Origin of the sequence: Streptomyces canus, assembly GCF_030816965.1 — a bacterium.
Classification (GTDB): Bacteria; Actinomycetota; Actinomycetes; order Streptomycetales; family Streptomycetaceae; genus Streptomyces; species Streptomyces canus_E.
The window spans coordinates 965,692-1,080,337 of sequence record NZ_JAUSYQ010000002.1 but is presented as its reverse complement, the minus strand read 5'-3'; the positions used below and the strand labels follow the sequence as shown (position 1 = coordinate 1,080,337).

The 114,646-nt window shown below is 70.9% G+C and carries 103 protein-coding genes (2 of these 103 running past the window's edge); 58 read left to right on the top strand and 45 right to left on the bottom strand.

The features are described 5' to 3' along the window. Positions 1-482, top strand: the 3' portion of a protein-coding gene (locus QF027_RS05950) for an Rv1733c family protein (RefSeq protein ID WP_307073119.1). It extends 106 nt beyond the left edge of the window; only the last 482 of its 588 coding nucleotides appear in the window; the start codon falls outside the window, past its left edge; the stop codon is at positions 480-482. Positions 483-624: 142 nt separating this feature from the next. Here the strand turns inward: QF027_RS05950 and QF027_RS05945 are convergent, their stop codons facing one another. Together QF027_RS05945 and QF027_RS05940 are read right to left on the bottom strand one after the other, a co-directional pair. Then, positions 625-2,646 carry a HEAT repeat domain-containing protein gene (locus QF027_RS05945; RefSeq protein ID WP_307082296.1) on the bottom strand — a complete coding sequence of 674 codons (2,022 nt, stop codon included), beginning with the start codon at positions 2,644-2,646 and terminating at the stop codon, positions 625-627. A 107-nt stretch (positions 2,647-2,753) separates the two neighbouring features. Continuing rightward, positions 2,754-4,409, bottom strand: coding sequence for a DNA alkylation response protein (locus tag QF027_RS05940; protein WP_307082294.1), 1,656 nt, complete (start codon positions 4,407-4,409; stop codon positions 2,754-2,756). Between the two features lie 72 nt (positions 4,410-4,481). Here QF027_RS05940 and QF027_RS05935 point away from each other — a divergent pair, with 72 nt between their 5' ends. Next, positions 4,482-5,240: a PaaX family transcriptional regulator C-terminal domain-containing protein gene (locus tag QF027_RS05935; RefSeq protein WP_307073118.1), complete on the top strand. Its 759-nt coding sequence runs from the start codon at positions 4,482-4,484 to the stop codon at positions 5,238-5,240. Between the two features lie 64 nt (positions 5,241-5,304). Here the strand turns inward: QF027_RS05935 and QF027_RS05930 are convergent, their stop codons facing one another. Together QF027_RS05930 and QF027_RS05925 are read right to left on the bottom strand one after the other, a co-directional pair. Beyond that, positions 5,305-6,108 carry a pectate lyase gene (locus tag QF027_RS05930; protein ID WP_306985303.1) on the bottom strand — a complete coding sequence of 268 codons (804 nt, stop codon included), beginning with the start codon at positions 6,106-6,108 and terminating at the stop codon, positions 5,305-5,307. Between the two features lie 49 nt (positions 6,109-6,157). Beyond that, positions 6,158-7,135, bottom strand: coding sequence for a pectate lyase family protein (locus QF027_RS05925; protein ID WP_307073116.1), 978 nt, complete (start codon positions 7,133-7,135; stop codon positions 6,158-6,160). A gap of 355 nt (positions 7,136-7,490) precedes the next feature. Between QF027_RS05925 and QF027_RS05920 the strand changes: the two genes are divergently transcribed. Further along, positions 7,491-8,492, top strand: coding sequence for a non-reducing end alpha-L-arabinofuranosidase family hydrolase (locus QF027_RS05920; protein WP_307073114.1), 1,002 nt, complete (start codon positions 7,491-7,493; stop codon positions 8,490-8,492). 68 nt (positions 8,493-8,560) lie between these two features. Further along, positions 8,561-9,820, top strand: coding sequence for an extracellular catalytic domain type 1 short-chain-length polyhydroxyalkanoate depolymerase (locus QF027_RS05915; RefSeq protein WP_307082292.1), 1,260 nt, complete (start codon positions 8,561-8,563; stop codon positions 9,818-9,820). 100 nt (positions 9,821-9,920) lie between these two features. Here QF027_RS05915 and QF027_RS05910 read toward each other — a convergent pair whose 3' ends face one another. Further along, a complete protein-coding gene (locus QF027_RS05910; RefSeq protein WP_307073112.1) occupies positions 9,921-11,000 on the bottom strand; it encodes an NADH:flavin oxidoreductase/NADH oxidase in 1,080 nt (359 codons plus the stop codon). A 160-nt stretch (positions 11,001-11,160) separates the two neighbouring features. On the opposite strand from QF027_RS05910, the gene QF027_RS05905 reads away from it, so the two are divergent. Beyond that, positions 11,161-11,514 carry an ArsR/SmtB family transcription factor gene (locus QF027_RS05905; RefSeq protein ID WP_306985312.1) on the top strand — a complete coding sequence of 118 codons (354 nt, stop codon included), beginning with the start codon at positions 11,161-11,163 and terminating at the stop codon, positions 11,512-11,514. Here QF027_RS05905 and QF027_RS05900 read toward each other — a convergent pair. Beyond that, positions 11,434-12,822, bottom strand: a complete 1,389-nt coding sequence (locus QF027_RS05900) for a nucleobase:cation symporter-2 family protein (protein ID WP_307073110.1) — start codon at positions 12,820-12,822, stop codon at positions 11,434-11,436. The two genes, QF027_RS05905 and QF027_RS05900, sit on opposite strands and share 81 nt — an antisense overlap. Before the next feature lie 90 nt (positions 12,823-12,912). After that, entirely contained in the window at positions 12,913-14,253 is a 1,341-nt protein-coding gene (locus tag QF027_RS05895; protein ID WP_307073109.1) for an FAD-dependent oxidoreductase, read from the bottom strand. Positions 14,254-14,412: 159 nt separating this feature from the next. Here QF027_RS05895 and QF027_RS05890 point away from each other — a divergent pair, with 159 nt between their 5' ends. Further along, positions 14,413-14,868, top strand: coding sequence for a DUF6214 family protein (locus QF027_RS05890; protein ID WP_307082291.1), 456 nt, complete (start codon positions 14,413-14,415; stop codon positions 14,866-14,868). Between the two features lie 34 nt (positions 14,869-14,902). On the opposite strand, the gene QF027_RS05885 is transcribed toward QF027_RS05890, so the two are convergent. Then, positions 14,903-15,571, bottom strand: coding sequence for a DUF305 domain-containing protein (locus QF027_RS05885; protein WP_307082289.1), 669 nt, complete (start codon positions 15,569-15,571; stop codon positions 14,903-14,905). Between the two features lie 96 nt (positions 15,572-15,667). Here QF027_RS05885 and QF027_RS05880 point away from each other — a divergent pair, with 96 nt between their 5' ends. Continuing rightward, positions 15,668-17,170 carry an LVIVD repeat-containing protein gene (locus tag QF027_RS05880; RefSeq protein ID WP_306985319.1) on the top strand — a complete coding sequence of 501 codons (1,503 nt, stop codon included), beginning with the start codon at positions 15,668-15,670 and terminating at the stop codon, positions 17,168-17,170. On the opposite strand, the gene QF027_RS05875 is transcribed toward QF027_RS05880, so the two are convergent. From QF027_RS05875 to QF027_RS05855, 5 genes are all read right to left on the bottom strand, one after another. Further along, positions 17,158-17,832, bottom strand: coding sequence for a TetR/AcrR family transcriptional regulator (locus QF027_RS05875; RefSeq protein WP_307073107.1), 675 nt, complete (start codon positions 17,830-17,832; stop codon positions 17,158-17,160). The two genes, QF027_RS05880 and QF027_RS05875, sit on opposite strands and share 13 nt — an antisense overlap. A 239-nt stretch (positions 17,833-18,071) precedes the next feature. Then, a complete protein-coding gene (locus QF027_RS05870) occupies positions 18,072-18,764 on the bottom strand; it encodes an HAD family hydrolase (protein ID WP_306985323.1) in 693 nt (230 codons plus the stop codon). Positions 18,765-18,773: 9 nt separating this feature from the next. Next, on the bottom strand, positions 18,774-19,289 hold the full coding sequence (locus QF027_RS05865; protein ID WP_306985325.1) for a hypothetical protein: 516 nt from the start codon (positions 19,287-19,289) through the stop codon (positions 18,774-18,776). Next, the gene (locus QF027_RS05860) at positions 19,286-19,957 is read right to left on the bottom strand and encodes a phosphatase PAP2 family protein (RefSeq protein ID WP_307073105.1); all 672 of its coding nucleotides are present in this window, start codon (positions 19,955-19,957) and stop codon (positions 19,286-19,288) included. The genes QF027_RS05865 and QF027_RS05860 overlap by 4 nt, the downstream gene beginning before the upstream one ends. Positions 19,958-20,183: 226 nt before the next feature. Further along, positions 20,184-20,714 carry a DUF5134 domain-containing protein gene (locus tag QF027_RS05855; RefSeq protein WP_307073103.1) on the bottom strand — a complete coding sequence of 177 codons (531 nt, stop codon included), beginning with the start codon at positions 20,712-20,714 and terminating at the stop codon, positions 20,184-20,186. 158 nt (positions 20,715-20,872) lie between these two features. On the opposite strand from QF027_RS05855, the gene QF027_RS05850 reads away from it, so the two are divergent. The 3 genes from QF027_RS05850 to QF027_RS05840 all read left to right on the top strand — a co-directional run bounded on the left by QF027_RS05850 (position 20,873) and on the right by QF027_RS05840 (position 25,745). Next, the gene (locus tag QF027_RS05850) at positions 20,873-22,495 is read left to right on the top strand and encodes an FUSC family protein (RefSeq protein ID WP_307073100.1); all 1,623 of its coding nucleotides are present in this window, start codon (positions 20,873-20,875) and stop codon (positions 22,493-22,495) included. Next, on the top strand, positions 22,492-23,031 hold the full coding sequence (locus QF027_RS05845) for a MarR family winged helix-turn-helix transcriptional regulator (RefSeq protein WP_306985333.1): 540 nt from the start codon (positions 22,492-22,494) through the stop codon (positions 23,029-23,031). The genes QF027_RS05850 and QF027_RS05845 overlap by 4 nt, the downstream gene beginning before the upstream one ends. A gap of 125 nt (positions 23,032-23,156) precedes the next feature. After that, positions 23,157-25,745: a cellulosome protein gene (locus tag QF027_RS05840; RefSeq protein ID WP_307073098.1), complete on the top strand. Its 2,589-nt coding sequence runs from the start codon at positions 23,157-23,159 to the stop codon at positions 25,743-25,745. A 12-nt stretch (positions 25,746-25,757) separates the two neighbouring features. Here the strand turns inward: QF027_RS05840 and QF027_RS05835 are convergent, their stop codons facing one another. The 3 genes from QF027_RS05835 to QF027_RS05825 form a co-directional block, all read right to left on the bottom strand. Then, a complete protein-coding gene (locus QF027_RS05835) occupies positions 25,758-26,810 on the bottom strand; it encodes an aldo/keto reductase (protein WP_307073096.1) in 1,053 nt (350 codons plus the stop codon). Between the two features lie 172 nt (positions 26,811-26,982). Beyond that, positions 26,983-28,305 carry a diacylglycerol/lipid kinase family protein gene (locus QF027_RS05830; RefSeq protein ID WP_307073094.1) on the bottom strand — a complete coding sequence of 441 codons (1,323 nt, stop codon included), beginning with the start codon at positions 28,303-28,305 and terminating at the stop codon, positions 26,983-26,985. Positions 28,306-28,412: 107 nt separating this feature from the next. Beyond that, positions 28,413-28,805 carry a VOC family protein gene (locus QF027_RS05825; RefSeq protein WP_069762562.1) on the bottom strand — a complete coding sequence of 131 codons (393 nt, stop codon included), beginning with the start codon at positions 28,803-28,805 and terminating at the stop codon, positions 28,413-28,415. Between the two features lie 71 nt (positions 28,806-28,876). Between QF027_RS05825 and QF027_RS05820 the strand changes: the two genes are divergently transcribed. Continuing rightward, entirely contained in the window at positions 28,877-29,413 is a 537-nt protein-coding gene (locus QF027_RS05820) for a GNAT family N-acetyltransferase (RefSeq protein WP_307073091.1), read from the top strand. Positions 29,414-29,428: 15 nt separating this feature from the next. Here the strand turns inward: QF027_RS05820 and QF027_RS05815 are convergent, their stop codons facing one another. Beyond that, on the bottom strand, positions 29,429-30,112 hold the full coding sequence (locus tag QF027_RS05815) for a glycerophosphodiester phosphodiesterase (protein ID WP_306985345.1): 684 nt from the start codon (positions 30,110-30,112) through the stop codon (positions 29,429-29,431). 271 nt (positions 30,113-30,383) lie between these two features. On the opposite strand from QF027_RS05815, the gene QF027_RS05810 reads away from it, so the two are divergent. From QF027_RS05810 to QF027_RS05785, 6 genes are all read left to right on the top strand, one after another. Next, entirely contained in the window at positions 30,384-31,781 is a 1,398-nt protein-coding gene (locus QF027_RS05810) for a DUF6421 family protein (RefSeq protein WP_307073088.1), read from the top strand. A gap of 62 nt (positions 31,782-31,843) precedes the next feature. Continuing rightward, positions 31,844-32,593, top strand: a complete 750-nt coding sequence (locus QF027_RS05805; protein WP_306986801.1) for an SDR family oxidoreductase — start codon at positions 31,844-31,846, stop codon at positions 32,591-32,593. Then, positions 32,590-33,669 carry a threonine aldolase family protein gene (locus QF027_RS05800; RefSeq protein WP_307073086.1) on the top strand — a complete coding sequence of 360 codons (1,080 nt, stop codon included), beginning with the start codon at positions 32,590-32,592 and terminating at the stop codon, positions 33,667-33,669. The genes QF027_RS05805 and QF027_RS05800 overlap by 4 nt, the downstream gene beginning before the upstream one ends. Positions 33,670-33,706: 37 nt before the next feature. Continuing rightward, a complete protein-coding gene (locus QF027_RS05795; protein WP_306985351.1) occupies positions 33,707-34,219 on the top strand; it encodes a GNAT family N-acetyltransferase in 513 nt (170 codons plus the stop codon). 61 nt (positions 34,220-34,280) lie between these two features. Continuing rightward, positions 34,281-34,853: a transglutaminase-like domain-containing protein gene (locus QF027_RS05790; RefSeq protein WP_307073085.1), complete on the top strand. Its 573-nt coding sequence runs from the start codon at positions 34,281-34,283 to the stop codon at positions 34,851-34,853. Between the two features lie 8 nt (positions 34,854-34,861). Beyond that, entirely contained in the window at positions 34,862-35,551 is a 690-nt protein-coding gene (locus tag QF027_RS05785) for a B3/B4 domain-containing protein (RefSeq protein WP_307073083.1), read from the top strand. A 10-nt stretch (positions 35,552-35,561) separates the two neighbouring features. Here the strand turns inward: QF027_RS05785 and QF027_RS05780 are convergent, their stop codons facing one another. Beyond that, positions 35,562-36,290 (bottom strand): lysophospholipid acyltransferase family protein, encoded by a 729-nt coding sequence (locus tag QF027_RS05780; RefSeq protein WP_266552503.1) that lies wholly within the window; start codon positions 36,288-36,290, stop codon positions 35,562-35,564. A 182-nt stretch (positions 36,291-36,472) separates the two neighbouring features. Continuing rightward, positions 36,473-36,889 carry a DUF4395 domain-containing protein gene (locus QF027_RS05775; RefSeq protein WP_306985357.1) on the bottom strand — a complete coding sequence of 139 codons (417 nt, stop codon included), beginning with the start codon at positions 36,887-36,889 and terminating at the stop codon, positions 36,473-36,475. A 74-nt stretch (positions 36,890-36,963) separates the two neighbouring features. Between QF027_RS05775 and QF027_RS05770 the strand changes: the two genes are divergently transcribed. From QF027_RS05770 to QF027_RS05755, 4 genes are all read left to right on the top strand, one after another. Further along, the gene (locus QF027_RS05770) at positions 36,964-37,377 is read left to right on the top strand and encodes a TlpA family protein disulfide reductase (protein WP_062051245.1); all 414 of its coding nucleotides are present in this window, start codon (positions 36,964-36,966) and stop codon (positions 37,375-37,377) included. Between the two features lie 208 nt (positions 37,378-37,585). Beyond that, positions 37,586-38,095, top strand: coding sequence for a flavin reductase family protein (locus QF027_RS05765; RefSeq protein WP_306985359.1), 510 nt, complete (start codon positions 37,586-37,588; stop codon positions 38,093-38,095). Between the two features lie 226 nt (positions 38,096-38,321). Beyond that, positions 38,322-39,110, top strand: coding sequence for an electron transfer flavoprotein subunit beta/FixA family protein (locus tag QF027_RS05760; protein WP_306973278.1), 789 nt, complete (start codon positions 38,322-38,324; stop codon positions 39,108-39,110). A gap of 77 nt (positions 39,111-39,187) precedes the next feature. After that, positions 39,188-40,150: an electron transfer flavoprotein subunit alpha/FixB family protein gene (locus QF027_RS05755; protein WP_306985361.1), complete on the top strand. Its 963-nt coding sequence runs from the start codon at positions 39,188-39,190 to the stop codon at positions 40,148-40,150. A gap of 59 nt (positions 40,151-40,209) precedes the next feature. Here QF027_RS05755 and QF027_RS05750 read toward each other — a convergent pair whose 3' ends face one another. Further along, positions 40,210-41,103, bottom strand: coding sequence for an endonuclease/exonuclease/phosphatase family protein (locus QF027_RS05750; protein ID WP_306985363.1), 894 nt, complete (start codon positions 41,101-41,103; stop codon positions 40,210-40,212). Positions 41,104-41,293: 190 nt separating this feature from the next. Here QF027_RS05750 and QF027_RS05745 point away from each other — a divergent pair, with 190 nt between their 5' ends. Together QF027_RS05745 and QF027_RS05740 are read left to right on the top strand one after the other, a co-directional pair. Continuing rightward, positions 41,294-42,598, top strand: a complete 1,305-nt coding sequence (locus QF027_RS05745; RefSeq protein WP_306985365.1) for a DUF6986 family protein — start codon at positions 41,294-41,296, stop codon at positions 42,596-42,598. Positions 42,599-42,716: 118 nt separating this feature from the next. Next, positions 42,717-44,828 carry a serine/threonine-protein kinase gene (locus QF027_RS05740; RefSeq protein ID WP_307073081.1) on the top strand — a complete coding sequence of 704 codons (2,112 nt, stop codon included), beginning with the start codon at positions 42,717-42,719 and terminating at the stop codon, positions 44,826-44,828. Here QF027_RS05740 and QF027_RS05735 read toward each other — a convergent pair. Together QF027_RS05735 and QF027_RS05730 are read right to left on the bottom strand one after the other, a co-directional pair. Continuing rightward, positions 44,774-45,574, bottom strand: a complete 801-nt coding sequence (locus tag QF027_RS05735; RefSeq protein WP_307073079.1) for a hypothetical protein — start codon at positions 45,572-45,574, stop codon at positions 44,774-44,776. The two genes, QF027_RS05740 and QF027_RS05735, sit on opposite strands and share 55 nt — an antisense overlap. 6 nt (positions 45,575-45,580) lie before the next feature. Next, entirely contained in the window at positions 45,581-46,630 is a 1,050-nt protein-coding gene (locus QF027_RS05730; protein ID WP_306986802.1) for a LacI family DNA-binding transcriptional regulator, read from the bottom strand. 195 nt (positions 46,631-46,825) lie between these two features. On the opposite strand from QF027_RS05730, the gene QF027_RS05725 reads away from it, so the two are divergent. Beyond that, on the top strand, positions 46,826-47,776 hold the full coding sequence (locus QF027_RS05725) for an ROK family protein (protein WP_307073077.1): 951 nt from the start codon (positions 46,826-46,828) through the stop codon (positions 47,774-47,776). 84 nt (positions 47,777-47,860) lie between these two features. On the opposite strand, the gene QF027_RS05720 is transcribed toward QF027_RS05725, so the two are convergent. Next, a complete protein-coding gene (locus QF027_RS05720) occupies positions 47,861-49,873 on the bottom strand; it encodes an NPCBM/NEW2 domain-containing protein (protein ID WP_306985372.1) in 2,013 nt (670 codons plus the stop codon). 152 nt (positions 49,874-50,025) lie between these two features. On the opposite strand from QF027_RS05720, the gene QF027_RS05715 reads away from it, so the two are divergent. From QF027_RS05715 to QF027_RS05685, 7 genes are all read left to right on the top strand, one after another. Next, positions 50,026-50,220, top strand: a complete 195-nt coding sequence (locus tag QF027_RS05715; protein WP_306985374.1) for a hypothetical protein — start codon at positions 50,026-50,028, stop codon at positions 50,218-50,220. Between the two features lie 143 nt (positions 50,221-50,363). After that, positions 50,364-51,404, top strand: coding sequence for an NUDIX hydrolase (locus QF027_RS05710; RefSeq protein WP_307073075.1), 1,041 nt, complete (start codon positions 50,364-50,366; stop codon positions 51,402-51,404). 371 nt (positions 51,405-51,775) lie between these two features. After that, a complete protein-coding gene (locus tag QF027_RS05705; RefSeq protein WP_307073073.1) occupies positions 51,776-52,804 on the top strand; it encodes an ABC transporter permease in 1,029 nt (342 codons plus the stop codon). A 79-nt stretch (positions 52,805-52,883) separates the two neighbouring features. Beyond that, positions 52,884-54,551, top strand: coding sequence for an ABC transporter substrate-binding protein (locus tag QF027_RS05700; protein ID WP_307073071.1), 1,668 nt, complete (start codon positions 52,884-52,886; stop codon positions 54,549-54,551). 71 nt (positions 54,552-54,622) lie between these two features. Further along, positions 54,623-55,615 (top strand): ABC transporter permease, encoded by a 993-nt coding sequence (locus QF027_RS05695; RefSeq protein WP_306985382.1) that lies wholly within the window; start codon positions 54,623-54,625, stop codon positions 55,613-55,615. A 27-nt stretch (positions 55,616-55,642) separates the two neighbouring features. After that, positions 55,643-56,719 carry an ABC transporter ATP-binding protein gene (locus QF027_RS05690; RefSeq protein ID WP_306985384.1) on the top strand — a complete coding sequence of 359 codons (1,077 nt, stop codon included), beginning with the start codon at positions 55,643-55,645 and terminating at the stop codon, positions 56,717-56,719. Next, entirely contained in the window at positions 56,716-57,837 is a 1,122-nt protein-coding gene (locus QF027_RS05685) for an ABC transporter ATP-binding protein (RefSeq protein ID WP_307073069.1), read from the top strand. Before QF027_RS05690 ends, QF027_RS05685 begins: the two co-directional genes overlap by 4 nt. On the opposite strand, the gene QF027_RS05680 is transcribed toward QF027_RS05685, so the two are convergent. From QF027_RS05680 to QF027_RS05670, 3 genes are all read right to left on the bottom strand, one after another. After that, on the bottom strand, positions 57,738-58,844 hold the full coding sequence (locus QF027_RS05680) for a protein kinase family protein (RefSeq protein ID WP_307073067.1): 1,107 nt from the start codon (positions 58,842-58,844) through the stop codon (positions 57,738-57,740). The two genes, QF027_RS05685 and QF027_RS05680, sit on opposite strands and share 100 nt — an antisense overlap. Next, entirely contained in the window at positions 58,784-59,491 is a 708-nt protein-coding gene (locus QF027_RS05675; RefSeq protein ID WP_307073065.1) for an MBL fold metallo-hydrolase, read from the bottom strand. The genes QF027_RS05680 and QF027_RS05675 overlap by 61 nt, the downstream gene beginning before the upstream one ends. Before the next feature lie 65 nt (positions 59,492-59,556). Continuing rightward, positions 59,557-60,912 carry a dipeptidase gene (locus QF027_RS05670; RefSeq protein ID WP_307073063.1) on the bottom strand — a complete coding sequence of 452 codons (1,356 nt, stop codon included), beginning with the start codon at positions 60,910-60,912 and terminating at the stop codon, positions 59,557-59,559. Between the two features lie 133 nt (positions 60,913-61,045). Between QF027_RS05670 and QF027_RS05665 the strand changes: the two genes are divergently transcribed. Then, a complete protein-coding gene (locus QF027_RS05665) occupies positions 61,046-62,317 on the top strand; it encodes a geranylgeranyl reductase family protein (protein WP_306985394.1) in 1,272 nt (423 codons plus the stop codon). Between the two features lie 4 nt (positions 62,318-62,321). Here QF027_RS05665 and QF027_RS05660 read toward each other — a convergent pair whose 3' ends face one another. Continuing rightward, positions 62,322-62,771, bottom strand: a complete 450-nt coding sequence (locus QF027_RS05660) for a nitroreductase family deazaflavin-dependent oxidoreductase (RefSeq protein ID WP_306985396.1) — start codon at positions 62,769-62,771, stop codon at positions 62,322-62,324. A gap of 133 nt (positions 62,772-62,904) precedes the next feature. On the opposite strand from QF027_RS05660, the gene QF027_RS05655 reads away from it, so the two are divergent. The 3 genes from QF027_RS05655 (at position 62,905) to QF027_RS05645 (ending at position 65,618) form a co-directional block, all read left to right on the top strand. Beyond that, complete coding sequence (locus QF027_RS05655) at positions 62,905-63,597, top strand: TetR/AcrR family transcriptional regulator (protein WP_307073060.1); 693 nt, start codon at positions 62,905-62,907, stop codon at positions 63,595-63,597. Positions 63,598-63,720: 123 nt separating this feature from the next. Beyond that, a complete protein-coding gene (locus QF027_RS05650) occupies positions 63,721-64,956 on the top strand; it encodes a sensor histidine kinase (protein ID WP_307073058.1) in 1,236 nt (411 codons plus the stop codon). Continuing rightward, the gene (locus QF027_RS05645; RefSeq protein ID WP_306985402.1) at positions 64,953-65,618 is read left to right on the top strand and encodes a response regulator; all 666 of its coding nucleotides are present in this window, start codon (positions 64,953-64,955) and stop codon (positions 65,616-65,618) included. Before QF027_RS05650 ends, QF027_RS05645 begins: the two co-directional genes overlap by 4 nt. On the opposite strand, the gene QF027_RS05640 is transcribed toward QF027_RS05645, so the two are convergent. Together QF027_RS05640 and QF027_RS05635 are read right to left on the bottom strand one after the other, a co-directional pair. Further along, the gene (locus QF027_RS05640) at positions 65,579-65,866 is read right to left on the bottom strand and encodes a DUF6332 family protein (RefSeq protein WP_306985405.1); all 288 of its coding nucleotides are present in this window, start codon (positions 65,864-65,866) and stop codon (positions 65,579-65,581) included. The genes QF027_RS05645 and QF027_RS05640 overlap by 40 nt on opposite strands. A gap of 73 nt (positions 65,867-65,939) precedes the next feature. Then, positions 65,940-67,427 carry an MFS transporter gene (locus QF027_RS05635; RefSeq protein WP_306985407.1) on the bottom strand — a complete coding sequence of 496 codons (1,488 nt, stop codon included), beginning with the start codon at positions 67,425-67,427 and terminating at the stop codon, positions 65,940-65,942. Positions 67,428-67,513: 86 nt separating this feature from the next. Between QF027_RS05635 and QF027_RS05630 the strand changes: the two genes are divergently transcribed. Next, entirely contained in the window at positions 67,514-67,894 is a 381-nt protein-coding gene (locus QF027_RS05630) for a MarR family winged helix-turn-helix transcriptional regulator (RefSeq protein ID WP_306985409.1), read from the top strand. Positions 67,895-68,125: 231 nt separating this feature from the next. On the opposite strand, the gene QF027_RS05625 is transcribed toward QF027_RS05630, so the two are convergent. The 6 genes from QF027_RS05625 to QF027_RS05600 form a co-directional block, all read right to left on the bottom strand. Continuing rightward, positions 68,126-68,926: a class I SAM-dependent methyltransferase gene (locus QF027_RS05625; protein WP_307073056.1), complete on the bottom strand. Its 801-nt coding sequence runs from the start codon at positions 68,924-68,926 to the stop codon at positions 68,126-68,128. Further along, on the bottom strand, positions 68,923-69,531 hold the full coding sequence (locus tag QF027_RS05620; RefSeq protein ID WP_307073054.1) for a plasmid pRiA4b ORF-3 family protein: 609 nt from the start codon (positions 69,529-69,531) through the stop codon (positions 68,923-68,925). Before QF027_RS05620 ends, QF027_RS05625 begins: the two co-directional genes overlap by 4 nt. Beyond that, a complete protein-coding gene (locus tag QF027_RS05615; protein ID WP_307082287.1) occupies positions 69,521-69,844 on the bottom strand; it encodes a transposase in 324 nt (107 codons plus the stop codon). Before QF027_RS05615 ends, QF027_RS05620 begins: the two co-directional genes overlap by 11 nt. A 2-nt stretch (positions 69,845-69,846) precedes the next feature. Continuing rightward, the gene (locus tag QF027_RS05610) at positions 69,847-70,566 is read right to left on the bottom strand and encodes an IS630 family transposase (RefSeq protein WP_307073053.1); all 720 of its coding nucleotides are present in this window, start codon (positions 70,564-70,566) and stop codon (positions 69,847-69,849) included. A 75-nt stretch (positions 70,567-70,641) separates the two neighbouring features. After that, positions 70,642-71,376, bottom strand: a complete 735-nt coding sequence (locus QF027_RS05605) for a maleylpyruvate isomerase family mycothiol-dependent enzyme (protein WP_307082285.1) — start codon at positions 71,374-71,376, stop codon at positions 70,642-70,644. 77 nt (positions 71,377-71,453) lie between these two features. Beyond that, a complete protein-coding gene (locus QF027_RS05600; RefSeq protein WP_307073051.1) occupies positions 71,454-72,398 on the bottom strand; it encodes a LysR family transcriptional regulator in 945 nt (314 codons plus the stop codon). Between the two features lie 50 nt (positions 72,399-72,448). On the opposite strand from QF027_RS05600, the gene QF027_RS05595 reads away from it, so the two are divergent. Further along, a complete protein-coding gene (locus QF027_RS05595; protein WP_307073049.1) occupies positions 72,449-73,144 on the top strand; it encodes a type 1 glutamine amidotransferase domain-containing protein in 696 nt (231 codons plus the stop codon). 10 nt (positions 73,145-73,154) lie between these two features. Here the strand turns inward: QF027_RS05595 and QF027_RS05590 are convergent, their stop codons facing one another. Beyond that, positions 73,155-73,325, bottom strand: coding sequence for a hypothetical protein (locus tag QF027_RS05590; RefSeq protein ID WP_306985419.1), 171 nt, complete (start codon positions 73,323-73,325; stop codon positions 73,155-73,157). Between the two features lie 228 nt (positions 73,326-73,553). On the opposite strand from QF027_RS05590, the gene QF027_RS05585 reads away from it, so the two are divergent. Beyond that, positions 73,554-73,889: a hypothetical protein gene (locus tag QF027_RS05585; RefSeq protein WP_307073047.1), complete on the top strand. Its 336-nt coding sequence runs from the start codon at positions 73,554-73,556 to the stop codon at positions 73,887-73,889. 27 nt (positions 73,890-73,916) lie between these two features. Here the strand turns inward: QF027_RS05585 and QF027_RS05580 are convergent, their stop codons facing one another. Beyond that, entirely contained in the window at positions 73,917-75,095 is a 1,179-nt protein-coding gene (locus tag QF027_RS05580) for an MFS transporter (protein ID WP_307073045.1), read from the bottom strand. A 436-nt stretch (positions 75,096-75,531) separates the two neighbouring features. Here QF027_RS05580 and QF027_RS05575 point away from each other — a divergent pair, with 436 nt between their 5' ends. Continuing rightward, positions 75,532-76,035 (top strand): DUF6597 domain-containing transcriptional factor, encoded by a 504-nt coding sequence (locus QF027_RS05575; RefSeq protein WP_307073043.1) that lies wholly within the window; start codon positions 75,532-75,534, stop codon positions 76,033-76,035. A 939-nt stretch (positions 76,036-76,974) separates the two neighbouring features. On the opposite strand, the gene QF027_RS05570 is transcribed toward QF027_RS05575, so the two are convergent. Next, the gene (locus tag QF027_RS05570) at positions 76,975-77,745 is read right to left on the bottom strand and encodes an IclR family transcriptional regulator (RefSeq protein ID WP_307073041.1); all 771 of its coding nucleotides are present in this window, start codon (positions 77,743-77,745) and stop codon (positions 76,975-76,977) included. A gap of 178 nt (positions 77,746-77,923) precedes the next feature. Here QF027_RS05570 and QF027_RS05565 point away from each other — a divergent pair, with 178 nt between their 5' ends. From QF027_RS05565 to QF027_RS05515, 11 genes are all read left to right on the top strand, one after another. Next, complete coding sequence (locus QF027_RS05565; RefSeq protein ID WP_307073039.1) at positions 77,924-79,261, top strand: gluconate:H+ symporter; 1,338 nt, start codon at positions 77,924-77,926, stop codon at positions 79,259-79,261. A 37-nt stretch (positions 79,262-79,298) separates the two neighbouring features. Next, complete coding sequence (locus tag QF027_RS05560) at positions 79,299-80,627, top strand: enolase C-terminal domain-like protein (protein ID WP_307073037.1); 1,329 nt, start codon at positions 79,299-79,301, stop codon at positions 80,625-80,627. Positions 80,628-80,798: 171 nt separating this feature from the next. Then, the gene (locus tag QF027_RS05555; RefSeq protein WP_306985433.1) at positions 80,799-81,398 is read left to right on the top strand and encodes a hypothetical protein; all 600 of its coding nucleotides are present in this window, start codon (positions 80,799-80,801) and stop codon (positions 81,396-81,398) included. Positions 81,399-81,520: 122 nt separating this feature from the next. Continuing rightward, positions 81,521-84,715, top strand: a complete 3,195-nt coding sequence (locus QF027_RS05550; protein ID WP_307073035.1) for an amidohydrolase family protein — start codon at positions 81,521-81,523, stop codon at positions 84,713-84,715. Positions 84,716-84,839: 124 nt separating this feature from the next. Further along, positions 84,840-87,461: a SpoIIE family protein phosphatase gene (locus QF027_RS05545; protein ID WP_307073034.1), complete on the top strand. Its 2,622-nt coding sequence runs from the start codon at positions 84,840-84,842 to the stop codon at positions 87,459-87,461. A 2-nt stretch (positions 87,462-87,463) separates the two neighbouring features. Then, a complete protein-coding gene (locus tag QF027_RS05540) occupies positions 87,464-88,408 on the top strand; it encodes a LacI family DNA-binding transcriptional regulator (protein WP_306985438.1) in 945 nt (314 codons plus the stop codon). Between the two features lie 45 nt (positions 88,409-88,453). Continuing rightward, positions 88,454-89,698: a sugar ABC transporter substrate-binding protein gene (locus tag QF027_RS05535; RefSeq protein ID WP_306985440.1), complete on the top strand. Its 1,245-nt coding sequence runs from the start codon at positions 88,454-88,456 to the stop codon at positions 89,696-89,698. Further along, complete coding sequence (locus QF027_RS05530) at positions 89,695-90,606, top strand: carbohydrate ABC transporter permease (protein WP_306985442.1); 912 nt, start codon at positions 89,695-89,697, stop codon at positions 90,604-90,606. The genes QF027_RS05535 and QF027_RS05530 overlap by 4 nt, the downstream gene beginning before the upstream one ends. Beyond that, positions 90,603-91,430, top strand: a complete 828-nt coding sequence (locus QF027_RS05525) for a carbohydrate ABC transporter permease (RefSeq protein ID WP_306985444.1) — start codon at positions 90,603-90,605, stop codon at positions 91,428-91,430. Before QF027_RS05530 ends, QF027_RS05525 begins: the two co-directional genes overlap by 4 nt. Positions 91,431-91,435: 5 nt before the next feature. After that, complete coding sequence (locus tag QF027_RS05520) at positions 91,436-93,451, top strand: glycoside hydrolase family 31 protein (protein WP_306985446.1); 2,016 nt, start codon at positions 91,436-91,438, stop codon at positions 93,449-93,451. 107 nt (positions 93,452-93,558) lie between these two features. After that, complete coding sequence (locus tag QF027_RS05515; RefSeq protein WP_307073030.1) at positions 93,559-95,037, top strand: glutamate--cysteine ligase; 1,479 nt, start codon at positions 93,559-93,561, stop codon at positions 95,035-95,037. On the opposite strand, the gene QF027_RS05510 is transcribed toward QF027_RS05515, so the two are convergent. Continuing rightward, positions 95,038-96,141, bottom strand: a complete 1,104-nt coding sequence (locus QF027_RS05510) for a Gfo/Idh/MocA family protein (RefSeq protein ID WP_306985450.1) — start codon at positions 96,139-96,141, stop codon at positions 95,038-95,040. Next, on the bottom strand, positions 96,111-96,821 hold the full coding sequence (locus tag QF027_RS05505; RefSeq protein WP_307073028.1) for a ThuA domain-containing protein: 711 nt from the start codon (positions 96,819-96,821) through the stop codon (positions 96,111-96,113). The genes QF027_RS05510 and QF027_RS05505 overlap by 31 nt, the downstream gene beginning before the upstream one ends. A 139-nt stretch (positions 96,822-96,960) precedes the next feature. Here QF027_RS05505 and QF027_RS05500 point away from each other — a divergent pair, with 139 nt between their 5' ends. Together QF027_RS05500 and QF027_RS05495 are read left to right on the top strand one after the other, a co-directional pair. Further along, entirely contained in the window at positions 96,961-97,860 is a 900-nt protein-coding gene (locus tag QF027_RS05500) for an ABC transporter ATP-binding protein (RefSeq protein ID WP_306985453.1), read from the top strand. Further along, positions 97,857-98,999: a S1 family peptidase gene (locus tag QF027_RS05495; RefSeq protein ID WP_306985454.1), complete on the top strand. Its 1,143-nt coding sequence runs from the start codon at positions 97,857-97,859 to the stop codon at positions 98,997-98,999. The genes QF027_RS05500 and QF027_RS05495 overlap by 4 nt, the downstream gene beginning before the upstream one ends. Before the next feature lie 48 nt (positions 99,000-99,047). Here the strand turns inward: QF027_RS05495 and QF027_RS05490 are convergent, their stop codons facing one another. Beyond that, on the bottom strand, positions 99,048-101,210 hold the full coding sequence (locus QF027_RS05490) for a serine/threonine-protein kinase (protein ID WP_307073026.1): 2,163 nt from the start codon (positions 101,208-101,210) through the stop codon (positions 99,048-99,050). Between the two features lie 285 nt (positions 101,211-101,495). Here QF027_RS05490 and QF027_RS05485 point away from each other — a divergent pair, with 285 nt between their 5' ends. The 4 genes from QF027_RS05485 to QF027_RS05470 all read left to right on the top strand — a co-directional run bounded on the left by QF027_RS05485 (position 101,496) and on the right by QF027_RS05470 (position 107,835). Next, a complete protein-coding gene (locus QF027_RS05485; RefSeq protein ID WP_307073024.1) occupies positions 101,496-104,708 on the top strand; it encodes a tetratricopeptide repeat protein in 3,213 nt (1,070 codons plus the stop codon). Further along, entirely contained in the window at positions 104,612-105,829 is a 1,218-nt protein-coding gene (locus tag QF027_RS05480) for a hypothetical protein (protein ID WP_307073022.1), read from the top strand. Before QF027_RS05485 ends, QF027_RS05480 begins: the two co-directional genes overlap by 97 nt. After that, a complete protein-coding gene (locus QF027_RS05475) occupies positions 105,826-107,115 on the top strand; it encodes an alpha-glucoside ABC transporter substrate-binding protein (protein WP_307073020.1) in 1,290 nt (429 codons plus the stop codon). The genes QF027_RS05480 and QF027_RS05475 overlap by 4 nt, the downstream gene beginning before the upstream one ends. A gap of 72 nt (positions 107,116-107,187) precedes the next feature. Next, entirely contained in the window at positions 107,188-107,835 is a 648-nt protein-coding gene (locus tag QF027_RS05470; protein WP_307073018.1) for a DUF6629 family protein, read from the top strand. A 49-nt stretch (positions 107,836-107,884) separates the two neighbouring features. Here the strand turns inward: QF027_RS05470 and QF027_RS05465 are convergent, their stop codons facing one another. Continuing rightward, positions 107,885-108,748, bottom strand: coding sequence for a LysR family transcriptional regulator (locus QF027_RS05465; RefSeq protein WP_307073016.1), 864 nt, complete (start codon positions 108,746-108,748; stop codon positions 107,885-107,887). A gap of 83 nt (positions 108,749-108,831) precedes the next feature. Here QF027_RS05465 and QF027_RS05460 point away from each other — a divergent pair, with 83 nt between their 5' ends. Further along, positions 108,832-109,557, top strand: a complete 726-nt coding sequence (locus QF027_RS05460; RefSeq protein WP_307082283.1) for an SDR family oxidoreductase — start codon at positions 108,832-108,834, stop codon at positions 109,555-109,557. Positions 109,558-109,807: 250 nt separating this feature from the next. On the opposite strand, the gene QF027_RS05455 is transcribed toward QF027_RS05460, so the two are convergent. Both QF027_RS05455 and QF027_RS05450 read right to left on the bottom strand, forming a co-directional pair. Further along, the gene (locus QF027_RS05455; RefSeq protein ID WP_307073014.1) at positions 109,808-110,839 is read right to left on the bottom strand and encodes a LacI family DNA-binding transcriptional regulator; all 1,032 of its coding nucleotides are present in this window, start codon (positions 110,837-110,839) and stop codon (positions 109,808-109,810) included. 73 nt (positions 110,840-110,912) lie between these two features. Then, a complete protein-coding gene (locus tag QF027_RS05450) occupies positions 110,913-111,980 on the bottom strand; it encodes a glycerophosphodiester phosphodiesterase family protein (protein WP_307073011.1) in 1,068 nt (355 codons plus the stop codon). A 585-nt stretch (positions 111,981-112,565) separates the two neighbouring features. Here QF027_RS05450 and QF027_RS05445 point away from each other — a divergent pair. Beyond that, positions 112,566-113,819, top strand: a complete 1,254-nt coding sequence (locus QF027_RS05445) for an IS110 family transposase (RefSeq protein WP_307073009.1) — start codon at positions 112,566-112,568, stop codon at positions 113,817-113,819. A gap of 404 nt (positions 113,820-114,223) precedes the next feature. On the opposite strand, the gene QF027_RS05440 is transcribed toward QF027_RS05445, so the two are convergent. Next, positions 114,224-114,646, bottom strand: partial view of a YqjF family protein gene (locus QF027_RS05440; RefSeq protein WP_306986807.1) — the 3' portion only. It continues 339 nt past the right edge of the window; only the last 423 of its 762 coding nucleotides appear in the window; its start codon lies beyond the right edge, outside the window; its stop codon occupies positions 114,224-114,226.

The window sequence follows — 114,646 nt, the reverse complement described above, 5'->3', positions numbered from 1 at the left end:
TCACCGTACTGGCGGGGGTGCTCGCCGGTCTGGGGGCGAGCCGGTCCGTCGAGCACCAGCTGGCGCTGGAGCGCGTCGAGTGGCGGCCCGTCGTGGCCCGTCTCGTCGACCAGGCGCCCGGCACGGCCGACCCCGGCACGTCGAGCGGTGAACGGGTATGGGGCAAGGTGGCCTGGACCGGGACCGACGGCTCGGCCCACGAGGGCCAGGTCCGCGTCGATCCCGGCAGCACCCAGGGCACCCCGGTCACCGTCTGGACCGATGCCCGGGGCCGTCTGATGACCCAGCCCGCCACCGAGGGCCAGGCACAGATCCGCGCCGCGATGATCGGCATCCTGGTCGGCGTCAGCACCGCGGCCGTCCCCTTCGTGGGCGGTCGGGTCCTCCGCGGCCGTATGGAGCGCCGCCGCCTCGACCAGTGGGACACGGACTGGGCGCACTTCGGACCGTTGTGGGGCGGGAGACGGGCCGACGGGAGGTAGAACCGGCGGGGCGCGTGGCGAGGCAGGGCTGTCCGGGGTGCGGGCCACGCGTGACACCTCGCGGACCGCACCCTGCCCGAAGCCGAGCTTGCGGCCCTGGTCTGCGGCATCCCTCTTCGCACCCCGCCGGTGGGGCGGACGCCTACCCGCCCCTCAGAACCTCCCCGCAAGCCCGCACCAACCGCTCGTCGTCCAGCACGTCATGGCTGCCGTACCTACCGGACGCTGATGCAAGATGCCGCCGCCGGGCCGCCAGTTCCGTATGAAGGAGATCGTGGAGGGGGGCTCCGGCAGGGCCCAGGGCGGCCAGGCAGGCGGTGATGGTCCGGCGCGTGGACGGATTCTCCGTCCAGGCCGCCCGCAGGACCGGCGCGGCGATCCCCTCTTCCCCGGAGATCCTCCAGACCGCACACGCGGCGGACACCCGCTCCCACAGATCCTCCGACCGAACCAGCCCCCGCAACCCCGGCAGCGCCGGACCGGCCTCCGGCCCGAGGCGCGCCAACGTCCCCGCGGCCGCCCGTCGTCGTGGCCTCCCGTCCGTCAACTCGTCGATCAACACGGGCAGTACGGCCGACGCGTCGCCCGCGACGGACCACAGCGCCTCCGCCGCGACCGCCGCGTGTTCCGTCCCCAGCAGCTCACGCAGCACCGGTACGACCTCGGAGGCCGCCGCGTCCCCGAACGTACCGAGAGCACGAACGGCAGACTCCACCACGGCGTCCCGCGATCGCAGTCCCATGGGCAGCTCCCGCACCAGCCGCAGCACCTCCGGTACGGCCTCCGAGTCGCCCAGCGCGGTGAGCGCCGACAACAGCGGTACGGCCCGGTCGAACGTCCCGGGGGAGTCCGGCGCCACCTCGCTGAGCCGACGACGCAGTGCGGGCGCGAGCGGGGCGGCCCCCGGGCCCAGGTGTCCGATCACATGGCCCAGATCGTCCGGTACGACCGGAGCGGCCAGCACCTCCGCCAGCACCGGCGTCGCCCGGCAATCCCCGCTCCTGGCAAGGGCCTTGAGCGGACCGCCCAGTGTCGGCGCCCCGCGCTCCCGGCGCCGTACCCACAGGTCGGGCCGGGAGGCCACCAGGGCGGCCAGGTCGTCGGCGGCGGGTGCGGCCAGACCGAAGAGGTCCTCCAGGACGGACACCGCGGCATCGCGCAACCTGTCCTCCTCGGCGCCCAGTTGAGCACCGACCAGAGCGACCGGCTCGGCCCAGTCGGCACGCCACTCGCGGAACAACCCCACCGACATCCACACGGCGTTGCAGCGGTCGACGGCCTCGGGACTGCTCAACTGCCCCTTGAGGAGGGCGGTCCGCTCGTCGAGCCGGTCACCGAGTCCGCGGTGCAGGGTCCGCAGCAGCTGTGAGCCCTGCTCGTCCGAGGGCCGCAGCCGCCGCAGCCGAGTCACGAGGGTGCCGGAGTGGAGGCAGTCGACGCCGTTCCGTCTGCCGGCCCGCCGCGCGGATCGCTCCCTGAGCAGCCCGACGGCGACCGCCACCAGGTCGGGCGGGAGCCGGTCCGGAGCGCAGCCGGCGAGTTGGCCGAGGGCGGCGAGCCGCAGCCCGGGGTCGTGCGGCGCTGCGCTCTGTGCCGTCAGCAACTCCAGCGCCCCGGCAGCGTGCCCTGGGTGCCGTCGCGCGAAGAGGCCCAGGCTGCCGGTGAGGGCGTGCAGAACCCGGTCGTCCCGCTCCAGAACGCAGCGCTCGCGCAACAGGCCCAGCACGCGCGCCGGTTCGTCCAGAAACCGCACGACGGCCTCCGGGGCGGTCCGGCGGACGGAGGGGTCGGCGTCCCCCATCAGCCGGACGAACACCTCGGCTCCGGCGCGCACGCCGACCCGGGCCCGCGCGCCGAGCCCGCTCTCGACGCCGTCCTCCCGTCCCGTGTCCTCCGCCCCGATGCTGACGAGCAGTTCGACGAGGCCGGCCCGGTCCGCGATCTCCCCGCTCGCCGCGAGCGCGAGCAGAAACGGAACGCAGGCCAGTGTCGAGTCGTACACGTCTCCCTGGTGGTGCAAGGCGCCGTACATCCCGTCGAGAGCCGTCTCCCGCTCGGCCGGGTCCGCGGAGGCGAGCCCCCGCAGCAGTCCGGGCACGTCCTCCGCACTGCCGTACGCATGCCGCAGCGAGGCCCAGTCGACCTCGTCGATCCCCGTGAACACGTTGTCCTCCCAGGCGAAGTACCAACTGATCGGAGTCTGCACCACGGGACTGACAACCAAGCGGAATCGACGGGTGACTGTGAGCGATCCGGACAGCGGGGGAGGGATCAGTTCCGGCCAGGCAGTGCTCGGTCGAGGACCGCGTCCACGTCCGCCGCGTCGGGCAGGGTGCCGAAGGCGTGCCCCCAGTCGCCACCGAGTCGTGTCGCGCAGAAGGCGTCGGCGACCGCGGACGGGGCGTGCCGGACGAGGAGGGAGGCCTGGAGGGTGAGGGCCATGTGCTCCACGAGCCGGCGGGCGCCGGCCTCGGACGTCGTGGCCAACAGGTCCTTGAGCCGGGCGACGGCCGCGTCCAGGCGGGCGTCCGCCCCCTGGGCCAGGGCGAGTTCTCCGAACAGCGCCTGAGCGGTGTCCGGCGCACGGCGCAACGCCCGCAGGACGTCGAGGGCGTTGACGTTCCCGGACCCCTCCCAGATCGACAGCAGGGGTGCCTCCCGGTAGTGCCGGGGCATGCCCGAGTCCTCCACGTAGCCGTTGCCACCGAGGCATTCCAGGGCCTCCGCGGTGAAGGCCGGGCCCCGCTTGGTGACCCAGTACTTGCCGACGGCGGTGGCGACACGGCGGAACGCCTGCTCGCCGGTGTCCCCGCGCACCGCCCGGTCGGCGGCGCCCGCGAGCCGTAGCGTGAGGGCGGTGGCGGCCTCGGACTCCAGCGCCAGATCGGCCAGGACATTGCGCATCAGCGGCTGGTCCACCAGCCGGGCGCCGAACGCGCTGCGATGCCGGGCATGGTGTCCCGCCTCGACGAGCGTCCTGCGCATCAGGGTCGCCGACATCATCACGCAGTCCAGCCGCGTGCAGTTGACCATCTCGATGATCGTCTTGACGCCCTGTCCCTCGGGACCGACCAGCCAGGCGACCGTCCCGTCGAACTCCGGCTCGGAGGAGGCGTTCGACCGGTTGCCGAGCTTGTCCTTGAGGCGCTGGATGCGGAAGGTGTTGCGGCTGCCGTCCGGCAGGACGCGCGGGACGAGGAAGCACGACAGTCCGCCGGGCGCCTGCGCCAGCACCAGGAACACGTCGCACATCGGCGCCGACGTGAACCACTTGTGCCCGCGCAGCGTGTACACGCCCGACTCCGCGGTGGGCGTCGCCGTCGTGGTGTTCGTACGGACGTCGGAGCCGCCCTGCTTCTCGGTCATCCCCATGCCGGCGAGCAGACCGCGCTTCTCGGCCGGCACCCTGAGCTCCGGCTCGTACTCGCGGCCGGTCAGCAGTGGCTCGTAGACCTTCGCCAGCTCCGGCTCCTTGCGCAGCGCCGGGATCGCCGCGTACGTCATCGACGTGGGGCAGCCGTGGCCCGCGTCCGTGTGCCCCCACACCAACCCGCCCGCCGTACGCGCGACATGGGCGCCGGGCCGGTCTTCGGACCAGGGGGTTCCGGCCAGCCCCTCGGCGACCGCGGTCCTCATCAGGTGGTGCCAGCTCGGGTGGAAGTCGACCTCGTCGACGCGGTTGCCGTACCGGTCGTGCGTGCGCAGTACCGGCTCGTGCCGGTTGGCCTGATCCGCCCACTCCTGGGCCTCGGCGCTCCCGGCCCGCAGACCGAGCCGCCGGATGTCCTCCTCGGCCCAGCCGGCGCCCTCGCGGCGCAGCCCTTCCAGCAGGACGGGATCGTCGGAGGCGTCGTACGGAGTCAGCGGAGGGGGCTGGTTGGTGACGGTGTGGGTGGCGGCCTGTTCGGGCGCGGGTACGGAGACCATGGCACCCATGTTGCACTCCTGCTTCGATCGTAGCAATAGTGCAACAATGAGGGAGTCGTACAGTACGTGACCATGCGGAGGAACGTGTCGGAGCAGCCTGACGAGGTCGACCTGCGGCCGTTGTCCGCGCGGTCGGTCGTCCTGAGCCTGCTGCTGGGCGCGCATCCGCCGGAGATGCCCGTGAAGGACCTGCTCCGCGCGGTGGAGCCGTTCGAGGTCGGCGGCTCCACGCTGCGTGCCGCCCTCAGCCGGATGGTGAGCGCCGGTGACCTGCGACGCGCCGACACCGTGTACGGCCTCAGTGACCGGCTGCTCGCTCGTCAGCGCCGTCAGGACGACTCCGTGCACCCTCGCACGCGCGCGTGGAGCGGCGACTGGGAGATGGTCGTGATCACGGCGACGGGCCGTGGACCGGCCGAACGCGCCGAGCTGCGCGCGCGGCTGACCGCCCTCCGGCTCGCCGAACTCCGTGAGGGCGTCTGGCTGCGCCCCGCCAACCTGCTCCGAGTGCTTCCGGACGACCTCGACACGGTCGCCCAACGCTACACGGCCCGCCCCGGTCGCCCAGGGCCGGAGCTGGCCGCCGAGCTGTGGTCCCTCGGCGGGTGGGCGGCCCGATCCCGGGCGCTGCTCACCCATGTCGCACACGCGGACCGGCCCGCGGACCGGCTCACCGGCTTCGCGGCCGTCGTACGGCATCTGCTGACCGACCCGGTGCTGCCGCCCGAGCTCCTGCCGCCCGACTGGCCGGGCGCGGAACTGCGCTCCGCATACGCGGCCTATCAAGGAGAGCTGGCGGACACCGTGCCCCAGAACCAGCTCCGCACATGACACGGCGGCCGTGCGAAGCGCCGTGCGGGGACGCTTCGTACGGCCGCCTTCACCTACCGCGCGGCTACTTGTAGGTGATGTCGGACGTCGCGTACTTGCAGTAAGTACTGTCCGGTCCGGAGCCGTTCGTGGTCGGCTCCTTGCCCGTGTTGTTCCCGATGTACTTCTGGCACGGGACGATCTTCTTGCTGGAGTCGCCGACGATCGTGATCTTCTTCAGGGTCGCACTGTCGCCGTAGTTGGTGTTGATGCCGACGAGCTTGTTGCCCGAATAGGTCGCCTCGATGGTGTTGAGGTTGATCGTCCGCTTGTACTGCGTCGAGCAGTTGCCGCAGGACCGCACGAAAGTGCCGAAGTTCTGCACCGCGAAGTTGGAGACGTTGAGCGTCCCGGCGCCGTTGAACTGGAACACCTTGTCGCTGGCCGACCGCGCGCCACCGCCGGAGACGGTGTACACGTTCGACGACGAGGAGCCGCGGAAGGTCGCCGCGTCCTCGCCGACGTCCTCCCACCACACGTTCTGCAGCGTGCAGCTGCCCGCGCAGTGGATGCCGTCGGCGGCGGGAGCCCCGATGATGACGTTCTTCAGGACGGTGCCGGCGGCCAGGTTCAGGATCGGCCCCTGGTCCTCGTCCTGGCTGCCGCTGCCCAGGTCGCCCGTGCCGTACAGGCGCTTCATCCCGTAGTCCTTGGTGCCGGACAGCTGGATGGTCGAGGAGACCGCCTGGCTGCCGTTCGCGGTCGGCCAGGTGGCGGCGCTGGCCGTCGGCGCGTTGAGTGTCATGATCATGCCAACCGAGAGGCCAAGTGCGGCCATGGCTCCGGTCAGCGCGCGCCTACGCGCGCGTGGACGTGCCGAAGAAGTCATGTCCCGATTCCTTCTTCCATGTCGGGGGGTGGACGGGTTGGGGGGGTGGTCAGATCTTTCCGGCGCCCGCGCCGCCGGTCACCGAGGCGACGACGGAGGAGGCGGGCTCGGCGGTGTAGCTGTACGGAGCGGTGGTGAAGGTGCCGACCTGGGAGACCTCGGTGGCGGCTCCACCGAGGTCGTTGCCGCGCAGGTTGGCGTAACCGTCCACGTCACTGCTCCGGTTCGTGGTGACAGCGACTCCGGTGCTCCGGAAGACGTTGTTCTCCACGAGCATCTGGGCGCCCATGCGCGAGTGGACCGCGGTCTCGGCGCCGACGACGTAGTTGTCGTAGAAGTGCCCGGTGCCGAAGCGCAGACTGGGGATCCGCGAGTTGACGTTGTTGAACCAGTTGTGGTGGTACGTCACCTTCAGGTGGCCGGTGTCCTCGCTCGCGTTGTTGTCGCTGTGGCCGACGAGCGAGCCCTTGAAGTGGTCCTTGAAGGTGTTCCAGGACACCGTGACGCTGTCGGAGCCGTGGTTGATGTCCAGCAGGCCGTCGTAGTAGTCCTTGTCGTGGTTGCGGTCGGCCGAGAAGGAGTTGTGGTCGATCCACACCTTCGTCGAGGCCTGCACCTCGATGCCGTCGGCGGGCGCGAGGGGCTTGCTGATGTTCAGGTTGCGGACGACCACGTTCGTGACCTTCTTCAGCCGCAGCCCGCCGCCGGTGAACCCGGAGGACGAGCCGACGCCCAGCACCGTGGTGTTGGAGCCGACGTCGACCGTACCGCTCAGCGAGATCAGGCCGTTGACCTTGACGACCTTCGCCGTGCTGCCGGTGACGGCCGTCTTGAAGGCGCTCAGCGTGGAGACGGTGACCGCGGAGGCGCTGCCGCCGCCGGTCGTTCCGGCGCCGAAACCGATGGGGGAGGTCTCGGCAGCCCCGGCCGGCTGCGGGACGGCCAGCGCGGCCGCCGTCGCGAGCGCGGCCGCACCGGCGGCCAGAGCGGATCTTTGCGCGTGTGTACGTGGGGGGCGAGTACGCATGCGGGTGCGTCCCTTCCGTGGTGCCTGCATGGTGCTTGGTTGGACATGTACGTGAAAAATGTTCGCCATGCTGAACGACGTGCGCAGTGCAGAGCGGTCATGTCTGGCCTGGCGGTACGGGCCGGTCACATCGCTGAACGGAACGTAGAGGGTAAGCGCTTTCTGGTCAACGCTTTGCGCAGAAGACATTCGGCCGTCCAGGGCGGGGGAGGGTCGACGGAGACGAGCGAATTCTTTCGATGTGTGGGAGCGCTTCCATGGCGGCCATGTGCATGCCACGATGCTCGCCGGACGCTTCCCTTCCGTGAGATTTCCGAGAGCTTCCGAGAGGGGCGAGTCGGTGGCGACTCCACCTATGCGTACGTTCATCAGCGGCAGGGTGCTCACCCTGTTCGCCCTGGGACTCACAACCCTCGCCCCCGGACCGGCGGCAGCGGGCCACCGGACCGGCCCGCTGCCGGACTCCTTCGGCTGGTCCTCCACCGGCCCGCTGATCGGCCCCAAGCCGGACGCCGGCCACCCGGTCGTCTCCATGAAGGACCCGACGGTCTTCCGGTCCAAGAACCGCCGGCACCCCTACATGACGACCGCGGACGGCGCCGGTGCGTGGAGCCTCGCCCGCACGAGCTCCGCCGACTGGTCGCGGGCGGCCGACGCGCCCCTGGCCTTCCGGGACGCCGACCCGAACATCGGCAACCGGCACGCGGCCGTACCCCAGGGCTTCCACTTCGCGCCGCAGAAGCTCTCGTACACGGTCCACCAGACCGGTCCGCCGGCGTACTCCACGACCAAGGACCCGGCCGGTCCGGGCAGGTGGAGCGCGCCGCGCTCCTTCTTCGACAGCGAGACCCCGGTCCTCACGGAGAGCCAGGGCTCGGGTTGCTGGCTGGACTTCTGGACGATCTGCGACCGGAGCGACGGCTACCTCTTCTCCGACGACAACGGCCATCAGTACCGCTCCCGGACCACCCTCGCCGAGTTCCCGAACGGCTTCCGCGACACCGAGATCGTGATCGTCGAGCCCAACTGCTTCGACCTGTTCGAGGCGAGCAACGTCCACCGCCTCGGCCACAGCGGCACGTACCTGATGCTCGTGGGAGCCCTGGCCACCGGCTCCGACTGGCGCCGCTGCTTCCATGCCTGGACCGCCGACAGTCCGGGCGGCACGTGGAAGCCGCCGGCCGACACCGAGGCGAACGCGCTCATCCGCTCGAACGACGTGACCTTCCAGGACGGCCGGTCCGCCCGGACCAAGGACTTCAGCCACGGTGAGGCGATCCGTGCGGGAGTGGACCGGAGCCACTCCCAACTGCCATGGCGGCTGGCCCTGTTGACCCAGACGAACTCCTCCTGCTGATCGTTCTGATACCGCTGACCGAAAGGGGCAAGGACGTGTCCATCACCCCCAGGAGACCGCTGAGGTCGGTGCTGCCGGCCCTGCTGTCGTTACTCGCGGCGGTGCTCTTCGCCGCTCCCACCGCATCGGCCCGCACGGAGGCCGCCCCCACGGCCACCCTCGCCGAGATCACCGACTTCGGTACGAATCCCAGCAATCTCCAGATGTACCTGTACGTGCCGGACAACGTCACCGCGCACCCGGCGGTCGTCGTGGCCGTGCACTACTGCACCGGATCCGGACCGGCCATGTACAACGGCACCGAGTGGGCCCAACTGGCCAACACCTACGGCTTCGTGGTGATCTACCCCTCGGTCACCCGGTCCAGCAAGTGCTTCGACGTCTCCTCGCCGCAGGCACTGAAACGGGGCGGCGGCAGCGACCCCGTCGGGATCAAGTCGATGATCGACTGGACGGTGCGCACCTACTCCGCCGACACCAGCAGGATCTACGCCACCGGCATCTCCTCCGGCGCGATGATGACGAACGTCCTGCTCGGCGACTACCCGGACGTGTTCGCGGCGGGCGCGGCCTTCTCCGGCGTCCCCTTCGGCTGCTTCGCGACGACCGACGGCTCGGAGTGGAACAGCGCCTGCTCCGGCGGCACGATCACCCACACCCCGCAGGAGTGGGGCGACCTGGTCCGCGCCGCCTACCCCGGCTACACCGGCACCCGGCCGCGCATGCAGGTGTGGCACGGCACCGAGGACGACGTGCTGCGGTACCCCAACTTCGGGGAGGAGATCAAGCAGTGGACGAACGTCCTCGGCGTCAGCCAGACGCCTGCCGCCACCGACTCGCCGGTCTCCGGCTGGACCCGCACCCGCTACGGCGCCACCGGTGACCGGGCCCCCGTCGAGGCGATCAGCCTCCAGGGCGTCGGCCACAACCTCTACACCACCGGCATGGCCGCCCGCGCCCTCACCTTCTTCGGCCTCGACAGCTCGGGCCCGGCACCCCAACCCCAGCCGGGCGCCTGCAAGGTGACGGCCACGACGAACGCCTGGAACACGGGCCTGACGGCGTCCGTGACGATCACCAACACCGGCACCACTACGATCAACAGCTGGCAGCTGGCCTTCACCCTCCCCACCGGCCAGACCATCACCAACGGCTGGGGCGCCACGTACACCCCGTCCTCCGGCACGGTGACGGCGGCGAACGCGACGTACAACGGCACGATCGCGCCCAACGCGAGCGTCAGCATCGGGTACCAGGCGAATCACGGCGGGAACAGTGCGGCGCCGGGTGCGTTCACACTCAACGGGACGGCCTGTACGGCGGGTTGAGCTCCCTCACTCGCCAACGCGGTCCTCTGGTGGGGCGTTCCGGCACACTGTGCGGGCGTCCCGCCGGTCGGTGTGCCGGGAGCGCCGCAGACCCCGCTCGTCAGACCGACCGGTGGTACTGCTCCGGAACATGCACCTCTCCGCCCAGCTCCCGCGCGGCGTGCCGCGCCCAGGACGGGTTGCGCAGCAGTTCGCGGCCCAGCAGCACCGCGTCCGCCTCGCCGTTGGAGAGGATCTTCTCGGCCTGTCCGGTCTCCGTGATGAGGCCGACCGCGGCGACCGGGAGGGTGGTCTCCGCCTTGACGCGGGCGGCGAAGGGGACCTGGTAGCCGGGGCTGACCGGGATGCGGACGCCCGACGCGTTGCCGCCGGTGGAGACGTCCAGGAGGTCGATGCCGTGCGCCTGGAGGTCGTGGGCGAAGCGGACGGTGTCGTCCGGGGTCCAGCCACCCTCCTCCAGCCAGTCGGTCGCCGAGATGCGGAAGAAGAGGGGCTTGTCGTCGGGCCAGACCGCGCGCACCGCGTCGACGACCTCCAGCGCGAAGCGGGTGCGGTTCTCGTAGGAGCCGCCGTACTCGTCGGTGCGGTGATTGCTGTGCGGGGAGAGGAAGTTGCCGATCAGGTAGCCGTGGGCGCCGTGGATCTCGGCGACTTCGAAACCGGCGGCCAGAGCGCGACGGGCCGCGTCCGCGAACTGGCTCACCACCTCGGCGATGTGATCAGCCGTCAGCTCTGTCGGCACCGGGTGCTTCGTGTCGAACGCCAGCGCGCTGGGGCCCAGCGGCTGCCATCCCCGCGCGTCCGGGCCGAGCGGCGCGCCGCCCTTCCACGGCTGGTCGGTGGAGGCCTTGCGTCCCGCATGTGCGAGCTGGATTCCCGGGACCGTGCCCTGGGAGAGCAGGAATCGGGTGATGCGGCGGAACGCCTCGACCTGGGTGTCGTTCCAGATGCCGAGGTCGTAGGGGGAGATGCGCCCCTCGGGACTGACACCGGTGGCCTCGACGATGATCAGGCCCGTGCCGCCGGCCGCGCGCGCCGCGTAGTGAGCGAAGTGCCAGTCGTTCGGGGCGCCGGTCTCGGGACCATCAGGAGCGGCCGAGTACTGGCACATCGGCGGCATCCACACCCGGTTCGGGATCGTCACGTCGCGGAGGGTGCAGGGCTCGAAGAGTGCGCTCACGGCGGGCTCCATTCATCAAGACCGGTGGTGGTCGACTCGTACGATAGGCATCGTAGTACGTCGAATGTCAAACTACGAAAGGTCTCGTACAATGGGGATTCCCGAGGACCGGACCCCGAGTCCGCAGAGCCCCCGGGAAACCTGGAGAAGTGGAGCCGCCGTGACCTCCCCCGCCGTCAGCAGTCGTGCCCTCCCGCACCCCGAGCGCGGCGAGATCCGGCTGGAGGGCGTTCTGCACGCCCTCTCCGATCCGATGCGTCTGCAGATCGTGCGAGAGCTCGCCGCGGTCAGCGACGAGCTCTCCTGTTCGCACTTCGATCTGCCCGTCACCAAGTCGACGACCACCCACCACTTCCGGGTCCTGCGCGAGAGCGGAGTGATCCGGCAGATCTACCGTGGCACGGCCAAGATGAACGGCCTGCGCCGGGACGACCTAGACGACCTCTTCCCGGGACTTCTCGACGCCCTCCTCGGCGCCGCCGCCCGCCAGGCCGTCCGGCTCGGGAGCGGCTGAACCGGCCTTCCCGGGCAGGTGGTTGAAGAGCAGGTTCAGCACGATCGCCGTCAGACAGCCCGCGCTGATGCCGCTGTTCATCACCGTCTGGAACCAGTCGGGGAACTTCTCGTAGATCGTCGGAACGCCGACCGGCAGCACGCCCATGGCCACCGAGACGGCCACCACGGTCAGGTTGTTGTTGCCCTTGAAGTCCACCTGGGTGAGAGTTCGCAGGCCGCTCGCCGCGACCGTCCCGAACATCACCAGGCCCGCTCCGCCCAGCACCGGAGCCGGTACGGCCGCGACCACAGCGCCCAGCTTGGGCAGCAGGCCCAGCAGGACCAGGACGCCGCCGGCCGTGGCGACGACCCAGCGGCTGCGCACCCCGGTCATGCCGACGAGACCGACGTTCTGGGCGTACGCCGTGTACGGGAAGGTGTTGAAGACACCGCCGAGCACGGTCGACAGGCCGTCGGCGCGCAGGCCGTCCGACAGGGAGCGCGGCTCGATCCTGCGGTCCGTCATCTCGCCCACCGCGATCAGGTCACCGGTCGTCTCGGTCATCGTCACCAGTGCCACGACCAGCATCGACACGATCGCCGAGAACTCGAAGGTCGGCGCCCCGAAGTGGAACGGCGTGCTGATCCCGACCCAGTCCGCGTCGGCGACCCCGTCGAAGTCCGTGAACCCGAAGGGGACGGCCACTGCCAGGCCGACCCCGATGCCGATCAGCACCGCGATCCGGCTCAGGAACGCCGGCGCGAACCGCTGCACACCCAGCACCACCACCAGGACGAACCCGGCGAGCGCGATGTTCTTCGGGGCGCCGAAGTCGGCCGATCCGGCGCCACCCGCGACCCAGTTGCCGGCGACCGGCAGCAGCGAGATGCCGATGATCAGGATCACCGTGCCTGTGACCAGCGGCGGGAAGAAGCGGAGCAACGAGCCGAAGACGGGTGCGAGCAGCATGATCGCGAGGCCCGCGACGATCACCGAGCCGTAGATCGCCGGGAGCCCGCCGCCCGTCGTGCCGATCAGGACCATCGGTGACACGGCCGCGAACGTGCAGCCCTGCATGATCGGGAGCCGTACGCCGAAACGCCAGAAGCCGATGCACTGGATGAGCGTGGCGATACCGCACACCAGGAGGTCCGCGGTGATCAGATACGCCAGATCCGCGGGCGACAGCTTCATCGCGCCGCCGACGATCAGGGGGACGGCCACGGCGCCCGCGTACATCGCGAGGACGTGCTGGAGGCCGAAGGCGGCGAGCTGCCGTACCGGGGGTACTTCGTCTACGGGATGCACAGGGGTGGTTTGAGCCATGTCCGAGACCGTAAGCGTGTTGAACAGTTTGTTGATTTCGTGGGTGTTGCCGGTTCGTTGCCCGGTGCGGGCCCCGGGGTACTCGCGCCGCTAAGGGACATTGCCGTGCACCGCGTTCATCAGGGACTGCCAGTCCGGGAGCTTCACCACGCCCCGGCCCAGGGACGCACCGAGCTCCGCCTCCGCCCGCTCGATCGCGCACCAGCCCGCCCACTCCACCGGTTCGGCGCCCTCTGCCCGCAGTGCGTCAAGTGGGTCCTCGCGCAGCTCTTTGTGTACGAGCGTAGGGGCGTCCTCGAGCAGCGAGGTCACCGTCTCCTTGGCGTCCGGGCGGTTGGTGCCGATCACGCCGGTCGGGCCGCGCTTGATCCAGCCGGCCACGTACTCTCTCGGGACGGCGGAACAGCCGTGCACGACACGTCCGTCGACGTTGGGTACCGTGCCGCTCTCCGCGTCGAACGGCAGTCCCTCCACCGGAATGCCCCGGTAGCCCACCGAGCGCAGCACCAACTGGGCCTCGATCTCCTCGAATTCACCGGTGCCGCGCACGCCGCCGCGCCCGTCCGGCACCGTCCTCTCGAAGCGGACCGCGCCCACGCGGCCGCCGTCGGCGAGGACTTCGACGGGACGCAGGAAGAAGCGCAACGAGATCCTGCGGGAGGTCGGTCGTGACTCCGCGGCCGCCCAGCCTCGCAGCACCTCCACGTTCCGGCGTTGCGGCGCCGGCAGGGCAGAGGGGTCCAGGTATGCCGGATCCAGCGCCAACTCCGCGGCACTTGCCGCCACGTGGGTGTCCGGCAGTGAACCCAGCTCGCGCAGCTCCTTGGTGGTGAAGCGGGCCTGGGAGGGGCCCCGCCGACCCACCATGTGGACGTCCGTGACGCGGCTGGCGGCCAGCGCGGTGAGCGCCGGATGCGGCATGTCGGTCGGGCTGAGCTCCGTCACCCCGCGGGCCAGCATCCGCGTCACGTCGACCGCGACGTTCCCCACACCGATGACCACCGCCGACCGGGCGCCGACCACGAAACCGTCGGCCGTGGAGTCCGGATGCGCGCTGTACCAGGACACGAACTCCGTCGCCGACCAGCTGCCCGGCAGATCCTCGCCCGGGATCCCCAGATGCCGGTCGGTCGCGGCGCCCACGCAGTACACGACGGCGTGGTACAGCTCGCGCAGCCGCGCGGCCGGCACCCCGCCCGGGCCGATCTCGATGCCACCGAGAAACCGCACGCGCTCGTGCTCCAGGACCGTCCGCAGGTTGTTCTGGAGCGATTTGATCTTCTCGTGGTCCGGTGCCACGCCGTAGCGCACCAGGCCGTACGGGCACGGCAGCCGGTCCAGGACGTCGACGAGCACGTCGGGATCCTGCTGGACGAGGCTCTGGGCGGTGTAGCACCCGCTGGGCCCGGAGCCGACGACGGCGACACGCATGCTTCCAGGATCGCACCACCACCGCTCCGCTGACAGGGTGCCGCGCGTCGCACGGGTGCGCGTGTCCGTTCGTATGGAATGTGATCATGCGGTTACGTTGCGTGCGTGCTGGAAGCATCCTTTCTTCATCTTTCTGATCGTCGTCCGGCGGACGGCAGCGTGTCCGTGTGGCCCGCGTGGGAAGTGCGGGAGGACGGGGGCGTGATGGCGTGGTTCCACGTCCGGCTGGCCTTCGCCGACGGTGCCCGGGTGGACACGCTCGCGGTGGTGGCCGAAGGCGGCGTGCCCCTGGAGGACGTACGGGCGCAGCCGGCGCTGTCGCTCGAGGACCTGGGCGCCCTCGCCGACTGGATCGAGGGCCCGCTCTTCGAGGCCTGTGGAGTGACGCCTTCCGGTACCGCGGAGCAGATGGGCAGCCGTGCCCGCCCCGCCTGGCCGCGCGGCATGGAAGGGTGTTGGTTGATCGCCCAGGAGTACCGAGCCGCCCAGGAGGACGGGGTCGACCCGGTTCTCGCGGTGATGTGCGCGACCGGGCACAGCCGCCGCACGTCGCTCCGGCTCATCTCCCAGGCGCGCGACGCGGGCTTCCTGACGCCACGTCACGCAAGGCGCTGAACGCGCGATTTCGCCGAAGCGCCCCTCGCCCCGTTCAGAGCATGTCCCGCATCCGGTTGATCTCGCTCGTCTGCTGGGCGACCACGTCGTCGGCCATCTCCTCGATCCGGATGTTGTTGCCCTGCCCCTTCACGTCCGTCGCCATGGTGATCGCACCCTCGTGGTGAGTGATCATCAGCGTGAGGAAGAGCTCGTCGAACGCCTTCCCCTTCGCGGCGCGCAGCTTCTTCAGCTGGGCCTCGGTCGCCATGCCGGGCATCGTGGCGTGCGTGTGGTCGTCGCTCTTCTCGGGCTGGTCGTAGTCCTTCAGCCAGGCCCTCATCGCGGCGATCTCCGGCCCCTGGGCGGCCGAGATCCGCTCGGCGAGCGCCTTGAGTCTCGCCGACTCGGCGCGGCCGGGGGCCAGTTCGGTCAGTTCCAGCGCCTGGGTGTGATGCTCGATCATCATCCGCGCGTACGAGACGTCCGCCGAGTTGGGAGTGTCGTCGTCGGCCCGCTGCTCCTCCGCGTCCTGGGCGGACAGCGTGCGGTTCGCCTCGCCCGGCTTGCCCGGCGCGAGCACCGAAGGCCCGGTCCCCGACGCCGACTTGGGATCCGCGTCGGAGTCGCAACCCCCGAGGGCCAGAGCTGCCACGGCGGCCAAGGTCGCCGTCAGCACGGGCGCACGGCGGAAAAGCACAGCGGCCGCCCATGGTCCCTTCATTACAGGTTCGTTGCCCTCTGTTGATCTGTGCATGGTGCAGACGATACTGCGGTGACGCGTGAACCGTTCCACATGAACGGCACAGGGAGGAAAACAGTGATCCTGTTGAAAGAGTCCCGAACCCGGCGCAGACGCCTGGGAGTCGCCGCGGCCGCCGCGGGTCTCCTGGCCGCGCTGCTGACCGCAGGACCGGCCGTCGCGACCCCCGACCCCGGGGACGGTCCGGTCGCGGGCAAAGGCGTGTCCAAGAGCACCGAGGCCGAGGTGAAGGCGGCGATCGCGGACGGCGAGATACCGGGCCAGGACGAGATCGTCCACTCCGACAACATCGAACACCTCGTCAACATCCCCAAGGACGCACTGCCCGGCACCAATTCGGACCTGGCCTTCCAGGGCAGGTACGCCTTCTCCGGCAACTACGACGGCTTCCGCATCTTCGACATCAGCAACCCGAAGGCGCCCAGGACCGTCGCCCAGGTGCTGTGCCCCGGCTCGCAGAACGACATCTCCGTCTCCGGGAACCTGCTGTTCCTGTCCACGGACTCCTCGCGCAGCGACAGCAGTTGCAGCAGCACCACCCAGCCCGCGACCGAGAAGTCGTCGTGGGAGGGCATGAAGGTCTTCGACATCAGCGACAAGACGAACCCGAAGTACGTCGCCGCCGTGGAGACCGCCTGCGGCTCGCACACCCACACGCTGGTGCCCGAGCGCAGGAACGTCTACCTCTACGTCTCCTCGTACTCGCCGAGTGCGACCTACCCCGACTGCCAGCCGCCGCACGACGGCATCTCCGTCATCAAGGTGCCGCGCAACGCCCCCGAGAAGGCGGCGGTCGTGGACTTCCCGGTGCTCTTCCCCGGCGAGGGTCCCGACGGCGGCGGCAACCCGGGCGCGCCCACCAACCCGGGTGTCTCCAAGACCACCGGCTGCCACGACATCACGGTGCTCCCGGACAAGGACCTGGCGGCGGGCGCCTGCATGGGTGACGGCATCCTGTTCTCCATCAAGGACCCGGAGAACCCGAAGGTCATCGACCGGGTGCAGGACAACGTGAACTTCGCGTTCTGGCATTCGGCCACCTTCAACCAGAAGGCGAACAAGGTCGTCTTCACCGACGAGCTGGGCGGCGGCGGTGCGGCCACCTGCAACGCGGAGATCGGTCCGAACCGCGGTGCCGACGGCATCTACGACATCGTTGGCAAGGGTGACAAGCGCAAGCTCGTCTTCCGCAGCTACTTCAAGATCCCCCGCCACCAGGCGGACGTCGAGGTGTGCGTGGCCCACAACGGCTCGCTCATCCCGGTCAAGGGCAAGGACATCATGGTCCAGGCCTGGTACCAGGGCGGTGTCTCCGTCTGGGACTTCACGAACTCCTCGAACCCGAAGGAGATCGGCTACTTCGAGCGCGGCCCGGTGACCACCGAGCGGCTGACGACCGCCGGCTCCTGGTCGGCGTACTACTACAACGGCTACATCTACTCGAACGACATCGCCAAGGGCTTCGACGTCCTGAAGCTCAGCGACCGGCGTACGGATCCCGCGAAGAAGGTGCGGCTCGGCGAGCTCAACGTCCAGACGCAGCCGGACTACTTCGACTGATCCCCGGCCTCCCGGCCCGTCTCGAAGAAACGCGACAGATCCGTGTCGTACGTCCCGTCGGGCGCCTCGGTGCCCGGCGGGACGCCCTGCTCCCAGTCGAGCCGGTAGCGCGTGAACAGCTCGGCGCGCAGCGTCGCCATCGACATCGGGACGTTCGGCAGGACCATCGCGTAGACCGCGCCCATGAGTTGCGAGCGCAGCATCGGGTAGTCGGTCTCGACCGTCTGCGAACCGTGCCGTTCCATCGTGTCCCGCAGCAGTTCGGCGAGGCGCTGCTGCTCCGGGCACTGCACGAAGCCCTCGGTGTCCAGCAGGCCCGCCATGTGCTGGCGCATCAGCACGGTCCGGTCCCGGGCCAGGCCCAGGACCGCGTCGATGGCCCGGGCCATCCGCTCCCGGCCGTCCTCGGTGCGCGGCTCGCGCTCCAGCGCCTCCTCCAGCGTGCGGTGCATGAGCCGGTGCACAGCGGACTGCACGAGCTGGCGCTTGCCGGGGAAGTAGTACGACACCAGACCGCGCGCCGAGCCGGCACGGTCCGCGATGTCGCCGAGGGTCGTGGCCTCGTAACCGCGCTCGGAGACCAGTTCGAGTGCCGCCTGTAGGAGCCGCTCCCGGGAACGACGGCGCAGCTCTTCATTGACCGAGGCGCTGCGCGGGGACATGCTGTAACTCCTGCGTTGACTGGCTCTCAGCCAACTATACTCAAATGCGTCCGGACCGGCCCGCGAAAGGCCTGGTCGGGGCTGCCGCCTGCTCTGGGCGACGCGGGGGATCGTCCAGGGTGGGCGGGTATACGACCCAATGGTGTCCTCAGGCGACCACCTCGGCGGGGCGACCACCCGGTTTTCGGACACCTTTCTGGAGCCGGTTCCGGGTGTCGGCCCGCGTGCCGATCCGGGTCTCAACCCACCAGGTCGAGGACCGGCCGCAGCCCGTCGGGCCGCTGCGCCGCCGGCAGGTGATCCACGAAGTGCACCCCGCAGCCCAGGGCCGCCGCACCGCCGTCCGCCCGCCGGTCGTCGCCGACCATCAGGACGTCCCGGGGCTCGACACCGAGCGCCGTGCAGGCGGTCTCGAACAGCCGGGGGTCCGGCTTCTGGACGCCGTGTTCGTACGACAGGACATACACGTCGACGTACGGGTCGAGCCCGTGCGCGCGGAAGACGGGGCGCAGGTCCCAGCCGATGTTGCTGACCACACCCACTCCGATCCCGCGCTCCCGCAGCGCACTCAGGACCTCGGCGGCGTCGGGGTACGGCTGCCAGGCGGCGGGGGACATGTGCCGGTCGTACAACGCGTCGTGCAGGGCGGGATCCGGCAGCGGGACCAGTCGCGAGAGCCCGGTGTACGCGGCCCGGTGCAGCTCGGCACTCTCGTCCCGAATCCCCCACACGGCGGCGACCTGGTCCGGCATCGGCGCCCGGGGCGCCGTCCCGCCGGGCAACGCCCCCACCGTCTCCAGCTCCAGCGCGGCCCGCGTCAACTCGGCCTCGGCCAGGGCAAGTCCCGCCTCGTCGAGAGCGGCCCTCAGCCAGGACTCGGTGGACTCGATCCGGAAGAGGGTCCCCGAGAAGTCGAACAAGACGGCAGTCATACGATGATCTTACGGGCCTGCATTCCACTCGACGGGGAGCTCGCCCCCGCAGAACACGCAGACGAAATCCGCCTCACGCACGATCGACCGCTCTCCGCACCCCTCGCAGCGCCGGAACACCACCTCGTGCGTGAACCGGCCCGGGTGCTCGACGCCGGCCCGGTCGAGCGCGCGCCCGACCGCCTGCCACGCATCGAGGTCCGGGCAGTAGCCCGTGGAGTGGTTGGTGACCTCGTGAACCGCCCAGCGGCCGGCGGCCCGGGCGAATCCCATCTCGCCGGCGGCCGCCACATCCGCGCCGCCCGCGCAGGCCACGTGTTCACTCCTGCGGGGCGCGAGCCGCAGCAGGCCGTCGAGGGCGACGACGAAGGTGAAGGGCTCCGACGTCTCGGTCCCGCGCCCGGACAGCCAGGCGTCGAGGTCGGCGGTGGAACGGATGATCCGGCCCTCGCTGTCCGGCCGTACCGTCGAGCGCAGCTCGGGCGGGCCCACATAGCCGTAGACCCGTCTCGCGCGGTCGTTCACGGCCGGTACCGCTGGTGGACCATCACCGCCAGTGTCACCAGCATCCCGCCCAGGAGCCAGCCCCCGAGCACGTCGGAGGGCCAGTGGACGCCGAGCCAGATGCGGGTCAGGCCGACACCGACGACGGAGATCGCGGCGAGGGCCAGGGCGGTGAACCACAGGGCGCGGCCGGCGCCGTAGTGGTGGAGGAGCCACAGGAGGAGGCCGCAGACGACCGTGGCCGTCAGGGCGTGCCCCGACGGGTAGGCCGCGAAGTGCGCGGTGTCGACGGGGTCGGGCCAGACGGGGCGTGGGCGGCCGACCGCGGCCTTCAGGATCTGCTGGAGCAGTGTGCCCAGCGCGCAGGTGGCCGCCAGCCAGACGGCGGTCCACCGCGCGTTGCGCCGCCACACCAGCCACATCACCGCGATCGCAGCCAGGATGCGCATCGTCCAGGGGTCCCAGACCCAGTCCGTGAGGATGCGGAAGGCGTGGGTGACACCCGGCTCGTCGACCGCCCAGCGGTGGGTGGTGTCGGCGATGTCGCCGTCCACGGTGAGCAACGGATGCCACTTGACCGCGACCAGGACGAGCAGCAGCACCGAGCACAGGGCGAGGACACCGGTCGCGCGGGCGGCGGTCCGGTGCTCCGGGATGCGGGGCGGGGAGTCGACGGACGGCGTGTGCATACTGCGATCCTCGCCGACCGGTGCGGCTTGAGGCCAATTCCGGGGCGGGGCGGGCCTGACGGGCCGTTGCGCGGGGGCGACGGGCACCTGCGGCCGTCGCTGTCCCGGTCCAAGTGATGCACCCGCTGTGGGACATGGCCTGAGAGGTGGGGCGCAGGCCGACACGCCCCGGTTCTCGTCGAGTTCGCGGCGGTTGTGTGCCGCCCCCTCGTCCCGCCAGGCCGCCTCAGAGCGTCAGCAGCATGGCCACCATCGCGATGCCCATCGACAGCCGACAGGCGCGCGCGAGTTCGGGGCGGTCGCCCCAGCCGACGGCTCCGCCACCGGCGGCAACCGGTATCAGGCGGACGCCGGAGCGCAGGACGTAACCCGCGAAGTAGAGGAGCAGTATGCCTGTCACCACGGGGACTCCCGCGCCGCCGTGGTGCCCGGGGGAGGCCGCCATCACCACCGCCATGTAGACCATGGCCCCGGCTCCCACGAGGTGGTGCAGATGACGGGTGCTCGTGCGTGCCGCCCACAGAGCGCGCAGCGCGGCCCCGCCGAACACGGCCGTGTAGAGCGGCCAGGCCCATGACGGTGGCGTGAACACGGCGGCGGGTACGGCCATCGCGGCCATCCCGAAGCCCATCAGCGCCTCACCGCCCGCGGCCCGGCGCTGTTCCTCGACGCTGCTGCGCATCCGCAGCAGGCAGTACGCCCCGGTCGCCGCGCAGAGCGCCACCAGCAGCCAGCCGGGCGAAGCCGGTCCGTGCACGCCCACCTCCCCGCTCGACGTCGGTCAAGAGATGCCCGGGCCATGCGGCGCGCAATCGAGCGCAAGGGTGTACGCGGGGAGCGTGCGACGGAGCACAGCAGGTCAGAGGGATCACGGGCTATTGTTTACGAGTAAAACACCTGTTAAGGTATGGACTCATGAGCAGTGCGACCCCTCTTGCCGGCACCCCGCGCGTCCGCCGTCTCCCCCTGGCCGGGGTGTTGCGCCTCGGCAGGCCCTCCGACATCTGGTTCAAGCCCGCCCTGAGTGTGGTCGTCGCGGTCGCCCCGCCGAACCTGACCCTTCTGGCCTTCGACCGACTCGACCTGGCGATGTACACCATGGCCGGGTCCCTGTGCGCGCTGTACGCCCACCACCGGCCCTACGCCGCCCGGGGCCGCGCCCTGGCCGGGGTGGTGCTCGGCATGGTCGCCGGCCTCGGTGTCGGCCTGGTCGCCGCCTCGCTCACCGGCAGCGCGGTGGTGCTGGTCACCGTCGGCGCACTGGTGGCCGCCGTACAGAAAGCGCTCTGTGACGCGACCCGGATCGGCCCGCCGGGCCATGTGGTCCTCACCTTCATCAGCTCCGCCTCCCTGTTCGCCCCGCAGACCCTCGCCCAGGTGCCCGGCCACCTCGCCCTGGCCCTTGCGGCGGGCACCTGGGCCTGGCTGGTCGGCATGGCGCCCGGTCTGTTCCGGCCGCACGGCCCGGAGCGACGGGCCACCGCCCACGCGCTGAACGCGGCTGCCGCGTACGCGGAGAACCGGCGCCCCCACGGAAGCGGAACCGCCCATGCCGCCGTGCAGGCCGCCTGGCAGACCCTCCTCTCGGCCGGCGCCCGCTCCGAGACCCGGCGCGCCCTCGAACGCCTCGTCGTCCGCGCCGAGGTCGCCCTCGCCTCTCCCGGCGACGCGGACCCGCACCGCCTGCGCGTCTGGGCCCGCGAACTGCGCGGCACAGGGCCGGTCCCACGGGCGGCGTACGACGATGAACTCCTCGGCGTGGAGGCCGAACTCGCCGTCCCGGCCCGCCGGTGGTGGCGTGCCCTCGGGCCGCTCGCCCCGATCGCGATGCGCACCGCCCTGGGCTGCGCCCTCGCCGGTTACGCCTCCCTCGCGCTCGGCGTCGGCCGCCCCTACTGGGCGCTGGTCACCGCCGCCTCGCTCTACCAGGCCAACGTCACCCTCACCTGGAGCCGGGGCGTCCAGCGCGTCGTCGGCAACCTCGTCGGGGTGCTGGTGTTCGCCGCCGTGGTCCCGCTCGCCCACCTCGGGCCCGCCGCCCTCGTCCTGTGCTGCCTCGCCTTCAACTTCGGCGCCGAGGCGCTCATCGGCCGCAACTACTGGCTCGGCAGCATCTGTGTCACCCCGATGGCGTTGCTCATCACCGAGTTCGCCGGGTACCAGGAGCCGGGCCGGCTGATCACCGAGCGGGTCGTGGACACCCTCGTCGGGGCGCTGGTCGGAATCGTCGCCGCCATGGCCGTCACCAACCGGCGCGCGGGTGATCGCGTCGAGCACGCGCTGGCCACCGTGGAACGCGCGCGTGCCCGCGCCGCCCGCCTTCTCGCGGAGCCGCACCCCGCTCCCGGCAGCCTGGACACCGCCCGCCGCGCCCTCGCCGCAGCCCTGGTCGACCTGCGGGCCGGCGTCGAGGCCGCGTCCGGCGAATGGTGGCAGCGCGCCCTGCCCCAGGAGAGGGTCGTACGCGCCGAACAGGCCGGACATCGTACGCTCGCCGCGACGATCCGGCACCACAGAGCGGAGGGCGCCCGCCCATGACGGCACCGAACGGACGAGCGGCACAACCGGCGAGGCACGACACCGTCGCCGCCGTCGTCCGGCAGTGGCAGACCGTCCACCCCGGCCTCGACACCGGCCCCATGGAGATCATCGGCCGGGTCAACCGCTGCGCGGCCCTCCTCCAGCAGGCCGAGGACGCCCCCCTGCGCCGGGCCGGACTCAGCCGTCCCGAGTTCGACCTGCTCGGCGCTCTGCGCCGCACCGGCCACGAGCTGACCCCCGGTGACCTGGCCCGCGAGACCTTCTCCTCCGGCGCCGCCGTCACCAAGCGGCTCAAGCAGCTGACCGAGCGGGGCCTGGTGGAGCGCCGGGGCGACACCCGCGACCGCCGCGTCGCCCACGTCCGGCTCACCGAGGCCGGCCGCGACCTGGTCGACGGGATCCTGCCCGAGCAACTGGCGTACGAGACGGCCGTGCTGTCCGTCCTGACCCCCGAGGCGCGGGACGAACTCGCCGGCCGACTGGGGGAGCTGCTCGGCCGACTGGAGGGAAGCCTGGGAGTACTGCGCGCCTGACGGCTCCGACCTGCGGTTTCGGAAGTTTCGAAGCCCGCTGCCTGTTGACGCGCTCCATCCGCGCTTTCTACGTTCGTCCAGGTCGGTGCGGATCATCGACTGTCGTACGGAATGTCGAACGAAGGATGGATGCCGTGGCAGCCGAAGGCCCCGCCCCCGAGAAGCTCACCATCGATCTCGGGACCGAGACCGGACCCTTCCACGGGGGAGCGAGCGGCACGCTCTACGGGCTCTACGGCGACGGCGTGCCCAGCCGTGTCGTGGTCGAGGGCATGTACCCGCGCACGGTGACGACCAAGGCCCAGGACGGCACCCAGCATCCCGGCGGCGACGCCCTGGAGATCCTGCCGGCCTTCGTCGCGGCGGGCGGCAAGGACGCCTACGTCTATCTGCCCGACTTCTACCGAGGATTTCCGTACGAGTGGCCGGGCGCCACGGGCGAGGAGCGGCTCGCCGGACATCTGGACGTGATCCGCCGTCAGGTCGAACACGTCCTGACCCTGGGGGAGTTGAAGGACCACGTCGTGTACGTGCCGTTCAACGAACCCGAGGGCAACATGTTCGGTGAGGGGGAGTGGAGTTACGACCAGGTCTCCTGGCGGACCGAGCCGGACCGCTACTTCGCCGCCTGGGAAACCGCCTACCGCCTCATCAAGGACCTCGACCCGGACGCGCGCGTGGCCGGACCCAACACCTGCGTTCTGTACCCCGAGGTCAGGGACTTCCTGGAGTTCGCGAAGTCGCACGACGTGCTGCCCGACATCGTCACCTGGCACGAGCTGTCCTCGCCCGCCGAGGTCCGCACCAACATCGCCAGGTATCGCGCACTGGAAAGGGAGTTGGGCATCGGGCCGCTGCCCGTCAACATCAACGAGTACGCACACAACTACCACGTCTCCGTGCCCGGACAGATGATCCAGTGGATCGCCGCGATCGAGGAGTCGAAGGTCGACGCCGACATCGCCTACTGGAACATCGCCGGCAACCTCAACGACTCGGCGGTCGAGGCGAACAAGGCCAACGGCCAGTGGTGGCTCTACAACGCCTACGGGCAGCTGACCGGTGACACCGTCCGGGTGCTCGCCCCGCACCCCAACGAGCAGTACACCCTCCAGGGCGTCGCCACCCTCGACCGGAACAGGCGACAGGCGCGGGCGCTGTTCGGGGGAGCGGACGGCGCGGCGGACGTCGTCTTCGAGGGCGTGGACGCGGAGGTGTTCGGTGCCGTGGTCCACGCCCGGCTCGTGGAGATTCCCTGGACGGGCCAAGTGGGCGCCGCAGAACAGCCGTTGCGGCTACGGGACGAGGAACTGCCGGTCGCGGACGGGAAAGTGACGCTCGGTCTGACCGACCTCGACGCGATGTCCGCCTACCACCTGATCCTGTCGCCGGGCGGCAACGGGGCCGCGACACTGCCGCCCGCGGTGCGCTGGAGGCGGACGTACGAGGCCGAGGACGCCGCCTACACCGGAGACGGTTACTCGAAGAACGGACCCGAGGGGTCCCCGTCCGCCGTCGACCGGTTCGCGACCTCCGGTGGCTACCACGTGGGCGGTCTGCGCACCGGCTCCGACGGCGTGCTCGCCTTCGACGTCGAGGTGCCGCAGGACGGGACGTACGACCTCGCGGTGTTCGCGGGCTCGCACAATCTCGCCGACCTGGTGCGCGAGCAGGGCCCCACCAACGTCTTCCTGCGCGTCGACGGCGAGAATCCTCGCGAACTGCGGCTGCCGCTCGGCTACAAGTGGGCGGTGTGGGGGCACACCGACACCCGGGTGGAGCTGACCGCGGGCCGGCACCGGATCACCCTCGCCGCCCAGGACCCCGACCTCGGCGTCACCAAGGGTGACGCGGTCGTCGACAAGCTGGACCTCGTGCTGCGGAGCGAGGACGAAACCTCCCTGTACGACGCCGAGTTCGCGGACCTCGGTGGCGGGGCCCGGGTCAGTCACGCCCACCGCGGCGCCTCGGGGCCAGGAGTTGCCGTGCTCCCGCGAGGCGGCACCGTCACCTTCTGGACGTACGCGGCCGACGACGGCGAGGCCTCCGTGACCGTCGACCTGCTCGGGCCCGGAGAGGGCGTGTGGAGCGTCAACGGCGAGGAGATCGGACGCGTCGAGCGCGGCGCCGTACCGCTCTTCCTGGCCGGGGGCGTCAACAAGGTGACGGTCACCGGGGCTTCGGACCGGCTGATCGTCGACCGGCTGCGGATCGCCCCTTCTCGCGGCCTCCTGCCCAGCACCGCGTACGCCGCCGAGGAAGGCGTCCTGACCGGCACGGTGAGGGTGACCGGATACCCGTACGCCGTCGGTGGCAAGGCGGTTGACGGCATCGGCGCCGGGCCCGCGAACGCGCTCACCCTGACGGTCACGGCGGACCGCCCCGGACGCCACGCGCTGACCATCCGCTACTCCAACGGCGAGCAGCCCCCCTCGACCCACTACAACCCGGACCCGGTCTGCCGCCACGCCGACATCCGCGTCAACGGCGCCCCCGCGCACCGCGTCCTGTTCCCCACCACCTTCCACTTCAACAACTTCTGGAACCTCTCCGTGCCCGTCACCCTGCGCCCCGGCCTCAACACGATCACGTTCACCGCCGACGAACTCCCCGACTTCGCCGGACACACCAGGAACGCATTCGGCCAGCGCTCCGCCCACGCCCCCGTCATCGACCAGGTCACGGTGACACCGCTCGCCCCCACGGAAGACTGACGTGCGTCCCCTCTAGAGCACGTCGGTCGCGGTACGCCGGTATCCCGAGCGCCGGTCGTCGATGGCCTGCCAGCGGTCGCCGTAGATGTTCTTGACGATCTCCGGCTCCCGTAGGAAGTCGTGCGGAAAGCCGAGCGGCACCGCACTCACCTCGTCCAGACGGGCGACCGCGTCGGCGTCGAGGCGGACGTCGAGGCTGCCCAGGTTGTCGGCGAGCTGGCTCTCCCGGGTGGCCGCGACGATGGGGACCACATTGCCGGGGCGGCCCAGCAGCCAGGCCAGGGCCACCTGGGCAGGAGTCCAGCCGCCCTGCTCGGCGATCTCCATGACGGCCGAGACGACCTCCTCCTCCTGCGGGTTCGGCTTGTCGCCCGAGGCGTCGAGACGTCCCGCCTCACCCCGCCGGTACTTGCCGGTGAGCTTCCCGCCCGCCAGCGGCGACCAGGCCAGCACCGCCTGGCCGAACGCGCGTGCCTGCGGGAGCAGTTCACGCTCCGGAGTACGCTCCAGCAGGTTGTAGCGCAACTGCGAACCCGCGAACGCGGTCCAACCCCGCAAATCCGCGAGGGTGTTGGCCTGCGCCGTCTTCCACGCGGGCCAGTCCGACACACCGACGTAGAGCACCTTGCCGGTGCGCACGAGGTCGTCGAGTGCCCGCATGACCTCCTCGACCGGGGTGAAGTTGTCTCGCGCATGCACCCACAGGACGTCCAGCCGGTCGGTGCGCAGCCGCCCGAGACTCGCCTCCACCGACTGCACGAGGTTCTTGCGATGGTTTCCGGCCGAGTTGACGTCCCCCGCACGGGTCCCGCAGGTGTACTTGCTGGCCAGCACGAACTCCTCGCGCCGCCCGTCGAGCAGCTCGCCGAGGATGCGTTCCGAGGTACCGCCCGAGTAGATGTCCGCCGTGTCGACGAAGTTGCCGCCGGCGTCGGCGTACGCGTCGAGAAGCCTGGCGCTGGTCTCCTTGTCGGATCCGTAGGCGGGATCCTCACCCATGACCATCGCGCCGAGGCTCAGCTCGCTCACGCGCAGACCGGTCTTGCCGAACAGTGTGTACCGCACGATCAGTTCCCCCTTCAGGCATTCGTGCGCACGACGCTAGGGGCTGGAGTGCACTTCAACGCAACCCTGGCCGGGGTGCGGCGGCAGCCGCACCCCGACCCCACCGGCAGTTCACCCACGTCATGGGCTCGCAGGAGTCGCCGTACGGCGAGATCAGAGACGAGGAGCCGGGTCACGCCCGCCCGGCCGTCGCCGCCAGTTTGCGCAACTGGCGCCAGTTCAGGCGGGGTTGCGCCTCCGGTACACCCGGTCTTTTCCTCGGGACGTGGACGCGGAGTGACCCGGGAACGATTCGGCAGTGGACGGGGGTGGGCAGGATCAGGGCCTCGCCGTCGACGCCGACCTCGATCTCCGGCTGGTCGGCGTCGACGATCACCTCCCGCGCGGACAGGACCGCCAGACCCTCGGGATCGGGGTCGAGCAGCAGCGCCGCGGCCTCGGCCGCACTGTCCACCTTGACGCCGAGGATGCCGAGCAGCCCCGAGTCGAGCCGCTCGCGGCGGCCGAGGCCCACCGGGTCGTCGGTGCGGTAGGCGTTGTTGCTCACCAGCACGGCTTGCGGGCCGTCGAGTGTCGTGGCGTCGATCCGCGCGGTCAGACGGGGACCGCGCTGTCGGGTGAGCAGGTCGGGCAGGAGCTCCAGAGTGGTGCCGATCTTGTCGTCGCGGTAGGCGGGACTCTGGACGACCGCCGCGTACGCGCCGAAGGAGGCGTTGTTGACGAAGGGATGGTCCGCGGCGAAACCGAGATCCACCCGGAGTTCGACACCGTCGGTGAGTGCGTCCAGACAGGCCGCGGGGTCGGCGCGGTCGAGGCCGAGGTCCATCGCGAAGTGGTTGCGCGTACCGGCGCACACGACGAGGAACGGGAGGTCGTGTTCCGCGGCGACGGCGGCGACCAGTGCCTGCGTGCCGTCCCCGCCCGCGACGCCCAGCAGGTCCGCGCCCTCCGCCACGGCCGCCCGTGCGAGCGCGGTCACGTCCTGGCGCTCCTCCGGGTCGAGCAGTACGACCCGCGCGCCCAGCCGTTCGGCCTTCTCCCGCAGACCGAACCGTTCCACCTTCCCGCCTCCGGAGCGGGGGTTCATGAGCAGGAAGGGCCGCCGCACGGACCGCGCCCGGTGCTCCTTCATACGCTTGGGCCGGGTGCCGGTGCTGCGCAGCGCGTACCGCCCGCTCCACACGGCCACGGCCCACAGCACCGGCGACAGCACGAGCACCCATCCCAGGGTGACCACGAAGAGAACGACGACCACGGTAGGGGTGACGGCCGCGAGCACCGCCGCCAGCCAGCGTGCCGGGCCGCGCCGGGTCAGCGTCCACCACACCGCCGCCGCGGTGACGGCCCCGCCCGCGAGCCCGGCCGCCAGCAGCACCACGCCGTCGAGGCCGCCGTACCCGAGCGGGAGCAGCACCGCGAGGGCGGCCGCCGCCAGGGCGGCCCTGGCCGCCCAACGCTGCCCGTGCCAGCCCCGGGCGTTCACGTCCACGCTCATGTGCTCCTCCACTGCTCGACGCCCTCGGGCCACGGCGGTCGGCGGAGCATATCCAAGTCGGCGAAACGGCCGGCACCACGCGTGGTGCCGGCCGGCGGATGCCGCGCTCAGATGCCTGGCCGGTACCGGATCGGATGGTCCGCCGGCACCTCCACCAGCACGATCGGTGTGCCGTCCGGGTCCGCCACCCACATCTCGACCAGCCCCCACGGCTCCTTCACCGGCGGCCGTACGATCTCGACACCCTTGGCCAGCAGTTCCTCGTGTGCCGCGGTCACGTCCGGGACCTGGAGCCACAGCCGGACGTCCGCGGCCGGTGGGGCCTCGGAGCGTCCCGACAGCTCCAGGAACCCGCCGCCGAGGAAGTAGACGGTGCCCCGCTCCGGCCCCGTACCGAACTCGCGGTACACCGCGAGGCCCAGCTGGTCGCCGTAGAAGACTCGGGAACGTTCCGGATCCGTGGGCCGCAGCAGGACGCGGCCGCTCAGTACGTGCACCATGCGGGGGAGCCTATCCGGGGCGTTAGTCTCGACCGTGCCCCAGTCGTGCCCCAGAAGTGGAGACGCGCCCCATGGAGACCACCGCCGGCCTCACGTTCCGTGACGCCACCGACGCCGATGTGGACGCGCTCGTCGCGCTGGTCGAGTCGGCGTACCGCGGGGACGACAGCCGCGCCGGGTGGACCACCGAGGCGGACATTCTGGAGGGGCAGCGGACGGATCCGGAGGGTGTGCTCGCCGTCATCAAGTCGCCCGACAGCCGGCTGCTCACGGTGGAGCGGGACGGCCAGGTCGTCGCCTGCTGCCAGCTCGAACACCGGGGCATGTACGCGTACTTCGGGATGTTCGCGGTCAGTCCCGCCCTCCAGGGCGGCGGCCTCGGCAAGGTGATCATCGCGGAGGCGGAGCGGATCGCCCGGGAGACCTGGGGCGTCACCGAGATGCACATGACCGTGATCTCGGTGCGGAACGACCTCGTCGCCTGGTACGAGCGGCGCGGCTACCGCCGTACGGGAGAGATGACGCCCTTCCCGTACGGCGACGAGCGCTTCGGCGTTCCGCAGCGCGACGACCTGCAGTTCGAGCTGCTGGTCAAGCCGCTGGTGTGACGTTCCTGCCCCGGTTCACGCGGTGAATCGGCCGGTGCGCTTGATCTCCGGGTAGTCGGTCGTCGCACCGTCCAGTCCCAGGGCCCGCACCAGCCGCAGATGGTCCTGGGTGTTCACCACCCAGCCGATGATCTTCAGATCCGCCTTGCGAGCCGCCTCGACGACCTCCAGGGTCAGCCGGCGGATGTTCAGGCAGACCGTTCCCGCACCGGCCTCGACGGCACGCTCCACGATGTCGGGGCCGAACCGGCTGCCGATGAGCGCGGTTCGTACGCCGGGCACCAGGCGGCCGATCTCGGCGATCGCCTCGTCGTGGAACGAGGACACCTCGACCCGGGAGACCAGATTCCGCCGGAGCATGACCTCGGCCAGCGCCCGGGCCGCCGCGATGTCCTTGATCTCGGCCTGGAGCGGTGACCGAACGGCGTCCAGGACCTCCTCGAACACCGGGACGCGTTCCCCGCGGCCCGCGTCCAGGGCGCGCAGTTCGGTGAGGGTCTTCTCGGCGATCGGTCCGGTTCCGTCGGTCGTGCGGTCCACGTCGGTGTCGTGCATGACGACGAGGGCGCCGTCCTTGCTCAGATGCAGATCGAGTTCGATGAGGTCGAGGCCGGCCTGCTGGGCGGCGACGAAGGAACGGAGGGTGTTCTCGGGTTCGGTACCCATGACTCCGCGATGACCGATGGTAAGGAAGTTCAAGGTTCAACTCGCTTCCGTCGACGGCGGCTCAGTGCAGAGCCGCAGCCTAACGGCTACGCCGTGTGATGGACCCGTACGTACACGAGGGATCGCAGTGGCGTGCGGGAGAGCGATGTCGCTTACCCGAAATCCCCGTGTTCATGGCACTCGACAGGAAAAAGTTCGGTGACCATTGGTGTGGGCAGGATAACTTCCCGAGTCCGCTCTTGCTGGACGGAAGCTCGTATGTATACGGTCTCCATACGCGAGTTTCTCCCGTGGAGGATGGGACATGACGGAAATTCTTGTGCAGGCGGCTTCGGAGGACCAGGTTCCTCCCGTGACCAGGGTGGTGAAGCACCCGGCGTGGCCTGTGCTCAAGGATGCCGTGGAGCGGATCCGGCCATGGCAGTCCAAGGACGGGTCGATCGACTTCAAGGCCGAGAGCGCTCCCGCGCGCGGGGACGCCGAGGCCGCCGTACGGCGTGTCGTCGACGCGGTGCAGGAGCTGTCGCCGTTGCTGCCGCACGACGCCGACTACCACGCCGCCCTCGTCAAGGACCTCCGGCGCTGGTCCGAGGGCGGCTTCGAGGTGCCCGACTTCCTGGACTCCCTGCTGGCCTTCCAGCCCGCCGCGAACCGTGCGGACGGCCTCCAGCACCTGGTCGTCTTCCCCATGTACACGCAGAACGGCAACCCGGACCGCAATCTGGAGGCCGTCGTGCTGCGCATGGTCTGGCCCGAGTGGCTGGCCGAACTGGAGCGCACCCGCTACGACAACCCGCTGTTCTGCGGCATCAAGTTCGAGGACTTCACCGCCGGTTACGACACCAACTCGGCCGTCCTCTTCCCGGAGACGATCGCCGTGCGCGAGGCGCCGGAACGCTTCTCCTGGGGCGGCATCTTCTGCGACCGCGAGGCCGCCCGGTTCCGCCGGGTCACCGACGCGGCCGTCGACATCCTGGGCATGGAGCTGCCCGAGGACATCGCCGCGATGGTCCACGACCAGAAACGCTGCGAGGAGGCCTTCGTCCTGTGGGACATGGTCCACGACCGCACCCACAGTCACGGCGACCTGCCCTTCGACCCGTTCATGATCAAGCAGCGCCAGCCGTTCTGGATGTACGGCCTCGAAGAGCTGCGCTGCGACCTCACCGCCTTCAAGGAGGCCGTGAAGCTGGAGAAGGACGGCGTCCCGCAGGCCCGTGACGTGCAGTACGCGGTCCTCTTCGACCGGATGTTCCGCTTCCCGGTCACCGGCGAGCGCGTGCGCAACTACGACGGGCTCGGCGGCCAGCTCCTCTTCGCCTACCTGCACAAGCACGACGTCGTCCGCTGGACCGACAACAAGCTGTTCATCGACTGGCAGCGCGCCCCCGAGGTCACCAACCAGCTGTGCGCCGACATCGAGCAGCTCTACCGCGACGGCATCGACCGCCCGAAGCTCGTCCACTGGTTCGCCGGCTACGAACTGGTCTCCACCTACCTCGCCCCGCACCCGGGCTCCAAGTGGGCCAAGGGTCCCGACGCCCTCGACCTGTCGCTGCCGCCCCGGAAACTCGTCGACGACGTGCTTCCGGACGAGTTTCCGCTGAGCATGTTCTATGAGGCCCTCTCCAAGAAGCTTCGCCATGTGATCGCCTCGACCCGGGGCATCACGGCGCAGAACGCCGAGCGGGTCGCCGCGTGAGCGAGCGCGGCACCGGGAACACTGCACAGGTCGCCGAGGCGGCTGCTCAGGAGGCGAAGAACATGGCGGGGAACGGAGCTCTCAGCGGTGCGGTGATCGCGGTGGCCGGCGCGGGCGGGCCCGCGGGCCGCGCGGCCCTGCTGCGGCTGGCCGAGGCGGGCGCGACCGTCGTCGGCGCGGACAACGACCCGGAGCGGCTCGCGGAGGCCGTGGACGCGGCACGCTACGCCTCGGGCGGCGCCAGCGTGACCGGTGAGCCGGTCGACCTGCTGAACCTGGACTCGACCCGCGACTGGGCCGCGCACATCGAGAAGGACTTCGGCCGCGTCGACGGCCTGGTCCACCTCGTCGGCGGCTGGCGCGGCAGCGAGACCTTCATCAAGTCGAGCCTGGACGACTGGGACTTCCTGGAACTGCTGCTCATCCGCACCGTGCAGCACACCTCGCTCGCCTTCTACGAGGGCCTGCAGCGCAGCGACCGCGGCCGCTACGTCCTGATCAGCGCCGCCGGCGCGACGAAGCCGTCCGCGGGCAACGCCTCGTACGCCGCCGCCAAGGCCGCCGCCGAGGCCTGGACGCTCGCTCTCGCGGACGCCTTCCGCAAGGCCGGGGGCGCTGACGGGCCCAAGGCTGCGGCTACGATCCTGGTGGTGAAGGCACTGGTGCACGAGGCCATGCGCGCCGACCGGCCCAACGCGAAGTTCGCGGGCTTCACGCACGTCAAGGACCTGGCCGACGCCATCGCCGGTGTCTGGGACAAGCCCGCCGCCGAAGTGAACGGAAATCGTCTGTGGCTGACCGAGAAGCCGTGAACCCCCCGAAGGCCTCCTTCACACAGGCTCGTCGCCATCACGACCCGCAGGTCCGCGGCTTCGCCAGCGACAACTACGCCGGAGCCCACCCGGAGGTGCTCGCCGCCCTGGCCCTGGCCAACGGCGGGCACCAGGTCGCGTACGGCGAGGACGACTACACCGAGAACCTCCAGAGCGTCGTCCGCAGCCACTTCGGCGCTACGGCCGAGGCGTTCCCGGTCTTCAACGGCACCGGCGCCAACGTCGTCGCGCTCCAAGCGGTCACCGACCGCTGGGGCGCGGTGATCTGCGCCGAGAGCGCGCACATCAACGTCGACGAGGGCGGTGCCCCCGAGCGCATGGGCGGCCTCAAGCTGCTCACCGTGGCCACCCCGGACGGCAAGCTCACGCCCGACTTGATCGACAAGCAGGCCTGGGGCTGGGAGGACGAGCACCGCGCGATGCCGCAGGTCGTCTCGATCACCCAGTCCACGGAGCTCGGCACCCTCTACACGCCCGACGAGATCCGCGCGATCTGCGAGCACGCCCACGCGCACGGCATGAAGGTCCACCTGGACGGCTCCCGCATAGCCAACGCGGCCGCTTCCCTCGACGTCCCGATGCGGACGTTCACCAACGCGGTCGGCGTCGACATCCTCTCCCTGGGCGGGACGAAGAACGGCGCCCTGTTCGGCGAGGCGGTCGTGGTGATCAACCAGGACGCGGTCTCCCACATGAAGCACCTGCGCAAGCTGTCGATGCAGCTCGCCTCCAAGATGCGTTTCGTATCGGTCCAGTTGGAGGCCCTGCTCGCCAAGGACCTGTGGCTGCGCAACGCCCGCCACTCCAACGAGATGGCCCAGCGTCTGGCGGAGGGCGTCCGCGCCGTCCACGGTGTCGAGATCCTCTACCCGGTCCAGGCCAACGGCGTCTTCGCCAAACTCCCGCACGACGTGAGCGAGCGCCTCCAGAAGCGCTTCCGCTTCTACTTCTGGGACGAGGCCGCCGGCGTCGTCCGCTGGATGTGCGCCTTCGACACGACCGAGGACGACGTGGACGCGTTCGTGGCGGCGCTGAAGGAGGAGATGGCGCGCTGAGGCGCGTACCCGAGGCGGCCTGTGCTTGCATGCCGGGGTGGACAAGACACAGTGCCGGGTCCGGCCGCGGACCGATGACGACGTCGAGGCATGCGTGCGAGTGCTGGCGGAGGTGCACCGCCGCGACGGTTATCCGGTGAACTGGCCTGCCCGGCCCGGCGAGTGGCTGTCGCAGGATGCGGCACTGGGCAGCTGGGTCGCCGAGCTGGACGGCCGTGTCGCGGGCCACGTCAGCCTCTCCCGCAGCACCGAAGGCGACTTGGCCCCTGTCCTGTGGAGTGAGCGGAACGGCACGAGCGGGGACCAGACCGCGGTGGTCGGCCGGTTGTTCGTCGCCCCGCAGGCGAGAGGGCACGGGATCGGTGCCCTGCTGATGGGCGGAGCGGTGGCGGAGGCCCAGCACCACGGCCTGCATCCGGTGCTCGACGTCGTCGCGTCCGACACCGCCGCGGCGGCCCTGTACGAACGGCTGGGCTGGACGAGGCTGGCCACGGTCGAACAGCGCTGGAGCCCGTCCCAGGTGGTCGCCGTACATTGCTACGCTGCATAAATATACCGAACACTGTAAATCAATTGACCCTAGAGTGGTCGTCTTCCTATGCTCTGCGGGCATGGAGCTGATCCAGAACACCCCTGACCTTTCCGCATACCTGGCCGCCGACGAGGTCATCGACCACGACCACCCGGTCGTCCGAGAAGTGGCCGCCCGTCTCGCCAAGGAAGCGGTCGACTCGTATGCCTATGCGCGGCTGGCCTTCGAATTCGTCCGCGACACCATCCCGCACTCGCAGGACTCCGGCGATCCCCGTGTCACCTGGCGGGCGTCCGACGTCCTGGAGCAGGGCACCGGCATCTGCTACGCCAAGGCCCACGCGCTGGCCGCCCTACTGCGCGTCGAGGACATCCCGACCGCACTCTGCTATCAGAAGTTCGACGTGGTGCACGGCCTGGTCGCCGTGCGGTTCAATGGCGCCTGGCACCGCCAGGACCCCCGGGGCAACAAGCCCGGAGTGGACGCCCAGTTCTCCCTCGACGGCGAGCGGTTGGCCTTCACGCCCGAACCGGAGTCCAACGAGATGGACTACCCGGTCCTGTACGCTGAACCGCACCCGGCCGTCCTGAGCGTCCTGAAGGCCGCCCCCGACCGGCTGTACCTCTGGAAAACACTCCCCACCGCGCTCTGAGGCACCCGATGACCCTCTCCCTGACCGTGTCCGACGAAGTGCGAGTCCTCGCGCCCGGCTTCAGGCACCTCGCCATCGAGGCCCACGGACTCGTCAACGGGCCCAGCACCGAGGCCAGTTCGGCACTCCTCGACGAGGCGGCCCGCCGCCTCGCCGTACGTCTGGACGGGCGCGCCCCGCACGAGGACCCGCACATGGCGGCCTGGCAGGAGGTCTACACGGCGTTCGGCTCGAAGCCGTCACGCACCCGCAACTCGGCGGAGGCGCTGGCGAAGAGGGCCCTGTCGGACGCGGGCCTGCCCCGCATCAACCTCCTGGTCGACCTCTACAACGCGATCAGCGTCGCGCACCTCGTCCCCGTCGGCGGCGAGGACCTCGACCGCATCCGGGGCGGGATGCGGCTCGTACGGGCCGCCGGCGACGAGGACTTCGTGACGGTGGCCGGAGGGGAGGAGGCCGTAGGGCACCCCGACGTCGGCGAGGTGATCTGGCGGGACGAGGAAGGTGTGACCTGCCGCCGCTGGAACTGGCGCCAGGGCCCCCGCACCAGGCTCACGGAAGAGACGGTCTCGGGAGTCTTCCTGCTGGAGGGCATGGCCCCGATGCCGCTCGCCGACATGGAGAAGGCGGCCACCGAACTGGCCGAACTGCTGGAGAAGTTCAGTCCGGGCGCGCAGATCACCACGGCGTCGCGGTAGCCCCTCAGGGCTAGCGAGCGTCGGCTTCACGCACCTGCTCGGGCGTGGGCGCCGTACCTCCAAGATGCGCCGGCATCCACCACGTGTCGTCCGGCCCCTTGGGGCGCACGGGGTAGGCCCGCTGGGCCGCTTCCAGCAACTCGTTGACCCGCTCCCGCAGTTGCCGCGTGATGGCCCCGGCGTACTTGTCCCGCGAAGCCTCGATCGCCTCGCCCACCCTCATGGTGATCGGGATGTGGCTGCGCTTGAAGTTGCGGGGGTGCCCCTTGGTCCACAGCCGCTGCGTACCCCAGACGGCCATCGGGATCAGGGGGACACCCGCCTCCTGCGCCATCCGCGCCGCACCCGACTTGAAGCTCTTCAGCGTGAAGGACTGCGAGATGGTCGCCTCCGGGAAGACCCCGACGATCTCGCCCGACCGCAGCGACTCCAGGGCGTGGGCGTAGGCCGTCTCGCCCTGCGTGCGGTCGACCGGGATGTGCTTCATCCCGCGCATCAGCGGACCGGAGACTTTGTGGCGGAAAACAGACTCCTTCGCCATGAAACGCACGAGACGCTTCTGCGGGAGCGCGGCCAGGCCGTTGAAGACGAAATCCAGGTAACTGATGTGGTTGCTCACCAGCACGGCGCCGCCCGAGCGCGGGATGTTCTCCGAACCCCGGCAGTCGATCTTGAGGTCCCAGGCCTTGAACAGCGCCTGGGCGAATCCGACGACGGGACGGTAGACAAGCTCTGCCATGGGCGGGGTGAGCCCTTCCTGCTCTGCCTGGGAAGCTCCCGGCATTAAGTTACGCAGCCGTAGGTTTACGGCATCTCGCAGATCGTGCCCCAAGAACGGGCGGGGAGCCAGTCCTGGTGCCCGCCCGGCGAGAGATTCTCGTCACGTCGCCCCGTGATCCACCTTGGGCTTTTAATCCTCTTTTACTCCACGCGTACTGTCACCCGCCGTACGAGCAGGTACATCTCGCATCCCAGGCAGTACCCGAACGTGGCGTTCAGGAAGGCCGCCGCGAGTGCCGCTCCGGTCGCGGCGAGCCCGAGCCACTCCGGTCCGATCCCGTAACCCACGAGTCCCAGACCCGCGAAGGCGAGGCCCACCGCCTGCGCGAACCGCGGTGGTTCCGGCGCCTCGAACTCGGTCGGCGGCCCGATTCGTGGGCGTACGGCCTTACGGAACAGCCAGCCGTACGGTGAGCGGCCCACCCCGCCCGCCGCGCCCAGGGCGAACGCCAGCGTCTGCCAGGCCAGCAGCCAGGCGCTGCCCGTGATCAGAACGGCCGCCAGCACGACGGTCGTCACGGCCGCGCCGAAGCGCGGCCCTCTTGCGTCAATGTCCATGAATCAAGCATTCCGCAACGGGGAGACGTGGGGGAGGCGGGAATCTTTGCAGTCTCGTGAATGCTGTGCAGGTGATGACCGGACTGGTGGTGTGCGTGGCGGTGCTCGCGGCGGCGAGCGCCTATGGGGTGCTGCAGCGGCGGCGGAGCGGGAGAGTGCGGGTGCGCGGGCGCGACGACGGCAAGAGGCTCGGCGCGGCCGAGTTGGGCGAGGAACTCGGCGAACGCGCCACACTCGTCCAGTTCTCCAGCGCCTTCTGCGCGCCCTGCCGGGCGACCCGGCGGGTGTTGGGCGAGGTCGCCGGCATGGTCCCGGGCGTGGCCCATGTCGAGATCGACGCCGAGAAGAACCTCGACCTGGTCCGCGAACTCGACATCCTCAAGACGCCGACCGTACTGGTCCTCGACGCCGACGGCCGGGTCGTACGGCGGGCCACCGGCCAGCCGCGCAAGGCGGACGTCATCGCGGCGGTCGGGGAGGCGGTTTGACACCGGGTGCGCCGACGGTGAGGCATCTCCCAGATGCCGGAACGTACTTGACTGTGCACCGCACCTATCGTCAGCCTGACCGTATGCCTACGGAACTCCTTCTGTTCGGGCGGGTCCACGTCGACCTCGCCCGCACCGCGAGCGCGCGCTGTCCGGCTTGTTGAGCAGCCACGGTCCAGCTCGACGCTCCTCGCAGAAGGAAATCCCCATGACGGCCACGCCTGACCTCGGTGCCTCTCGACTCGCCTCTCCCGATCTCCTGCGGTCCGTCTTCCGGCGGCACGCGGCAGGCGTCGCCGTGATCACCGCGAGCGGTGACGCCGGTCCGGTCGGCTTCACCGCCACGTCCCTCGCCTCGGTCTCCGCCGAACCGCCGATGCTCTCCTTCGGGATCGGCACGGGCGCCTCCAGCTGGCCCGCGATGTCCCGGGCGGACCACGTCGGCGTCCACATACTCGGCGAGCACCAGGAGGAACTGGCCGCCACCTTCGCCCGCAGCGGTGCCGACCGCTTCGCGGCGCCCACCGCCTGGCGCGAGGGGCCCGAGGGGGTGCCCGTCCTCGACGACGTCCTCGCCTGGCTGGTGTGCCGGGTCGTCGCGCGCGTGCCCGCCGGGGACCACCGCGTCGTACTGGCCGAGGTGCGGCTCGGCGACCCCGCCGGCGCCGGCCGACCGCTGCTCTACCACCAGGGCCGGTTCCACGGCCTGCGCGACTGATCGGCTCATGGGCCCTTCCGCTGTGGTGCGCGGCCGTCGAGTTCCGATTACGCTGCGTTGCGAAGGTCACAGTTCAAAGCGCTTGCTTAGCGGGCAGGAACTGGATGTACTGGTGAGTAATATTGCGGTCGGAGCGCAGCCCGCCCCGACCGGGATCGGCCGCTTGGGGCGCCTATGCTGCCTGCAAGAGGCAGCCGAGAAATGACGATGCAGTAGGAGAGCCGGCGTGAGCTTGAGGATCGTTGTCACTGTGAAGTACGTGCCCGACGCCACCGGCGACCGGCACTTCGCCGATGACCTGACCGTCGACCGGGACGACGTGGACGGTCTGCTCTCCGAGCTCGATGAGTACGCGGTCGAGCAGGCGCTGCAGATCTCGGAGAACTCCGACGACGACGTCGAGGTCACGGTCCTGACCGTGGGCCCCGAGGACGCCAAGGACGCGCTGCGCAAGGCGCTGTCGATGGGTGCCGACAAGGCCGTCCACGTCGAGGACGACGACCTGCACGGCACCGACGCCCTGGGCACCTCGCTGGTGCTGGCCAAGGCGATCGAGAAGGCCGGCTACGACCTGGTGATCTCCGGTATGGCCTCCACCGACGGCACGATGGGCGTGGTCCCGGCGCTGCTGGCCGAACGCCTTGGTGTGCCGCAGGTGACCCTGCTGTCCGAGGTCTCGGTCGAGGACGGCACGGTCAGGGGCCGCCGCGACGGGGATGCCGCCTCGGAGCAGCTGGAGGCCTCGCTGCCGGCGGTGGTGTCGGTGACCGACCAGTCGGGCGAGGCGCGCTACCCCTCCTTCAAGGGCATCATGGCGGCCAAGAAGAAGCCGGTGCAGGCCTGGGACCTGTCCGACCTGGACCTGGAGGCCGGGCAGGTCGGCCTGGAGGGCGCCTACACGGTCGTCGACTCCGCGACCGAGCGCCCGGCCCGCACCGCGGGCACGATCGTCAAGGACGAGGGCGAGGGCGGCAAGCAGCTCGCCGAGTTCCTCGCGAGCCAGAAGTTCATCTAAGGGTCACTGGCCCGCTGAGGCTCAGCTCAACCCCGTACCGCCCCCTCAGACTTCGCAATCCGCAGGAGAGCATCCCCATGGCTGAAGTTCTCGTCTATGTCGACCACGTGGACGGTGCCGTCCGCAAGCCCACCCTCGAGCTGCTGACCCTGGCCCGCCGTATCGGTGAGCCGGTCGCCGTCGCGCTGGGTGCCGGTGGCGCCGACACCGCCGCCGTCCTGGGTGAGCACGGTGCCGTCAAGGTCCTGACCCACGACGCCTCCGAGTACGCCGACTACCTGGTCGTACCGAAGGTCGACGCGCTGCAGGCCGCGGTCGCCGAAGTGTCCCCGGCCGCCGTGCTGGTGCCGTCCTCCGCCGAGGGCAAGGAGATCGCCGCGCGTCTGGCGCTGCGCATCGGTTCCGGCATCATCACCGACGCCGTCGACCTGGAAGCCGGCGACGCCGGTCCGGTGGCCACCCAGTCGGTGTTCGCCGCTTCCTTCACCACCAAGTCCCGCATCTCCAAGGGCACCCCGGTCATCACCGTCAAGCCCAACTCCGCCGCCGTCGAGGCCGCCCCGGCCGCCGGAGCGGTCTCGGAGCTGTCCGTGACCTTCTCCGCGCAGGCCACCGGCACCAAGGTCACCGGCCGTACCCCGCGCGAGTCGACCGGGCGTCCGGAGCTGACCGAGGCCGCGATCGTGGTCTCCGGCGGCCGCGGCGTCAACGGCTCCGAGAACTTCGCCATCATCGAGGCCCTCGCCGACTCCCTCGGCGCGGCCGTCGGCGCCTCCCGCGCCGCGGTGGACGCGGGCTGGTACCCGCACACCAACCAGGTCGGCCAGACCGGCAAGAGCGTCTCGCCGCAGCTGTACATCGCCAACGGTATCTCCGGCGCGATCCAGCACCGCGCGGGCATGCAGACCTCCAAGACCATCGTGGCGGTCAACAAGGACGCCGAGGCCCCCATCTTCGACCTCGTCGACTACGGCGTCGTCGGCGACCTCTTCGACGTCGTCCCCGCCCTCACCGAGGAGATCAACGCCCGCAAGGGCTGATCCCCGCTCCGGGCGTACGAGGCCCCCGTGACCGCCGACGCGGTCGCGGGGGCCTCGGCTCATCCCAGGGTGACGGTGGCCTGCACCGGCAGGTGGTCGCTCGGGAACTGTCCGTTCATCGCGAAGGTGTTGATCGAGGCCCGGTGGACGGTGGCGCCGGCCGAGGCGAGGATCCAGTCGATGCGGTCGCCGTCGGGGGTGAGGGGTTTGTAGCCGTGGAAGGTGGCGTACTGCCTGCCGCGTTCCACAGCGGCGTCCCAGGTGTCGACGAGACCCGTGGCGAGCAGGGTGTCGTACGCCTGGTTGTCGTGGGCCGCGGCGTTGAAGTCGCCGGTCACCACCACCGGTGTCGAGCGGTCGAACTCGGCGATCTTCTGGCCGAGGAACACAGCGGACCGCTCGCGCGCGTACTGGCCCAGGTGGTCGAAGTGGGTGTTGAGGACGTGGAACTCCCGTCCGCCGACGGCCCGGTCATGGAAGCGGACCCATGTGACGATCCGGGGGAGCGCTCCACCCCAGGTGTTCGAGCCGATGACCCTGGGCGTGTCGGAGAGCCAGTACGTGTCGTGCTCGACCGGGGCCAGGCGCCGTGTGTCGTAGAAGATCGCTGTGGACTCGTCGTGGCTGCCGCCCTCGCGGCCGGTGCCGATCCAGTCGTAGTGCGGTCCGAGGTCGGCGTGGATGTCACGCAGTTGCTGGTAGAGGCCTTCCTGGGTGCCCATCAGGGTAGGGGCCTCCTGACGTAACAGCCGGCGCATCACCGGGCGGCGGGCGGCCCAGCTGTTGGGTTCGGCGGTGCCGGCGAAGCGGAGATTGAACGTCATGACATCGAGTCGGCGGTTGGACGGCTTGGCGGCGGAGGCCGGCAGCGTGCCCATCAGCGGCACGGTGACGGCGGCGGCCATGGCGGTTCTGAGGCCCATGCGACGCGTCATTCTGTGGGTGTCCGACATGTTGTTCCCTCCCGACGGGACAGGATGAATGTTCGAACCGGAGTGCGGTAGAGGGCGTAGGGGTTCTCGGCGCCTTGAATGAACGCGGTGGCTCATGCTGGGGACGGGGTGTTGACCGTCCGGAAGCTTCATGGATAACTTCGCTCTACGGATTGTTGATTCCGTAGAGCGGAAAAGTGGAGGGTGTGGGATGGGTCACGGCCAGCAGGAGCAGGTGGCGACGAGCCTCGCGGGTGCCGTCAGCGAGGAGATCAGCGCCTCCCTCGCGCCGGTCGACGCCGAACTGGAGCGCCGCTACCCCGGAGACCCCGGCACCCGCCAGCCCGTGCACACCGTCTACGTCCCCGGTGACGCCTTCGCCTCCGACACCATCCGTTCCTGGGGCGAGAAGGCCCTCGCCGCCCTCGACGAACACGCCCCGGACGCCGCGTCCTTCGCCGCCGTCCTCGGGTTGTCCGACGACCTCGCCGAGCCCGTCTACGCGCGCGTGCGCGCCAAGCTGGAGCACCAACCGATCGAGGACCTGCGCGTCGACTTCGAGGACGGCTACGGCCCGCGCCCGGACGCCGAGGAGGACGAGACGGCGGCCCGCGCGGCACGACTGATCGCCGAGGCGTACAAGAACGGCACGGCGGCCCCGTACATGGGCATCCGCATGAAGTGCATGGAGGCGGTCGTCCGGGACCGCGGCATCCGGACCCTCGACATCTTCCTCACGGGCCTCATGGCGGCGGGCCGCCTGCCCGAGGGACTGGTGCTGACCCTGCCGAAGGTGACCTACGCCGAGCAGGTCACCGCGTTCGTCCGGCTCCTGGAGGCCTTCGAGAAGGCACACGGACTGGACTCCGGCCGAATCGGCTTCGAGATCCAGATCGAGACCAGTCAGTCCATCCTCGCCACCGACGGCACCGCCACCGTCGCCCGTATGATCCAGGCCGCCGAGGGCCGCGCCACCGGACTGCACTACGGCACCTTCGACTACAGCGCCTGCCTCGGCGTCTCCGCCGCCTACCAGGCGAGCGACCACCCCGCCGCCGACCACGCGAAGGCGATCATGCAGGTCGCGGCCGCGGGCACCGGCGTACGGGTCTCGGACGGCTCCACGAACGTCCTGCCGGTCGGTCCGACGGCGAAGGTCCACGACGCCTGGCGACTGCACTACGGCCTGACGCGCCGGGCGCTGGCCCGCGCCTACTACCAGGGCTGGGACATGCACCCCGGCCACATCCCCACCCGGTACGCGGCCGTGTTCGCCTTCTACCGAGAGGGCTTCGAGCAGGCTGCCGGCCGACTCGCCCGGTACGCGGGCCGGGTCGGCGGCGACGTCATGGACGAGCCGGCCACCGCCAAGGCGCTCAGCGGCTATCTGCTGCGCGGTCTCGACTGCGGCGCGCTCGACATCGCCGAGGTGGCCCGGCTGACGGGTCTGGCCCGGGCCGACCTGGAGGCGTACGCGGCGCCCCGGCGCGGTGACCTGACCGTTCCCACGAAGTAGCACGAAGCAGGCGGAGACGTAGCGGCCCTGTCACGGTCGCAACCGCCGGCTGAAGTCGTCACTCCTGCCCCGTAGTCTGTACGGCACGCATTGACGTGTTCACAGGAACGGGGCAGCGGTGTCTTCGGGGGAGACCAACGGAAAGGGCCAGGACGAAGCCGGTCGGCTGCTGGCCGGGCGTTATCGTGTCGTGGCCCAGCTCGGTCGCGGCGGCATGGGTGTGGTCTGGCGGGCCGTCGACGAGGTCCTCGGCCGTGAGGTCGCCGTCAAGGAACTGCGCACCTACACCGACGCCGACGGCCCGGAACTCGCCGATTTGCGGCTGCGGATGCAGCGCGAGGCCCGTGCCGCGGCCCGGGTCCGGCATCCCGGCGTCGTCGCGGTGCACGACGTGGCCGAGGTCGACGGGCGTCCACTGATCGTCATGGAGCTGGTCGACGGGCCGTCCCTGGACGCCGTGCTGCGCAAAAGCGGTCCCCTCGACCCGCGTGAGGCGGCCGGCATCGGCGCCAAGGTCATGGACGCGCTGGCCGCCGCCCACGAAGCCGGCGTACTGCACCGCGATGTCAAACCCGGCAACATCCTGCTCGACCGCTCGGGCCGCGTCCTGCTGACCGACTTCGGCATCGCCACGATGGACGATCCGGGCGACGGCTCGGCCACGAACCTCACCCGCACCGGTCATCTCGTCGGCTCCCTGGACTACATGGCCCCCGAGCGCGCCCAGGGTGCCGATCCGGGACCGGCCTCCGACGTGTGGGGCCTGGGTGCCACGCTGTACGCGGCGGTCGAGGGGGCCTCGCCGTTCCACCGTACGTCGACGTTCTCCACGCTCACCGCGATCGTCGGCGAACCGCTCCCCGAATCCCGCCGTGCCGGCCCCCTCGGCCCGGTTCTCCAGCGCCTGCTGGACAAGCGTCCCGAGGCGCGCCCGGGGGCGGGGGAGGCACGCGGGCTGCTGCAGGCGGTGGCGGACGGGGCAGGGTCGGACAGGCCCACGACTACCTTGCGGGGTACGGCGGGTTCGGCGGGGCGGGCCGAGACGGCCCCCGACGTTCCGGCGGCGCCGGTGGCATCGGCCGGTCTCGGGCCGACGGACCCGACGAGGCCGGGGTCGGCGGCGGGATCCGGATCGCACGGGGCTGAGCAGGCCCAGGGGCCCGGTGAGCACGAAACGGCGGGGACCGTGGCCGCGCAGCCGACCGCGCCCGCGGCGGCTGTAGAGCCCGGAACTCCGGGGCAGGGCGCTGCGGGTGCTGCGGGTGCTGCGGGGCAGGCCGGGGCGCCGGCGCCGTGGTGGGTGACGTCCGCCTCTCAGGACGGTGCTCCCGGACGGACCGGTCTGCCGGGGCAGGGCCCCGGCGCGTTCGCCCCTCAGGCCGGTGGTCCGGGGCAACCCGGGCCCTCGGAACACCGCCCCGGAGCGTTCGTCGCCGCTCCGGGACAGCCCGCGTCTCCGGCTTACGGTCACGGTGCGTCCGCGCTCCACGACCCGCTCCCGCCGGGCCCCATGACCACCGCGCCCCGGCCCCGCCGCAAGGGCCGCGCCCTGCTTGTCGCCGCGGCCGTCACCGTTGTTCTCGCGGGGGCCGGAACAGCCGTCGCCATGCTGAACAACTCGGGTGACGCCGAGGCCGACGCCCGTCCGTCCGCGACCGCCACCACGGCGACGGCCTCCACGTCCGCCCGTACCGACGCCGACCGATCCAGCAGTCCCGGGCCCACGGACGGGAACGACAAGAAGACTGCGAGCGCGAAGGGGACGTCCGCCGACGACGGGGGCTCCAAGCCCACGAGCCGTGCCTCCGCGTCCGCCACGGCCAACTCCTCCGGTGGTGGCACCTCAGGGGGCGACGGCTCGGACGGTTCGTCCGGCGGCAGCGGTTCAGGCGGCAGCGGCTCCGGCGACGGCGGCACGACCGGGGACGGCGGCTCCAGCACCCCGGCCCCGGCCTGCACAGCCATCGGCGGCGGCAAGTACAACTGCACCGTCTGGAAGACCGCCACGTCCTACACCGCCTCCGGCGCCGAGGCCGGCGTCCTCAACGCGGGCACCAACTACTTCTACTGCCAGTCGAACCTGGGCCGCCGCGAGACCTCGGGCGAGTGGACCAACGTCTGGTGGGCGAAGACGGACGACGACAGCGGCAACACCGGCGTCTACGTCAGCGACGTCTACCTCAAGGGCGGGAACAACGACGAGCCGGTGCCGGGACTCCCGGTCTGCTGAACCGTCACGTACCGCTCCAGGCCGGACTCCGTGACCCGCTTCTCGTCGGCGAACAGCCGGGTGCCCGCCGCGCACAGCTGACGGTCGGCGCGGGCCCGTGCCACGAACTCCTCCGGCGTGACGCCGAACAGCTGACGCAACCGGGCCGACCCCACGAGGAGTTCGGCCAGCAGCTCCCGTTGGCCGGGGTGGGTGCGCGCAGCGCCGGTGCCGTCGTGCAGGACGCCGTGGCGGTTGACGTAGGAGTGGACACCCGGCAGGGGCACGCCGCCGGGCAGTTCGACCCGCACCTCGGGCGCGGGCAGCCAGGCGCGCCCGTAGTTGCCGTTCGGCAGCGGCACCCCCTCGCTCGCGTCGATGATCGCCAGTTGCTCGGGGTCCAGCCAGATGACGAACAACTCCCGTACGGTGTCCGGGGCGTGGAAGGGAGACGCCGACACGTATCCCATGCGGCTCACGTGCGCGGACACGCCCACGTCGACGCCGGTCACCCGTGTCTTCACCATCGGGATCGGCGAGGTGATCCCGAACTCGGCCATCTTGTGCCGCAGCTGGCCGGGGCTGGCGTTGGAGCCGACCGCCAGGACGGGCGCGCGGTCCTCGTACCACCACCGGTCGCGGGGCAGGGGCACCAGCCGGTCACCGTCGAGGAGCGCGGAGTCCGTCGGCCAGGCGCCGGGATACCGCAGCGGGTGATCGCGAGGTGCCTCGGCCAGACCGAGGGTCTCCAGGGCGAAGTCCTCCATGGCTGCTCAGTCCGCCGGCGGCAGCTCGCCCGAGCCCCGGGTGATCAGCCGGGTCGGCAGTTCGATCCGCTCCGGCGTCGGCAGCGTGCCGTCCAGCCGGCGGAACAGCCGCTCGGCGGCCGTACGGCCCAGCGTCGCAGCGTCCTGGGCGACGACCGTGACGCCCGGCTGCAGCAGATCGGCGAGTTCGATGTCGTCGAAGCCGACGAGGGCGACTCGGCGGGTGTGTTCGGCCAGGACACGGATCACGGTGACCGTCACCCGGTTGTTGCCGGTGAAGATCGCGGTGACGGGGGAGGGGCCGGAGAGCATCCCCTCGGCCGCCCCGCGCACCCGCACCGGGTCGGTGACACCCAGCGACGTCCAGGCGTCCGCCACCTCGATGCCGGCGTCCTCCATGGCGGCCCGGTACCCGCGCAGCCGCTCGGCGGCCGTGTGGATACGGGGCATGTCGCCGATGAAACCGATCCGCCGGTGGCCATGGGCGATGAGGTGGGCCACGGCGTCGCGGGCACCGCCGAAGTTGTCGGAGAGGACGACGTCGGCGTCGATCCGGCCCGCCGGACGGTCCACGAACACCGTGGCCACGCCCGCCTTCAGCTCCGGCTCCAGATAACGGTGGTCGTCACCGGCCGGGATGACCACGAGGCCGTCCACGCGCCGGGCGCACAGCGCCAGCACCAGTTCCTGCTCGCGCTCCGGGTCCTCGGCGCTGGAGCCGTTGATGAGCAGGGCGCCGTTGGCCCGGGCCACCTCCTCCACCGCACGGCTGAGGGGGCCGTAGAACGGGTCGGCGAGGTCCTCCAGGACCAGGCCGATGCTGGCGGTACGGCCCTTGCGCAGGACGCGCGCGCTGTCGTTGCGGCGGAAGCCGAGGGCCTCGATGGCCTCCCGCACCCGGTGCTCCGTCTCGGGTGTGACCCCCGGTTCGCCGTTGACCACACGGGAGACCGTCTTGAGCCCGACGCCGGCCCGCGCGGCCACGTCCTTCATGGTCGGACGGTTGCCGTACCGGCTCGTGGCGAGGCGGTCTGCTCGGCTGTGGGTGTCGGGCACGATACGGCGTCCTGTCCTGTAGTCGACGGGGATGCGGCGGTCCATGATTTTGTATGAGGATATGGCGTCGAGCATAGAGCCTGGACAACGTTGTCAGATGCGGGAGACACTGTCCACCGCAATCCGTCGGCCGGCGCCCCCACCGCGAGACCGGCCTGTCCATTCCTCAAGGTTGACCGGGGAGAACTGACACTGATGCACACCGACCTCGTGGCTGCGCTCGACATCGGCGGCACCAAGATCGCCGGAGCGCTGGTGGACGGCCACGGCCGGATCCTGCTCCGGGCACAGCGCGCCACGCCCGCGCAGGAGGACGGCGACACCGTGATGCGCGCCGTCGTGGAGACCCTCGGCGAGCTCACGGACTCGCCGTTGTGGGGACGCGCGGGCGCCCTCGGTATCGGCAGCGCGGGCCCGGTGGACGCCTCCACCGGCACCGTGAGCCCGGTGAACGTGCCCGGTTGGCGCGACTATCCGCTGGTCAGCAGGGTTCGCGAGGCGGCCGGAGGGCTCCCCGTCGAGCTGATCGGCGACGGTGTGGCCATCACGGCGGCGGAGCACTGGCAGGGCGCCGCCCGTGGTCACGACAACGCGCTGTGCATGGTCGTGTCGACCGGTGTGGGAGGCGGGCTGGTGCTGAACGGCCAACTGCACGCCGGGCCCACCGGCAACGCCGGGCACATCGGGCACATCAGCGTCGACCTCGACGGCGACCCGTGCCCGTGCGGCGCGCGCGGCTGTGTGGAGCGCATAGCCAGCGGTCCGAACATCGCCCGGCGCGCACTGGAGAACGGCTGGCGGCCCGGTCCTGACGGCGACACGTCCGCCGCCGCGGTGGCCGACGCTGCCCGGGGCGGCGATCCGGTCGCCGTGGCCTCCTTCCAGCGGGCCGCCCAGGCGCTCGCCGCCGGCATCGCCGCCACCGCGACCCTCGTCGAGATCGACATCGCCGTCATCGGCGGCGGGGTCGGCAAGGCGGGTGACGTCCTCTTCGAACCGCTGCGCAAGGCGCTGGGCGACTACGCGACGCTCTCCTTCGTCCAGCGCCTGACGATCGTGCCCGCCCAGATGGGCACGGACGCGGGGCTGGTCGGCGCAGCCGCGGCGGCGCTCGCGAAGCAGGCGGACACGGCAGCGGCGGTCTGACGCCGAGGCGGTGCGAGGCGCCGGCGATGTCGGCGGAAACGTTCACTTGGCGGCCGGGTCCGAAGACCCGGCCACCAAGCGCCGTCAGCAGCTCAACCGCGCGTCCGCCCAGTCCGCGTGGTCCGAGTCGATGCCGTCCCCGCCGTCGGTGACGACGAGCCGGACCAGCCGGGCGCCGGTGATGTCCGCGGTGAGCGGCTCGGCCGGCATGGCGTTGGTGAGGACGCCGGTGGACGCCACCTTGGTGCCGTCCGCCCAGACCTCGAAGGCGACGGTGCCGTTCGCGCCCTTCTCGTCGTCGACGCCGACGTCGGCGGTGACGGTCTCGCAGGCCGCGCCCGTGTAGTACTCGACGGCGCTCTCCGCGTGCACGCCGAGCCCCTTGGCGTAGACCACCCCGCCCATGGTGATCGGATGACCGTCGCCCGCGGAGCTCTCCCCGTTGCTGGTGTTGCGTTCCACGGGACCGTAGCCGTTGGCGGCCGACAGCCACGGAAGGTCACCGAGTTCTGAGGTCCCCGTCGGCGGCGGCACCACCACGGTCGCGGTGAACGGCAGGACGTTCTCGACCCGGACACCGGCCGGTGAGCGGTAACTCGCCTTGAGCGTCAGGTCGTACGACCCCGTCGGCGTCCCCTGTGGAGCGGTGACCGTCCACGTCGTGCGCAGCGAGCGGCCCGTGGACAGGGCTGCGGAGGTGGTCGGCGAGGTCGGCTTCACAGCCCAGCCCCCCGGGCCGGACAGCCGTACGGAGACCTGCCCGGCCGGGGTGCGTCCCAGGTCGGTGACGGTCGTCGTCAACGGGGCCCGCGTGCCGGCCTGGACCAACGGACTGCCGTCCAGGCCGAGTTCGACGGCGGGCGGGTGCTGGGTCCACCTGCGGTCGGCAAAGACCCGTACGAGGACCGTTCCGTGCGCGGGGACGGTCGCCGAGATCGTGCCCGCCGTGTTGTAGCTCTTGTGCTGCCACAGGTCGCGCAGGGTGTACGCGGCGGCGTCGGGCAGGCCGAGGGCCGCGGCGGTGGTGGCGATGCGCTGCGGGCTGCCCGACTCGTTGAACAGGGCGACCGCGCGGCTGCCGTCCTTCATCTCCTTGGCGACGACCCAGCGTCCGCCCCCGGAGGAGATGACGGATCCCTGCTTGCCCAGGGGGTCCTGGTCGACGGCGATGACCTCCTTGTTGCCGAGGATCTCGAAGGTCTCGTCGGAGACCGTGCGCAGGTCGCTGCCGATGAGCAGGGGGGCCGCCATGACCGACCACATCGAGAAGTGCGAGCGGTACTCGGTGGCCGTCATGCCGCCGTTGCCGACCTCCAGCATGTCGGGGTCGTTCCAGTGCCCGGGGCCCGCGTGGGGCGCGAGGGGCAGGTTCTGCTTGAGGATCGAGAGCATCGAGCCCCAGGTGTCGCTGATGTCGCCGGTGGTGCGCCACAGGTGGCCGACGTCGGCGGCCCACTCCCAGGGCTTGTTCTGGCCCCATTCGCAGATGCTGTAGACGATCGGTCTGCCGGTCGCCTTCAGGGCGTCGCGCATGGTCGTGTAGCGCAGCTTGGCGTCCACGCCCTGGTTGTTGCAGTTGTCGTACTTGAGGTAGTCGACGCCCCAGTCCGCGAACTGCTGGGCGTCGCTGTACTCGTGGCCCAGCGCACCCGGGAAGCCGGAGCTGCTGCACGTCTTCGTGCCAGCGCTGGAGTAGATGCCGAGTTTGAGACCCTTGGAGTGCACATAGTCGGCGACGGCCTTGATGCCGTTCGGGAAGCGGGCCGGGTCCGGGACGAGCTTGCCGTCCGCGTCCCGGGCCGGCAGGGCCCAGCAGTCGTCGAGGTTGACGTACTGGTACCCGGCGTCCTTGAGGCCCTTCTCGACGAAGATGTCCGCGATGCCCTTGACCATGGACTCATTGAACTCGGCCCGGCAGTGGGTGGAGTTCCAGTTGTTGAAGCCCATGGGCGGGGTGAGGGCCAGGCCGTCGGCCAGGGCGGGTGACGTCGGCCCCTCCTCGTCCGCGACGGCGGGGGCCCCGGACACCGCGAACAGCAGCACGGTGAGTGCGGCGACCGTCCTTCGGCGGGTTGTGCGGGTGTGAAGGTGACGCATCGTTACGTTCCTCCGAACCGGCAGAAGGTGCGATGACGGCATGTACGCGTCATTCGGTGTGGGTTAAAGGTAGGACCTGTTGGACTGTGGTGGAAGAGAGCGGCGCGCGTAGGGCAGCGTGACCCATTCCGTCCGGCGACGTTGATCAGGCCATGAAGAAGCGCAGCATGCTCGCCATCGCCTCCCTCGCCACCGGCTTCGTCGTCGCGGCAGTCACTCCCTCGCACGCCCTGGGTGAGGACCTCGACCACGTCGACGTCGACAAGACCCTCAGCACCCTCGACCACACCGTCGCCGGCGACAGTCCGGACGGCGTGGACGGGACCGCCCTCGGGGGGAACGGCTGACAAGGCCTGCGCGGACCGCGGCACCGGGGCCCCTCTGGACGAGGGGCCCCGGTGCCGCGTTCGTGCGCCCTCATCTGCGGCTGGTTTCCGTGGCAGGGTGGAGCGGGCAAGCCTCAGGGGGCCCAACAGAAGAGGGGGAGTCCGTGATCGTCTGGATCAACGGCGCGTTCGGTGCGGGGAAGACCACCGCCGCACGGGAACTGATCGAACTGATCCCGAACAGCACGCTCTTCGACCCCGAGGACATCGGCGCGGCGGTCGTGCGTCTGCTGCCGCCCAAGCACCTCACCGAGGTCGGCGACGTCCAGGACCTGCCGATCTGGCGACGTCTGGTGATCGACACGGCGGCCGCGATGCTCGCCGAGCTCGGCGGGACCCTCGTGGTCCCCCTGACCCTGCTGCGCCAGGAGTACCGCGACGAGATCTTCGGCGGCCTCGCCGCCCGCCGGATCGCCGTCCGGCATGTTCTCCTCGCTCCGGCGGAAACGATCCTGCGCGAGCGAATAGCCAGGCGGGAGACCCCGCCTACCCTTCCACCGGGCGAGATGGGGCAGGGGCATTGGGCGTACGACCACATCGCGCCCTACCGGGCAGCCCTCGCCTCCTGGCTCACCGCCGACGCCCACCTGATCGACACCGGCGCGCTCACCCCGTACGAGACGGCCGCCCGCATCGCCGAGGACCTCGGCGCCGGGACCGTGCCGGTGTGCGACATCGTGCAGACCCCCGAGCCCAGCGCCGAGACCGTGGCCGCCGGGGTCCTTCTCTTCGACGAGCAGGACCGGGTGCTGCTCGTCGACCCCACCTACAAGGCCGGCTGGGAGTTCCCCGGCGGTGTCGTCGAGCCCGGTGAGGCGCCTGCCCGGGCCGGTGTGCGCGAGGTCGCCGAGGAGACCGGCATCCAGCTGGAGGACGTACCGCGTCTCCTCGTCGTCGACTGGGAGCCGCCCGCGCCTCCCGGATACGGCGGACTGCGCCTCCTCTTCGACGGCGGCCGGCTGGACTCCGCCCGGGCACAGGCGGTTCTGCTGCCCGGTCCCGAGCTGCGCGGCTGGTGTTTCGCCAGCGAGGAGGAGGCCGCCGAGCTGTTGCCGCCGGTGCGCTACGAGCGGTTGCGGTGGGCGCTGCGGGCCCGGGAACGCGGGGCCGCGCTCTACCTGGAAGCCGGGGTTCCGTTCGGCTGACGTCCGGGGGTAGGCCCCGTCGGCATGCGGTGCCGACGGGGCTTCGCCATGTTCGAGGCATGTTCGACTCAGGCAAGCGGAGGGCGAGAACAAGCCAAGGGAATCGTCGCGATACCTCCATATGAGAGCTAACGAAACGTCCCGCCCTCGTCAACTCTTGGCAACGAGCGCAAACAATCCGCTTTCGGTCATTTTCTGCCTTGACCGGACTCTCGGCGTGTTGCGACAGTCCGCTCAGTCTCACGGCGCCGACAACGGCCGGCGACCGCCGTCTCTCCCCCGGAGAACGACAGCCCCATGACGAGACCCTGTCCGCCGGCGACGGCGAAAACTCCGCGCCGACCCCAGCACATCCCCGGGACGTCCGCACGATGACGACGCAACAGCAGCCGATGCCCGCCGACACCGGCACCACCCAAGCCGGTGAACCGTCGCCGCACCCGCGGAGCGACGACGCGGTCATCACCGGGCGTTCGCCCGCCCGTATGGCCTGGCGGCGCATCAGACGGGACAAGGTCACCCTGATCGCGTTCGTGATCACCGTCCTGTTCATCCTGGTCGCGCTGCTGGCTCCGGTCCTGACGGCGACCACCGGCTGGGGGCCGATCACCCCCGACGGCAAGGCGATCGACCCGGACACCGGCAACTTCCCGCGCGGCGCGCTGGGCGGCATCGGCCTCACCCACCTGCTGGGGGTCGAACCGGGCACGGGCTACGACCTGTTCGCCCGGATCGTCTACGGCCTGCGCACCTCGCTCCTCGTCGGCTTCGCCTCGGCCGTGCTGTCCACCGTCGTCGGTGTCGTGGCGGGCCTCGCCGCGGGGTACTCCGGCGGCTGGGTCGACTCCGTGCTGTCGCGGATCATGGACGTGATGCTGGCCTTCCCGCAACTGCTGTTCATCATCGCGCTGACCCCGGTCATCCAGAACGCGATGCAGACCAACAGCCACGGCGGCACCGACGAGAACCTCCGGCTGCTGGTCCTCGTCCTCAACATCGCGGTGTTCGCCTGGGCCTACACCGCCCGGCTGGTGCGCGGGCAGGTCCTGTCGCTGCGGGAGCGGGAGTTCGTCGACGCCGCGCGGATCATGAGCGCCGGCCGGTGGCACATCCTCTTCCGCCAGCTGCTGCCGAACCTGTGGGCGCCGGTCCTGATCTCCTTCGCGCTGGCCGTCCCCCAGAACATCACCACCGAGGCGGCCCTGTCGTACCTCGGCGTGGGTGTCATCCCGCCCAATCCGGACTGGGGAGCGCTGCTGTCGGACGCGTCCCAGTACTTCCTCCAGGACCCGATGTACCTGTTCGTCCCCGGCGTCCTGCTCCTGGTCCTCGTCCTCGGGCTCAACCTCCTCGGAGACGGAGTCCGGGACGCCCTCGATCCCCGCGCGGCCCGCAGCTGACGCGGTCCCCCTCAACACCGGCACGCACGGCCCCACTTGGGTCGCACCGCCGAGCCGTAGAAGAACGGAGTGTTACCCAATGACGCGCAGAAGGCGCTCGATCGCGCTCGCGGCCACCGCCGTGGCGATCGCCCTGGGGGCCACCGCATGCGGGGGCTCCTCCAGCACCACCGGGAGCGGCTCCCCGACCAAGGGCGGCACGCTGACCGTCCTAGACCACGCCGACTTCGACCACCTCGACCCGCAGCGCGTCTACACGACCGAGGGTTCGAGCATGGACCAGGAGCTCGTGCGCACCCTGACCGGATGGGACGAGACGGGTTCCCAGCCCAAGCTCGTCGGCGATCTGGCCACCGACACGGGAACACCCAGCAAGGGCGACACGGTGTGGACCTTCCACCTGCGCAAGGGCGTCGTGTGGCAGGACGGCACGGCGGTCACGGCGCAGGACGTCAAGTACGGCGTCGAGCGGGCCTTCTCGCCCGACATCAACGGCGGTCCGCCGTACGCCAGTCAGTGGCTGGTCGGCGGCTCCTCCTACAAGGGGCCCTACTCGGGCAAGGAGCTCGCCTCCATCCAGACGCCCGACGCGTCCACGATCGTGTTCCATCTCGTCCAGCCCGTCGCGGACTTCAACGAGACCACCGCCATGCCCGGCTGGTCCGGGGTGCCCAAGGCCCACGACACGGGGTCCACGTACGACACACACGTCTGGTCCGACGGGCCGTACATGATCAAGTCGTACACCAAGAACAAGGAAGTCGTCCTCGCCAAGAACACGCGCTGGAAGCAGTCGACCGACCCGATCCGGCAGCAGAACGTCAATGAGATCGACGTGAAACTCGGCCAGGACCAGTCGGCGATCGACCAGCAGATCAAGTCCGACGCCGGCGCCGCCCAGACCTCGATCATGCAGTGGCCGATCGCGGGCTCCGACCTCACGACGATCTCCAGCGACCCGTCACTGAAGTCACGCCTCTACAAGATCCCGGCCCCTGGCATCAACTACCTCGCGATCAACACCACCCGGGTCAAGGACCTGAAGGTCCGTCAGGCCATCGAGGACGCGATCGACAAGACGACCGTCCGCGGCGCGTTCGGTGGCTCGGCGTACGGCGACTACGCGAGCACCATGCTCAGCCCCGGCATCGACGGCTACCAGAAGTTCAACCTCTACAGCACCAACCCCGCGGGCGACCTCACCAAGGCCCAGGCGCTCATGAAGCAGGCCGGGAACCCCAAGATCACCATGTCGCTGGCGGTGGAGAACACCACGACCGAGGAGCACTTCGCCGACGCGGTGAAGGCCTCGCTCGGGAAGATCGGCATCACCGTGAACATCACGCCGATCGACGCGGCGAACTACTTCAGCACGATCGACAACGTGAAGAACCAGTACGACCTGAGCTGGGTCGACTGGATCGCGGACTGGCCGAACGCCTCCACCGTGCTGCCCGTGCTCTTCGACGGACGGCAGATCGCCAAGCTGCCGCAGTCCAACCAGGACCTGGCCTACCTGAACGACCCCGCGGTCAACGCGCAGATCGACAAGATCGCCAAGATGACCGACGTCAAGCAGGCCGACGCCGCCTACGGCGCTCTGGACGAGCAGATCATGAAGGACGCCGCGGTGGTCCCGCTGATGTACATGAACTTCAGCGAACTGGCGGGCTCCAAGGTCGGCGGGGTCATCCCGGACCCCATCCTCGCCGAGCCCAGCCTCGTCCACGTGTACGTCAAGAGCTGACCCACCCCACCTCGGCCCGCCGGCGGTCCCCGGCCGGCGGGCACCCCTCTCACGTCAGGGTCCAGCACGACATGGTTCGTTACCTCATCCGGCGCCTGCTGGCAGCGGCCGCGATCCTGCTGGTGATCACCGTGATCACCTTCGTGATCTTCTTCGCGCTGCCGTCCGACCCCGCGCTCCTGGCCTGCGGCAAGACCTGCTCGCCCTCCCGGCTGACCGAGATCAAGCATTCGCTCGGGCTCGACCAGAGCTTCCTCACCCAGTTCTGGGAGTTCTTCAAGGGCCTCTTCGTCGGCCGGGACTACGGAGACCAGAGCCTGCGCGTGCACTGCGGCGCGCCCTGCCTCGGCATCTCCTTCCAGACCGACACCCCCGTCCTCAGCACCCTGCTGGGCGACTTCCCCGCGGACCTCTCGCTCGGACTCGGCGCCGCGGTGTTCTTCCTGGTCCTGGGCGTCGGCCTCGGCACGCTCGCCGCCGTCCGCCGGGGCAAGGCCGCCGACAAGGCGGCGGTGGGACTCGCCCTGCTCGGTGTCTCCGTGCAGATCTACTTCGTCGGGCTGCTGCTGCTCTACCTGTTCGTCGACAAGTGGCAGATCCTGCCCGCCTCCGGCTACACCCCGATCACCCAGGACCCGAGCGCCTGGTTCGAGGGCCTGATCCTGCCGTGGGCCACCCTGGTCATCGTCTACCTCGCGATGTACACCCGCCTCACCCGCTCCTCCATGCTGGAGGTCTTCGCCGAGGACTACATGCGCACCGCCCGGGCCAAGGGCCTGTCCAGCGGCAAGGTCGTTCTCAAGCACGGCCTGCGGGCCGCCATCACCCCGATCCTGACCATCTTCGGCATGGACGTCGGCTCGCTGATCGGCGGCTCCGCGGTCATCACCGAATCGGTGTTCGGCATCAACGGCATCGGCAAGCTCGCGGTCGACTCGGTGCAGAACTCCGACCTGCCGGTCATCCTCGGCACCACGCTCTTCGCGGCCACGTTCGTCGTGCTCGCCAACGTGGTCGTCGACGTGGTCTACGGCCTCGTCGACCCCCGTGTCCGCCTCGCCTGAGCCCCCTCACCGCAGCAAGGAAAACCCGTGTCCCTCCAGACCTCACCGCAACCGGCGGACGTCGATCCCGCGGCCGCCCCCTTCCTCGACGTACGGGACCTGCGCGTGCACTTCCCGACTGAGGACGGGATCGTCAAGTCCGTCGACGGAGTCTCGTTCACCCTGGACAAGGGCAGCACCCTCGGCATCGTCGGCGAGTCCGGCTCGGGGAAGTCGGTCACCTCGCTGGCCCTGCTCGGGCTGCACAAGGGCACACGCGCAGTCGTCTCCGGGGAGATCCGGCTGGACGGCAGGGACCTGGTCGCCCTTCCGGAGCACGACATGCGCGCCCTGCGCGGCCGGACCGTCTCCATGATCTTCCAGGACCCGTTGTCCGCCCTGCACCCCTACTTCACCGTCGGCGCCCAGATCGCCGAGGCCTACCGGGTCCACCACAGGGTCTCGAAGAAGGAGGCCCGGGAGCGTGCGGTGGAGATGCTGAAACGGGTCGGCATCCCGCAGCCCGAACGCCGGATCCGGGACTATCCCCATCAGTTCTCCGGCGGCATGCGCCAGCGCGCCATGATCGCCATGGCCCTGGTCTGCGACCCCGAGCTGCTCATCGCCGACGAGCCGACGACGGCCCTGGACGTCACCGTCCAGGCACAGATCCTGGATCTGATCCGGGATCTCCAGGAGGAGTTCGGCTCCGCCGTCATCCTCATCACCCACGACCTCGGCGTGGTGGCCGACATCGCAGACGACATCCTGGTGATGTACGGCGGCCGCCGTATCGAGTACGGCACCGTGCACGATGTACTCAAGGAACCCCAGCACCCCTACGCCTGGGGGCTGTTGGAGTCGATGCCGCAGATCACCGGGGACGTCGAACGGCGGCTGAACCCGATCGCCGGGTCACCGCCCAGCCTCATCAACCCTCCCGGAGGCTGCGCCTTCCACCCCCGCTGCACCTACAAGGGCTGGGTGCCGGAGGGGCGTTGTGCGACGGAGCGGCCCGAACTGGTGGCCGTCCCCGGCACCGGCCGGCACCTCGCCGCCTGCCACCTCACCCCGGAGACCAGGCAAGAGATCCGCGTGCGTACGGCCGCCGGGACCGCGCAGTGACCGCGGCGGACGAACAGGAGCATGCAGTGAGCACCACTCAGCCCGCCGCCGGCGAGCACCTGCTCGACGTCAGCGGCCTCACCAAGCACTTCCCGATCCGCCACGGCATCGTCTTCCAGCGGCAGATCGGCGCCGTGCACGCCGTCGACGGCATCGACTTCACGGTCGGTGCGGGCCAGTCGCTCGGTCTGGTCGGCGAGTCCGGCTGCGGCAAGTCGACGACGGGCCGCCTGATCACACGGTTGCTGGAACCCACGGCCGGGAAGGTCGTGTTCGACGGCGAGGACATCTCCCACACCCCGGAGAACCGGATGAAGGAGGCGCGCCGGAACCTCCAGATGATCTTCCAGGACCCGTACTCCTCACTGAACCCCCGGCACACGGTCGGCACGATCGTCGAGACGCCGATGCGGCTCAACGGCATCAAGCCGCCGCAGGGCCACAAGAAGCGCGCCCAGGAACTGCTGGAGACGGTCGGTCTCAGCCCCGAGCACTACAACCGCTACCCGAACGAGTTCTCCGGGGGCCAGCGTCAGCGCATCGGGATCGCCCGCGCGCTCGCGCTGCGGCCGAAGCTCATCGTGGCCGACGAACCGGTGTCGGCGCTGGACGTCTCCATCCAGGCGCAGATCGTCAACCTGCTCCAGGACCTGCAGCGGGAGTTCGGCATCGCGTTCGTCTTCATCGCCCATGACCTCGCTGTCGTACGGCACTTCTGCGAGCGGGTCGCGGTGATGTACCTCGGCAAGATCGTCGAGGTCGCCGACCGGCAGACGCTGTACACGCGGCCGAGGCACCCCTACACCCACGCCCTGCTGTCCGCGGTGCCCGAGGCCGATCCGGACGGCGTCCGCCGGCGCGAGCGCATCCGGCTCGCCGGGGACGTGCCCTCGCCGGTGGACCCGCCGTCCGGCTGCCGCTTCCGTACCCGCTGCTGGAAGGCCCAGGACAGGTGCGCGACCGAGGAGCCGCCGCTGGTGCGGGTGGCGGGGAACGCGGAGGGGCACCTGACAGCCTGTCACTTCCCGGAGGAGCCGAGTGTCGAGGCCCGCGGAGAGGACATCGTGCTCGATCCGGCCCTGACCGCACTGGAGGACAGTGCCTCGACGTCGTCGTGAGGGTATGGGGTGAGCCTGCTCTCCTGTTCCAGTCGCCGGTTGAAGTCGCCGACCACGACTGCCAGTCGGGCGTGCCGCGAGATGAGTGCGGCCGCCGCTGCGGGGATCTGCTCGGGGTGCCTGCCGTCGGCGCATGCGCGGATGAACTCCTCGCGATCGTCCCGGCCGAGGCCGTACTGGTCGACGACCAGCCAGTGCACCAGATAGGAGAGGGCGTAGGCGCGGTCGTAACCCTGGTGGCGGTCGTGGAAGTCGCGTTCCTGCGGGGTGAGTGGGAAGCGGCTCGACAAGGACAGCCCGTAGTCGGTCAAGTAGAGCCGGTGTCCGTCGGTGAGGATGTTGCCGAAGTGGGCGTCGAAGTGGATGAGTTGCCGCTGCTCACGGAGAAAGCCGGTGACGGCCTCGAGGCCCTGCTCCACGAGGGCGCAGGCCGACTCGGCGTTCTCCGTGCGCAGTTGGGCGGAGAACCAGTCGTGGAGGGTGTGCGGCACGTACTCCAGGAACAGGGTCAGGCTCGCGGACGCCGTGCGCAGGGCCTCGACGCGCTCGCGGCCACCGCCCCAGTAGGCCACGCACCGTTCCACGTCGGCGAGCTCGTCGGGGAGCGGCTGCGGGAGGCCGGGCAGCACCCGCCAGTGGTGCAGCAGCGGGAAGCCCGGAAAAGTGCCCGAGCGCACCCAGTCGGTCGTCATCTCGTGCACGGCCAGCTCACGCCAGGCGCCGAAGCCGGGGCTGCCGATCGCCCCGACGCCGTAGTGGAAGTGGGGCGGCAGGCCGAAGAGGTTCGCGGTGGAGCGGACGTGGTCGGGCTCGAGCTCGGTGGCGGAGAGCGGCACCTGCTTCACGAAGATCCGTGCACCGTCCACCTCCAGCAGGGTCGCCCGTCCGCCGATGCCGGTGCCTGCCGGCGTGCCGGATGCCACCAGGTCGGCGAGTGCGTCGTCGCTCAGGAGGGCGAGGGAGGCGGCGGTGTCGGCGTGGGCGCTGAGACGGGTGGGGGAGGCCATGGCCCCATGATCGGTCCCCCGTGGCCGCAACACGCGAGGTCCGGCCCGAGTTCCGCCAACTTCTCGAAGGAGTGCAGGGCTTGGGCCCGGTCGACGTTGAACACGCCGGGCATCACGTTCCCGTCGACAGGCGAGGCGGCCACGGCGTCCCCGGTGAACAGCACGTTGTGCTCGGCGAGATGGAGCGCGACACTGCCGGGCGTGTGCCCCGGGACATGGACGACCCGCGCCCCGCCGCCGAAGCCGAGCAGATCACCGTCGGACAGCTCGGTGAGCTTCGACGGCCTCGCGAACTCGTCCTGCGGCAGGTGTCGTAGGGCTTCCGCGTGCAGGGGGCGTTCCCAGTCCTCGAACACTGGTGGCGGGCCCGGTACTTCGCCTCGGACGACGGGCGCGTCCAGCTGGTGTGCCAGCACCTCGGCGCCGGTCAGAGCGGCCAACTCGCCCGCCCCGCCCACATGGTCCTCGTGGAAGTGGGTGAGCACGATCCGTCGTAGGCGCCCTGGTACGCAGGCGGCGATCGACGCGGCCGATCCGGCCGGGCCGGCGTCGATCAGTGTCGACTCGTCGCCGTCGCGCCAGAGATAGGCCTGGCCGACCGGGAAGCGCAGGAGGTGGAGGTGCGGGAGCAGCTCGATGACGTCCATGGGACGACCGTAGAAAGGCCCCCGTCCGCGGACGAGGGCCTTCTGCCGACAGCAGACCCGGCGGTTCAGCCCGCCGCGTAGTTGCGCAGGAACAGGGCCTCCGCCACCGACAGGCGCTCCAGCTCCTGCGGGGAGACGCTCTCGTTCACGGCGTGGATCTGCGCCTCTGGCTCGCTCAGGCCTATGAGGAGGATCTCGGCGTGCGGGTAGAGCGTCGCGAGGGTGTTGCACAGGGGGATGGAGCCGCCCTGGCCGGCGTACTGCATCTCCTGGCCCGGGTAGGCCACCGCCATCGCGTCGGCCATCGCCGCGTACGCCGGGCTGGTGGTGTCCGCGCTGAACGGCTGGCCCTGGCCGATCCGCTCGATGCTCACGCGCGCACCCCACGGAGTGTGCGTCTCCAGGTGGGCCTGGAGCAGCTTGGTCGCCTCGTCGGTGTCGATGCCCGGCGGCACCCGCAGGCTGACCAGCGCACGGGCGCTCGCCTGCACGGACGGGGTGGCGCCGACGACCGGCGGACAGTCGATGCCGAGGACCGTCACGGCCGGGCGGGCCCAGATGCGGTCGGCGACCGTGCCGTCACCGATCAGGTCGACGCCGTCCAGGACCTTGGCGTCCTTGCGGAACTGCTCCTCGTCGTACTGCAGGCCGTCCCAGGACGCGTCCGGGGTGAGCCCGTCGATCGCCGTCGTCCCGTCCTTCGCGCGCAGCGAGTCCAGTACGCGGATCAGCGCCGACAGCGCGTCGGGGGCCGCGCCGCCGAACTGGCCGGAGTGCAGGTTGCCCTCCAGGGTGTCGACCTGGACGCGGAGCATGGTCATGCCGCGCAGGGTGGCGGTGACCGTCGGCAGACCGGTGCGGAAGTTGCCCGCGTCGCCGATGACGATGGCGTTCGCGTCCAGGAGTCCGGGGTGCGCCTCGGCGTACCGCTCCAGGCCGCCCGTGCCCTGCTCCTCCGAGCCCTCGGCGATGAACTTGACGTGGACCGGCACCCCGCCGTTGGCCTTGAGGGCGCGCAGCGCGAGCAGGTGCATGATCACACCGCCCTTGCAGTCGGCGGCCCCGCGCCCGTACCAGCGGCCGTCGCGCTCGGTCAGTTCGAACGGCGGGGTCGTCCAGCCGGCCTCGTTCAGCGGCGGCTGCACGTCGTAGTGGGCGTACAGGAGGACGGTCTTCGCGCCCGCGGGGCCGGGCAGGTGGCCGTAGACCGACTGTGTGCCGTCCGGGGTGTCGAGCAGTGCCACGTCCTCGAAGCCCTCGGCGGTGAGCGCGTCCGCGACCCAGCGGGCGGCGGCCTCGCTCTCGCTCCTGGGGAACTGGCCGAAGTCCGCCACCGACTTGAACGCCACCAGTTCGGTGAGCTCCGCCTGCGCCCTGGGCATCAGCGAGGCGACGGTCTCGGCGACCGGATTCGACGACATGGGCACGCTCCTGGTGGGTGCGACGTTGTACCTGTGAGTGCCGTAGATCCTCCCACAGTGGTCTGTGGGCGGGCCCGCCGTAGGATGCGGGAGACAGGTGCGGCAACGGCTTGATCGGGAGCAGCAGACCATCGTGAGCAGCGAGAACTCTTCGGCGGACGACGCTTCGGCGGACGGCGTGCAGGACGACGGACAGCGGGTGTGGGACGTCGTCGTGGTGGGCGCGGGACCCGCGGGGGCCTCGGCCGCCTACGCGGCGGCGGTGGCCGGACGGCGTGTGCTGTTGCTGGAGAAGGCCGAGCTGCCGCGGTACAAGACGTGCGGCGGCGGCATCATCGGCCCCTCGCGGGACTCGTTGCCGCCCGGTTTCGAGCTGCCGTTCCGGGACCGGGTGCACGCGGTCACCTTCTCGAACAACGGCCGCTTCACCCGCACCCGGCGCTCCAAGCAGATGCTGTTCGGGCTGATCAACCGGCCCGAGTTCGACCACCAGCTCGTCGAGCACGCGCAGAAGGCCGGCGCCGAGCTGCGCACGGGCGTCACCGTCCAGCGCGTCGAGCAGCACGGCTCGTCGGTGCCCGACCGGCGTACGGTCGCCGTGGTCCTCCAGGGCGGCGAGACGCTGCTCGCGCGGGCGGTCGTCGGGGCCGACGGCAGCGCCAGCCGCATAGGAGCGCATGTCGGGGTGAAGCTCGACCAGGTGGACCTCGGCCTGGAGGCGGAGATCCCGGTACCGGAGACCGTGGCCGAGGACTGGAAGGGGCGGGTGCTCATCGACTGGGGCCCGATGCCCGGCAGTTACGGCTGGGTCTTCCCCAAGGGGGACACCCTGACGGTCGGGGTGATCTCGGCGCGTGGTGAAGGCGCGGCCACGAAGCGGTACCTGGAGGACTTCATCGGGCGGCTCGGTCTCGCCGGGTTCGAACCCAGCATCTCCTCCGGCCACCTGACCCGCTGCCGTGCCGAGGACTCGCCGCTCTCGCGCGGGCGGGTGCTGGTGTGCGGTGACGCGGCGGGGCTGCTCGAGCCGTGGACCCGGGAGGGCATTTCCTTCGCGCTGCGCTCCGGACGGCTCGCGGGGGAGTGGGCGGTGCGGATCGCGGAGGCCCACGACGCGGTGGACACCCGGCGCCAGGCGCTGAACTACGCGTTCGCCGTCAAGGCGGGGCTCGGCGTGGAGATGAGCGTCGGCAAGCGGCTGCTGACCGCGTTCGAGCGCCGTCCCGGCCTGTTCCACGCGGCACTGACGGGTTTCCGGCCCGCGTGGAACGCGTTCAAGGAGATCACCCAGGGTTCGACCTCGCTGGGCGAGCTCGTCCGGGGCCGGCCGATGGCCCAGCGGGCGCTGGCCGCGCTGGACCCGCGTCCCGCCGAGCGCGGGGCGGGCGGCGAGGCCACGTCCTGACCGGTCACTTGCCGACCGTGATCCGGAAGACCGGATGGTCGGTCGCGGCCGCGATGATCTCCCCGTCGGAGGACTTGGCGGTCACGCCCTGGAAGTACTGGTTTACCTCCCAGCCCCACTTCTCCAGGTAGGTCCGCAGGATCGGGAGCTTCTCCGTGTCGGGGAGCTCCACCGCGGTGAACTCGCGCACCTTGCGGCCGACCCGCAGCTCCCCGCCGCCGGCGGCCCGCATGTTGCGCACCCACTGGGAGTGACCGCGCGCCGAGACCAGGTACTGCCCGCCCTCGTACGTGTGCGGGTTGACCGGGATCCGCTGCATCTGCCCGCTCTTGCGGCCGCGCACCGACATCTCCGCGGTACCGGCCAGGCTGAAGCCGTGCCGGGCGAGCCAGCCGATGACGCCGTTGAGGCGGACGTTGAGCGGGCTGCCCTTGAGGTAGTACGGCTGCGACATGGTGACCCCCATCAGATGTGCGAGAGCGGTGCTCTCGCTTTCGTGAGGACCAGTCTGCACGGATCGTCGGCACAAAGCAAGAGCAGTGCTCTCGATTGTGTGCACTGCTCTGTCTCTGTGGGACACTGGCCCTATGAGCACCGCACAAGGCGCCCGGGCCCGGGCCCGGATCGAAGTCACCGCCGCCATCAAGGACGAGGCGCGCCGGCAGCTCGCGGCGGAGGGCGCGGCGAAGCTCTCGCTGCGAGCCGTGGCACGTGAGCTGGGGATGGTCTCCTCGGCGCTGTACCGCTACTTCCCGAGCCGCGACGACCTGCTCACCGCGCTGATCATCGACGCGTACGACTCCTTGGGGGAGAGCGCGGAGCGGGCGCACGAGGCGGTGGCGGGGGCGGGCCCGCTGGAGCGCTGGGTCACGGTGTGCGAGGCCGTGCGCCACTGGGCACTGGAGCATCCGCACGAGTACGCGCTCATCTACGGCTCTCCGGTCCCCGGCTACACCGCCCCCCGGACGACCGTCCCACCCGCCGCCCGCGTGGGCCTCCTCCTGATCGGCGTCCTGCGCGACGCCCACCAAGGCCCGGGGGGCCTGGAGGAACTGCACCCGGTCCCCGAAGACCTTCACGCCGAGGCCGACCGCATCGCCGCCGACCTCGCCCCGGACCTTCCGCCCGAGGTGGCCGCGGCCATGGTGGCGGCCTGGGCCCAGCTCTTCGGACTCGTCGGCTTCGAGCTCTTCGGCCACTTCAACCGGGTGGTGGAGGACCGGGAGCCGTTCTTCCGGCACGCGGTGGGTGAGCTGGGACGGGGCGTGGGGCTGCGGTAGAGGGTGTGCGGCCCGGCCGTGGACACACTGGATGCCCCGGGCCGTCGTACTTCGCCGGGAGTACGCGTGATCACCGCGCTCGGGGGACGCCCTGGCCGGGTCGGGGCGTCTAGCGTGGCTGTCATGGACGGTGAGCAGGGCGTACGCGGGGAAGAGCCGCCGCGGTGGCGAGGGCACGGGGCGTCATGGTGGCGGCGTTCCGGCGAGGGGCAGGGCGCCCGCCGGCCGTGGCCGTCCACCCTGCTGCTCACGTTCTTCGTGCTCGCGGGGTCGAACTACGCGGCCCGGCAGCAGGCCGGCGAGCGGGCCGACCTCGACGCGTTCGCACGGGTGCTGCTGGTGATCGGTGCCGGGCTGCTGCTGTGGCGGCACCGGCGGCCGGTGCTCGTCGTCTTCGGTACGGCGGCTGCCGCGATGGTCTATCTGGGGGCCGGGTATCCGTACGGGCCCGTGTTCCTCGCCGTCGCCCTCGCCTGCTTCAACGCCATCGTGGCCGGGCACCGCAAGGCCGCCTGGACCGCGCTCGGCATGCTCTGGGCCGGACACGTCCTGGTGGCCCACTGGCTCTACCAGTGGCTGCCGCCCTCCGGGGACTCGGCCGCCCCCTGGGGGCAGGAGGGGGTGATCGCCGCCTGGGTCGTCGCGATCGTCGCCGTCTCGGAGCTGGCCCGGACCCGGCGCGAACAGTGGGCGCGGGACCGCGCCGAACGCGCCCGGGCCGCACAGCGCCGCGCCGACGAGGAGCGGCTGCGGATCGCCCGCGAGCTGCACGACGTGCTCGCGCACAGCATCTCCGTCATCAACGTCCAGGCCGGCGTCGGCCTCGCTCTCCTCGACACCGACCCCGAACAGGCCCGCACCGCGCTCACCACCATCAAAGCCGCCAGCAAGGAGGCGCTCGGCGAGGTGCGCCAGGTGCTCGACACCCTGCGCACCCCGGGTGACGCGCCGCGCGCCCCCGCGCCAGGCCTCGACCGGCTGCCCGAGCTGGTGTCCCAGGCGGCGGGCGCGGGCCTCACGGTCGAGCTGGAGGGATCGGCGCCGGGTCTGCCTCCCGGCGCGGACCTCGCCGCCTTCCGTATCGTCCAGGAGGCGCTCACCAATGTCGTACGGCACTCGGGATCGCGGCACGCGCGGGTGCGGCTCGAACCCGACGGCGGTGCGCTACGGCTGCGTATCGACGACGACGGACCCGCGACCGGAACCGACGCGGGCGGCAGCGGCAACGGCCTGGCCGGAATGCGGGAGCGGGCCGCCGCACTCGGTGGCACGATCGAGGCGGGCCCGCGTCCCGACGGAGGGTTCCGGGTGCTCGCCGTACTGCCGCTCAAGGTGATGGCCAAGGAGGACGACCGGTGATCCGCGTACTGCTCGCCGACGACCAGTCACTCGTGCGGGCCGGCTTCCGGGCCCTGCTCGACGCGCAGCCGGACATCGAGGTGGCCGGTGAGGCCTCCGACGGCGAGGAGGCGCTGGCCAGGGTGCGCGAACTGCGGCCGGACATCGTCCTGATGGACATCCGGATGCCGCTGCTCGACGGCCTCGCCGCGACCCGGCGCATCACGGAGGACGACGCGTTGAAGGACGTGAGGGTGGTCATGCTCACCACCTTCGAACTCGACGAGTACGTCTTCGAGGCGATCCGTTCCGGCGCCTCCGGCTTCCTGGTCAAGGACACCGAACCGGAGGAACTCCTGCGCGCCGTACGGGCCGTGGTCGACGGCGACGCGCTCCTCTCGCCGGGCGTGACCCGCCGTCTCATCGCCGAGTTCGCGGCCCGCTCCAAGGAACCCGCGGCCGAAGGCGCCCTCGCCGAACTCACCGAACGGGAACGGGAGGTGATGGCCCTGGTCGGCATCGGCCTGTCCAACGAGGAGATCGCCCGCCGCCTGGTCGTCAGCCCCCTCACCGCCAAGACCCACGTCAGCCGCACGATGGTCAAGCTCGGCGCCCGCGACCGCGCCCAACTGGTGGTGCTGGCCTACGAGTCGGGGTTGGTGCGGCCGGGCTGGCTGGGCTGAGGGCTCTGCTTCCGGAAGCGCACGAGCACACTGATCACCCGGGCGACGAAGACCACGGGCGCGATCGTGAGCCCGATGCGCAGCAGCAACTTCTCGACGGTTCCCGGCAGTTCGAACAGCAGCGCCGGTCCGGCCACCGCCCCGAAGAGCACGGCCGCCGCGAACAGCGCACTGCACAGGGCGTATCCGGTCTCGACGGTGATGGCGTCCTGCTCGGCCTTGTTCCGGCGTCCCCCGTGAGTCTCCACCCTTGAAGTCTCACAGCCGTGTGCCCGGCGGAGCAAGCAGCTCGGCCGGGCACACGGTGTCGGAGGCGTCCCCCTAGTCGCGTACGGTGACGCGCTCCGCCTCCTGCACAGTGGACTTGACGACCACGACGGACCGCTGCGGGCGACGCGGGGCGCGCAGTCCCGTGAGGGTGATCAGCAGCCCGGCCGCAGCGATGGCCGTGACCACGACAAGGCCGGGGCGGTAGCTGTCGAGGACGGCCTGCGGGGTGGCGTTCTCGGGGGCGCCCGCCGTCACCACGGCGGTGACGACGGCCAGGAAGATCGCACCGCCGACCTGGACCGAGGTGTTGAGCAGTCCGGAGACCATGCCCTGCTCGTGGTCCTCGACGCCGTTGGTGGCCTGGATGTTGAGCGACGGGAAGACCAGTGCGCAGGCGGCGCCGATGAGCAGCATCGACGGCAGGATCGCGGCGGCGTACCCCGGGTCCAGGTCGACCCCCAGGAACAGTGCGTAACCGACGACCATCAGTGCGAAGCCGGCCGGGATCAGCCGCTGAGTGCCGAACCGGTCGACGATCGAGCCGACCTTCGTCGAGGACACCGCCACCAGCGCGCCCGCGGGCAGGAAGGCGAGCGCGGTGTGCAGCGCCGACCAGCCGAGCAGTGACTGCATGTACAGGGTCACGAGGAACTGGAAGCCCACGTACGAGCCGAAGAAGGCCATGGCACCGAGCTGGGCGCGGATCTGGGTGCCGGAGCGCAGCACGCCGAGCCGGACCAGCGGACCCGGCGAACGCCGCTCGACGAGGACGAACACCGTCAGCAGTACGGCCACGGCGAGGAAGGACAGCAGGGTGCGGGCCGAGGCCCAGCCGGACTCCGGAGCCTGGACGACGGTGAAGACCAGCAGCAGCATCGAGGCGGTGCCGAGAACAGCGCCGGGGATGTCGTAGCCGTTGTGGTCCTTCTCGCGGGCGCTGCGCGGCAGCAGCCTGAGTCCGGCGACGAGCGCGATCAGCGCGATGGGCGCGGGCAGCAGCATGGTCAGCCGCCAACTGGCCTCGGTGAGCAGGCCGGACAGCACCAGGCCCATGGAGAAGCCGGTGGCGGCGCAGGTGGTGTAGATGGAGAGCGCGCGGTTGCGCAGCGGGCCCTCCGGGAACGTCGTGGTGATGATGGACAGGCCCGCGGGCGCGGTGAAGGCCGCGCTCAGGCCCTTGATGAACCGGCTGGCGATCAGCAGCGGGCCCGAGTCGACGAGGCCGCCGAGCAGTGAGGCGACCGCGAACACGCCGAGGGCGATCAGGAAGACCTGGCGCCGGCCCAGCAGGTCGGCGGCCCGGCCGCCCAGGAGCAGGAGACCGCCGTAGCCGAGGATGTAGCCGCTGACGATCCATTGCAGTGTGGAGGTGGAGAGGCCCAGGTCGGCGCCGATGGACGGCAGCGCGACGCCGACCATCGACACGTCCAGCGCGTCCAGGAACATCGCGGCGCACAGCACCAGCAGGGTGCCCCAGAGCCTGGGTGTCCAGCGGACCGCTGAGGAAGGGTCCGTGGGGGTGGTGAGCGGAGAGGTCATGCCGAAGAGATTACATGCGCATGCATCGGATGCAAGCGCATTTAATTCTGATGCAATAATTCTTCTTCTCTGCTACGGTGCCGCCCATGGCGGCGAAGAAGCCCGAGCAGGAGCTCGCGGAACAGTGGCGGGACCTCCTGGCGCTGCACGCGCGCACGCAGTGCGAACTGGACCGTGCTCTTCATCAACACGGCCTGTGCGGCAGCGACTTCGAGGTGCTGGACGTCCTGGCCGACGGCGGCTGCGCCTACCGCGTGCAGGAGATCTCCGAGCGGGTCCATCTGAGCCAGAGCGCGCTGTCGCGACTGATCGCCCGGCTGGAGAAGGACGGGCTCGTCGAGCGCGGCATGTGCCCGGAGGACCGGCGGGGCGTGCAGGTGTCCCTCACATCGAAGGGACGCGCGTTGCACGGCGACGCCCTGCCGGTGCAACGCGCGGTCCTGACAAGGATGTTGGAGCCGTCCTAGTGCTGCACCGCACAAGTTCCGCCGATGGCTGTCGGGCGGTGAGGTGTTTGTTGATGGCGTCGATGTCGAGGCGGTCACGCGTGGTGCGGGTGCCCCACGGTTGCCGCCACGATGAGCGACGCGGTGTTGCTGAGGCCGGGGTGTTCCCGGTTTGTGTATCAGCAGGGTCGTTGCCCGCCTGACCCAGCCGCCCGCCGGACTCACTGCTGACCTGGCCCGGCCGGTGGAGGGTCAGTGACCGGCGCCGGCCTTGACCGCTTTCGTGGCGAAGTAGCCGGAGAGCCAGCCGGCGGTGGCCTCCGAGTGGTGCGGCGCCTCGGCGAAGCCGGTGATGGCGAAGCCCGCCGCGATCTGCCCGCCGAGCTGCTCGGTGAGCGTGTGGCTGTACTCCACCGGCGCGTCGAGGCCCCACAGCCGTTCCCGCTCGGCGGGCTCCAGGTGGGTGAGGTCGCTGTAGGGCAGACGGTGGCGCACCACCAGCTCGCCGCGCGCCTCCAAGGACTCGGCGTCGAAGAGGTAGACGTCCGGGTTGAGGAAGCCGGACAGCAGCGTCCCGCCGGGGCGCAGCACGCGGTGGCACTCGCGCCAGACCGGCGCAAGCTCCGGGATGAACAGGTTGGAGACCGGGTGGACGACAAGGTCGAACGAGGCGTCCGGGAACGGGCTCAGGTCGCGCGCGTCGCCGAGCACGGTGCGTAGGTCGAGCCCCTCCCGCGCCGCGACCATCTCGTCCTGCGCCAGCTGGCGGGGCGAGTTGTCGAAGACGGTCACCCGCGCGCCCGCCGCGGCCAGCACCGGACCCTGCTGCCCGCCGCCGGAGGCGAGGCAGAGCACGTCGCGACCGGCGATCTCCGGCGGGAACCAGGTCGGGTCGACCGGCTGGTACCCGATCAGGACGATGGACCACTGGCCGGCCCGCGCCTTCGCGATCACCTCGGGGCCGACCGGGCGTGACCACTCGTTGCCCTCCTCCACCTCGCGGTCCCAGGCAAGGCGGTTGTGCGCGACGGGGTCGACGGGAGTCTGGCTCATACGCCGTACCCTAGTTGCTCTGTACCGCACAAGAGTTGCTGCACCGCACAAGTCCCGCCGATGGCTCGGGCGGTGAGGTGCTGGTTGATGGCGTCGGTGGTGAGGCGGTCGGGATCGAAGGTGCCGCCGATCCAGTCGAGGAGTTCTTCGTGCTGCTCGTGCTGGGGGTCGGTGATCGCGGCGAGGAAGTCCGCGTAGCCCCAGGGGCCGCCGCGGTCCTCGGGTGGGCAGGCTCGACGGCCGGTCAGGCAGCGCGGGTAGGTGGCACCTGGCGCGGTGGACAGGACCTTCTCCACCTCGATGTGGTGGACCCAGTCGTCGCCGACGTCATAGGTGCAGCTGACGTGTCGCCGACGGTGGGAGCGACCGTATCCAGCGGGGGCCTTCCGCTCGTCGCGGTGACCGGGTTCGCTGTCGCGTAGCCCGTCGTCGCCGGCCGGGAGGGTGAAGAGGTGCATGTGGTGGTTCTCCCAGCCCGTCGCGGGCTGGATCGCCAGGTGCAGACGGGCGAGTCTGAGGTCGGCCGGGACCTGCAGCCGCCGCCAGATCGGCGGGTGGATGTCGGCCAGGGTGACCTTGATCTGACGGACGGAGTCAGCGGGCATGGCACTCTTCCCTCGCGGCTGCGGGCTCGTCCCCGGTCTGGCGGGGTCGACCGTCGTAGTTCCAACGGAACGGACAAGCCGTCTCGTTGTGGACGATGGCGAAGTCGCTGACCTTCTCAAGCAGGTCGGTGCGGGAGGAGAAGTCGCCGTGACGCAGGACGGCGCGGGCCGGCAGGGAGAAGGAGATCTCCACCTGGTTCAGCCAGGAGTCTTGCTCGGGGGTGTAGTGCGGCACGATCCGCGGATGCCGCTTCAGCCACGCCCGGATGGCCCTGGAAGTGTGCGAGGAGCCGTTGTCCAGGATCAGATGGATCGTCAGCCCGGCTGGAACGCACCGCTGAAGCCGGGCCAGGAACCGGATGAAGTGCGCGAGTCGTTGCGCTCCAGCTCCTCCATGACCACCTGACCGGTGTGCACGTCCAGCGCGACGGTGACCGAGACGGTGCCGTGGCGGATGTACTCGCATTCCCGCCGCCGCACCCGTCCCGGGCCCGGCGGCCGACCGGGATGCTTGCGCGAGCGGGCGGCCATCGCGGTCTTCTCGTCCACTGACAGCACCATTGAGCCCGGCGGGCAGATGCGGTAGAGGGCGCATACCTCGGCCGCCTTGGCGAAGAACTGCGGGTCGGCGGGCCGGGTCGGCCAGCCTCGGACCCGGTGCGGCTTGAGCCGCAGCTCGGCCAGGATGCGTCCGACCTGGGAGGCGGAGATGCCCGTGTCCGCCAGATGATCGGCGATCAGCCGATGCGACCCGCCGTCACAGGGGTGCGGCGGCGTGCTGGTGGCCGCCGCCACGACCCGCAGCCTCACCTGCGGCCCGTAGACCGGCGGCCGGCCCGAGCGGGGCCGGTCCTTCTGTCCGGCCATTCCCTCCCGGGCGAACCGGTCCCGCCATCGCACCACCGGCGAGACATCTACCCGGACGATCTCCGCCATCCGCCAGGCCCGACAGCCACCGGCCGCGAGCAGGACTGTGTGAGCCCGCCGGGCATCGCGCTGCGGCGTGGTATCGGCCCGTACCCGTGCCTCCAGCACACGCCGATCATCAGCGTCAAGCACCATGCCCGGTCAACGAGCCGATGGCCATCGCGGAACGTCCGCGGCGCAGCACTAGCCCACGGCGGACTTCTCCCGCCACAGGCCGGCGACCGACACGTCCCCGGTCACCCGCGGGAACGGCAACCGGTTCCACAGCGCCAGATACAGCCGGGCGGCGGGCCCGGACACCTCGCAGTCGGCCTTCCCCGCATCGCCGTACTCGGCCGCGGGCGGTTCCTGCGTCAGTCGTACGGTCCACACGGCGCCGTCCGTGTCGCTCGCCCGCACCCGCAGCACCCGGGGCTCGTCGGCGCGGACCCTGCTCTTCGCGCGGGCGTGGAAGCCGCGCAGCAACTCGTCGATGCCGTCGGCCGCGAAGTCCCGGCCGAGCTCCTCGGAGGTGCCGCCGCGGGCCGCCTCCGCGTCGAAGCGGTGCACGGCTGTCTCGTGCGCCTGCCGCCGGGCCCAGAACGCGAGCGGCGACGGGGCCGGCAGGAACTGGAAGCACTGCAAGCCGGGGTCGGCGGCGCCGAGGGCACCGACCAGGAGGCGGTGTCCCTCGCGGAACCAGTCGAGCAACTCCGCACCGTCGAGATCGGGCCGGTCGGGGAAGGGAACGGGGTCGGAGTGTCCCTCGGCCACGAACGCGGTCGCCCAACGGTGCACGGTCCCCGTGTGCTTCAGCAGGTCCCGCACCTGCCAGTCCGGGCAGGTCGGCACCTTGGCGTCCGGTCCGGCCTGCTCGGCGGCCGACGCGAGCAACAGGCCTTCCCGGTTCAGGATGTGGATGAACTCGGCAGTCTCCATGGACTGAGTGTGCCCCAGGGCGATGCCCTGCTCGCGCGCCTTCCACACTTCGTCGTCAGGGGATGACATCGACCAAGTCACCAGTCGCGGGCGGCCTGGAGCAGGTGGTCGCGGACGAGCGCCACGTGCGGGTTGCCGGAGGTGCCGGGCCGCTGCACCAGGAAGCTCGTGTTGAGGGGCGGGTCTTCGGGGTCGTGGAGCAGGACCAGGGTCCCCGAACGCAGCTCCTCGACGCACAGATAACGGGGGAGCACGGTGAATCCGGTGCCGCCGACGACCGCGGCCTTGACCGCGTTCAGGTCCGGCATCGTGACCGCGGGCTGGCGGACCAGACGTCGGCCGAAGACGTGCCGCCAGTAGCGGCGCACGATGGGCAGATCGTCGGCGTAGGCGACGAGCGGGACGCCGTGCAGCGCGGGCGCGACGGACGCGGGGGCGCTCAGCCGCTGTGCCCAGGTGGGAGAGGCGACCAGCACGAACTCCTCGTCGTTGAGGGGCACGGCCGTCAGGGTCCGGCCGCGCGGCCGGAACGTGGCGATCACCAGGTCGTGGCGGCCCGCGCGCAGGTCGTCCAGGAGCGGTTCGGTCAGACCCGGCGTGATGCGCAGCCGTACCCCTTGGTCCACCAGGGGCGCGAGACCGGGCAGGACGCACCGGGACAGCAGCTCGGCCGGGCCGGCGAGATGCACCGGCTCCGCCGGGGCGTCCTCCCTGTCCCCGGCGGGCCCTGCCACCATGGCGAGCGAGTCCAGGGGCTGCACGATCCTGGCGGCGAGCTCGTCCGCGTAGGGCGCCGGGGTCACGCCCCGCGCCCGGCGCTCGAACAGCTCGCGGCCCAACCGCCGCTCCAGAGTGCGGATCTGGGTGGTGACCGTGGGCTGGGACAGGCCGAGCAGAGGGGCGGCGGCGGTGAAGGAGCCGGTGCGGTACACCGTCAGGAACGTCCGCAGCAGGTTCAGGTCCAGCGGGACGCCGAAGGTCTGCCCCGGCTCCTCGAAGCCATTGGTGTTCCTATCCCTCATATGCCTGAGCCTATTGGATTTCTATGGCAGGGCGGGACTACGGTCTCACCATGTCGAAGATTCTCTTTGTGATGACCGGTGCCGACCACTGGACCCTGGCCGACGGCACCCAGCACCCCACCGGCTTCTGGGCCGAGGAGGCCGTCGCTCCCTACGAGGCATTCAAGGCCGCCGGACACGAGATCGTCGTGGCCACCCCTGGCGGTGTCGTGCCGACCGTGGACAAGGGCAGCCTCGCGGCCGAGGTCAACGGCGGCCAGGAGAACGCCGACCGCATCGCCGGGGTGCTCGCCTCGGCCGCCGAACTCCAGCAGCCGGTACGGCTGGAGGACGTGAACCTCGACGACTACGCGGCCGTCTTCTACCCCGGCGGCCACGGACCGATGGAGGACCTCGCGGTCGACGCGGACTCGGGCCGGCTGCTCACCCTCGCCCTGGAGAGCGGCAAGCCTCTCGGTGTCGTCTGCCACGCCCCCGCCGCCCTGCTCGTGGCGACGAAGGCCGACGGCTCCAACGCGTTCGCCGGGCGCCGGGTGGCCGCCTTCACCAACGCCGAGGAGACCCAGGCGGGCCTCGCCGGCAAGGCCAAGTGGCTGCTCCAGGACCGGCTCACCGAGGCCGGCGTCCAGGTCGACGTGTCCGAGCCCTGGGCTCCGCATGTGATCGTCGACGGCAACCTGGTGACCGGGCAGAACCCGGCGTCCTCCGCGCCCCTCGCCGTCGAACTGCTGAAGAAGCTGGACTGATCCCTCGGGCTCAGACCCCGAGAGCGGGCAGCACCACGGCGTCGGTGCAGGTGCCGACGAAGGCCGGGTCGGCCGACGCCCACCCCGCACGGGCAGCCTCGACACGGGCATCGGGATCTTGTACGACGCCCTCGCCGAGACCTGCGACAGCCCCCGGCCGGCTGATCGCGGCCCGCTGCACCTTCGAACGTCGCGGAGACCTTCACGACCCCGGTCGCCTCCTTCAGTACCTACGTCGCGTGCCTCCGTGGCGTCACCGTGCGTGGGGTCCGGGAGGGGTTCCTCGACCTGTTCCTGCGCGGGGTGCGTGCCCGAGCGCGGGGCCCGGCCCTGAAGGACAGGGGGCCGAGCCTCTGAGGCTCCTCAAGTCGCTTGGCGGACACGGAACATGGCCGTCACGATGAGCCGCATGTCGGGAATCGCGGGACTGAACAAGAAACACAACTTCGTGCTGCTCGTCCGGGACACGGACGTCGTCGGAGCGGCCCTGCGCCAGGCACTGGCCGAGGCCCCGCCCGAGGAACGCCCCGGGCTGGAACGCGCCCTGGCACTCGTCGAGTCCACCGCCGCCGCCACCGAGACCGAGCTGCGCGCCCGCTGGGTCCGCTCCCGGTGGGCCGCCGTCGGCTTCACGGGCGACATCACCTCGGTCGCGGCGGTACGGGCACTGCGCAAGGCGGAGCCGAAGCTGAGCCTGTTGGCGGCCGTGGAGTTGCAGAAGGAGGCGGTGGCCCATCCCGAGTGATCCGGCGGGCCTGCGCCTGTGCGCGCATCAGCCCGCCGCGCGTCGGGTCAGCAGTGCGATGACCGCGGCGGTGGCGGCGAGCGCCGCGACGCTGGTGAGGGCGGCGGGGAGGGAGAACCAGTCGGCCATGAAGCCGATGGCGGGCGGGCCGAGGAGCATGCCGCCGTAGCCGAGGGTGGAGGCGATGGCCACCCCGTCGGGCCCGGCCAGCCTGCCCGCGCGCTCGACGGCGACGGGGAAGAGGTTGGCGAGGCCGAGCCCGGTGATCATGAAGCCGAGCAGTGCCGCCCAGACGGCGGGGGCGAGGGCGCCGAGCAGCATGCCGAGGGCGGCCGTGGTGCCGCCGCCCACGAGCGTGCGGGTCTGGCCGAGTCGTTCGAGCAGCCTGGTACCGGTCAGCCTGCCGATGGTCATGGCGAGCGCGAAACACGAGTAACCGACCGCGGCGACGCCGGGTGTGGCGTCCAGGTCGTGCTCCAGATGCAGGGCGCTCCAGTCGGCCAGCGCGCCCTCGCCGTAGGCCGTGCACAGGGCGATCAGGCCGAAGGTGATGACCAGACCGCGGGTGCGGGTGCCCCGGCGGCGGGGCGCGGACGTCTGCCGGGGCACCTCCTGCGGGGGTGTCGGGGCCGGGATGCGCAGCAGGGTCCGGCCCGCGACGGCGGTGACGAGCAGTCCGATCACGGTGAGGCCGAACAGGTGCCGTGTGGGGGACAGGGCTCCGGCGACCAGCCCGCCGAGCCCGGCACCGAGCATTCCGCCCAGGCTGAAGGCGGCGTGGAAGCTGGGCATGATGGGCCGCCGCAGAGCGCCCACGAGATCGACCGCGGCGCTGTTGAAGGCGACGTTGATGCTGCCGTACGCGGCGCCGAAGACCAGGAGTACGGCGCCGAGTGCCACCGCGGAGTGGGTGAGCGGCGGCAGCGCGACGCTGAGGGAGAGCAGGACGGCGCAGACGACGGTGACCCGGTGGGTGCCGTAACGGCGGCAGAGGCGGCCGGTGAGCATCATGGTGATCACCGCACCGGCCGAGACGCCGAGGAGGGCGAGGCCCAGGGCGCTGGCGGAGGCGCCGGTCTGTTCCTTGATCGCGGGGATGCGGACGACCCACCCGGCGAAGACGAAGCCGTCGAGGGCGAAGAAGACGGTGAGGGCGATACGGAGTCGGGTGAGGGTGTCGTCCGGCACGGTGATGCGCGTACGCATTTTGTTTATGAGCGGCACAAAGTGATCGTAGGCGTGTGCTCGATTGTCGGCAAGGGTGTTCGAGTGAGCGGGGGGTGTGGGGGTGGCCGCGGCGGACGTGGGAAACAGGTCCGGCCGTCGGGCCCGACGATCACCACGGGCTTGAGGCCCACCGCCGTCAGATCCGCACCCCCTGCATGCCAACTTCACCCGGTTGCTCGCGAGTCCGGTGCGGTGACTTGGATGCTGGAAAGCACGGAGCTGCCAGGCGGTTGGCTCAGGGGCGGTTCCTCGAGGGCGAGAGGAGCGCTCCTGGTGGTGCCTGGTGCACGGGGTGTCATGGCCGGGGCAGGGCCGGTCGAGGTCGCGCGGCTCGGTGGGCTGTGGCGGGTGACCCGGCCCTGGCATCCGGGGGTTACGGCCGTACTTACGCAGTTGTGTCGGCTACTGGGAAGCGGTGGCCACACCGTACGAGGCACGGTTGGTGCCGACGGGGCGCGCGACCCTGTTGATCAGTCTCGCGGAGCCGTTCTCACAGGTACGCCGGCTGGGCGTGCCGGACGCGGGCAGTGGGAACATCGGGTCGCTGGTGGTAGGGCTGGAGGACCGGCCCGCGACCTGTACGCATCCCGGCGGCCAGGAGGCGACCCGGGTGGAGTTCACGCCACTGGGTGCGTACCGGCTGTTCGGCCTGCCGATGGGCGAGTTGACGAATCTGGCCGTCGAGATCCGGGACGTTCTGGGGCCCGAAGCCGGGGTGTTGGTGGAGCGGATGGCGGCCACTCCTGACTGGACCGCCAGCTTCGACCTGCTGGACGCGGCGCTGCTCGCCCGGCTCGAGTACGGCCCGCGGCCCACGCCCGAGGTGGGACGCGCCTCTGCCAATTGCTCGCCGGCAGCGCGGAGGCGATCCCGATCACCCGTATCGCCGCCGAAGTGGGGTGGAGCAAGGGGTACTTGACCTGCCGGTCCACGCAGCAGATCGGACTCACCCCCAAGGCGTCCGCCCGGGTGCTGCGCTTCCGTCACGCCGTGGCGTTGCTCGGTCGCGGGGCCACGAGTCTGACCGAGATCTCACGGTCTGCGGCTTCTACGATCAGGCGCACCTCAACCGTGAGTTCCGGGCCATCGCCGGGACCACGCCCGGACAGATGGTGTCCTCGCGACACGTGGAGGGGACGTTGGCTCTCTCTGGCTCTCTCCACGAGTGCAAATTTGTCCAAGACCGCGTCGAGTGCGGGCCTGTAGCGTGCGCGCTTGAACAACCGGCGGCCGGTCGGATGGCACGGGGGACCGTCCGACCGGTCGGCCCGCGCCGTCCGAGGCCGCAGAGGAAGCCGCCCGGCCAGGACACGTCCATCGGCTCAGGAACCGCACTGGCCGTCTCCCTGTGGCAGCGGGGCGGTTGAGAATCCGCGCAGGCGTTGCGGCCCAAGTGCGTCGCGGCGGCTGAGCGCTCGTCGCCCTCCGGCGCGACGTTCTCGATCTGCCGACCACGGAGACGACCCACCAGGCCGGCGGTCACCTGGGACGAGTTCCTTCTTTCCGCGGTCGGTGGGCGCCTGCGCTGGTGGGCCCCGGTACCCGACTGTCTCCACCTCCACAGCGGTGACTTCACCGTCGAGGTTGCGACACCGTACGCCGGCACCCCGCCGACGGAGCGGTCACGGGGAGGACGGCCACCTCGCCGACGTGGGCCTGCGCTACGAGCTCGTGATCGACCGGACGGTGCGAGGGCTTCAGGTGGTCCGCGGTGGGCGTGCGGTCGCCCCGCTGGAGGTGCTGTCACCGAAGGTGCAAGAGGTCGTGCGGCGGGGATCTGGTCCATATCGGCGCCCAGGGACGCGAAGCTGCATGGACACGCGGCTCCGCCTCAGCCTGCCCGCAGCCAAGGGGCCCCCTACCCGCGGAACGGCACCGCCGATTCGATCTTCGAACGAATCTCCCGCATCACCGCCACAATGCGCCGCTCATGCTCCGCTGTGAGCCGGGACACCGGCACCGAGCAACTGATCGCATCGACGGCCGGCGCGTCGTACCGCAAGGCGAACCCGAAGCCGGCGATGCCGACGACCGTCTCCTCCCGGTCGACCGAGTAACCACGCGCCCGTACCTCCGCGAGATCGGCCAGCAGAGTGGCCCGAGCGATATGGGTGTTGGCCGTGAGCGCCCTCAACGGCTCGTCACCGAGCGGGAGGTCGTCGTCGGCACGCTCCGCGAGCAGTGCCTTGCCCAGTGCCCCGGCGTGCGCGGGCACCCGCCGGCCCACGCGGCTGATCGTGCGCAGGTACTCGTGCGACTCCCGTGTCGCGAGGTAGACCACGTCCGAACCGTCCAGTCGCGCAAGGTGGATGGTCTCGCCGAGCGCGTCCGACGCCTCGTCGAGATACGGCCGCACCGCGCGGACGTACAGGTCGCTGTCCAGATAGCTGGTCCCGGTGAGCAGGGCGCGGATCCCGACGCTGTAGAGGGATCCGGTCGCGTCGGTGCGGACCCAGCCGCACTCCACGAGGGTCTGGAGGAGGGCGTACATGCTGCTGCGCGGCACCCCCAACGCCTCGGAGAGTTCGCGCAGCCGCGCGGGCCGCTCGCCCCGCGCGGCGAGCAGCTCGAGCACCGCGACGGTACGGACCGCCGACTTCACCTCGGGTACGCCTGCGCGCTGCGACATGGGCCGATCGTAAGGCGATTCGTGCAGACCCATTGACCCCCGGTGATCTGTCCATCTAGCCTCCGTCCTCATATGTAGACAACGTCTTTGTATGAGGATCGCGTTCAGCAGAGTGACTTCAAGGGATGCTCCGGTGAACTCTCCTCATCGCACTGCCAGTTCAAAGGAGAACTGACACATGCCACTCGTCGTGGTCGGGATCAGCGTCCTCGTCCTGCTCTTTTTGATGACGAAGCTGAGACTGAACGGCTTCGCCGCCCTCCTCCTGGTCGCCGTGGGTGTCGCCCTGGTACGCGGCATCGGCCTCGAGGACATACCGGACGTCCTCTCCGAGGGCATCGGTGACCAGATCGGCGACACGATGCTCACCATCGGGCTCGGCGCCATGGTCGGTCGTGTGATGGGGGACTCCGGCGCCGCGCAACGGATCGCCGGCAAACTCCTCGACGTCTGCGGCCCGCGCTGGGTGCAGGTCGCCATGGTGCTGTCCGCGATGCTCATCGGTGTGACGATGTTCTACGAGGTGGCCTTCGTGATCATCGTGCCGATCGCCTTCACCCTCGTCCGGGTCACCCGGGTGAACCTCCTCTGGGTGGGACTGCCGATGTCGATCGCCCTGTCCACCATGCACAGTTTCCTGCCGCCCCACCCGGGCCCCACGGCCGTGGCCGCCACCTTCCACGCCTCTGTCGGACTGACCCTGTTCTACGGCCTGTTCATCGCGGTCCCGGTCGGCGCGTTCATCGCGCTGCTGTGGCCGCGCCTGCCGTTCGTCCGGCGGATGAACCCCGAGATCCCCAAGGGCCTGGTCAGCGACCGGGTCTTCGAGGAGGAGGAGATGCCCGGCATGGCCTGGTCGCTGGCGGTGGCCCTGCTGCCCGTCGTGCTGATCGCCGGTGCCGCGGTGACCGACCTGGCCACCTCGGGGGACAGCGCCGGGCTGCACTTCGTCGCCTTCATCGGCTCCGCGCCGATCGCCCTGCTGCTGACGCTGCTCGTGGCCGTCTGGGTCTTCGGGCCGCGCATGGGGCGCAGCCTGGCCGAGGTCAGTACCTCGTGCAAGGAGGCCGCCCAGGCCATGGCGATGATCCTGCTGGTCATCGGCGCGGGCGGTGCCTTCAAGAACGTCCTCGTCGAGGGCGGGATATCCGACTACATCAAGGACGCGACCGACGGCTGGTCCATCTCGCCGATCATCCTGGCCTGGCTGATCGCCGCGATCCTGCGCGTGGCCCTCGGGTCCGCGACCGTCGCGGTCGTCACCGCCTCCGGCGTGGCACTGCCGCTGCTCGCGGGAAGCGGGGTCCACGCCGAGGTCATGGTGCTCGCCGTCTCCTGCGGGTCGATCGCCTTCTCGCACGTCAACGACCCGGGCTTCTGGATGTTCAAGGAGTACTTCAACCTGTCCGTCATCGACGCGATCAAGGCGCGCACCACGTACACGACGGTACTCGCGATCCTGGGCCTCGGCGGTGTACTGGTGCTGGAACAGGTGCTGGACGCCCTGAAGGTCTGACCTCTCCCTCATCACTCGTCAGAAGGACCGCCTCGCCATGAGCCAGCCCGTCGTCACGAAGTTCTCCGTCTATCCCGTCGCCGGCCGGGACTCCATGCTCCTGAACCTCTCCGGTGCCCACGCTCCCTACTTCACCCGGAACGTCGTCGTCCTCGAGGACTCCGAGGGACGCACCGGCCTCGGCGAGGTGCCGGGCGGCGACGGCATCACGCGCACCCTCCGCGACGCCGAGCGGCTGGTCGTCGGTGCCCGTGTCGGCGACTACAAGCGCGTCCTGCGCACTCTCCACGACACCTTCGCCGACCGTGACTCGGGCGGCCGCGGTGCCCAGACCTTCGATCTGCGGACGACCGTGCACGCGGTCACCGCCGTCGAGTCGGCGCTTCTGGACCTGCTCGGACAGCACCTCGACGTCCCGGTCGTGACGTTGCTCGGCGACGGCCGGCAGCGCGCTGCCGTACGGGTTCTGGGATACCTCTTCTACGTCGGCGACCCGGGCCGCACCGACCTCGACTACGTCCGTGAGCCCGGTGCGGAAGCGGAGTGGTACCGCATCCGGCGCGAGGAGGCACTGACCCCCGAGGCGATCGTCCGCCAGGCCGAGGCCACCTACGACCACTACGGCTTCCGTGACTTCAAGCTCAAGGGCGGTGTCCTGCCGGGCAGCGAGGAGGTGAAAGCCGTCCACGCGCTCAAGGAGCGGTTCCCCGAGGCCCGGATCACCCTCGATCCGAACGGTGCCTGGTCCCTGCGCGAGGCGGTCGAGCTGTGCCGTCCGCTCGTCGGCACGCTCGCCTATGCCGAGGATCCGTGCGGTGCGGAAGGCGGTTACTCGGGCCGGGAGATCCTCGCCGAGTTCCGCCGGGCCACCGGGCTGCCCACCGCGACCAACATGATCGCCACGGACTGGCGGCAGCTGACCCACGCCCTGGCCCTGCAGTCGGTGTCCATCCCGCTCGCCGACCCGCACTTCTGGACCATGCAGGGCTCGGTCCGGGTCGCGCAGCTGTGCCATGCCATGGGGCTGACCTGGGGCTGCCACTCCAACAACCACTTCGACATCTCGCTCGCGATGATGGCGCACTGCGGTGCCGCCGCCCCGGGCGAGTACAACGCCCTCGACACCCACTGGATCTGGCAGGAAGGCCTGGAACGGCTCACCGTCGAACCGCCGCGGATCACCGGCGGCGAGGTCGCCGTCCCGGACACGCCCGGTCTCGGGGTCCGTCTGGACATGGACCGGCTCCTCGCGGCACACGAACTGCACGAGCAGGTCGCCTCGTCGGGGCGCGACGACGCCGTCGGGATGCGGTACCTGGTCAAGGACTGGGCCTTCGACGCCAAGCGTCCCTGTCTCGTGCGCTGAGCCGGAGCGGCGAGGGGGTGTCGCCGGATTCCGGGCGTCCGAAGTCGTTGACATGACCAAGACACCTCATTAGCATCCGGGACACCTTGGAAAGCGCTTTCCAGTTCATGCCTCGACTTCCCCCCACGGGATCCACCCCCCACAGGATCCACCCCCACAAGAGGACCCCACATGAACCCACGAAAGACCGCAGTGGCAGCAGCGCTCGCCGCCCTGCTTCTGGCCGGCCCCGGCGTCGCCCAGGCCGCCCCGCCCGCCGCGCCCGCACCCCAGGAACAGGTCGCGGCGGCCACCATCACCTGGACCCTGGAGCGGGCGAGCAACCCGACCGCGGACCAGCAGGCGGCGTACACCCTCATCACCTCGGCGATGAACGCCGCGGTGGCGCGCTACAACAACCTCAGCGACCTGGGGAAGTCCATCACCGTCCGCTACGACACGAGCGTGCCCACCGCGGACGGCAACCTCAACGGAACCATCCGCTTCGGCAGCAACCGCAGTTACATGACCGAGCGGACCGCTCTGCACGAGATCGCCCACACCATCGGCGTGGGCACGAGCTCGGGCTGGTCCTCTCTCGGCGGCAGTGGCACCTGGACGGGTGCTCAGGCGACGGCCCTCGTGCGGCAGTTCGACGGTTCCTCGGCCAAGTTGTCCACCGGCGGCGGGCACTTCTGGCCCTACGGCCTCAACTATGAGAACGAGTTCTCCGGCACGGCGGCCGACCGCCACGTGCGGATCGTCGACGCGATGGTGCGTGACGGTCTGTGAGCTGAGGGGTTGGTGTCCGGGGGCGGAAAACCGCTCCCGGACCCGGTGTTCGGGAGCAGGAGCGGCCCCTGCGGGGAAGGGCCCTTGTCGACCGGCATCTCACCCGCGCACTGGAGGCTCCCTTGGACGCCCACGGCACACATGACACCTTCCGGACCGGTCCGCTCTCCCGCCGCAGATTCCTCCAGGCCGCCGGTGTCACCGCCACCGCCGTCGCGGCCGCCGGTCCACCCGCCTCGGCCGAGCCCTCCCACACGGTCACCCTCTCCCTCACCGCCGCCACCGGCGGTTCCGCGACGCTCTCCCCGGCAGGCGACCGGCTCGTCGCCGAAGTGCAGAACGTGCTCTGGTCCATTCCGCGCACCGGTGGCACCGCCGTCGCGCTCACCTCGCCCGGCCTCGAACCCACCCGTCCGCAGTTCTCGCCCGACGGCGGCCGCCTCGTCGTGTGCGCCTACCGCGGCGGCGGCTTCCACCTCTGGACGCTGCGGTCCGACGGCAGCGACGTACGACAGCTCACCGACGGGCCCTGGGACGACCGCGGCCCCGCCTGGTCGCCGGACGGCACCCGGGTCGCGTTCGCCTCCGAGCGCGGCGGCGACACCGTGACCGGCAGCCCGTACCGCATCTGGGTCGTCGACGTACGCTCCGGCGCACTGACCCGGCTCACCGGACGCGCCGCCCAGCAAGGCCCTGTACAGGGGCGTGCCTGGGAGGACTTCGACCCGACCTGGTCGGCGGACGGCGAGCGCGTGCTGTTCGTGCGCGCGGCCGTCACCACCACGGGCACCCTGCGCGCCGACACCGTCGCCTCGGTCGCCGCCGACGGTTCGGGACCGGTCACCGTCGAGCACACCGACGATTCCGGCGCCCAGCTCATGACCCCGGCCGTCTCACCGGGCGGCCGCCTCGCGTATCTGCGCACCACGCCCGCCCCCAGCGCCTCGTGCACCCTCGTCGTGGACGGCACGCCGATCGCCATCGACGGCGACGTCCTTCCGGCGCCGCCCCGCTGGACCGACGGCGAACGGCTCCTGCTCGCGGTGGACGGTCACTTCCGCCTCGCGGACCCCGAGGCGCCCGCGGCGGGGGAGGAGATCCCGTTCACGGCCGCAATGCCCGTGCCACGGCCCCGCTACCGCGGCAAGGCGTACGACTTCGAAGGCGCCGGCACCCGGCCCGTGCGCGCCCTGCATCTGCCCGCCCTCTCGCCCGACGGACGCAGTGTCGCCTTCGCCGCGCTCAACTCCCTGTGGACCGCCGGGACGACGGGCGGGCGAGCACCCCGCAGGGTGCTCCAAGTCCCGCACACGCGCTATGTGCTGGGGCCGACCTGGACACCCGACGGCACGGGGCTGGTCTTCGCCGACGACCGGGACGGACTGTTCGCCGTACGGCGCCGGGACCTCGACTCCGGCGAGGAGACCGTGCTTGCCGACGGCGGCCGGGTCTTCCCCGCCCTCTCGCCCGACGGGACCCGGCTGGCCTGCCTGGACATGTCCGGCACCCTGGTCGTGCGCGACCTGCCCGACGGCAGCGAACGGGCCCTCGTCGCACCGCTCGGCGCGGGCGGTCTGCCGGGCCGCCCCAGCTGGTCTCCCGACGGGCGGTACCTCGCCCTGTGCGATCGCAACCGACTCAACCAGCGCTTCCGCGAGGGCTACAACCTCATCCGGGTCGTCGACACCACTACCGGCACCGCCGCCCTGCACGCCCTCGCCCCGCACACCTCTGTCTCCGACCGCTACGACTCCGGCCCGGTCTGGTCGCCGGACGGCCGCTGGATGGCCGTGGTCGCCGAGTCCGCTCTGTGGCTGCTGCCGGTCCGCTCGGACGGTACCCCCGACGGTGCGCCGCGCCGCCTCACCACCGAGCCCGCCGACCACCCCTCCTGGTCCGCCGACGGCCACACCCTGCTCCACCTCTCCGCCGGCGCCCTGCGCCTGATCGACGTCCGCAGCGGCAAGGCCCGTACCGTCAAGGTGTCGTTGGAGTACCGGCGCCCCCGCCCCGCCGACACGCTCGTGCACGCCGGCCGCTTCTGGGACGGCACCGGACCGGACGTCCGCGAGGACATCGACATCCTGATCCGTGACGGCCGTATCGCGGAGGTCTCCCCGCACCGCACCGGGCGATCGGCCGCACGCCGACTCGACGCGAGCGACCGCACCGTGCTCCCAGGGCTCTGGGACGCGCACACCCACCCCTGGCAGAGCACCTACGGCGGACGTCAGACCGCGCTGCAACTCGCCTACGGCATCACCACCGCCGTCTCCCTGGGCGGCTTCGCCTACGAGCAGGCCCGTATCCGTGAGGCGGTCGCCGCCGGAGTACTCGCCGGGCCGCGGCTGCTGGCCACCGGGGAACTGCTCGACGGGGCCCGCGTCGCCTACAGCATGGGCCGCGCGCACCGCACCCCCGAGGGGCTGCGGCGCTCGCTGGAGCGCGGGGCGGCGCTGGACTGGGACTTCGTGAAGACGTACGTCCGTGCCCCTGGCTGGGTGATGAAGGAGGCCGCGGACTTCGCGCACGAGCGGCTCGGTGTGCGCAGCGGCAGCCATCTCTGCACGCCGGGCGTGCAGCTCGGACAGGACCTGACGACCCATCTGCAGGCGACCCAGCGACTGGAGTTCGGGCACGCGACCACCGCCACGGGCCGTGTCCACCAGGACGTCCAGGAGATCTACACCAAGGCGGGCTTCCATCTCGTCGCCACCCCGTTCACGGCGCTCGCCCTGCTGGGCGCGGACCCCGCCCTCGCGGAGGACCGCCGTGTCACCTCCCTGATGCCGCCGTGGGACACCGCGTTGGTCCGCCAGCAGGCCGGTCAGCCGCCCACGGCCGCCCAACTGGCCACTCTCGACCGGGAGATGGCCGTGTATGGGCGCATCCTGGCCGACGGCGGTCATATCGCGCTCGGCACGGACCAGCCACTCGTGCCGGTCGGTCTGCACCTGCACCTCGCCCTGCGGGCGCTGCACCGCGGCGGGCTGTCTCCCGCCGAGGCCCTGCGCACCGCCACCCTGCTGCCCGCCCGTGTGTTCGGCGCGGACGCCGACCTGGGCACGCTGGAGGAGGGCAAGCTCGCCGATCTCACGGTCGTGGACGGTGACCCCTTCACCGACTTCGACACTCTGATCCGCACGGTGGCTGTGCTGCGCGGAGGTGTCTGCTTCGAGCAGACGGACCTCGTGGACGCCTTCGACTCCGTGCGACGCTCCGGTGTGTTCTCCGACGCGACCTCCGAGGCGGAATGGCTCGGCGTGAGCGAACAGCTGCGGCGTGAGGGATGCTGCGATCCGGGGACCGCGCTGTGAGGGACACCGGGCGATGCAGGTCTGACGCCTGGACGCCTACGGGTCCCTGGATCTGACTTGTCCGATTCCTGTGCGGCGCGCACTCTGGGTCTGTGAGGCACCTCACCGCGCGAATAGAGCAAGAATGGCCACTTTTGATCAAGGAAACGGTCACAGCGGGTGGTCATCCGATGTCGCGACGGTCACCCTCAGCCTGGACGGCGTGGTCACAGGGTGGAGCGAGGGCGCTCGACGACTGCTGGGCCACCGAGCCCCGGAGGTCGTAGGGCGCGCCGCGACAGATCTGCTGCTCGGTGAGGGAGTTCCCGGGGCGACCGGACTCTCTCTCACCGGCTCCCAGGAATGGAGGGGCACGGCGGCACTGCGGCATCGGGACGGCCACCCCGTCGAAACGGCCCTGCACGCCCAGCCGTCGCTGGGCCGCGACGGCACGGCCCACTCCTTCGTCGTGACCCTCTCCCCGGGCCCCGACCGAAGTCTGGTGGAGTGGGCCTTCGACCAGGCCTCGATCGCGCTCTCCGCCCACAGCGTGACGTCCGGCTCGTGGCGCCGGAACGCGACGGCGGAGAGCGGGGAGAGGGGGAGCGGGGAGAGAGGGACAGGGGTCGAGGGCGGAGCACGAGCGGTAGGAGCCGAGGAGCGAGAGGTACGAGCCGACGGCGGGGAGCGAGCGGCAGGAACCGAGGGAGGCGAGCCGCCGGCCGGGGACGGAGACCGGCCGACCGCCAGGGACGGGGGTGAACCGGCGATGCGCCAAGCCGCACGCGGGGTGGCCCTCGACGCCGGATACGAGCCGCAGGCGCCCGCTCCCGCCGATGAGGGTTTCCTCCAGTGTGTCCGCCGAGTCGCCGAAGAACGCGCCCCGATGCGCTACGAGTGTCTGGCCCCGGAACCGGCCTGCGCTCCGGGCGCTGCCGTCCCCCGCGGCTCCGCCCACCACCGCGCCTGGGTCATCGAGCTCTGGCCCGTCCGCGACCCCGCGACCGGTGAGGTAGTCGGCGTGGGCACCGCCGCGTTCGACAGCAGCGACCAGCACGCGGCCCGGCAGCGGCTCGCCCTGCTGCAGGAGGCCGGCACCTGCATCGGCACCACCCTGAACGTGACCCGCACCGCCCAGGAGCTCGCCGATCTCGCCGCCCCGCGCCTCGCCGACTTCGTCAGTGTGGACCTCCTCGACTCCGTGCTGCGCGGGGACGAACCCGTGCCGGGACCGGTCGATGCGGCCGTGGTGCTCCGCAGGGTCGCCCACCAGTCCGCCGCCGAGGGGGAGGGCGTACCCGAGGCGGCCATCGATCTCGGCGGGATGGACACCTACCCGCCGTTCTCGCCGCCCGCCCGCTGTCTGGCCGAGGGAAAACCGGTGCTCAGCGGCGCGGACGACCCCGACTTCGCGGCCTGGATCGCCGGACACGAGACGCGCACCGCACGCGTGGCGGAGTACGGGTTCCACTCCGTCATGGCCACCCCCCTGCGCGCCCGGGGCATCACCCTCGGCGTCGCGGTCTTCGCCCGCAGCAGCGGCTCCCCGCCCTTCGAACCGGACGACCTGATCCTCGCCGAGGAACTCGCGGGCCGGGCCGCGGTCGGCGTCGACAACGCCCGCCGCTACACCCGTGAGCGCACCAACGCCCTCACCCTCCAGCGCAGCCTCCTGCCCCGGGACCTGCCCAAACAGGCGGCCGTCGAGGTGGCGTACCGCTACCTGCCCGCCGGCACCGGCGCGGGCGTGGGCGGCGACTGGTTCGACGTCGTGCCCCTGTCGGGCACCCGCGTGGCCCTGGTCGTGGGGGACGTCGTCGGGCACGGCATCCATGCCTCCGCCACCATGGGCCGGCTCCGCACCGCCGTCCGCACCCTCGCCGACGTGGACCTCCCCCCGGACGAACTCCTCACCCACCTGGACGATCTGGTCACCCACCTGTCCACGGACGAGGAGGACATCGCTCCGGACGAGCCGTACGTCGTCAGCGGCGAGATCGGTGCGACCTGTCTGTACGCCGTCTACGACCCGGTCTCCCGTGTGTGCACCTTCGCCAGCGCAGGTCATGTCCCGCCCGTCGTGCTCCTCCCCGACGGCACGGCCCGGGTGGTGGATCTGACGCCGGGGCCGTTGCTCGGCGTCGGAGGGCTGCCCTTCGAGTGCACCGAGCTGGAGCTGCCCGAGGGCAGTCTGCTGGCCTTCTGCACCGACGGTCTGGTCGAGGCGCGCGACCGTGACGTCGGCCTCGGGCTCGACCGGCTGTGCGAGTCCCTGGCCGGTCCGGTCACCTCGCTGGAAACGACCTGCGACATCATTCTCAAGGATCTGCTGCCCAAGAGCCCCTCCGACGACGTGGCGCTGCTCCTCGCCCGCACCCGTGCCCTGCACGCCGACCAGGTCGCCGCCTGGTCCCTGCCCTCCGACCCGTCGATCGTGGCCGACGCCCGCGCCCAGACCACCCGTCAGCTCACCGCGTGGGGGCTGGAGGAGGCGGCGTTCGTCACCGAGCTGGTGGTGAGCGAGCTGGTCACCAACGCCATCCGCTACGGCGCCGTTCCGATCGGCCTCCGGCTCATCCGTGACCGGACCCTGATCTGCGAGGTCTCCGACGCCAGCAACACCGCCCCGCATCTGCGCCGCGCCCGCACCTACGACGAGGGCGGCCGCGGCCTGCACATGGTCGCCCAGCTCACCCAGGGCTGGGGCACCCGCCAGACCCCCCTGGGCAAGACCATCTGGGCCGAACAATCCCTCCCGGCCGGCTGACCATGGCAGCGCGACCCAGAACCGACGACTCCGGCGGCGGCACGCACACGGTGGGGCTCCTCTACCCGCCCGCCGGCCGCCTCCGTGACTACACCACCATGCAGCTCGCCTTCGTGGGCGGGGTGGCCGAGGCCGCCGCCCAGCAGGGCTACGACCTGCTGCTCGCCCCCGCCGGCAGCCATGACGACCCCTCTTTCCTGCGGATGATCGACGACCGGCGGGTGGACGGCGTGATCGTCATGGAGATCCGCCGGGAGGACGACCGCGTCGAGAGCCTGGCCGAGGCGGGTTTCCCCTTCGTGGCCATCGGCCGCAACCATCGGGCCGACGTGGCCGGCTGGGTCGATCTGGACTTCGCCGGCCTGGCCGGCGGCTGCGTCCAGCACCTCGCCGACCTCGGTCACCGCAGAATCGCCTTCGTCAACCGGTCCGAGCAACTGTTCAACAGCGGCTACGGCTTCGCACGGCTGGGGGACGAGGGCTACACCGAGGCGATGAAGAAACTGCTGCTCACCCCGCACGCCTATCTCTGCGGCGACGACCTCGCCTCGGGAGAGGAGGTCGTGGAGCGGATCCTGAGCGAGGACCCGGCGACGACGTCGCTGGTCACCATGAACGAAGCGGCCCTGGAAGGCGTCTACCGCGGACTCACCCGACACGGCCGCAGCGTGCCGCGCGACTTCTCCGTCGTCGGCGTCGCGGCCAGCCCCTGGGCCGAACAGGTGAATCCGCCCCTCACCGCCGCCGATATACCCGCCAAGGAGATGAGCCGGGTCGCCGTCGACCTGATGATGCGGCGGCTGCGCTCACCGGACTCGCCTCCCCGGCACGTCCTGCTGAAACCGCTGATCACCCTGCGCGGCAGCACGGGGCGCTGCCGACCGGTGCCGGGCTCGGAACCCGAGAACGAACTCCCCGATTTCCCCGATTTGGACCTGGACTTCTGATACGTCCGTTTCTGTGACCCGATCACCGAACCCTGGGAGCAGAACATGTCGTACCCCCTCGACCGCCGCAGCTTTCTCCGCGCCTCGGGCGCGACAGCGGCCGCTGCCGCCCTCGGCGCAGGTGCGGCCCTGACCTCCTGCAGCTCGGACACGTCGGGCCCGGTGACCCTCAAGTGGTGGGACTACTTCACCCTGGACAACTTCCAGCCCGGAATGAACCGCCTGATCAAGGACATCGAGGCCGGCGTCCCGGACGTGCGGATCGAGCGGCGGACCTTCCCGTTCGCGGAGCTGGAACGGCAGATCACCCTGGGGGCGATCTCCGGCGACCTGCCCGATCTCGCCATCGTCGACAACGTCGCCATGAACACCCTCGGGAGCAGCCGTCTGCTGGCCGACCTCACCGCCAGAGTGAAGAAATGGGGCCAGGCCGACCAGTACTACAAGGGGCCCTGGGAGGGCTGCCAGGTGGGTGGAAAGACTCTGGGCATCCCCAACAACAGCAACTGCCTCGCCCTCTACTGCAACACCCGCATGCTCAAGGCCGCCGACGTCGAACCCCCCACCACCTGGGACGAACTGGCCTCCGCCGCCCAGAAACTCACCAGCGGCGACCGCTACGGCCTGGCGCTGAGCGCGATCAACACCGAGGAAGGTGTCTTCCAGTTCCTGCCCTTCCTCTGGCAGGCGGGCGGCGACCTGGACACCTTCAGCACCTACGGCGCCACCGCGCTCACCTTCCTGGACGAACTGATCGCCAAGGGCTCCCTGTCCGAACAGTGCGTGGGCTGGACCCAGCAGGACGTCAACACCCGCTTCCTCAACCAGCGCGCCGCGCTGCAGATCAACGGCCCGTGGCAGATCCCCACGCTGAAGAAGGCCGACTTCGACTGGAACGTCGTCGCCCTGCCCCGCGACAAGGAGGCCGCCACCTGCCTGGGCGGGGAGAACTGGGTCGCGATGGCGAACAGCAAGCACGTGGACAAGGTGTGGGAGGTCCTGGAGTACACGCAGCGTCCCTCGGTCCTGGTGCCGTACCTGGTGGCCTTCGGTGAACTCCCCGCCCGCAAGGACCTCGCCGACCGGGGCAGCTGGGCCTCGGACCCGGCCCTGCGGCTCTTCCTCAGCCAGCTGCCCCTGGCCCGGCCGCGCCAGTACGGCGCCCACTACGCCGAGGCCTCGCAGGCCGTCGCGGAGGCGGAGCAGGCCGTGCTCACCGGATCCGCGTCCCCGTCCGCCGCGGCCAGGACCGCGGCCGGAAAGATCGACAAAGCTCTGGGCGAGCAATGAACCAGCCCTCCGCGCGCCGCCGCCGCACCGGCTACCTCTTCTGCCTGCCGGGCATGGCCTTCCTCGCCCTCTTCCTGGCCTACCCGCTCCTCTACAACGTGTGGACGTCCGTCCACGACCTCGACCTGGGCCAACTCCTCGGTGGGGCCGAGCGGTTCAACGGACTGGACAACTACCGGAGCGTGGCCGACGACCCGGCCTTCTGGCACTCCGTGCGCCTGTCCCTGGTCTTCACCTGCGGCTCGCTGCTGCTCCAGTTCACGATCGGCTTCGCCCTGGCCCTGCTCTTCGCCCGCCCGTTCCCCCTCAACGGCCTTATGCGGTCCCTCCTGCTGATCGCCTGGCTGCTGCCCCCGGTGGTCAGCGGCACCCTGTTCCGCTGGATGCTCGACGCGGAGTCCGGCGCCTACAACGCCCTGTTCCAAGCAGTCGGCCTGAGCGGTCTGTCCCACGACTGGCTCACCGACCCGTCCACCTCGATGGCCGGGGTGGTCTTCGCCAACGTCTGGGTCGGCGTGCCCTTCAACATGCTGCTGCTCCTGGTCGGACTGCACACCATCGACCCCGAGCTCCACGAGGCCGCCGCCATCGACGGGGCGAGCGCCTGGCAGCGCCTCCGCCACATCACCCTCCCGCTGATGCGGCCCGTCTCGGTGACCGTCCTCCTCCTCGGCCTTCTCTACACCTTCAAGGTCTTCGACCTCGTCTTCGTGATGACCGGCGGCGGCCCCGTCGACGCCACCCGCGTGCTCTCCCTCTACGTCTACGAGGTGTTCTTCACGTTCTTCCGGTTCGGCCAGGGAGCCGCGGCCGGCCTGCTGCTGCTCGTCGTACCCCTGCTGGCAGGTGTCTGGTACGTGCGACGGCTGCGGCGCGAGGACGAGGCGCCGGCGGGAGGTGCCGTATGAGACCGCCGCGCCACCCCTGGCTGTTGACCGCGATCGCCACCCTCGTCACCGCCGTCTTCCTGCTGCCGGTGTACTGGATGGTGAAGACCAGCCTCACCCGGCCGGACCGCATCCAGACGCCGGACCCGCAGTGGGCGCCCAGCCCCGTCACCGGCGAGAACTACTCGACGGCTCTGGGGTACGAGGGCCTGACCCGGGCCCTGCTCAACAGTCTGGTCATCTCCTGTGGGGTGGTCGCGCTCACGCTGCTTCTCGGCGTGCCGCTGGCCTACGCCCTCGCCCGCATCCGCATGCGGGGCTCGGGCACGATGGTGCTCGCCCTCCTCGTCGCCCAGCTCCCGCCCGCCATCGTGCTGGCGGCCCCGCTGTTCATCCTCGAACGCCGGGCCGGTCTCACCGGCACCTACCTGGGACTGATCGCCGCCGACACCACGCTCACGCTGCCCTTCACGGTGATCGTGCTGCGTCCCGTGATGCGCAGCATGTCCCCGGAGCTGGAGGAGGCGGCCCTGGTCGACGGCTGCGGGCTGCCCGGTGTACTGCTGCGGGTCGTCCTGCCGCTCATGGTGCCCGGTGTGGTCGCGGCTGCCGGACTGTCCTTCCTGATCGGCTGGGGAGAGTTCCTGTTCGGGCTCACGCTCGCCGACGGGCCCGACGTCCAGCCCGTCACCGTCCTGCTCAACGCCTTCATCGGGCAGCACGGGACGTCGTGGGGCGCCCTGATGGCCACCGCCACCCTCATCAGCATCCCGGTGGTCTGCGTCTTCGCCGTCTTCCAGCGCTTCGTCGTCGGCGGGCTCACCGCGGGCAGCGTGAGGGGCTGAACGCCATGCATCCTCGTGACCGCGCGCCCTGGGTGGCACCGCCTCCACCCCTGATCCCGGCCGCGCCGGATCCCCTGACCGGTGCTTGCGTCACCCGCGCGGACAAGGACGGTGTAACCCTCCACGTACGCACCGCGGCCGGACGTACCGGCATCCTCCGTCTGCGCCCTGCGACGGGCAACTGCCTACGGATCACGCTGCGGTTGGACGGCGTGCCGGCGGCGCCCCGGGTGTCCGTCGTCACCGCGCCGACGGACACCCGCTGCACGGTCGAGCAGTCACCGGACGCCTTCACCCTCCACCTCGAGTCACTGTGTCTCGAAGCCCGTCTGACGCCGTTCGTCATGGAGTTGACGAACCGTCATCTACAACAGGCGACCGATGTGAGCGACCCCAGCGACCGCAGGACCGTCCTGCCCCTCGGCGTCACCGCACTCGCGGACGGCCGACTGGCGTACCACGACAGCTGGTTCACCGAGCCCGACGAGCACTTCTACGGACTCGGCGAGCGTTTCACCGGCCCTGAGCTGCGCGGCCAACGCGTCGACTGCTGGGTCGAGGACGCTCAGGGCTCGACCGGCACCCGCTCCTACAAGGCCGTCCCGTTCCTGCTCTCCAGCCGGGGCTACGCCGTTCTCGTGGACACCACCACCGCGGCCTCCTTCGACCTCGCCCACAGCAACACCGGCGCCTGGTCGCTGACCGTCCCCGACGAGGAACTCGACTACTACCTGATCACCGGCACCCCCACCGAGTGCCTGCGCACCTACCGCGACCTGACCGGCCCGGCCCTGCTGCCCCCGGACTGGGCCTTCGGCCCCTGGATCTCCGGCGGCTTCCGCCGGGACAGCGCGGACGAGGTACGCCAGCGAGCCCGCCGCATCCGCGAACTCGGGTTCCCCTGCGACGTGTTGCACATCGACACCTACTGGCAGCGGCCCGGCCGCTGGTCGGACATGGAATGGGACACCGAGGCGTTCCCGGACCCCCGCGGGCTGATGACCCACCTGGCCGGACAGGGCTTCCACGTCTCGCTCTGGATGAACCCGTACGTCAGCGTCGACAGCCCGTACTTCGCCGAGGCGGACCGCAACGGCTGGTTCCTGCACGCCCCTTCGGGCACCACCTGGACCGGCCAGGTCTGGGGCGGCGCCCACCCGGACTCGGCCGTCCTCGACCTGACCCATCCCGGCGCCGTCGACTGGTTCCGGGACCGCGTCCGCCAGACCCTGGCCACCGGAGCCTCGGTCCTGAAGACCGACTTCGGTGAGGCGGTTCCCGCGGAGGCGGTGGCGTACGACGGCATGACCGGCGACCGGCTGCACAATCTCTACCCCCTGCTCTTCAACGACCTGGTCGCCGAGGTCACCCAGGAGGCCGCGGGCCACGGCCTGACCTGGGGCCGCTCCACCTGGACCGGCGGCCAGCGACACGGCGCCAAGTGGACCGGCGACCCCAACGCGAGCTGGCAGGACCTGGCGTCGACCTTGCGCGCGGGCCTCTCGCTCTCCTTCTCCGGCCACCCCTTCTGGAGCCACGACATCGGCGGCTTCCATGGCACACCCGATCCCGAACTCTTCGTCCGATGGGCGCAGTTCGGCCTGCTCTCACCCCTCAGCCGGTTCCACGGCATGACGTCCCGGCTGCCCTGGGACTTCGGCGAGGAGGCGTACACGGCCGTCCTGCACGCGGCCCGGCTGCGCACGAGCCTGCTGCCGTACGTCCACCGCGCCGCCGCCGACGCGGTCCGCACCGGAGAACCGCTCGCCCGTCCCATGGCACTGGACCACCCCGACCGCCCGGACGCCCACGCGGCCGACCTCCAGTACCTGCTGGGCCTCGACCTGCTGGTCGCCCCCCTGTACGCGCCGGGTGGACGCAGACAGGTGTGGTTCCCGCCGGGGGAGTGGCTGCCGTACGCGGGCTCCGGAGGGCCGATCACCGGACCTGCCTGGCGTCGGGTCCGCATCCCCCTCACCGCCGCCCCGCTCTGGCTACGGGCCGGAGCGCACGTTCTGTGAGCAGGAGGTCGCACACCGCCCCGGCGGCGTGCGCCGAGTGTCCGGGGCGCCGTCGAGGTGGGACTCTGGGCGGGAGAGGTATCCGCCGAGGGGACTCGGGAGGCCCGATGGGACGTGACGTGCCGGCCCTGGTGTTCACGCGGGAGGACCGCCGACGGTACCGGGACAAGATGCACACCTGCCTGGACGTCCTCGCGCAGATGCTGCGCGAGTCCGGCTTCGAGAGCGAGCGCCCGCAGGTCGGGCTGGAGATCGAGCTCAACCTGGTGGGCGAGGACGACCTCCCGGTGATGCGGAACACCGAGGTGCTCCAGGCGATCGCCGACCCCGCCTGGTCCAGCGAGCTGGGCCGCTTCAACCTCGAGATCAACATTCCGCCGCGCCGGCTCCTGTCCGGCGGACCCGGCTCCTGGGAGCAGGAGATCCGCGACGCCCTCAACCACGCCGAGGAACGCGCCTCGGCTATCGGCGCGCACCTGATCATGGTGGGCATTCTGCCGACTCTGGGCGAGGCGGACGTCGGCGAGGCCGCCCTGTCGGGCGATCCGCGCTACCGGCTGCTCAACGAGCAGATCTTCGCGGCGCGCGGTGAGGACCTGCGCATCAAGGTGGAGGGCGTCGACCGCCTCGCGATGTACGCCGACGCCATCACCCCCGAGGCTGCCTGCACCAGCACGCAGTTCCATCTCCAGGTCGCCCCCAAGGAGTTCGCGGACTACTGGAACGCGGCACAGGCCGTCGCCGGCGTGCAGATCGCCCTCGCGGCCAACTCGCCCTTCCTTTTCGGCAAGGAGCTGTGGCGCGAGACCCGCATCCCTCTCTTCGAGCAGGCCACCGACACCCGCCCCCAGGAGATCAAGGCACAAGGCGTACGGCCCCGGGTGTGGTTCGGGGAGCGGTGGATCACCAGCGTCTTCGATCTCTTCGAGGAGAACGTCCGCTATTTCCCCGCGCTCCTGCCGATCTGCGACGACGAGGACCCGCAGGAAGCACTGAACGGCGGCGGTGTCCCGGAACTCGGCGAACTGACCCTGCACAACGGCACGATCTACCGCTGGAACCGCCCGATCTACGCCGTCACCGACAGCGGCCCGCATCTGCGCATCGAGAACCGGGTCCTGCCCGCCGGGCCCACCGTGGCCGACATCATCGCCAACGGCGCCTTCTACTACGGCCTGACGCGCGCCCTGGTCGACGAGGACCGGCCGGTGTGGACGCGCATGTCCTTCTCGGTCGCCGAGGAGAACCTGCACACCGCCGCCCGTGACGGCATCGACGCCCGCCTGTACTGGCCGGGAGCGGGCGAAGTGCCGGTCACGGAACTGGTGTTGCGGCTCCTGCTGCCCCTCGCCCACCGGGGCCTGGAGCTGGCCGGCATGGACACGGAGTGGCGGGAGCCCCTGCTCGGCGTCATCGAGCAGCGCTGCGTCACCGCCCGCAACGGCGCCGTGTGGCAGGCGGAGACGGTCCACCACCTGGAGAAGTCAGGCGTCGGAGACCGTCAGGAGGCGCTGCGGCGGATGACGACGACATACATGGACTACATGCACCTCAACGCACCCGTGCACACCTGGCCGGTGGACTGATCACCGCCATTCCTGCGGAGGTGTCAGCGGCACCGGAACAGGCCGCTCCACCGACGTCGACAGCTCGATCCGCCGCCCCTCGGCCGACGAACGCAGCAGGGCGGTCATCGTCTCCAGTACATGCAGGGCGAGTTCACCGCTCGCGCGCGGTGCCCGCTGTCCGTCGGCGGCGACGAAGTCGAGCAGACCGACGCCCCGGGCGGCTCCGACGTAGCCCGCGGACGGCGAGAGCGTGCGCCACCCCTTCTCAGCCTCGCCGAGTTCGAGGAGCCGTACCTCGCCGTCGAAGTTGTTCGGATCCGGGACCGTGAGAGTGCCCCTCTCGCCGTGGACCTCGATCGGCGCGGCCGTGGTGGCGACGCCGTCGAAGCTCGTCGTGATCGTCGTCAGGACCCCGCCCTCGTGTTCGAGGACCCCGGAGACGTGGCTGTCCACCTCCACCGGTATCCGCTCGCCCGTGCGCGGACCGGACCCGATGACCCGCTCGGTGCGGCGCCGGCTGGACGCACCGATCACGGCACGCACCGGACCCAGCAGATGCACCAGGGAGGACAGGTAGTACGGCCCCATGTCCAGCAGGGGACCGCCACCGGCCGTGTAGTAGAAGTCCGGGTGGGGATGCCACCGTTCGTGGCCGGGGGTGACCATGGCGGCCGAGGCGAACAGCGGTCGGCCGACGGCCCCGGCCTCCACCGCCGCCCGCGCCGTCTGGACGCCGGTGCCCAGGACCGTGTCCGGCGCACATCCCACTCCCACCGCCGCCTTCGCCGCGGCCTCCAGGACGGTGCGGGCGTCGGTGAGTTCGGCGGCCAGCGGTTTCTCGCCGTAGACGTGCTTGCCGTGGCCGATGGCACCGAGGGCGATCTCGGCGTGCGCCGCGGGGACGGTGAGGTTCAGCACCGTGTCGACGTCCGGGCTGCTCAGCAGTTTCTCGACGGACAGCGCCTGCACTCCGGGCAGTTCGGCGGCGACGGCGGCCGACCGGGAGGCGTCCAGGTCGGCGACCGCGGTGACGCGCGCGGCGCGGTGGCCGACGAGTGTGTCCAGGTAGGCGCGGGAGATGACGCCGAGACCTACGACGCCGATGCGGTGCGCGTCGCCCACAGCATGCCCCTCTCGATGACGGTGCGGACGTTGGGGTTCTCGAGGACGTCGAGGTTGTGCCCGGGTGTCGTCACCACGACACGTCCGGCACCCCACTGACGGGTCCAGACCGCCGGGGAGGTGACCGGCCGGTGCCAGGGCTGCCACGGCTGTGCCGGGTGGGTGGTGGTGGCCAGGACGTCGACCAGGTCGTCGTGGAGCACCCAGTACTGCTCGGTGTGCAGCTCGAAGTCCTCGATGCCCGCGGTGACGGGGTGTTCGCGGCCGAGTTCGGTGAGGGTGACGGTGTACGGCAGGAAGTTGTCCTCCTCGCCGCCCCGCCGCTCGCACGGCTCCTTGCCAGGATGGGTCGCGAACTGGCCGCCCACCAGGTGGAGATAGTCGGCGGAGGCACGGAACGAGTCGGCGATCCCACCGTGCCAGCCGGTGAAGCCGGTACCGGCCACCACGGCCGCGCTCAGCCCCGACACCTGCTCGGCGGTGATCTCCGACATGGTCACGCACTGCACGACGAGGTCGGTGGCGGCCATCTCGGCGCTGTCGGCGTAGACATCGGTCGACTCCTCGATCCGGACGTCGTAGCCACTGCTCTCCAGGAAGGGCAGGAACAGCTCCGTGGCCTTGACCGGCTGATGTCCCTCCCAGCCGCCTCGGACCACCAGTGCTTTCTTACGCGTCATCTTGTTCCTTTGTGGGGCACGAAAGGTTCCTGGGGGAGATCCCCCAGAGGAGGCGGAGGAAATCCCCGTTCCGGCACCCGTTCCACGTTCGTAGGTTCGATCGCATGAGGTGCATGAGGTCAACCACCGGGAAACAGCCATGATCGAGGTCCGCGCACTCATGAAACGCTACGGAGACACCGTCGCCGTCGACGGACTCGGCTTCGAGGTCCGGCCCGGGGCGGTCACCGGCTTTATCGGGCCCAACGGGTCCGGGAAGTCCACCACCATGCGCATGATCATGGGCCTCGACCGCCCCGACACCGGCACCGCCCGCGTCAACGGCAGGCGCTACCAGGAGTTGAGCCGCCCGTTGCGTGAGGTCGGCGCCCTGCTGGAGGCCCGTACCTACCACCCGGGCCGCAGCGCGCGGAACCACCTGACCGCGCTGGCCGCCGGCAACGGCATCCCTCGCTCCCGTGTGGACGCGGTCCTGGCCACGGTCGGCCTCACCGACGTGGCACGCAAACGGGCCGGCGGCTTCACGCTCGGCATGTCGCAACGCCTCGGCATCGCGGCCGCACTGCTCGGGGACCCCGCCGTGCTGCTTTTCGACGAGCCCGTCAACGGCCTCGACCCGGAGGGCGTGCGCTGGATCCGTACGCTGATGAAGTCCCTTGCCGCGGAGGGCCGAACCGTCCTGTTGTCCAGTCACCTCATCAGCGAAATGGCGCTCACCGCCGACCACTTGATCGTCATCGGCCGGGGCCGGCTGCTCGCCGACACCAGCGTCGGCGAACTGACCGCGAACGGCCGCTCGTTGGAGGACCAAGCTCGGCCTACCGAGCTCCGAGGACGCGAACCGGAGGGTGCTGGCCGTTCTGCGGTATCTGGGGGCCTGAACGCCCGGTCGGGGTACCGGATTTCGACAACTTCGGTATTGGTATGGACCTGTCAATCATCGGCGGCTAGGCTCTGCCGGGCCACACTGAGAGCGCTCTCAGAGAACTCTGCTGTTCCACCCCCACCTCGTTGGAACGACGAAGGGCAATCTCCATGAGACGCACCAGATTCATGCGCGCGGGCCTGGCCGTGCTGCTCCTGCTCGGCGCCGGGGCGGCCGCGGGCACGGTTCCCGCCACCGCCGACGAGAAGGCGCCCGCCTCCGCCGGTCTCCTCGCCGCCATGCAGCGGGACTTCGGCCTCTCGCGCCAGCAGGCCGAGGCAAGGCTCGCCGCCGAGCGGCGGGCCACGGCTCTGGAGTCCAAGGTCCGCCGGACCGCGGGTACTTCGTACGGCGGCTCCTGGTTCGACGCCGCCGCGGGGACGTTGACCGTCGCCGTCACCCCCGACACCTCCGCCACCGCCCTCCGCGAGATACGCGCCACCGGCGCCACGGTCCGCACCGTCGCCCACAGCGCCCGGGAGCTGTCCGCCACCCAGGCCCGGCTCGACAGGTTTTCCGCACCGGACGCCGTCAGCAGCTGGCACGTCGACCCGAAGGCCAGCACGGTGGTGGTGAACGTCGTCGACGGCCGACAGGGTGACAACGATGTCCGGGAGTTCGTCGCCCGCGCACGGAAGGCGGGTCCCGTCACCGTGCGGAAGGTGGCCGCCGCGCCGGCCACCTTCGCCGCAGGAACCGTCGGCGGCGACCCCTACTACACCGGCAACGTCCGCTGTTCCATCGGCTTCTCGGTCTACGGCGGCTTCGTCACCGCCGGCCACTGCGACCAGCACACCGGCAGCGTCTACGGCTGGGACCGCAGTTACGTCGGCAACTTCCAGGGCTCGTCCTTTCCCGACAACGACTACGCCTGGGTCAACGTGGGCAGCGGCTGGTGGACCGTCCCCGTCGTGCTCGGCTGGGGCACCGTCTCCGACCAGCTCGTGCGCGGGTCGAACGTGGCGCCCGTCGGCTCCTCGATCTGCCGCTCGGGATCGACCACCCACTGGCACTGCGGCACGGTCCTCGCGATGAACGAGACCGTCAACTACAGTCAGGGCGCCGTGCACCAGATGACCAAGACCAGCGTCTGCGCCGAACCCGGCGACTCCGGCGGCTCGTTCATCAGCGGCGACCAGGCCCAGGGCGTGACCTCCGGCGGCTGGGGCAATTGCTCCAGCGGCGGCGAGACCTGGTTCCAGCCCGTCAACGAGATCCTCAACCGGTACGGCCTGACCCTGCACACCGCCTGAACGCCGGTGTGGGCCCGGCCGTCGGGCCGGGCCCACACCCGCTTCCGCTCAGGTGACGTCGGCCACCGAGAAGACCCCCGACCCGCTGACCCCGTACAGCACATCGCCCACCAGCAGCGGCGGCACCGAACTCGGCGACAGTTCCTCGAAGGAGCGGCCCGTGGTGTCGAAGGACGGATTGGTACGGCCGATCTCCTTCCCGGTCCTCGGATCGAGGGCCACGATGCTGGTGTCCGGCATCGTCACGTACAACCGGCCCGCGTGGTAGGCCGGTTCGCTGAAGACGCGCAGGTCGCGCGAGCTGGACCACAGCGGCTTGCCCTTCTTCACGTCGAGGGCGAGCAGGGTCTCGTTGCCGTAGTCGAAGAGGTACATGGTGTCGCCCTGCACCAGCGGCGGTGCCTCGGGCTCCACGCTCCACGGGAAGTCGATCCGGCGGGTCTTGCCGCTGCTGAGATCCTGGACGAAGAAGGCGGCGGACACGCCGGAGTCGTCCTCCCAGCGCGCGTAGTACGCCGTACCGTCGTGGACCGTCGCCAGCCACAGGTCGCCCTTCGGCGCGTCGACACTTGCCAGCGTTCTGCCGGTCCGCGTGTCGATGCGGGCGATGCCGCCTTCGCCGCCGCGCAGATCGGCGTAGAGCGTGTCCTTGGGGCCTTCGTAGAAGGGACTCGGCGAGGTGGAGGTCAACTCACGCCGCCACAACTCCTCGCCCGTGCGCGGCTCGTAGGCCGCATAACGTGCCGTGTCGGAAGGACCGAGCTCGTCCAGGCGCACGAGAAGCACCCCACCCAGCGCCTCGAACTCGCCGAGCGGGCCCTTCAGTTGCCACAGCCGCTCGCCGGTCCTTCCGTCGTAGGCGTCGACGCCCTGGGAGCGGTCCGCGCTGTACACGAACACCACGCCGTCATGGACGACGGGCTCGCGCACGGAGAAGCTGCTGACCTGCTTGCGGCTCATGGGCTTCGTCCACTCGACGTTCCCCGTCGCAGGGTTGAGCCGCAGCAGGGCGACCTGTTCGGAGGCGCAGAAGACGCCGAGTGCGTCCGGAGTGCACGAGGGGCCGACGCTCATCGACTGGTCCGTCCCGCCCGACCCCAGTGCGTTGTGCCAGGGCCTCCAGCCCGCCGGTGCCGTCCCGCTGGGCGTCGTCCGCGGAGCGAGAGCGTCGAACGCGTCGACCGTACTCGCCGGCTCGTCCTCCACCACGGCGACCGCGGCCGCCCCGGCCCCGCCGAGGAGTGCCACGACGGCGACGGCGGCCCACAGTTTCCTCCCGCGGCGCTTCCGCCGGACCGGCCCCACGTGACCGAGCGGCGAGGTCACCACATCCGTCGTCCGGATCTCCGGGGCGCGGGAGACCTCGTCGGCCGGTCTCCCGTCGGACAGTTCCTCCGGCAGACCCGTCAGCCGCTCCAGGACCTCGCTCGACGTCGGCCGGTCAGCGGGTTCCTTCGCCAGGCAGCGTGAGACCAACGGGCGCAGCTGCTCGGGCAGTTCACCCAGCCGGGGCTCGCCGTGCACGGTGTTGTACGCGGCCAGATAGGCGTTCTCCGCCTCGAAGGGGCTGTGCCCGGTGGCCGCGTACACGAGCACCGCGCCCAGCGAGAAGACGTCGACCGCGGAGCCGACCTCGTGCGGGCGGCTGAACTGTTCCGGTGCCATGAACGGCGGCGAGCCCATCACCATGCCGGTCTGGGTACGGACATCGCTGTCGGCCGCGCGCGAGATGCCGAAGTCGATGACGCGTACGGCCCCGTCGTCGCCCTCGCTCTCCAGCAGCAGCACATTGCTCGGCTTGAGGTCCCGGTGCACGACCTCCGCGCGGTGGATCTCCCGCAGGGCCTCGGCGAGTTCGGTGCCGAGGCGGCGCAGCGCGGGCCAGTCCAGCGGTCCCGACTCGTCGACGCGGTCCGCGAGTGTACGGCCCGGCACGAACGCCGTGGCCATCCAGGGCCGTTCCGCCTCCGGATCCGCGTCCACGACCGGTGCCGTGAACGCGCCGCTGACCCGGCGCGCGGCGGCGATCTCCTGCCGGAACCTGGCCCGGAACTCGGGGTTGTCGGCATACCGGGTGTGGACCACCTTGACGGCGACGGCCCGTCCCGACGCCGATCGGCCGAGATAGACGACACCCATGCCGCCGGTCCCGATCCGCGATTCGATCCGGTAGCCGCCGACAGACTCCGGATCGTTCTCGCGCAGGGTCACCGCGTCTCCTTCACCGCTTCTGGCCAGGACGGCTGCGGTCCGGACTCTTCTCTGGCAGGGACCCCTCACTCTAGAGGGGCGCCGGTCCGGGAGGGACATGGATCTCCACCTTGCCGACCGGCCGAACCCCACGGCATCACGGTTCTCAGGGGGAAAGAGAGGGGTCGATCCCGGCACCTGGCCCTATTCTGAGGAGGCATGAAGGGGGCTCGGGGCGGGAGTGCGTTCGGTGAAGTACCGGAATCCGAGGGATCGTTCGGTCCACTTGTTGTCGCCGGACAGCCGATGTACCTGAGGGCGGCGCACGTCGACCTCCCCGCGGAGAACCCCGATCCGACGGTGCTGCCCACGATCACGCTGCTGGGACGCGGCTGGGACACCGGCGGTGATCCGGGGGAACTGCCGCTGCTCCCCGGGCAGTTGCTCGCGGGCCAGTACCGGCTGATCCGGCCCCTCGGCTACGGCGGCATGGGCGAGGTCTACCTCGCGTTCGACACCAAGGTCGACAACCGCGAGGTCGCCATCAAGATCCTGCACCCGGAACAGGCGGCGGCCGCGGCGGGCGCGCTGGCCCGGGAGCGGCGGGCCCTTGTCGACCTCGGCCACGACGACATCATCCGTGTCTTCAACTACGGTCACCACCCCGAGGTCGGTGACTTCCTCGTCCTGCAGTACGTGGACGGGCTCACGCTGGAGGAGGTGCGGGCGCGGGCCGAACTGAACCCCGGGGAGTTCGGCGGCCACCGCTTCCACGAGTTCGTGCTCGCCTACGGTGTGCGGATCCTGTCCGCCCTCGCGTATCTGCACGCCGACCGGCCCAGCAAGGTCTACGGCGATCTGAAGCCGGACAACGTCATGCACGACGGCACCACGACGAAGATCATCGACGTGGGCAGCGTACGCCCGGTCGGGGCGCCGGGCATGACCACGAAGGGCTTCAGCGCACCGACCGTGGGACCGAACGGCGAGTCCAGGGAGCAGGACGACCTCTTCAGCCTGGGGGAGACCCTGCGGCGGCTGAGCGGACTCGGTAGGTCGGCGGCGGATCTTGCGCGGCTGGGGGACCTGGGGACGCTGGGCGGGGCGGCGGGGGCGGATGCGGATGCGGCGAGTGCGTCGGCTGTCGAGGCGGCGCCGGCCGCCGCAGAGGCCTCACCCGCGAGCGACGAGGCACGGGCCGCCGGGGAGACCTCGGCCGCGGGCGAAACACCGGGAGCCCAGGGGGTGCTGGTCACTGGCGGGACGTCGGGTGTCGCCCGGGCCTCGGGTGCCGAGGGGCCACTGGGCGTCGGTGAGACGGCAGGTGGGGGGCAGACCTCGGCCGCTGAGGTGGCGTCGGGCGTCGAGGGGGCCTCGGGTGGTGGGGAGGCGTTGGGTGCTGCCGGGGCCTCGGGTGCTGAGGGGGTGCTGGGCGTCGGTGAGACGGTGGGCTGGGGCCAGACGTCAGGCGTCGCTTGGACGGCTGGTGCCAAGGAGGCGTTGGGTGCCGCCCGGGCATCGGGCGCCGAGGCGGCGCTTGAGGTCGGCGCGACAGCGGACGTTGGCCCGACACCAGGTTCCGTCCGGATGTCAGGGGTCGGGGAGTTCTCGGGTGGCGCGGAGACACTGGGCCTCGCTCAGGGGTCGGGCACCGGGGATTCATCGGGTGCTGATGAGGCGTCGGACGCCAAGCAGAAGTCGGGCGCCGAGGCGGCGCTTGAGGTCGGCGCGACAGCGGACGTTGGCCCGACACCAGGTTCCGTCCGGACGTCAGGGGTCGGGGAGTTCTCGGGTGGCGCGGAGACACTGGGCCTCGCTCAGGGGTCGGGCACCGGGGATTCATCGGGTGCTGATGAGGCGTCGGACGCCAAGCTGAGGTCGGGCGGCGAGGGGGCACCGGGCGTCGGGGAGACAGCGGGTGCCGTTCACGGAGCGGGTGCCGAGGGCGCTCTGGACGGCGGTGAGACAGCCGCCGTGGCTCGGACGTCGGGTGTCGGGGACGCACCGGACATCGGCGGCAACGCGTTTGTCCCCGGGGCGGCGCACGCTGACGCGGCGGAGTCGCGCCTGGGTGGTGGAAGATCGTCTGCCCGAGTGCCGCAGCCGGCCAGGGAATCATGGGCACCCGAGGACGCCACCGCCCCCGTGCCCCGTGGCCTCGGTCTGCTCTCCCTCGCCCGTGTCCTGCACCGCGCGACCTTGAGCGAGCCCGCCGGACGGTTCGCCGACGCGCGCGAGATGGACCAGCAACTACGTGGCGTGTTCCGTGAGTTGAGGTCACTGCGCACCGGTACCGAGACCTTCGAACCCTCACCGCTCTTCCTCCAGTCCCCGTACGCCCTCGACGGCGCCCTCGGCTCCGCGCCACCCCTCGCCCACTGGGCCGCCCCCGACGCCCCCTCCCCGTTCGACCCGCCCCCTCCCACCGAGGTCGCCCAGCGCCTGCCCGTCCCGCGCCCCGACCCGCGCGACGAGCACCACGCCGAGCTGAGCAGGCTCGCCGACGCCGCCCCCGAGGCCCTGCTCCAGCACATCGGCGACTGGCGGGACTCCACGGAGGTCCATCTGCTGCGCTGCCGGCTGCGGTTGCGGAACCCGGCCGACGGACCCGGGGCCGCCGAACGGGAACTGCGGGCAGCCGAGGCACGGATCGGCCCCCGCCGCGCCCCGTACGACTGGCGGCTGGACTGGCACCACGGCCTGCTCGCGCTCGCCCGGGAGCAAGTCGTCGCGGCCCGGCGGCACTTCGACCGGGTGTACGCGGCCATCCCGGGTGAGTACGCGCCCAAGCTGGCCCTCGGCCACTGCGCGGAACGCCTCGGACGCCGGCACGAGGCCCTGACGTTCTACGAGGCGGTCGGGCTGCGGAACCCCTCCCTGGGCAGCGCGGCCTTCGGCGCGGCACGGGCCCGCCTCGCGCTGGGCGGCGAAACGGCGCGCGAGGAGGCCGTACGCGAACTGGACGCCGTACCACAGCACTCGCGGCACCGGACCGCCGCGCGTACCGCGGCCGTGCGGATCGGTATCGAGTACGTGCGGACGGGCGAGTGCGACCACCAGGCGCCGCAGCGGTTGGGCGAGGTGCTGGGGCGCCTGGCTCTGCTCTTCCACGCGCACGGCCTGACCGACGAGGAGGCCAGGGTCCGGATGACCGTCGAGGCCTGGGAGGCCGTACAGGGTGCCCTCGCGCGCGGTGCCCTCGACGCGGCAGGCCTCGCGGCGCTGTCCGCCGGCGCGGACCCCCGACTCGGCCTCCCGCCCGACGAACACGGCCTGCGGGAGGACCTCTCGCGCCGCTATGTCACCCTCGCCCACCAGGCCGCCCGCTCCACCGCCCCCGAGGACGCGGCCGTGGCCGAGATCCTCCTGGACCGCGCCTACGAGGTCCGCCCGCTCGCCTTCCGACACCACAGGGACAGCCCATGGCTCGGCAAGAGAGTCGCCCACTGGCTCCGGACGATCGCTTACGCGCCCTCGCACAGGACACCCTCCGCCTCACGCGGGCCGTCGCCGCCGTAACCACCGAACTCGCCCGCCGCGTCCTCCGCTACGCCTGGCCCTCCACCGCGGGCCACCGCAACCGCGCCTACCTGCGGGACCGGCTCTTCGCGCTGCCGCTGCTGGCCGTGGTGGCCTTCGGTGCGCTCGGCTGGGCCTACGCGGGCGTGCGCGCCGACTCCGCCTACATCCGGGAACGCGCGGCGCCCGCGCTGGTCGACCTCGCGGACGCCCGGGCCTCGCTGCTCATCGCGCAGGGTGAGGCCCAGCGGAACCTCGACGAGGGGCGCGCGGCGGAACTCAGCGGGCTCAGCGAGCGGTACCGGACCAGGATCGCCCGCGCCACGCAGAGCCTGAACCAGGTCACCCGCAGCGGAGCCCTCACCGTCGCCGAGGAACAGGAACTGCGGGTCGTGTCCGCGCTGGTCGTCGACTACACCAGCTGGATCGGCCGGGCCCAGGGCCATGCCACCGATCCGGTCCTGCGCGATGCCGACTTCACCTACGCGCGCAGCATGCTCTGCTCGCAGGCCCTCGCCCCGACCACCGACAACCCTTATCCCGCCTGCCCGCCGGCCGCCGGTTCCGCCGCCACCTCGATCGTCGACCGGGTGACCGGCCTGGAGGGGCGCCTGCGCGCGCGGCTCGCCGACCGGGCCGCCTGGGGCGCGGGCACGATCACCGCGACGGTGATCGCCGCGCTCGCCTTGGCCCTGCTCGCCGCCGGGCTGTGGCGGACGGTGTCCTTCCTGCGCCGTCGCTTCCGGATCCGGCTGAGCATCCCCCTCGCGGCCGCCGCCCTGCCGCTGCTCGCGGTGCCGTTCCTGACGGCCGACGCCCTGCTTGCCCTGGACGCCCAGCACGAGACCGTCCCCGTCGCGGACGCGCTGGCCGAGCGGACCTCCCCGAAGACGGAGACGGTCGCCGAGGAACGCCCCTTCGCCGGACCGGACCCGCAGGCCATCGAGACGCTCCAGGCCCGGATCGACGACGGCCTCGCCGACGGGCGGCTCGCCTTCCTCGACGGCATCGCCCCGTTCGTGTTCCCCGCGGGCCTGACCGCCGCAGCCGTGATCGCCGGTGCCCTGCACGCCTACCGCCGCGAATACCTCGTCGTCACCCGCCCGGGAGCCGTCGCATGAGGCATCGCACGAGCCGTCGTACGAGCGCTCTCCTGCGCGTCCTTCTCGCGGCCTGTCTGCTCGCCCTCGGCCCCGGCTGCGGGTCCGAGAGCCGCGACCCGCTGGTCGTCCTCGGCCCCTGGACCGGCGAGGAGGGAAGGGCCTTCGAAGCCGCCCTCGACAAACTGGACGACGGGACCGGGCGGACGTACACCTACGAGGGCACCCGCTCGCTCCGCGAGACGCTCGTCTCGCAGCTGGAGGCCGACGACCCGCCGGACGTGGCGGTCCTCAACAGCATCGGCGAACTCACCGAGTACGCCCGCCGCGACAAGCTGAAGCCCCTCGCCGAGGCGAGCGCCGAGCGCGCCTATCCGCCGTGGGCGCCGACCCTGCTGGTGGACAGCAGGCGGCGCACGTACTGGGTGCCACTGAAGGTCGACCTCAAGAGCCTCGTGTGGAGCAAAAGGGGCGCCCCGAGCGAACGGCCCACCTGGTGCGTGGGTCTCGCCTCGCAGGCCACCTCCGGCTGGCCCGGCACCGACTGGATCGAGGACCTGGTGCTCCATCAGGCGGGCCCCACCGTCTACACCGAATGGGCCACGGGCCGCCTGGACTGGCGCGACCCGGCCGTCGAGCGTGCCTGGACCAGCTGGGCGCGGCTGCTCGGCAAGCGCTCACCGGCGTCGGTCGAGCGGTCCCTGACCACGTCGTTCGAGGGCGTGTCCGACCCGCGGGGAGAGCCGCGCGGCCTGCTCGACTCGCCCGGCGTCGACTGCACGCACGAACACCAGAGCGCCTTCATCCGGTACGTCTACGCGGGCGACGACGTGACCGTGGAACCGTCGGCCCGCTATCTGGACGGACAGTCCGCGTACCGGGACGCCTTCGAGGTCGCGGGCGACATGGCTGCCGTGTTCAGCGACGACCCGGACGCCCAGGAACTCGTGGAGCGGCTCTCGAGCCCGGCCGGACGGGAGCGCTGGCGGGCGCAGGCGGCTCCTGCGGTACGGCCGCTGTTCCCGGACTCGGCCGGACTGTCGCCGCCGGCCTCCGCGACTCCGGTCGAGCGGGAGATCGACTCTCTGCTCACCACCCGCGCCCGCACCCTCTGCTTCGACGCCTCCGACGTGATGCCGCCCGAACTCCGAGACGCCTTCCACCGGGCGGTCCTGGAGTTCTTCCGTGACCCGACCCAGCGGCAACTCGATTCGCTGCTCCAGCAGTTGGAGACCGTACGCGTCCAGGTGAACACGGACTCGGGCACCGACCGAACCTTCCGCCCACCGCAGGACATCTGCGCGTGAGCGGTCCGCCTCGGTCCCGCCCGCGTCGTGGCGGAGCGCACGGCCGACGGCCTGACCTGACATGGTGGTGTCATGTGCTGGAGCGCGACAGCGGATCTCGTGGCGGGCACGGCCATCGCCTCCGTCGGGGCGGTCTGCGTGGCCCGGACCCGCCGCGCCGGGGATCTGCCCCTCGCCACGCTGCCCCTGCTGCTCGGCGCCCATCAACTGGTGGAGGCACAGATCTGGCGCACCGGCGGAGGGACCGGCGCGGCCACTGTCGCCTGGGCCGTCATCGCGCTGCCCGTGCTCGCGGTGTGGGTGCCGGTGGGCGTGTGGTGCGCGGTCCCACGCCGAACCGGACGCCGGGTGACGGCGGTCGTGGCGGTGGGCGCGGTGACCGCCGCCTTCCTCGCGCACACTCTCGTCACCCGCCCCGTCCGGGCCGAGGTCCGTGGCCACACCATGGCCTACGTCATCGGACTGCCCCACGCGGAACTGCTCGTCGCGGGCTACCTGATCGCCACCGTCGGCGCACTGCTGCTCTCCGGCGACCGCCGCCTCACGGCACTGGGAATCCTGACCGGGGCGGGCACGCTGGTGTGCTGGCTGCTGTGGCGGCTGGAGTTCGTGTCGACCTGGTGCGCGCTGGCGGCAATCAGCTCGGTGGTCCTGTACGGATGGGTGCGCACACGTCCCGCGCCGAGGCCGGTTCTGCCCGCGTGGGACGCCCGGCACTGATCAGTGCGCGCGGCGGTCCCGGGCCGCCCGCCTTTCGTCGTCACCGGGGTCAGGTCGCCGACATGATCATGCCGGCCGCGACGCCGACCAGTGAGGCGACCGCCAACGAGCGACTGCTCGGCGGCCAGGCGATCACCGTGGTCACCTCCGGCGCGTCGACGACGGGCACCGCGACGTGTTCGGGCCACTGCCAGGCACGGCTGGAGGCAGGGATGACGAGCAATGTCCTGCCGAGCGCCACGAGTTGAGCGAGCTGAGACTGGGTGCGCACCTCGGGTCCTGGCCCGTCGGGGTAGGACCCGTCGAGCCGGGGCCAGCGAGCGATCGGCAGGTCCGGCACATCCTGGACGTCCGCCAGCGTGAGCTCGGCGCGTGACGCGAGCCAATGCCCGGCGGGCACGATCGCGACCTGGCCTTCGACGTAGAGGTCTTCGGAGTCGAACCCGGCGAGGTCGTCGTAAGGGTGATGCATGAGTGCCACGTCGGCGTGTCCGTCGCGGAGCAGCTGTGCCTGCTCGCCGACCTCGCACAGAAGGATCTCGATCGGTGGCGCCTCCGGTTCGCCCGCCACCGTGTCGAGGAGCTGCCGCAGCACTTCGTGGGACGCCCCGGCCTTGGTCGCGAGCACCAGCGGCCGCTTCGGGTCACCGGCACGCCGCGTTCGGCGCGCGGCGGCAGCGACCGCGTCCAGGGCCGCTCCGGCCTCCCGGAGCAGCACGCCGCCGGCATCGGTGAGCGCGACTCCGCGCCGGTCCCGGTCGAGGAGCCGGACACCGAGCCGCCGCTCCAGCCTCGCGATCGCGCGGGAGAGCGGCGGTTGCGCGATCCCGAGCCGACCGGCGGCGCGTCCGAAGTGCAGTTCCTCGGCGACGGCGACGAAGTACCGAAGCTCGCGGGTCTCGAGATCGTCCACACGGACAGCCTACCGACTGATACCCGGCGAGTATCACAGTGCACCGGTTCGATATTGGACGGCGCATGACCGGCTCGCCCAGCATGAATCGCGTGAACGACATGAAGACCGCGCTGGTCACCGGCGCGAACAAGGGAATTGGTTTCGCCATCGCACAGGGTCTCGGGACCCTCGGCTTCACGGTAGCGGTAGGAGCTCGCGACAACGACAGGCGCGAGCAGGCCGTCAAGGAACTGCAGGCCGCGGGCGTCGACGCGTTCGGGGTCGCCCTCGACGTCACCTCCGACGACAGCGTCGCCGCCGCGGCGGCGACCGTCGAACAGACGGCAGGGCGTCTCGACGTACTCGTCAACAACGCGGGCGTCTCCGGCGCCATCGAAGGCGGCACGCAGGATCCGACGACGCTCGACCTCGAGGTCGTCCGCACCGTCCTCGACACCAACGTCCTCGGGGTCGTCCGGGTGACGAACGCGATGCTCCCGCTGCTCAGCCGAGCGAACTCGCCGCGCATCGTCAACGTGTCGAGCAGCATGGGCTCGTTGACGCTGCAGACCGGACCGATCATGGCCGCCTACGCACCGTCGAAGTCGATGCTCAACAGCGTCACGGCGCAGTACGCCCGCAGGCTCACCGGTACGAACGTCATCGTCAACGCCTGCTGCCCCGGCTATGTGGCGACCGACTTCACCGGGTTCAACGCGCCGCGGACGCCCGAGCAGGGCGCGGCGATCGCCGTCCGGCTCGCCACCCTGCCGGACGACGGACCGCGTGGCGGCTTCTTCGACGACGAGGGCGTCGTCCCCTGGTGACCCGGACGGACGGTGGCGGCAGCGACAGTGCCAGCCCCGCCGTCCCTCCCGTCCGGCGCCGGGTCGCGTCGCCGACCGGGAACATCTCCGTGGCGCGCCTGACGGTCGCGGCCCGGCACTTCGGAGGTGCCGGACCCGATGCCCATCGGCCGCCCGCTCGACGGCATGTGCGCCTACGTCCTCGGCGGCGCCCTGAGACCGGCTCCGCCCGCCACGCTCACCTGTTCCGCCGCCGACCAGCGCAGGCGGCTCAGGCGGGCGGTCTCCCCGAGCTCTCCCGGACCACCAGTTCCGGCACGGAGACCGGACGCGGGGCGACCGGCGCCGACTCCTCCAGTACGCCATGCAGCAGGGCGAACGCGGCTCGGCCGAGGCCCGTGAAGTCCAGACGTACGGTCGTGAGGGACGGCGTCAGATAGGCGGAGTGCGGGGCGTCGTCGAACCCGGCCACGCTGACCTCGCCCGGCACCGGGCGGCCGGCCTCGTGCAGGGCGCGCAGCACACCGAGGGCGAGGTCGTCGTTGCCGCACAGGACCGCGGTGACGGACGGATCCCGGGCGAGTTCCAGGCCCGCCGCGTGGCCGCCGACGGGGCCCCAACCGCCCTGCAGGGGAGGGGGTTCCGGAGCGCCCGCCTCTTGCACTGCCTGGCGCCAGCCGTCGGTGCGGGCGCTGGTGCGACGGGTGCTGGAGGGAATGGCGACGTAGTGCACGGTCTCGTGACCCAGGGACAGCAGATGCCGGGTCATCTCGTAGGCGGCCTCGCGGTCGTCGGTCCACACCCATGGCCGGTCGCCCGTGGGGTCGCTCGCCGGGGTCTCGACCACGCCGACGACCGGCAGCCCGGCCGGGACCGCCTCAAGGGCCCGGACGCCCGCGGGGTCGTACGCGATCACGATCAGTCCGCCGCCCGCGTCCGCGGCACGCTGCACCTCCACGGTGACGGCGGCCTCGTCGGCCGATTCGAGGACGCCCACACCCACCGAGTAGCCTGCCGCGCGGGCTGCCTCCTCGACGCCCTGGAGGATCGAGGCGTAGCCGTAGTGCGTGGTGTTGGCGGTGAGCACGGTAACGGCCCTGCTGCGGCCCCTGGCCAGAGCCAGCGCGGTGGCGTTGCGCCGGAAGCCCAGCTCGTCGATGGCGGCGAGCACCCGCTCCCGCGTCGACTGCTTGACACTGGCGTGGCCGTTGATCACCCGGCTGACGGTCTGGTAGGAGACGCCGGCGGCCGCGGCGACATCCCGGATACTCGCCGAACCACGAGTGTGACCGGTCACATTCATCCCAGGATTGTGGCCGGTCACCAGCGGATCGTCAAGAGAACGTGGGTTGGGTGAGCCGGCGGTTCGAACCCCGTCAACGGGGCCGGTACGCCCTCGGCAGCGGCATGCCGCGGTCGGCCATGATCTGCCGTACGCGGTTCGGGTAGTTGGTGATGATGCCGTCCACGCCCATGTCCATGAGTGCCTCCACGGTGGCGGGGTCGTCACAGGTCCACGGGATGACCTTCAGGCCCCGGGCGTGCGCCTCCCGGACCATCGTCCGGTCGGCGTAGAAGCGGAAGTCGGGGTCGCCGACCTTGCCGCTCTGCGGGAAGCCGTAGTTGGGGGAGAGGGCCCTCACGCCGGGGATCGTGGCGGCCGCCCTGACGAAGTCGCCGCCGTAGTCGTCGGCGTCGATCCCGCCGAGCCACGGGGACGCACCCGGCAGGCCGACCTGGAGGAAGTCGTAGTTGGTGAGCGCGATCAGGGGCCACTTCGGGGCCAGCTGGTGCATCGCCTTCAGCGCGCCCCAGTCGAAGGACTGGATGGTGACCTGGTTCTCGATGCCCGAGCGGTGGATCTCCTCGTGGACCCGCCGTACGAACAGCGCACGCGGCGCGGTCTGTTCGGGCGCGCCCGCCTCGACCTTCGTCTCGATGTTCAGCTTGACCCGCTTGGCGCGGTAGCTCTTGACCAGGTTCAGGACGTCCTTCAACTCGACCATCCGGAAGCCCTTGACCACCTCCTGCTCCGGGAAGCCGGGCAGTTGCTGATAACCGCAGTCCATGGTCTTGATCTGAGCCAGCGTCAGATCCTTGATGTACTTGCCGACATACGGATACATCGGGTCACCGGCCGTCAACGGTCCCGTGTCACGGCACTTGACCGCGCTGATCTGCCGGTCGTGGTTGACGACGACCTTCCGGTCCCTGGTGACATGTGTGTCCAGCTCCAGCGTGGACACCCCGAGGCGCATCGCCTTGCCGAAGCCCTCCAGGGACTCCTCGGTCGTCATGCCGATGCCACCGCGGTGGGCCTGGAGGTCGAAGTGCGGTTTGGGCTTCGGCGGTTGGTGGCCGTCGTACGCCGTCGCGGGCGTGGCGGCCGACAGCGCGAGCACCGGCACCAGCGCCAGCCCGGCGAGGACACGTCTTGCGGACATCGACACCTCACTCCTATGGGTCGGGACGCCCCACAGACGCTAGTGAGGACGCGCGCCGGTTCAACCCCTCGGACGTGATCCCGCCGTGAATGTCCGAGGAACGCCGTCCCTGCCGGCGGTAGGGGACGAGGTGGATCTCCCTGATCCGTTGTGAAGGTTGTTCCAGAGGGCCGCAGTTGGGCCTCCGGGCTGTCTGGCGTGACGGACGCCTGTAAGGCCCCTGGCTGACGAGGCCTCCCGATAGAGCGGCGCCGTCACGGTGGTGGGTTTCACGTGGCATGCGGGCGCCGGGCAGATGCCTGGGAATCTCCCTGGCCGTGAGGCCTCACGAGAGAGCGGCGCGGTTCCGGCGTCTCCACGTCCCGTGAAACCCACCGTCGTATGTCGTTCGTTGTCGTCGTGGCGCGAGCCCTCCGCAGGGCGACCTCCTGTCCACCTCCGCGAGCCGCGAGCTCTGGCGCAGACAGAGGCCCCTGGGGTGCGCTGGTGTCGCGAACGGCTACCGAGATGGAGGACCGATCGAGTCCTGGGATTAGGACGCCGCGTGACCCGCATGAGCTCGTGACCTGTGAAAACAACTAGAGGATGGGTGAACGTGTGACTGTGTTCTGCGGGATCGACTGGGCAGAGAGGCATCACGACGTCGCGCTGGTCGACGAGGCTGGCGAACTACTGGTCAAGCGGCGGATCAGCGATGATGCGGCCGGCTACCGGATTCTGCTGGAGCTCCTGGCCGAGCATGGTGACAGTCGCGAGTCGCCGATACCTGTGGCCATCGAGACAAGCCGTGGCCTGCTCGTGGCAGTCCTGCGGACCGGCAGTCGCAGGGTCTTCGCGATCAACCCGCTTGCCGCCTCCCGCTACCGTGACCGCCACGGCGTGTCCCGCAAGAAGTCAGACCCAGGCGACGCTCTCGTGTTGGCGAACATCCTCCGAACCGACATGGCCGTGCACCGGCCGCTGCCAGCGGACTCCGACCAGGCCCAGGCCATCGCGGTGCTGGCTCGGGCTCAGCAGGACGCCGTCTGGAACCGTCAGCAGATCGGCAACCAGATCCGCTCCCTGCTGCGCGAGTACTACCCCGCTGCCCTGGATGCCTTCCTGGCCAAGCAGGGCGGGCTGGCCCGCGAGGAGGCCCGCATCATCCTGGCCAAGGCGCCAACGCCGGCGGAAGGCGCGCGGCTGTCTCTGAGCCAGCTGCGCTCCGCCCTCAAGCGCGCCGGTCGCGTCCGAGGTGTTGAGGAAGAAGCTGACCGCCTGCGCGGTGTCCTGCGGGCCGAGTACGCTCACCAGCCCGCTGCTGTCGAGAACGCCTTCGGCAGGCAACTTCTCGCTCTGCTCAAGCAGTTCGAGGCAGCCTGCCAGGCCAGTGACGACCTTGCCGAAGCAGTTGATGCCAGCTTTCACGAGCATCCCGATGCCGAGATACTCCTGAGCTTCCCGGGCCTCGGTGTCCAGCTCGCCGCACGCGTTCTCGCCGAGACCGGCGACGACCGCAACCGCTTCTCCGACGCCCGCGGACTGAAGGCATACGCCGGATCCGCACCGATCACCCGCGCCTCCGGCAAGAAGCACTACGTGGGACGCCGCATGGTCAAGAACAACCGACACCACCACGCCGGCTATCTGTGGGCTTTCTCCTCCCTGCGCTCATCTCCCGGAGCCCAGGCCCACTACCGTCGCCGACGCGACATCGGCGACTGGCACGCACAAGCTCAGCGACACCTGTTCAACCGCCTGCTCGGACAGCTGTTCCACTGCCTCCAAAAGCGAGCTCTCTTCGACGAAGAACGTGCCTTCAATCCGCCCGTGCCCTCATCAACGGCAGCTGCTACTTGACTTCTTCAGGTCCCGAGATGTCTCTCGTGGAGTGGCCCGGCACACAGCGGCGCCTGTGCCGCATCGCCGGCGACAGCTCGGCCCCGCCCAGGTGGTGCTCCGTACCGGGACGCGCAGATGCCTGCCGTGCACCAGCGAGTCCTCGCCCGGGGGCCCGGGCCCGCTCGGCGCGCTCTTCGACGTCGGCGACGGACTGCGCGCGGCGGACGGGCCGTCTTCGTCGTGCACGTGAACGGGCGGGAAGGCGATGGGCACGACCTCGAAGTGGCCGCCATGCCGCCGTGCGGCCAGTTCGAGGGCGCGTCTGCCGGAGACAACCGCGCCGGTCGCTGGACACGGCCTCGCCCTCTTGGCACCCGGGCCCTGTGAGATTGCCCGGCCCCCGCGAACACACCGCCCGGTCGTCAGGGCGTAGGAATGCCCGCCGGGCGTGCCGGACGGCCGAGGCGGACCGGGACGCCGGGGGAGTACAGGACGCTGACCGGGGCGTCGGTCGGGGCGGGCAGACCGGCCGCGGTGACGAGGTCCTGCTCGCAGGTGAGCAGTTCGGCACGGTACAGGGGCCAGCGCGGATGGTCGTTGGGCAGGTAGGCCAACGGCTCGGGGCCGCCGAGGAAGGCGTTGTGCATGCCCCAGCGGGCGGTGAGGAAGTGCTCCAGGTCGGTCGGCTCCCCGATGGGTTCACCGGTCCGTACCGTGATCAGGCTGCGGGCGCCGCGCGGGCCGGGCCAGCGGCGTGAGCTGGTGTAGGTGACGGTGTCCCCGGCCGTGCGGACGCTCATCCGGGACCAGAGATACGGCAGCCGGAAGCCGACGCGTCCCATCAC

Bases quoted from the DNA above. Each gene is read 5' to 3' on its own strand.
- QF027_RS05540 (WP_306985438.1), top strand. From the start codon at position 87,464: ATGGCAGCGCGACCCAGAACCGACGACTCCGGCGGCGGCACGCACACG.
- QF027_RS05560 (WP_307073037.1), top strand. From the start codon at position 79,299: ATGAGCCAGCCCGTCGTCACGAAGTTCTCCGTCTATCCCGTCGCCGGC.
- QF027_RS05475 (WP_307073020.1), top strand. From the start codon at position 105,826: ATGAGGCATCGCACGAGCCGTCGTACGAGCGCTCTCCTGCGCGTCCTT.
- QF027_RS05765 (WP_306985359.1), top strand. From the start codon at position 37,586: ATGACGGCCACGCCTGACCTCGGTGCCTCTCGACTCGCCTCTCCCGAT.
- QF027_RS05820 (WP_307073091.1), top strand. From the start codon at position 28,877: ATGGAGACCACCGCCGGCCTCACGTTCCGTGACGCCACCGACGCCGAT.
- QF027_RS05675 (WP_307073065.1), bottom strand. From the start codon at position 59,491: ATGGACGTCATCGAGCTGCTCCCGCACCTCCACCTCCTGCGCTTCCCG.
- QF027_RS05650 (WP_307073058.1), top strand. From the start codon at position 63,721: ATGGACGGTGAGCAGGGCGTACGCGGGGAAGAGCCGCCGCGGTGGCGA.
- QF027_RS05935 (WP_307073118.1), top strand. From the start codon at position 4,482: ATGCGGAGGAACGTGTCGGAGCAGCCTGACGAGGTCGACCTGCGGCCG.
- QF027_RS05770 (WP_062051245.1), top strand. From the start codon at position 36,964: ATGACCGGACTGGTGGTGTGCGTGGCGGTGCTCGCGGCGGCGAGCGCC.
- QF027_RS05470 (WP_307073018.1), top strand. From the start codon at position 107,188: ATGTGCTGGAGCGCGACAGCGGATCTCGTGGCGGGCACGGCCATCGCC.
- QF027_RS05895 (WP_307073109.1), bottom strand. From the start codon at position 14,253: ATGCGTGTCGCCGTCGTCGGCTCCGGGCCCAGCGGGTGCTACACCGCC.
- QF027_RS05775 (WP_306985357.1), bottom strand. From the start codon at position 36,889: ATGGACATTGACGCAAGAGGGCCGCGCTTCGGCGCGGCCGTGACGACC.
- QF027_RS05625 (WP_307073056.1), bottom strand. From the start codon at position 68,926: ATGAGCCAGACTCCCGTCGACCCCGTCGCGCACAACCGCCTTGCCTGG.
- QF027_RS05720 (WP_306985372.1), bottom strand. From the start codon at position 49,873: ATGCGTCACCTTCACACCCGCACAACCCGCCGAAGGACGGTCGCCGCA.
- QF027_RS05700 (WP_307073071.1), top strand. From the start codon at position 52,884: ATGACGCGCAGAAGGCGCTCGATCGCGCTCGCGGCCACCGCCGTGGCG.
- QF027_RS05630 (WP_306985409.1), top strand. From the start codon at position 67,514: ATGGCGGCGAAGAAGCCCGAGCAGGAGCTCGCGGAACAGTGGCGGGAC.
- QF027_RS05845 (WP_306985333.1), top strand. From the start codon at position 22,492: ATGACGGCACCGAACGGACGAGCGGCACAACCGGCGAGGCACGACACC.
- QF027_RS05725 (WP_307073077.1), top strand. From the start codon at position 46,826: ATGCACACCGACCTCGTGGCTGCGCTCGACATCGGCGGCACCAAGATC.
- QF027_RS05900 (WP_307073110.1), bottom strand. From the start codon at position 12,822: ATGGCTCAAACCACCCCTGTGCATCCCGTAGACGAAGTACCCCCGGTA.
- QF027_RS05565 (WP_307073039.1), top strand. From the start codon at position 77,924: ATGCCACTCGTCGTGGTCGGGATCAGCGTCCTCGTCCTGCTCTTTTTG.
- QF027_RS05925 (WP_307073116.1), bottom strand. From the start codon at position 7,135: ATGCGTACTCGCCCCCCACGTACACACGCGCAAAGATCCGCTCTGGCC.
- QF027_RS05885 (WP_307082289.1), bottom strand. From the start codon at position 15,571: ATGAAGGGACCATGGGCGGCCGCTGTGCTTTTCCGCCGTGCGCCCGTG.
- QF027_RS05745 (WP_306985365.1), top strand. From the start codon at position 41,294: ATGGGTCACGGCCAGCAGGAGCAGGTGGCGACGAGCCTCGCGGGTGCC.
- QF027_RS05450 (WP_307073011.1), bottom strand. From the start codon at position 111,980: ATGTCCGCAAGACGTGTCCTCGCCGGGCTGGCGCTGGTGCCGGTGCTC.
- QF027_RS05580 (WP_307073045.1), bottom strand. From the start codon at position 75,095: ATGCGTACGCGCATCACCGTGCCGGACGACACCCTCACCCGACTCCGT.
- QF027_RS05480 (WP_307073022.1), top strand. From the start codon at position 104,612: ATGGCTCGGCAAGAGAGTCGCCCACTGGCTCCGGACGATCGCTTACGC.
- QF027_RS05870 (WP_306985323.1), bottom strand. From the start codon at position 18,764: ATGACTGCCGTCTTGTTCGACTTCTCGGGGACCCTCTTCCGGATCGAG.
- QF027_RS05850 (WP_307073100.1), top strand. From the start codon at position 20,873: ATGAGCAGTGCGACCCCTCTTGCCGGCACCCCGCGCGTCCGCCGTCTC.
- QF027_RS05455 (WP_307073014.1), bottom strand. From the start codon at position 110,839: ATGAATGTGACCGGTCACACTCGTGGTTCGGCGAGTATCCGGGATGTC.
- QF027_RS05605 (WP_307082285.1), bottom strand. From the start codon at position 71,376: ATGGAGACTGCCGAGTTCATCCACATCCTGAACCGGGAAGGCCTGTTG.
- QF027_RS05805 (WP_306986801.1), top strand. From the start codon at position 31,844: ATGGCGGGGAACGGAGCTCTCAGCGGTGCGGTGATCGCGGTGGCCGGC.
- QF027_RS05535 (WP_306985440.1), top strand. From the start codon at position 88,454: ATGTCGTACCCCCTCGACCGCCGCAGCTTTCTCCGCGCCTCGGGCGCG.
- QF027_RS05790 (WP_307073085.1), top strand. From the start codon at position 34,281: ATGGAGCTGATCCAGAACACCCCTGACCTTTCCGCATACCTGGCCGCC.
- QF027_RS05825 (WP_069762562.1), bottom strand. From the start codon at position 28,805: ATGGTGCACGTACTGAGCGGCCGCGTCCTGCTGCGGCCCACGGATCCG.
- QF027_RS05875 (WP_307073107.1), bottom strand. From the start codon at position 17,832: ATGTCCCCGCGCAGCGCCTCGGTCAATGAAGAGCTGCGCCGTCGTTCC.
- QF027_RS05780 (WP_266552503.1), bottom strand. From the start codon at position 36,290: ATGGCAGAGCTTGTCTACCGTCCCGTCGTCGGATTCGCCCAGGCGCTG.
- QF027_RS05810 (WP_307073088.1), top strand. From the start codon at position 30,384: ATGACGGAAATTCTTGTGCAGGCGGCTTCGGAGGACCAGGTTCCTCCC.
- QF027_RS05930 (WP_306985303.1), bottom strand. From the start codon at position 6,108: ATGACTTCTTCGGCACGTCCACGCGCGCGTAGGCGCGCGCTGACCGGA.
- QF027_RS05460 (WP_307082283.1), top strand. From the start codon at position 108,832: ATGAATCGCGTGAACGACATGAAGACCGCGCTGGTCACCGGCGCGAAC.
- QF027_RS05735 (WP_307073079.1), bottom strand. From the start codon at position 45,574: ATGGAGGACTTCGCCCTGGAGACCCTCGGTCTGGCCGAGGCACCTCGC.
- QF027_RS05595 (WP_307073049.1), top strand. From the start codon at position 72,449: ATGTCGAAGATTCTCTTTGTGATGACCGGTGCCGACCACTGGACCCTG.
- QF027_RS05570 (WP_307073041.1), bottom strand. From the start codon at position 77,745: ATGTCGCAGCGCGCAGGCGTACCCGAGGTGAAGTCGGCGGTCCGTACC.
- QF027_RS05555 (WP_306985433.1), top strand. From the start codon at position 80,799: ATGAACCCACGAAAGACCGCAGTGGCAGCAGCGCTCGCCGCCCTGCTT.
- QF027_RS05705 (WP_307073073.1), top strand. From the start codon at position 51,776: ATGACGACGCAACAGCAGCCGATGCCCGCCGACACCGGCACCACCCAA.
- QF027_RS05485 (WP_307073024.1), top strand. From the start codon at position 101,496: ATGTACCTGAGGGCGGCGCACGTCGACCTCCCCGCGGAGAACCCCGAT.
- QF027_RS05620 (WP_307073054.1), bottom strand. From the start codon at position 69,531: ATGCCCGCTGACTCCGTCCGTCAGATCAAGGTCACCCTGGCCGACATC.
- QF027_RS05655 (WP_307073060.1), top strand. From the start codon at position 62,905: ATGAGCACCGCACAAGGCGCCCGGGCCCGGGCCCGGATCGAAGTCACC.
- QF027_RS05920 (WP_307073114.1), top strand. From the start codon at position 7,491: ATGCGTACGTTCATCAGCGGCAGGGTGCTCACCCTGTTCGCCCTGGGA.
- QF027_RS05860 (WP_307073105.1), bottom strand. From the start codon at position 19,957: ATGCACACGCCGTCCGTCGACTCCCCGCCCCGCATCCCGGAGCACCGG.
- QF027_RS05505 (WP_307073028.1), bottom strand. From the start codon at position 96,821: ATGACGCGTAAGAAAGCACTGGTGGTCCGAGGCGGCTGGGAGGGACAT.
- QF027_RS05515 (WP_307073030.1), top strand. From the start codon at position 93,559: ATGGGACGTGACGTGCCGGCCCTGGTGTTCACGCGGGAGGACCGCCGA.
- QF027_RS05840 (WP_307073098.1), top strand. From the start codon at position 23,157: ATGGATGCCGTGGCAGCCGAAGGCCCCGCCCCCGAGAAGCTCACCATC.
- QF027_RS05695 (WP_306985382.1), top strand. From the start codon at position 54,623: ATGGTTCGTTACCTCATCCGGCGCCTGCTGGCAGCGGCCGCGATCCTG.
- QF027_RS05530 (WP_306985442.1), top strand. From the start codon at position 89,695: ATGAACCAGCCCTCCGCGCGCCGCCGCCGCACCGGCTACCTCTTCTGC.
- QF027_RS05715 (WP_306985374.1), top strand. From the start codon at position 50,026: ATGAAGAAGCGCAGCATGCTCGCCATCGCCTCCCTCGCCACCGGCTTC.
- QF027_RS05940 (WP_307082294.1), bottom strand. From the start codon at position 4,409: ATGGTCTCCGTACCCGCGCCCGAACAGGCCGCCACCCACACCGTCACC.
- QF027_RS05600 (WP_307073051.1), bottom strand. From the start codon at position 72,398: ATGAGGGATAGGAACACCAATGGCTTCGAGGAGCCGGGGCAGACCTTC.
- QF027_RS05445 (WP_307073009.1), top strand. From the start codon at position 112,566: ATGGGTGAACGTGTGACTGTGTTCTGCGGGATCGACTGGGCAGAGAGG.
- QF027_RS05585 (WP_307073047.1), top strand. From the start codon at position 73,554: ATGTCGGGAATCGCGGGACTGAACAAGAAACACAACTTCGTGCTGCTC.
- QF027_RS05750 (WP_306985363.1), bottom strand. From the start codon at position 41,103: ATGTCGGACACCCACAGAATGACGCGTCGCATGGGCCTCAGAACCGCC.
- QF027_RS05680 (WP_307073067.1), bottom strand. From the start codon at position 58,844: ATGGCCTCCCCCACCCGTCTCAGCGCCCACGCCGACACCGCCGCCTCC.
- QF027_RS05830 (WP_307073094.1), bottom strand. From the start codon at position 28,305: ATGAGCGTGGACGTGAACGCCCGGGGCTGGCACGGGCAGCGTTGGGCG.
- QF027_RS05660 (WP_306985396.1), bottom strand. From the start codon at position 62,771: ATGTCGCAGCCGTACTACCTCAAGGGCAGCCCGCTCAACGTCCGCCTC.
- QF027_RS05635 (WP_306985407.1), bottom strand. From the start codon at position 67,427: ATGACCTCTCCGCTCACCACCCCCACGGACCCTTCCTCAGCGGTCCGC.
- QF027_RS05670 (WP_307073063.1), bottom strand. From the start codon at position 60,912: ATGTCGTCGAATCCGGTCGCCGAGACCGTCGCCTCGCTGATGCCCAGG.
- QF027_RS05785 (WP_307073083.1), top strand. From the start codon at position 34,862: ATGACCCTCTCCCTGACCGTGTCCGACGAAGTGCGAGTCCTCGCGCCC.
- QF027_RS05500 (WP_306985453.1), top strand. From the start codon at position 96,961: ATGATCGAGGTCCGCGCACTCATGAAACGCTACGGAGACACCGTCGCC.
- QF027_RS05520 (WP_306985446.1), top strand. From the start codon at position 91,436: ATGCATCCTCGTGACCGCGCGCCCTGGGTGGCACCGCCTCCACCCCTG.
- QF027_RS05755 (WP_306985361.1), top strand. From the start codon at position 39,188: ATGGCTGAAGTTCTCGTCTATGTCGACCACGTGGACGGTGCCGTCCGC.
- QF027_RS05545 (WP_307073034.1), top strand. From the start codon at position 84,840: ATGGCCACTTTTGATCAAGGAAACGGTCACAGCGGGTGGTCATCCGAT.
- QF027_RS05525 (WP_306985444.1), top strand. From the start codon at position 90,603: ATGAGACCGCCGCGCCACCCCTGGCTGTTGACCGCGATCGCCACCCTC.
- QF027_RS05495 (WP_306985454.1), top strand. From the start codon at position 97,857: ATGAGACGCACCAGATTCATGCGCGCGGGCCTGGCCGTGCTGCTCCTG.